The organism is Candidatus Kaelpia imicola (assembly GCA_030765505.1).
Classification (GTDB): Bacteria; Omnitrophota; Gorgyraeia; order Kaelpiales; family Kaelpiaceae; genus Kaelpia; species Kaelpia imicola.
On the sequence record JAVCCL010000043.1, the window covers coordinates 57,672 to 155,316 of the forward strand.

90 protein-coding genes, 4 tRNA genes, 1 pseudogene and 1 riboswitch (1 of these 96 running past the window's edge) are annotated in these 97,645 nt (G+C 37.7%); of the genes and pseudogenes, 85 read left to right on the top strand and 10 right to left on the bottom strand.

Annotation, left to right across the window (positions count from 1 at the left end; translation table 11 throughout):
- The 29 genes from P9L98_06840 to accD form a co-directional block, all read left to right on the top strand.
- Positions 1-1,104, top strand: partial view of a tetratricopeptide repeat protein gene (locus P9L98_06840; protein ID MDP8217007.1) — the final stretch only. The gene continues 4,044 nt to the left of window position 1, outside the view; the window shows 1,104 of its 5,148 coding nt (coding positions 4,045-5,148); its start codon lies off the left edge, out of view; the stop codon is at positions 1,102-1,104.
- Entirely contained in the window at positions 1,101-1,424 is a 324-nt protein-coding gene (locus tag P9L98_06845) for a hypothetical protein (GenBank protein MDP8217008.1), read from the top strand. Before P9L98_06840 ends, P9L98_06845 begins: the two co-directional genes overlap by 4 nt.
- Positions 1,425-1,451: 27 nt before the next feature.
- Complete coding sequence (locus P9L98_06850; protein ID MDP8217009.1) at positions 1,452-2,453, top strand: NAD(P)H-dependent glycerol-3-phosphate dehydrogenase; 1,002 nt, start codon at positions 1,452-1,454, stop codon at positions 2,451-2,453.
- A gap of 33 nt (positions 2,454-2,486) precedes the next feature.
- A tRNA-Pro gene (locus P9L98_06855) sits at positions 2,487-2,561 on the top strand.
- Positions 2,562-2,650: 89 nt separating this feature from the next.
- Complete coding sequence (locus tag P9L98_06860) at positions 2,651-2,794, top strand: DUF5679 domain-containing protein (protein MDP8217010.1); 144 nt, start codon at positions 2,651-2,653, stop codon at positions 2,792-2,794.
- Between the two features lie 19 nt (positions 2,795-2,813).
- Positions 2,814-3,161 (top strand): ribosome silencing factor, encoded by a 348-nt coding sequence (gene rsfS, locus P9L98_06865; protein ID MDP8217011.1) that lies wholly within the window; start codon positions 2,814-2,816, stop codon positions 3,159-3,161.
- Between the two features lie 19 nt (positions 3,162-3,180).
- Positions 3,181-4,833 carry an arginine--tRNA ligase gene (gene argS, locus P9L98_06870; GenBank protein MDP8217012.1) on the top strand — a complete coding sequence of 551 codons (1,653 nt, stop codon included), beginning with the start codon at positions 3,181-3,183 and terminating at the stop codon, positions 4,831-4,833.
- Position 4,834: 1 nt separating this feature from the next.
- Positions 4,835-6,742, top strand: a complete 1,908-nt coding sequence (gene mfd, locus P9L98_06875) for a transcription-repair coupling factor (GenBank protein MDP8217013.1) — start codon at positions 4,835-4,837, stop codon at positions 6,740-6,742.
- 14 nt (positions 6,743-6,756) lie between these two features.
- Positions 6,757-7,683: a peptidyl-prolyl cis-trans isomerase gene (locus tag P9L98_06880; protein MDP8217014.1), complete on the top strand. Its 927-nt coding sequence runs from the start codon at positions 6,757-6,759 to the stop codon at positions 7,681-7,683.
- Positions 7,658-8,662 (top strand): 4-hydroxythreonine-4-phosphate dehydrogenase PdxA, encoded by a 1,005-nt coding sequence (gene pdxA / locus P9L98_06885; protein ID MDP8217015.1) that lies wholly within the window; start codon positions 7,658-7,660, stop codon positions 8,660-8,662. The genes P9L98_06880 and pdxA overlap by 26 nt, the downstream gene beginning before the upstream one ends.
- On the top strand, positions 8,652-9,470 hold the full coding sequence (gene rsmA / locus P9L98_06890; protein ID MDP8217016.1) for a 16S rRNA (adenine(1518)-N(6)/adenine(1519)-N(6))-dimethyltransferase RsmA: 819 nt from the start codon (positions 8,652-8,654) through the stop codon (positions 9,468-9,470). The genes pdxA and rsmA overlap by 11 nt, the downstream gene beginning before the upstream one ends.
- Positions 9,470-10,243 carry a prolipoprotein diacylglyceryl transferase gene (gene lgt, locus P9L98_06895; protein MDP8217017.1) on the top strand — a complete coding sequence of 258 codons (774 nt, stop codon included), beginning with the start codon at positions 9,470-9,472 and terminating at the stop codon, positions 10,241-10,243. The genes rsmA and lgt overlap by 1 nt, the downstream gene beginning before the upstream one ends.
- Before the next feature lie 88 nt (positions 10,244-10,331).
- Complete coding sequence (locus tag P9L98_06900) at positions 10,332-10,784, top strand: N-acetyltransferase (protein MDP8217018.1); 453 nt, start codon at positions 10,332-10,334, stop codon at positions 10,782-10,784.
- Between the two features lie 2 nt (positions 10,785-10,786).
- Positions 10,787-12,067, top strand: a complete 1,281-nt coding sequence (gene leuC, locus P9L98_06905) for a 3-isopropylmalate dehydratase large subunit (protein ID MDP8217019.1) — start codon at positions 10,787-10,789, stop codon at positions 12,065-12,067.
- Complete coding sequence (locus P9L98_06910; GenBank protein ID MDP8217020.1) at positions 12,064-12,945, top strand: hypothetical protein; 882 nt, start codon at positions 12,064-12,066, stop codon at positions 12,943-12,945. Before leuC ends, P9L98_06910 begins: the two co-directional genes overlap by 4 nt.
- A 249-nt stretch (positions 12,946-13,194) precedes the next feature.
- Positions 13,195-13,404: riboswitch (cobalamin riboswitch) on the top strand.
- A gap of 131 nt (positions 13,405-13,535) precedes the next feature.
- On the top strand, positions 13,536-15,536 hold the full coding sequence (locus P9L98_06915) for a TonB-dependent receptor (GenBank protein ID MDP8217021.1): 2,001 nt from the start codon (positions 13,536-13,538) through the stop codon (positions 15,534-15,536).
- Positions 15,537-15,571: 35 nt separating this feature from the next.
- Positions 15,572-16,393 (top strand): helical backbone metal receptor, encoded by an 822-nt coding sequence (locus P9L98_06920; protein MDP8217022.1) that lies wholly within the window; start codon positions 15,572-15,574, stop codon positions 16,391-16,393.
- Entirely contained in the window at positions 16,383-17,369 is a 987-nt protein-coding gene (locus P9L98_06925; GenBank protein ID MDP8217023.1) for an iron ABC transporter permease, read from the top strand. Before P9L98_06920 ends, P9L98_06925 begins: the two co-directional genes overlap by 11 nt.
- On the top strand, positions 17,362-18,147 hold the full coding sequence (locus tag P9L98_06930; GenBank protein ID MDP8217024.1) for an ABC transporter ATP-binding protein: 786 nt from the start codon (positions 17,362-17,364) through the stop codon (positions 18,145-18,147). The genes P9L98_06925 and P9L98_06930 overlap by 8 nt, the downstream gene beginning before the upstream one ends.
- 35 nt (positions 18,148-18,182) lie before the next feature.
- The gene (locus P9L98_06935) at positions 18,183-19,298 is read left to right on the top strand and encodes a GDP-mannose 4,6-dehydratase (GenBank protein MDP8217025.1); all 1,116 of its coding nucleotides are present in this window, start codon (positions 18,183-18,185) and stop codon (positions 19,296-19,298) included.
- Positions 19,299-19,309: 11 nt separating this feature from the next.
- Positions 19,310-19,453 (top strand): NAD-dependent epimerase/dehydratase family protein, encoded by a 144-nt coding sequence (locus P9L98_06940; protein MDP8217026.1) that lies wholly within the window; start codon positions 19,310-19,312, stop codon positions 19,451-19,453.
- Entirely contained in the window at positions 19,416-19,649 is a 234-nt protein-coding gene (locus P9L98_06945; GenBank protein ID MDP8217027.1) for a hypothetical protein, read from the top strand. The genes P9L98_06940 and P9L98_06945 overlap by 38 nt, the downstream gene beginning before the upstream one ends.
- Positions 19,636-20,295, top strand: a complete 660-nt coding sequence (locus tag P9L98_06950) for an HAD family hydrolase (protein ID MDP8217028.1) — start codon at positions 19,636-19,638, stop codon at positions 20,293-20,295. Before P9L98_06945 ends, P9L98_06950 begins: the two co-directional genes overlap by 14 nt.
- An 85-nt stretch (positions 20,296-20,380) precedes the next feature.
- The gene (hrcA, locus tag P9L98_06955) at positions 20,381-21,427 is read left to right on the top strand and encodes a heat-inducible transcriptional repressor HrcA (GenBank protein MDP8217029.1); all 1,047 of its coding nucleotides are present in this window, start codon (positions 20,381-20,383) and stop codon (positions 21,425-21,427) included.
- Between the two features lie 14 nt (positions 21,428-21,441).
- Positions 21,442-21,993 (top strand): nucleotide exchange factor GrpE, encoded by a 552-nt coding sequence (locus tag P9L98_06960; protein ID MDP8217030.1) that lies wholly within the window; start codon positions 21,442-21,444, stop codon positions 21,991-21,993.
- The gene (dnaK, locus tag P9L98_06965) at positions 21,986-23,911 is read left to right on the top strand and encodes a molecular chaperone DnaK (protein ID MDP8217031.1); all 1,926 of its coding nucleotides are present in this window, start codon (positions 21,986-21,988) and stop codon (positions 23,909-23,911) included. Before P9L98_06960 ends, dnaK begins: the two co-directional genes overlap by 8 nt.
- A 91-nt stretch (positions 23,912-24,002) precedes the next feature.
- Positions 24,003-25,142 (top strand): molecular chaperone DnaJ, encoded by a 1,140-nt coding sequence (dnaJ, locus tag P9L98_06970; GenBank protein MDP8217032.1) that lies wholly within the window; start codon positions 24,003-24,005, stop codon positions 25,140-25,142.
- 124 nt (positions 25,143-25,266) lie between these two features.
- Positions 25,267-26,490 (top strand): DUF1015 domain-containing protein, encoded by a 1,224-nt coding sequence (locus P9L98_06975; protein ID MDP8217033.1) that lies wholly within the window; start codon positions 25,267-25,269, stop codon positions 26,488-26,490.
- Positions 26,491-26,569: 79 nt separating this feature from the next.
- Complete coding sequence (accD, locus tag P9L98_06980) at positions 26,570-27,418, top strand: acetyl-CoA carboxylase, carboxyltransferase subunit beta (GenBank protein ID MDP8217034.1); 849 nt, start codon at positions 26,570-26,572, stop codon at positions 27,416-27,418.
- Here the strand turns inward: accD and thpR are convergent.
- Positions 27,405-27,980: an RNA 2',3'-cyclic phosphodiesterase gene (thpR, locus tag P9L98_06985; GenBank protein MDP8217035.1), complete on the bottom strand. Its 576-nt coding sequence runs from the start codon at positions 27,978-27,980 to the stop codon at positions 27,405-27,407. The two genes, accD and thpR, sit on opposite strands and share 14 nt — an antisense overlap.
- On the bottom strand, positions 27,968-28,450 hold the full coding sequence (locus P9L98_06990) for a CinA family protein (GenBank protein MDP8217036.1): 483 nt from the start codon (positions 28,448-28,450) through the stop codon (positions 27,968-27,970). The genes thpR and P9L98_06990 overlap by 13 nt, the downstream gene beginning before the upstream one ends.
- A gap of 69 nt (positions 28,451-28,519) precedes the next feature.
- On the opposite strand from P9L98_06990, the gene P9L98_06995 reads away from it, so the two are divergent.
- From P9L98_06995 to P9L98_07100, 22 genes and pseudogenes are all read left to right on the top strand, one after another.
- The gene (locus tag P9L98_06995) at positions 28,520-29,002 is read left to right on the top strand and encodes a 3-isopropylmalate dehydratase small subunit (protein MDP8217037.1); all 483 of its coding nucleotides are present in this window, start codon (positions 28,520-28,522) and stop codon (positions 29,000-29,002) included.
- A complete protein-coding gene (locus P9L98_07000) occupies positions 28,984-30,072 on the top strand; it encodes a 3-isopropylmalate dehydrogenase (GenBank protein MDP8217038.1) in 1,089 nt (362 codons plus the stop codon). The genes P9L98_06995 and P9L98_07000 overlap by 19 nt, the downstream gene beginning before the upstream one ends.
- A 13-nt stretch (positions 30,073-30,085) precedes the next feature.
- On the top strand, positions 30,086-31,102 hold the full coding sequence (locus P9L98_07005) for an aspartate-semialdehyde dehydrogenase (GenBank protein MDP8217039.1): 1,017 nt from the start codon (positions 30,086-30,088) through the stop codon (positions 31,100-31,102).
- Between the two features lie 28 nt (positions 31,103-31,130).
- On the top strand, positions 31,131-32,642 hold the full coding sequence (locus tag P9L98_07010) for a sodium-dependent transporter (GenBank protein ID MDP8217040.1): 1,512 nt from the start codon (positions 31,131-31,133) through the stop codon (positions 32,640-32,642).
- 24 nt (positions 32,643-32,666) lie between these two features.
- Positions 32,667-33,377, top strand: a complete 711-nt coding sequence (gene truA / locus P9L98_07015) for a tRNA pseudouridine(38-40) synthase TruA (GenBank protein MDP8217041.1) — start codon at positions 32,667-32,669, stop codon at positions 33,375-33,377.
- The gene (locus P9L98_07020; GenBank protein MDP8217042.1) at positions 33,374-34,159 is read left to right on the top strand and encodes a class I SAM-dependent methyltransferase; all 786 of its coding nucleotides are present in this window, start codon (positions 33,374-33,376) and stop codon (positions 34,157-34,159) included. Before truA ends, P9L98_07020 begins: the two co-directional genes overlap by 4 nt.
- Positions 34,156-35,094, top strand: coding sequence for a glycosyltransferase family 2 protein (locus P9L98_07025; protein MDP8217043.1), 939 nt, complete (start codon positions 34,156-34,158; stop codon positions 35,092-35,094). The genes P9L98_07020 and P9L98_07025 overlap by 4 nt, the downstream gene beginning before the upstream one ends.
- A gap of 6 nt (positions 35,095-35,100) precedes the next feature.
- Positions 35,101-36,966, top strand: coding sequence for an asparagine synthase (glutamine-hydrolyzing) (asnB, locus tag P9L98_07030; GenBank protein ID MDP8217044.1), 1,866 nt, complete (start codon positions 35,101-35,103; stop codon positions 36,964-36,966).
- Positions 36,953-38,677, top strand: a complete 1,725-nt coding sequence (locus tag P9L98_07035) for a hypothetical protein (protein ID MDP8217045.1) — start codon at positions 36,953-36,955, stop codon at positions 38,675-38,677. Before asnB ends, P9L98_07035 begins: the two co-directional genes overlap by 14 nt.
- Positions 38,646-41,579: a radical SAM protein gene (locus P9L98_07040; GenBank protein ID MDP8217046.1), complete on the top strand. Its 2,934-nt coding sequence runs from the start codon at positions 38,646-38,648 to the stop codon at positions 41,577-41,579. The genes P9L98_07035 and P9L98_07040 overlap by 32 nt, the downstream gene beginning before the upstream one ends.
- 125 nt (positions 41,580-41,704) lie before the next feature.
- Positions 41,705-43,654: a PAS domain S-box protein gene (locus P9L98_07045; GenBank protein ID MDP8217047.1), complete on the top strand. Its 1,950-nt coding sequence runs from the start codon at positions 41,705-41,707 to the stop codon at positions 43,652-43,654.
- A gap of 117 nt (positions 43,655-43,771) precedes the next feature.
- Positions 43,772-43,845: transfer RNA gene (locus P9L98_07050), tRNA-Arg, on the top strand.
- Between the two features lie 15 nt (positions 43,846-43,860).
- Positions 43,861-44,316, top strand: coding sequence for a tRNA adenosine(34) deaminase TadA (gene tadA / locus P9L98_07055; protein ID MDP8217048.1), 456 nt, complete (start codon positions 43,861-43,863; stop codon positions 44,314-44,316).
- A 6-nt stretch (positions 44,317-44,322) separates the two neighbouring features.
- A tRNA-Ser gene (locus P9L98_07060) sits at positions 44,323-44,414 on the top strand.
- 46 nt (positions 44,415-44,460) lie between these two features.
- The gene (gene dnaX, locus P9L98_07065; protein ID MDP8217049.1) at positions 44,461-46,128 is read left to right on the top strand and encodes a DNA polymerase III subunit gamma/tau; all 1,668 of its coding nucleotides are present in this window, start codon (positions 44,461-44,463) and stop codon (positions 46,126-46,128) included.
- Positions 46,115-46,717, top strand: coding sequence for a recombination mediator RecR (gene recR, locus P9L98_07070; GenBank protein ID MDP8217050.1), 603 nt, complete (start codon positions 46,115-46,117; stop codon positions 46,715-46,717). Before dnaX ends, recR begins: the two co-directional genes overlap by 14 nt.
- Positions 46,718-46,904: 187 nt before the next feature.
- Positions 46,905-47,207 carry a hypothetical protein gene (locus P9L98_07075; protein MDP8217051.1) on the top strand — a complete coding sequence of 101 codons (303 nt, stop codon included), beginning with the start codon at positions 46,905-46,907 and terminating at the stop codon, positions 47,205-47,207.
- A gap of 3 nt (positions 47,208-47,210) precedes the next feature.
- A complete protein-coding gene (locus tag P9L98_07080; protein ID MDP8217052.1) occupies positions 47,211-47,537 on the top strand; it encodes a hypothetical protein in 327 nt (108 codons plus the stop codon).
- Positions 47,538-47,626: 89 nt separating this feature from the next.
- On the top strand, positions 47,627-48,814 hold the full coding sequence (locus P9L98_07085) for an aspartate aminotransferase family protein (protein MDP8217053.1): 1,188 nt from the start codon (positions 47,627-47,629) through the stop codon (positions 48,812-48,814).
- Positions 48,811-49,725: pseudogene (gene argF / locus P9L98_07090) on the top strand (ornithine carbamoyltransferase). Before P9L98_07085 ends, argF begins: the two are co-directional and overlap by 4 nt.
- A 10-nt stretch (positions 49,726-49,735) precedes the next feature.
- Positions 49,736-51,319 (top strand): glycosyltransferase family 39 protein, encoded by a 1,584-nt coding sequence (locus tag P9L98_07095; protein MDP8217054.1) that lies wholly within the window; start codon positions 49,736-49,738, stop codon positions 51,317-51,319.
- Positions 51,320-53,254 (top strand): hypothetical protein, encoded by a 1,935-nt coding sequence (locus P9L98_07100; GenBank protein MDP8217055.1) that lies wholly within the window; start codon positions 51,320-51,322, stop codon positions 53,252-53,254.
- A 17-nt stretch (positions 53,255-53,271) separates the two neighbouring features.
- Here P9L98_07100 and P9L98_07105 read toward each other — a convergent pair whose 3' ends face one another.
- From P9L98_07105 to P9L98_07130, 6 genes are all read right to left on the bottom strand, one after another.
- Positions 53,272-53,970, bottom strand: a complete 699-nt coding sequence (locus P9L98_07105; GenBank protein ID MDP8217056.1) for a class I SAM-dependent methyltransferase — start codon at positions 53,968-53,970, stop codon at positions 53,272-53,274.
- A complete protein-coding gene (locus P9L98_07110) occupies positions 53,954-54,679 on the bottom strand; it encodes a glycosyltransferase family 2 protein (GenBank protein ID MDP8217057.1) in 726 nt (241 codons plus the stop codon). Before P9L98_07110 ends, P9L98_07105 begins: the two co-directional genes overlap by 17 nt.
- Positions 54,667-56,316, bottom strand: coding sequence for a glycosyltransferase family 39 protein (locus P9L98_07115; GenBank protein MDP8217058.1), 1,650 nt, complete (start codon positions 56,314-56,316; stop codon positions 54,667-54,669). Before P9L98_07115 ends, P9L98_07110 begins: the two co-directional genes overlap by 13 nt.
- Positions 56,303-57,751, bottom strand: coding sequence for a radical SAM protein (locus P9L98_07120; GenBank protein MDP8217059.1), 1,449 nt, complete (start codon positions 57,749-57,751; stop codon positions 56,303-56,305). The genes P9L98_07115 and P9L98_07120 overlap by 14 nt, the downstream gene beginning before the upstream one ends.
- 1 nt (position 57,752) lies before the next feature.
- Positions 57,753-59,135, bottom strand: coding sequence for a radical SAM protein (locus tag P9L98_07125; GenBank protein ID MDP8217060.1), 1,383 nt, complete (start codon positions 59,133-59,135; stop codon positions 57,753-57,755).
- Between the two features lie 115 nt (positions 59,136-59,250).
- Positions 59,251-60,570, bottom strand: a complete 1,320-nt coding sequence (locus P9L98_07130; GenBank protein MDP8217061.1) for a glycosyltransferase family 39 protein — start codon at positions 60,568-60,570, stop codon at positions 59,251-59,253.
- 312 nt (positions 60,571-60,882) lie between these two features.
- On the opposite strand from P9L98_07130, the gene P9L98_07135 reads away from it, so the two are divergent.
- The 16 genes from P9L98_07135 (at position 60,883) to P9L98_07210 (ending at position 77,933) form a co-directional block, all read left to right on the top strand.
- Positions 60,883-62,055, top strand: coding sequence for an argininosuccinate synthase (locus tag P9L98_07135; protein MDP8217062.1), 1,173 nt, complete (start codon positions 60,883-60,885; stop codon positions 62,053-62,055).
- A gap of 4 nt (positions 62,056-62,059) precedes the next feature.
- The gene (argH, locus tag P9L98_07140) at positions 62,060-63,445 is read left to right on the top strand and encodes an argininosuccinate lyase (protein MDP8217063.1); all 1,386 of its coding nucleotides are present in this window, start codon (positions 62,060-62,062) and stop codon (positions 63,443-63,445) included.
- A gap of 3 nt (positions 63,446-63,448) precedes the next feature.
- Entirely contained in the window at positions 63,449-64,696 is a 1,248-nt protein-coding gene (gene lysA, locus P9L98_07145) for a diaminopimelate decarboxylase (GenBank protein MDP8217064.1), read from the top strand.
- Positions 64,693-65,505: a diaminopimelate epimerase gene (gene dapF / locus P9L98_07150; protein ID MDP8217065.1), complete on the top strand. Its 813-nt coding sequence runs from the start codon at positions 64,693-64,695 to the stop codon at positions 65,503-65,505. Before lysA ends, dapF begins: the two co-directional genes overlap by 4 nt.
- Before the next feature lie 12 nt (positions 65,506-65,517).
- Positions 65,518-66,393, top strand: a complete 876-nt coding sequence (gene dapA, locus P9L98_07155) for a 4-hydroxy-tetrahydrodipicolinate synthase (protein ID MDP8217066.1) — start codon at positions 65,518-65,520, stop codon at positions 66,391-66,393.
- Positions 66,393-67,199 carry a 4-hydroxy-tetrahydrodipicolinate reductase gene (dapB, locus tag P9L98_07160; GenBank protein ID MDP8217067.1) on the top strand — a complete coding sequence of 269 codons (807 nt, stop codon included), beginning with the start codon at positions 66,393-66,395 and terminating at the stop codon, positions 67,197-67,199. The genes dapA and dapB overlap by 1 nt, the downstream gene beginning before the upstream one ends.
- Positions 67,199-68,881: a PP2C family protein-serine/threonine phosphatase gene (locus P9L98_07165; protein MDP8217068.1), complete on the top strand. Its 1,683-nt coding sequence runs from the start codon at positions 67,199-67,201 to the stop codon at positions 68,879-68,881. Before dapB ends, P9L98_07165 begins: the two co-directional genes overlap by 1 nt.
- Complete coding sequence (locus P9L98_07170) at positions 68,848-69,672, top strand: hypothetical protein (protein MDP8217069.1); 825 nt, start codon at positions 68,848-68,850, stop codon at positions 69,670-69,672. Before P9L98_07165 ends, P9L98_07170 begins: the two co-directional genes overlap by 34 nt.
- A 3-nt stretch (positions 69,673-69,675) precedes the next feature.
- Complete coding sequence (locus tag P9L98_07175) at positions 69,676-70,842, top strand: LL-diaminopimelate aminotransferase (GenBank protein ID MDP8217070.1); 1,167 nt, start codon at positions 69,676-69,678, stop codon at positions 70,840-70,842.
- The gene (gene folK / locus P9L98_07180) at positions 70,839-71,384 is read left to right on the top strand and encodes a 2-amino-4-hydroxy-6-hydroxymethyldihydropteridine diphosphokinase (protein ID MDP8217071.1); all 546 of its coding nucleotides are present in this window, start codon (positions 70,839-70,841) and stop codon (positions 71,382-71,384) included. Before P9L98_07175 ends, folK begins: the two co-directional genes overlap by 4 nt.
- Positions 71,347-72,186, top strand: coding sequence for a pantoate--beta-alanine ligase (gene panC / locus P9L98_07185; protein ID MDP8217072.1), 840 nt, complete (start codon positions 71,347-71,349; stop codon positions 72,184-72,186). Before folK ends, panC begins: the two co-directional genes overlap by 38 nt.
- A 2-nt stretch (positions 72,187-72,188) precedes the next feature.
- A complete protein-coding gene (locus tag P9L98_07190) occupies positions 72,189-72,980 on the top strand; it encodes a DUF108 domain-containing protein (protein ID MDP8217073.1) in 792 nt (263 codons plus the stop codon).
- Between the two features lie 14 nt (positions 72,981-72,994).
- On the top strand, positions 72,995-74,587 hold the full coding sequence (locus P9L98_07195; protein ID MDP8217074.1) for a phospholipid carrier-dependent glycosyltransferase: 1,593 nt from the start codon (positions 72,995-72,997) through the stop codon (positions 74,585-74,587).
- Between the two features lie 79 nt (positions 74,588-74,666).
- The gene (gene gap / locus P9L98_07200) at positions 74,667-75,677 is read left to right on the top strand and encodes a type I glyceraldehyde-3-phosphate dehydrogenase (protein MDP8217075.1); all 1,011 of its coding nucleotides are present in this window, start codon (positions 74,667-74,669) and stop codon (positions 75,675-75,677) included.
- A 74-nt stretch (positions 75,678-75,751) separates the two neighbouring features.
- Positions 75,752-76,840, top strand: coding sequence for a glycosyltransferase family 9 protein (locus P9L98_07205; GenBank protein ID MDP8217076.1), 1,089 nt, complete (start codon positions 75,752-75,754; stop codon positions 76,838-76,840).
- Positions 76,821-77,933, top strand: a complete 1,113-nt coding sequence (locus P9L98_07210; GenBank protein MDP8217077.1) for a DegT/DnrJ/EryC1/StrS family aminotransferase — start codon at positions 76,821-76,823, stop codon at positions 77,931-77,933. The genes P9L98_07205 and P9L98_07210 overlap by 20 nt, the downstream gene beginning before the upstream one ends.
- Here the strand turns inward: P9L98_07210 and mgtE are convergent.
- The gene (gene mgtE, locus P9L98_07215; GenBank protein MDP8217078.1) at positions 77,927-79,282 is read right to left on the bottom strand and encodes a magnesium transporter; all 1,356 of its coding nucleotides are present in this window, start codon (positions 79,280-79,282) and stop codon (positions 77,927-77,929) included. The genes P9L98_07210 and mgtE overlap by 7 nt on opposite strands.
- Positions 79,283-79,422: 140 nt before the next feature.
- On the opposite strand from mgtE, the gene P9L98_07220 reads away from it, so the two are divergent.
- From P9L98_07220 to P9L98_07255, 8 genes are all read left to right on the top strand, one after another.
- A complete protein-coding gene (locus P9L98_07220; protein MDP8217079.1) occupies positions 79,423-82,362 on the top strand; it encodes an ATP-dependent DNA helicase in 2,940 nt (979 codons plus the stop codon).
- A gap of 2 nt (positions 82,363-82,364) precedes the next feature.
- The gene (locus tag P9L98_07225; GenBank protein MDP8217080.1) at positions 82,365-82,844 is read left to right on the top strand and encodes an NYN domain-containing protein; all 480 of its coding nucleotides are present in this window, start codon (positions 82,365-82,367) and stop codon (positions 82,842-82,844) included.
- Entirely contained in the window at positions 82,814-83,359 is a 546-nt protein-coding gene (gene lepB, locus P9L98_07230) for a signal peptidase I (protein MDP8217081.1), read from the top strand. Before P9L98_07225 ends, lepB begins: the two co-directional genes overlap by 31 nt.
- Positions 83,360-83,408: 49 nt before the next feature.
- Positions 83,409-83,711 carry a YMGG-like glycine zipper-containing protein gene (locus P9L98_07235; protein ID MDP8217082.1) on the top strand — a complete coding sequence of 101 codons (303 nt, stop codon included), beginning with the start codon at positions 83,409-83,411 and terminating at the stop codon, positions 83,709-83,711.
- Between the two features lie 13 nt (positions 83,712-83,724).
- Complete coding sequence (locus P9L98_07240) at positions 83,725-84,258, top strand: CDP-alcohol phosphatidyltransferase family protein (protein MDP8217083.1); 534 nt, start codon at positions 83,725-83,727, stop codon at positions 84,256-84,258.
- A 2-nt stretch (positions 84,259-84,260) separates the two neighbouring features.
- Positions 84,261-85,580: a ribosome biogenesis GTPase Der gene (der, locus tag P9L98_07245; GenBank protein MDP8217084.1), complete on the top strand. Its 1,320-nt coding sequence runs from the start codon at positions 84,261-84,263 to the stop codon at positions 85,578-85,580.
- A 2-nt stretch (positions 85,581-85,582) separates the two neighbouring features.
- Positions 85,583-86,164, top strand: coding sequence for a glycerol-3-phosphate 1-O-acyltransferase PlsY (gene plsY / locus P9L98_07250; GenBank protein MDP8217085.1), 582 nt, complete (start codon positions 85,583-85,585; stop codon positions 86,162-86,164).
- A 280-nt stretch (positions 86,165-86,444) separates the two neighbouring features.
- A complete protein-coding gene (locus tag P9L98_07255) occupies positions 86,445-86,801 on the top strand; it encodes a hypothetical protein (protein MDP8217086.1) in 357 nt (118 codons plus the stop codon).
- 100 nt (positions 86,802-86,901) lie between these two features.
- Here the strand turns inward: P9L98_07255 and P9L98_07260 are convergent, their stop codons facing one another.
- Positions 86,902-88,176: a sigma factor-like helix-turn-helix DNA-binding protein gene (locus P9L98_07260; protein ID MDP8217087.1), complete on the bottom strand. Its 1,275-nt coding sequence runs from the start codon at positions 88,174-88,176 to the stop codon at positions 86,902-86,904.
- A 160-nt stretch (positions 88,177-88,336) separates the two neighbouring features.
- Here P9L98_07260 and P9L98_07265 point away from each other — a divergent pair, with 160 nt between their 5' ends.
- From P9L98_07265 to tuf, 10 genes are all read left to right on the top strand, one after another.
- Positions 88,337-89,008, top strand: coding sequence for a glycosyltransferase family 2 protein (locus tag P9L98_07265; GenBank protein ID MDP8217088.1), 672 nt, complete (start codon positions 88,337-88,339; stop codon positions 89,006-89,008).
- Positions 89,005-89,643, top strand: coding sequence for a protein-L-isoaspartate(D-aspartate) O-methyltransferase (locus P9L98_07270; protein MDP8217089.1), 639 nt, complete (start codon positions 89,005-89,007; stop codon positions 89,641-89,643). The genes P9L98_07265 and P9L98_07270 overlap by 4 nt, the downstream gene beginning before the upstream one ends.
- A gap of 9 nt (positions 89,644-89,652) precedes the next feature.
- Positions 89,653-90,108 carry a small multi-drug export protein gene (locus P9L98_07275; GenBank protein MDP8217090.1) on the top strand — a complete coding sequence of 152 codons (456 nt, stop codon included), beginning with the start codon at positions 89,653-89,655 and terminating at the stop codon, positions 90,106-90,108.
- A gap of 3 nt (positions 90,109-90,111) precedes the next feature.
- Positions 90,112-92,166, top strand: a complete 2,055-nt coding sequence (gene uvrB / locus P9L98_07280; protein ID MDP8217091.1) for an excinuclease ABC subunit UvrB — start codon at positions 90,112-90,114, stop codon at positions 92,164-92,166.
- A complete protein-coding gene (locus tag P9L98_07285) occupies positions 92,123-92,887 on the top strand; it encodes a biotin--[acetyl-CoA-carboxylase] ligase (GenBank protein ID MDP8217092.1) in 765 nt (254 codons plus the stop codon). Before uvrB ends, P9L98_07285 begins: the two co-directional genes overlap by 44 nt.
- A gap of 1 nt (position 92,888) precedes the next feature.
- Positions 92,889-93,629: a type III pantothenate kinase gene (locus P9L98_07290; protein MDP8217093.1), complete on the top strand. Its 741-nt coding sequence runs from the start codon at positions 92,889-92,891 to the stop codon at positions 93,627-93,629.
- Between the two features lie 164 nt (positions 93,630-93,793).
- A complete protein-coding gene (groES, locus tag P9L98_07295; protein ID MDP8217094.1) occupies positions 93,794-94,081 on the top strand; it encodes a co-chaperone GroES in 288 nt (95 codons plus the stop codon).
- Positions 94,082-94,096: 15 nt separating this feature from the next.
- The gene (gene groL, locus P9L98_07300) at positions 94,097-95,734 is read left to right on the top strand and encodes a chaperonin GroEL (protein MDP8217095.1); all 1,638 of its coding nucleotides are present in this window, start codon (positions 94,097-94,099) and stop codon (positions 95,732-95,734) included.
- 594 nt (positions 95,735-96,328) lie between these two features.
- Positions 96,329-96,401 (top strand) — tRNA-Thr (locus tag P9L98_07305).
- Between the two features lie 48 nt (positions 96,402-96,449).
- Positions 96,450-97,645: elongation factor Tu (tuf, locus tag P9L98_07310; protein MDP8217096.1), on the top strand; the 1,196-nt coding region annotated here is incomplete at its 3' end.

Genomic DNA, 97,645 nt, shown 5'->3' on the forward strand with positions numbered 1-97,645 from the left:
CTTTATAGTAAAGGAAGGTTTAAAGAAGCGGAGATCATGTTGGATGAGTTATTAAAATTAGATTCTAAAAATAGAGAGATTCAGAAGTATCTTACTTTGACAATCGAGGCTATAAGGCAAAAACAGGATTTAAAAAATTTCTGGGAGGAAGCCAATAGTCTCTATGCCGAGGGAGAGTATGAGTTAGCCTGGAGGAAGTATAGCGATATTCTTGTAATTGACTCTAACGATGAAGTTGCTCGTCAGATGGTCAAAAAGTGCCGGAGTAAGATCCAGCAGTATAATATAAAAGAGATTTCGGCTTTACTCTCTGCAGGAGAGAAATATTTAGTTAAAGGCGAGAATCAGAAGGCATTGAATTACTTTATGAGAGTTTTAGAGTTGGACCCTGCCAATAAAGGGGCGGAAGAGAATATCTCCAAAATAAAAGATAGTCTTAGGGCTGAAGAGATAGAGCCTTATAAGGGCAAAAGAGAAAAAGAGATAGGTGCATTATATCTAAGCGGTGTTAAAAATTATGATAAGGCTGATTATGATAAGGCTATATATCTTTTTGAGAAGGTTTTAATAGCTGATCCTACTCATGAGAATGCATATCGATATTTAGAGATGGCCCATAAGAGAAAGAGTATGGCTGAGAGTGAAGTTGCAGTAGAGGTTGATTTCAAAACAGCTGTTGAGGATGTTATCTCTATAGAAGATATATTAGAAGAGAAGAGTTTGACAGAAAAAGAGATAAGAGAGTTATATAGAGGAGCAGTAAGATTATACAAGAAGAAGGAGTATCAGAAGGCCTTGGATAAATTTAGATCTTTATCTCAATTAGACTCCAAATATCAAAAGGCATCCAAGAAAAAGATCAAGGCATGTTTGGAAAAGATAAGAAAACCACTTCCCTTGGATAAAGTTGAAGAGAAGTACCAGCTTGGCTTGGATTACTTTAAAAAAGATCTCTACAAGAAGAGTATTCAGCTTTTCTTAGAGGTGTTGGACTTAAAGCCTAAATATAAAGATGCCAGAAAGTATCTTAAGTTATCAAGGGATAGGCTTCAGATGATGGACTCACTTGGTGATTTCGAGCAGGCTGCTATTGAGGATAAATGAATTTTAAAGAGAGTAAGGTCCGCATAATATTAGATAAAAATTTTAAAGATGACCCCATTATTATTATTCGGGGCAGTGTTATAGACGAAAATGATAACGGAATTCTGGTAACAGGCAGAATCTTCATGAAGGTGGTCGAAGATGGAAGAATGGTTGAGAAACCTATTGATAATGAGACAAAACTGCTATTTACTCCCTTTAAAAGTATAAGGTTTCTGGAGTTTGTTATAGCCGGTTCTAAATATGATGCTCTGCATAAAAAGGTTTTAAAAGAGGCTCCTCTTGACTCTTCCCAGATCAACAGGGAAGGGGCATTTTAATAATATCAAATATCAAAAAATATAGAGATGATGAGTAATATCTGTGTATTGGGAGATGGCGGCTGGGGAACGACGGTGGCAATCTTATTACAGCAGAAAGGTCATCAGGTTACTCTTTGGAGTTATGATCCTGATTATGCTTTGATTCTGGATAAAGAGAGAGAGAATAAGAGATTTTTCCCGGGTATTAAAATCCCCCCAGGGATAAGCATTACTTCAAATCTTAGTCTGGCAGTATCAGATAAAGAGATTATTATTCTAGCTGTTCCATCTATATATATAAGAGCTGTTTTGAGCAGGCTATCTGGATTTAAGAAAGATATTATCTTTGTCAGCCTTGCAAAAGGTATAGAGCAGGAGAGTTTTAAGCGTGTTTCTGAAATAATCTGTGAGGAGTTGGATAAAGTCAAAATGGCAGTTCTCTCCGGTCCGGCCATAGCATATGAAGTTGCTAAAAAGAGTCCCTCCAGCGTTGTTGTTGCTTCAGAAGATGACCGGGTTGCTAAAATAGTGCAGGAGTTATTCTTTACCCCCGTTTTCAGGGTCTATACAAGCAGTGACGTTATAGGTCTTGAGCTAGGAGGTGCTTTAAAGAATGTTATTGCCATAGCAGCGGGGATATGCGATGGACTTGGATTTGGAACCAACACAAAGGCAGCCTTATTATCCCGTGGATTGGCAGAGATGGTTAGGTTCGGCAGGAGCCAAGGTGCTCTATCAGAGACTCTCTTTGGTTTGAGCGGATTGGGTGATATGGTAACAACCTCTTTTAGCTTAAAGAGTAGGAATAGGACTTTGGGAGAGGAGATAGGCAGGGGTGCTAAGTTAGATGATGTATTAAGGAACAAAAATACTGTAGCAGAGGGAATATATACAGTTAAAGCGCTGCATGGTTTTACAAAAAGCAGCAAGATAGAGATGCCTATTGCAGAGCAGATTTATCGAGTGCTTTATAATAATAAAGATCCTTATAAAGCAGTCTCTGATTTAATGGCCAGAGAAGCAAAGCCAGAGTCCTATAGTTGTTGATTTTTAACTCTAATATGCAGTATGTTTATTTAGCGGGGCGTAGCGCAGCATGGCTAGCGCGCCTGAATGGGGTTCAGGAGGTCGGGAGTTCGAGTCTCCCCGCCCCGATTTACCTTTGCAACTTAAGGTTGTAAGATAATAATAAGATATGGTAACATATATAAAATAGTTCAACCTTTTAACAAGAGGAGGCATGTATGGAAGCATATTGTGTAAAGTGTAAATCAAAAAAAGAGATGCAGGAAGGAGAAGAGGTTACTCTTAAGAACGGCCGTAGAGCTATGAAGGGGAAGTGTCCTGATTGCGGTACGTCTTTATTTCGCATTCTAGGTTCTAAATAGTGATAGGAAAGTAGCAAGGGTGGATTTATACCGGAAAGCAAAGTTCATTGCCGGTCTTATTCAGGATAAGGACGGAGATGATGTTGTGTTGATACATATGGGTCAAGCAGTGAGCTTTACTGTTTTTTTTGTTATCTGCAGTGCTAATTCACACCGGCAAGTTAAAACAATAGTTGATTATATAATCTCAAATACCAAAAAGAATAAGATTAAAATCTGGCATACTGAAGGTTATGAGAGTGCAGATTGGGTATTGCTTGATTATGGAGATATAGTGGTACATATATTTATGGAAGAGCAGAGATTATTTTATGAGTTAGAGAGGTTATGGCGCGACCTCCCCTTGGAGCATATTGGGGCAGCTTGACGGTTAATTTTTTATTGTTATGTTAAATATAGAGGATAGACTAAAAGGATATCTAGTTGAGATTGCAGCTGGCTGGGGTATTGGCGATTTGAGTATTGAGGTGGGTACTCCTCGCTCTAGGGAGTATGGAGATCTCTCAACCAATATAGCCTTAAAACTATCTAAATCTTTAAAAAAGAAGCCTAAAGATATAGCAGCCAGTATCCTATTAAAGCTTAAAGAAGATTTTAAGGATGTTTTTGATAATATCGAGATTGCGGAGCCGGGATTTATAAACTTCTATTTCTCGGTAGAGTATCTCTATGAATTTTTGGGGGATATATTAAAAGATGAGGGAGTCTTTTTAAATAATATAGGGAAAGAGAAGAAGGTTCTTATTGAGTTTGTATCTGCGAACCCAACAGGCCCGCTCTCTATTGCTCACGGGAGGCAGGCTGCTGTAGGTGCTTCATTAGCCAGGATACTTGACTCTTCGGGGTATAAAGTGGATAAAGAGTATTATGTCAACGATGAGGGCAATCAGATAAATCTGCTGGGTGAATCTTTGCGGGTGAGGTGTTTAGAGCTTCTTGGAAAAGAATCCGAGCTGCCTGACGAAGGTTATCAGGGTGAATATTTAATTGATATGGCGAAAAAGATAGTGAAGGATGAGGAGATAAGCATAGAAGATATAGAGAGCAGAGAGCTTAATTATTTCTCTGAGTATGCATTGAAGTGGATTCTTTCCGGGATTAAAAGTTCTCTTTCTGATTTTGGAGTCGATTTTGAGAACTGGGTTTCCCAGAGAGATGCTGCTTCTAAAAATTCCGTGGAGGATGTTATAGCCAGGCTAAAGTCTAAAAACTGTACTTATGAGCAGGATGATGCATTATGGTTTAAATCCAGTGATTTTGGCGATAGTCAGGACAGGGTTGTTGTTAAAAATGATGGAGATTATACTTATTTTATTGCTGATATTGCCTACCATCTGGATAAATATAAGAGAGAGTACGATCTTGTAATAGATATCTGGGGTCCTGATCATCATGGTTATATCAAAAGAGTCGAAGCTGCCTTGAATGCTTTAGGGTATGAGGCAAAGAAACTGAAAGTTTTAATTGTTCAGCTGGCTACACTATATAGAGACGGTAAGCCTATTAAGCTCTCGACAAGACGCAATGAGACTATAACCTTGGATGAGGTTATATCTGAGATTGGCTCCGATGCAACTCTCTTTTTTCTCTTGAACAGAAAGCTGGATAGTCATCTTGATTTTGACCTAGAGTTTGCTAAGAAGAAGAGCATGGATAACCCTGTATACTATATCCAGTATGCACATGCTAGGATCTCAAACATCATAAGTTTTGCAGAGCAGAACAGCATAGATTTAAGAGAGTCTCTCACCTCTGATTTAGCAGCTAATTTAAGAGAGCCGGAGGAAAAAGATATCCTGCGCAGCTTGGTGCAATTTTCTAGAATAATAAAGATATCTGCTCTTACAATGGAGCCCTCTCTTATTGCGGCATATCTACACGAGCTTGCTCAGCAGTTCCACAGTTTTTATAATAAGTATAGGGTTGTTACAGATTCTGCTGCATTGACAAAAGCACGGCTCTATCTCTGTTCTGCAATCCAGATTGTGCTGAAGAGAGGTTTGGGATTACTCGGGATATCTGCTCCCGATAGCATGTAGCATGTTTAAAACTCTTAAAATATATCTTGGCGAAAGAGTAGATTATAGGAGTTTAATCAAAAGTTTCAGCGAATTAGGTTACAAGAGAGTGAGTAGTTTAGGTGCCAGAGATGAGTTCTCTTTTAAGGGAGCCGGCATAAGTATATACCCTTCCAGTTATGAATTACCATTGCGAATCGAGATAGATGACGATGTTGTATCTTCAATAAGAGTATTTAATCCCCATAGCGGCGATATTTTGGAAGAGCATGGGATGCTGATACTTTTACCTGTAAGACTCTCTAAGTTAAAAGATAGAGAGAGTCTCTATCTTGAAAGTATACCAATCGAGAATTTTCTCGATATTAAAAGAGGAGACTATGTCGTCCATATTACTCATGGTCTAGGCAGGTTTCTCGGTATTAAGACCTTAAAAGGAGAAGATTTCTTTTTAATCAAGTATTTCAGAGAAGATAGACTCTATATTCCCGTAAAAGATGCAGATCTCATTCAGAAGTATCTGGGGTTTGGAGGTAGAGCTCCTAAGTTAAGTAAGCTGGGAAGTAAAGATTGGCAGAGTCTGAAGAGTAAGGCTAAGCGCGGCATAGAGAGTTTTGCAAAGGATCTGCTCAAAATTCAAGCAGAGAGAGTAACTTTAAAAGGATACTCTTTTTCCAGAGATACAGATTGGCAGAATGATTTAAAGAACAGTTTTCCCTACAGAGAGACTCTCGGCCAGCTGAAAGCTATAGAAGAAATGAAGAGAGATATGGAATCTATCTCTGCGATGGATAGGTTGATATGCGGCGATGTTGGTTATGGTAAGACCGAAGTTGCTTTACGTGCGGCATTTAAAGCTGTCATGGATAATAAACAGGTCTCAATGCTCGTACCTACGACAATACTTGCTCAGCAGCATTACCAAAGGTTTACGGAGAGGCTCACGCAGTTTCCGGTTAGGGTTGATATGTTATCAAGATTTAGAACTGAGAAAGAACAAAAAGAGATTTTGGCTGACTTAAAAGAAGGCAAAATAGATATAATTATCGGGACTCATGGGTTAATATCATCCAATATTGAGTTTAAGGACCTGGGTTTACTTATAATAGATGAGGAGCAGAGGTTTGGTGTGATTCAGAAAGAGAAATTTAAACAGTATCGTCAGGTGGTAGACGTTCTGACTCTGACTGCAACGCCGATTCCGCGTACATTATATCTCTCTCTTGTTGGTATTAAAGATATGTCGGTTATAAATACTCCTCCGGAGGAGAGGTTGCCGGTCAAGGCGTATATCTCTGAATATGATGACAATCTAATTAAGCATGTTATCAGAAGAGAGCTTAAAAGAGGAGGCCAGGTATTCTTTGTAAATAATAGGATAAGAGGTATAGAGAGAACGGCGGCAAAACTAAAAAAATTATTACCTAAGGTAGAGATTGCTGCTGCACATGGAAGGATGGGGAAGAGAGAGCTTGCTGATATTATGGTGAGATTTTTGAATTCTGAAATAGATGTTTTAGTCTCTACGACCATAATCCAATCCGGAATCGATATCCCTAACGTTAACACTCTGATTGTAAATAGAGCGGATATGTTCGGTTTAGCAGGACTCTATCAGCTTAAAGGAAGAGTGGGGAGATATAATAGGGCTGCCTATGCATATTTTTTAATACCTAAAGATAAGCCTGTTTCAGGAGATGCTTCAAGAAGGCTTAAGACTATAATAGAAGAGGCGGATTTAGGTGCAGGGTTTAAAATTGCTATTCGGGATTTAGAGATAAGAGGGGCGGGTAACATATTAGGGCGAGAACAGCATGGATTCATACAGTCTGTGGGTTTTGATCTTTATTGCAGGCTTCTTAAGCAGGCAATATATAAATTGACAGGAGATGAAATAAAAGAGAGAATGTTTAGCAAAATCAACAATTGAATACGGGGGTCTTTATGAGAAAGTTTTTAACGGTATCAGCGCTGCTCTTGTTGATAGCTAATATCTCCGGGGCTGTTTTAGTAAATAGAGTAGTAGCCGTAGTTAATGGAGAGGTTATAACCGAGGCTGACCTGGTTCGTTTTGCCAAAAAGATGGCCATAGCTCGGAATATAGATTTAGCCCAGATGGATAGAGCTACAGAGGATAAGGTTATCAGGGAGTCGCTCAATGAGTTGATAGAGGATATGCTGGTTCTCTCTTATGCTAAGAGATTGGGCTTAGGAATAGATGAAAAGGCGGTTGAGAAAAGAATTGCCGTAATCAAGGATAGTTTTAATACTGAGATGGAATTTTTGAGCAGGCTGGAGAGAGATGGTTTAAGCTATGAAAGTCTTTGGCAGAGAATACATAACGATATTCTAAAAACCAAGACTGTTGATTATTTTGTCAAAAGAAAGATAGAGGTTCATCCTCAAGAGATAGAAAAATACTATCTTGCTAATAAGGATGAATTTATAGCACCTGAGGCATTTAAAGTTGAGAAGATATATGTTAAGAAGGGCGAAAGTAGCAGGGATAGGATAGACCAGATAAAATTGTTAATCGAAAAAAAAGTGCCATTTAAAGACTTGGCTCAGAATCATAGTGATTCCTTAGCTGATAATGTAAGAGAAGGGGAGTGGATTCAGAAGGGCAGGATTGGCGAGGAGATAGCCAATGCTATCTTTGGTCTTAATGTTGGAGAGGTAAGTGATATTATAGAGACTGAAGGTGCTTATTACATATTTAAAGTCGTTGCTAAGTCTGAATCTCACCTGGAAGAGTTAGATAAGGTTAAGGACAAGGTCTATAATCGTCTATATCAGAGAAAATTTTCTGAGAAATTTAATAAATTTATCACAGAGCTTAAAGAGGATGCCCAAGTCGATATTAAAATATAAGAAGCTCTTGCTCTATACTCTGGGAGATCCGGCTGGAATAGGTTCTGAGATAATCATTAAATCTTTAAGCCAAAGAGAGGTTCTTAACTCTGCCATACATCTTATAATTGCAGACCATAAATCTATTCTTAAGGTTACTTCAATCTTAAAATCGAAAGTCAGCTTAAACATAATGACTGGTTTTGATAGTGTTCTCTTAGAAGCCGGTGCTTTGAATATTCTGAACCTCTCTAATGCGCCGGATGTAGAACTATCTCAGCCTGATGCAGCCTCTGCTAGGGCAAGCCTGGAATACCTTGATAGAGCTGTAGATATAATTAAAGAGCATGGATCAGAGATAGCTTCCTTAATAACCCTTCCGGTCTCCAAGGAGGCGATATCTTCATTGGGAGTAGGTTTTAAAGGGCATACAGAATATTTAAAGGAGAGGTTTAACGTAGATTCTGTATTGATGATATTTTTGACTCCTGTTTTCTATCTCTATCTGGCTACTCGCCATATTCCCCTAAGAGATGTTTCGGCCCATATTGATTATCTTGAGCTAAAAGATGCTATTAAAAAGATGGATAGTCTCTTTTCGAAAGTGGATAAGCATAAACCTCGGATAGCTGTTTTAGGTCTCAATCCTCATGGAGGCGAGAACGGTATGATAGGAGATGAAGAGGTATTAATTATTAAACCTCTGATAGAAGAGCTGAAGGCAGAGGGTCTAAATATCAATGGTCCTTACCCCGGAGACGGTTTTTTCAGAAATAGAGAGAGGTTTGACTATGATATTGTTGTCAGTCTTTATCATGATCAGGCGTTGCCTGTAATCAAAGCTCTCTTTGACAATACGGTCAACTTTACTCTCGGCCTTCCTTTTTTAAGATTCTCCCCGGATCATGGCCCGGCCTATGACATTGCAGGAGAGGGAATTGCAAATCCGGCCTCGCTGCTTAAAGCTATTGAATACTCATTAACTCTTAATGTATCTTAAAGATATTCTTAGACAATATAAGATTAGACCCAATAAGAGGTTGGGTCAGAATTTTCTGATATCGGAATATTATTTAAATAAAATAATTGGTTCTATAGCTATTAAAAATGGAGGTTCGATTTTAGAGATCGGCTCTGGAGCTGGAAACCTTACCCGGGCTTTAGCTAAAGATGCAGCTTCTATAATAGCGGTTGAGAAAGATGTCAGGCTTTTTGGTGTTTTAACCGATATCTTTAAAGAGAACCCTATTGTATCTTTAATCAACGCTGATTTTCTGGCTGTAGATTTGAAGAGTTATTTTAAAAAATATGGCTTTCTGAGAATAGTCGGCAATCTTCCTTACTATATATCTACCCAGATAATAGAGAAGATAATAGAGAATAGGAAGATTATTAAAGATGGATATCTTATGCTTCAAAGAGAGTATGTTGAAAGAGTCCTTGCAGTGCCCGGGAGCAAGAAGTACGGGCGTCTCTCTATATTTGCTCAGACATTTTTAAATCTTAAAAAGCTGTTTAAGGTGCCGAAGAGCTGCTTCTATCCCCAGCCTAAAGTCGATTCTTATTTTATCTCTTTTAATATTAAAGATAATTGTATTATAGAAGATACAACTGTTCTGTCATTAGTGACCTCTGAGTTTTTTCAAAAGAGAAGAAAGAAAATAGCGACTATAATTAAAAATTCTAAAATTCTTACTGGACTTAATACTGCTTCTATAATGTATAATTTAGGAATAGATTTAAACCGAAGGCCTGAACAGCTATTGGTCTGTGAGTATATAGATATTGTTAAGAATATGGAGAAATAATGCATCCTATTATAATACAGTTTGGAAGTTTAGCAATTAGAAGTTATGGAGTTATGCTGGTTATAGCTTTTTTGACAGCGTTCTATTTAGCAAAGCATGATTCAAAAAGAATCAGCTTGAGCAAAAAGAGTATGGATTCAATTGCAAACTACCTGCTGCTTGGAGGCTTGCTCGGCGGGAGGGTCTATTACGGTCTCTTCTACGATCCCTACTATTATTTTATAAAGCCATGGGCTCTGCTCTTTATATGGCAGGGCGGCCTTGCTGTGCATGGTGCCATAATAGGCGGTATCTTATCGCTCTATATTTTTTCAAGGAGAAATAATATTGAGTTTTTAAAGTTAGCGGATTTTCTTGCACCTCTTCTGTTGCTTGGCCAAGCTATCGGCAGGATAGGCTGTTTTTTAAACGGTTGTTGCTACGGCATACCTACAGAAAAACCATGGGGCGTAATCTTTGCCAAGGATAGTATTGCCTATTATCAGTATGGTTTTCAGGCTCTCCATCCGACCCAAATTTACGAATGTATATTATCTCTCATAGGTTTTGTTTTTCTGTGGGTTATAAGAAGAGATTCGCCTTTTCGTGGTTTTATCTTCTCGCTATACCTTGTATATTACGGTCTGATAAGGTTCTATATATCTCTATTTAGAGCTGACTCGCTCTATCTCTGGGGCAGCAGTATAAAGGTTGCCTATATCCTAAGTCTGGGTTTGATATTATCCGGGGCAGCAGTATTAACCAGAGGTGTTTTAAAAGCTAAGAAAAATTAGCAGCTCTGTATTCTCTGCTTTTTTAAAATAGTTTTTTAGGTTATAATTTAGCCGAAAATATTTAAGAAGTATGGAGTTGATTTAAATTATGGAGATAGAGAAAGCAAGGGTAGAAAACGGAGTTGATATATATAACCTCATCAATGAAGCGGCCAAAGAGTATGATGTTCTGCCGCGTGCCCTGGGTTATATATATGAAAATATACGGGATTTTTGGGTCATCAGCGGTAAGAATGAAATTATAGGTTGTATAGCCTTACACTTTACCTGGGAGGATTTGGCTGAGATTAAGTCCTTGGTTTTAGACAGTAGCTTTAAAGGGGATAATATGGGTGCCTCTTTAATTGTAGAGGCTCTTAGAGAGGCTCAAAGATACAAAGTTAAAAAGGTATTTGTGCTTACTTTTATTCCTGAATATTTTAAAAAATTTGGATTTGAAAAGGTTGATAAATCAAAGTTACCTCATAAAATTTGGGCTGAGTGTATCAACTGTCCTAAATTTCCGAACTGCAATGAAGAGGCAATGATAAAGGAGTTGTAAAGATGGGTATGACTTTAGCAGAGAAGATATTGGCCAAACATAGCGGTAAGAGAAAGGTTAATCCCGGTGAGTACATTCTTGCCGGAGTCGATCTCTCTTTTGCAAACGATATTACTGCCCCGCTTGCAATAAAAGAGTTTAAAAAGACAAAAAAGAGATTATTCTCCAGGAAGAAAGTTGCCTTGATACCGGACCATTTTACTCCTAATAAGGATATTAGATCGGCTCAGCAGGCTAAGATTTTAAGAGATTTTGCCAGAGAAGAAAAAATAGAAAATTATTTTGAGATAGGAGATGTTGGTATTGAACATGCTTTACTTCCCGAACGTGGTTTTATAAAACCCGGAGATTTGGTAATAGGGGCTGATTCCCATACCTGTACTCATGGAGCTCTGGGTGCTTTTGCAACAGGAGTAGGGAGTACTGATACAGCCTTCTCCTGGGTGAGTGGAAAATGCTGGTTAAAAGTACCTCAGACAATAAAATTTATCTATAAAGGAAGATTAAATAAATGGGTGACAGGTAAAGATATTATACTCTTTACAATAGGTGATATCGGAGTAGATGGAGCTTTATATAAGGCGATGGAATTTACAGGCCCTGCAATAAGAAGGTTGAGTATGGATGGACGTTTTACAATGTCAAATATGGCAATTGAAGCAGGGGGTAAGGTTGGGATAATAGAGCCTGACGAGGTAACCCTGGAGTATTTAAAAGGCAGAATAGATAATGCGGTATATAAGAGATTGAAAAATAATATAGATTATCTTAAGAGCGATAAAGATGCTCTTTACAGCGAAATAAGAGAGTATGATATCTGCAGCTTAGAGCCTGTTGTATCCTGCCCTCATCTGCCTAGCAACGTAAAGGAAGTCTCTGAGCTAAAAAATGTCAGAATAGACCAGGCTGTTATAGGTTCTTGCACCAATGGAAGGATGGAAGATTTAAGGTTGGCGGCTAAAGTTCTTAAAGGCAGAAAGGTTAATTCTAAAGTTAGGCTATTGATATTTCCTGCAACACAGAAAATATATCTTGATGCTTTAGCCGAAGGTCTGTTGAATATATTTGTGAAATCTGGAGCTGTGATATCGCCTCCAACTTGCGGGCCTTGTCTTGGCGGGCATATGGGAGTCTTAGCAGAAGGTGAAGTTGCAATTGCAACAACAAACAGAAATTTTGTTGGTAGAATGGGACATATTAAGTCAAGTGTATATCTATCTAATCCTGCGGTAGCAGCAGCTTCGGCTATTACCGGCAAGATAACCAAGCCTAGCAGCTTGTGAGAATATTTTTAACATCTGCTCTTTTATTTTTTACTATAGGCTGCAGGTCTCTTTTTCAAAATGACTATCTATTTAAGATTCAGCAAGAAGAGTTTTTTTTACAAGGTTCTGTTTTAGTTAAAGGATGGGGCATTGCAGATAGTTGTTTTAAAAATATATCCTTTGAGATTCCGGGCAAGCCTTACAAAGCTTTTCTTTATTATGCAGGTAGAAACAGTGGCCATCTAGAGGATAAATCTTTATATATTGAAGGTAAGATAGTATCCGGCAGATTAATATATGCTGAGAATGTAAACAAGGATCCTGCATATAATAGATATGTGCATACTCTGCGTTACGATGTTACATCTTTTGTGAAAAGAGGAGAGAATAATTTAGAGATTTGGGGTTTTGAATCATTTATAAATGAAGGTCTTGGTATAGTTATACTTTATGAAGACAGCAACGAGAGCTTTAAAAGAGTTGTTCTTAAATCAGGTCTTGGTTTTTTCTGGTCCGGACTTGAAGGTGAAGAGAGAGATGACTCCCCAATAGTTGAGTTTAAAGTTAAGTCTGGAGAGACACCTAAAGAGGTGCGTGCATTTATGTTTTTTGCAGGAGGTTCAGATTCTCCCAGAGACGAGAGGGTCTGGTTCAGGAGGTCTTCAGTTAAGCTGAATTCTAGTATTATTGCTAACTCAGAACTGTTATTTGAAAATCAGATAGCTTCATATAGTGGAAGAGAGTGGGATAGCTTGGATTTTAAGCTGCCTCTTAAAGAAGAAGATAAATTTGTATATTTTCAAATTGAATCTCTGGATTTTACTGCCTCTGAACATAACGGAGACAGTTTGAATTTTATTCTTTTAGGGTTAGAGATTCCGCTTGCAAAGGAATAAAATCTAAGATAGCATTTAACTAGTAGGGGCAGCTGGTAGTATTTTATTTTGTAGTGTAAATAGAAGTGTTTGTTGATATAATGAATTTAGCTCATTAAAATTATGTTTCAAAGAGTTAATAATTGGAGACCCGGTATCCCTGCCACAACCCCACGCCCGTGGCCAAGCCCCCTCCTCCACCCCCTAAATGCCGGGTCTCCTTTATAGTTTTTTTGTGGACATAAATATAGGTGTGATATAAAGTTAAAAAAGCTCTTTTAAAATATAGTTCAACGGTGTAAGGGAAGTTGGTGTGCCTCATATTTTGGCAAATCCAACACAGCCCCGCTGCTGTAGCTCAGCCCTGCATAGCAGGGAACTTTTTTAGCAAGTTTGAAGCCACTGCCTGTATAATGTAGGTGGGAAGGCGGCTAAAAGAGCTGAGGAGTCAGAAAACCTGACTGTTGAAGATAAGTTATAGTTCTCTCGCGGTGAGGAGAACGGCTATCGTACCATTGGGTTTATAAATCGAGGGTGAGCCCTGTTATCTTTTTAGGTAGCAGGGCTTTTTTTATTTTAAACCAGTTTTTCAAATTAAAAGGAGTAGAGAGATGAGGAGAGTATTAATAGTTTTGGGTTTAGTCTGTCTGTTTTCTATAGTAGTTTTAGAGAATGGAATTTCGGAAGTTGTTAGTTTAAATCCGATAGTTGTCTCATATTATGATCAGCTAAAAGGTGTCTCAGGTTATGATATACCTTCAAATATCCAGGTCTATTCTAAGGATGAGATTGAAGAATCTGGTGCGGTATCGTTACTTGATTTTTTAAAGAAAATTCCAACAGTTAATGTTTCTGATTATTATGGTACAGGTATAAAGGCAAGCGTGGATTTGATGGGGTATGGCGATAATGCCTCTTCAAATATACTGGTGCTTGTTAATGGAAGACGTGTTAATGATATAGATTTAAGTGGTGTTGATTGGACTCAGATACCTTTAGAGAACATAGAGAGTGTTGAGATTATGAAAGGCGGAGGCGTTGTTCTCTATGGAGATAATGCAACAGGTGGTGTGATTAGCATAGTCACAAAAAAACCCAAGAGTAAAGATTTGAAGGTTAATTTAAGTACTAAGTTTGGAAGTTATTCTTTGGATAATGAAGTTATTGAGATAGAGAAGGCTGGTGAGGGATGCTCTTTTTACATTAATTCCAGTCATTACGGAACCAATGGTTACAGAGAGAACAGCTTTTATTCTTCAGATAGTATTTATGCTAATTTTGATTTTAACCCTTTTAATGATTTAGAGCTTTCTCTTGAATCCGGTTACCAGAATTATAACTACGGTTTGCCGGGTTCACTTCTTACAACTGATTTGGAGGGAAGCTATTCACGTCGTGATACCAAAAATCCTGACGATACTGTACGAATGGAAGATTGCTATGTGAATTCTAAAATTAATTACAAAATACAAGAAGATATCAAAGCTTCAATAAGTGCTTATCTGAGAGATAAAAACGGAAGAGATGATATGGTAAGTTATAGCTCTGTAACAGATAAGCATATTCAACAGGAAGGGGCTAAGGCTCAATTCTTTATAGATAAGGATATATACGGGTTAGAAAACAGCCTTATACTAGGAGTAGAGTTTTTCCAGGCTGATTATTCAGCAAACTCTATTGGCTTATGGACAGGGGTTACATGTACTGATATTGACAGAAGATCGTTTACGGTCTTTATACAGAATCAGTTTAATTTAACAGATAAGCTCTCTGCTCTTTTAGGTGCCAGACATCAGAAAGATAGATTTACTTTTGATTATATTCCATCATCAGGGAGCATTTTTGATGACAGTTTAAATCTCAACGAAGAAGGGTATGAAGCAGGGCTTAATTATAAATGGAGTAATGAAACAAATGTTTTTCTACATTTTGCACGAGCTTTTAGAGTCCCTAAGACGGATGAGTATTTTTCAACTTGGCCATCTGCTTCCATTACAACTTCTCTTATACCGCAGCGCTCTAAAACGTATACTTTAGGTGCTAATTCTAAAATGAATGAAAAAATTACATTAAATACAGATTTATTTTTAAGTAATGTTGATAACGAGCTTTATTGTAACGATTTATCTACTGAGGATAATTTAAACGACAACTATCCTAAAATCGAAAGACTGGGTTTTAATATTTTAACTACTATCTGTTTGACTCCAGATTTAAGCATGGATTTTGGATACCGCTACATAGATGCAGAATTTAAAAAAGGAGATCATAAAGGTAGGAAAGTTCCATTTGTTCCGGAGAATCTTTTTAGTTATGTTTTAAGATATGACTTTAAGGAACTATTCTCTGTTTATTTTGATCTTAATTATAGAGATAAGGTTTATAGAATAAACGATTTAAACAATGCAGTTTCAAAACTGGATTCTTACTGGGTTGCTAATTTGAAATTAGATTATAAATGTAAAAACAATCTCTTAGTTTATTTCGGTATCAACAATTTATTTAATGAAAGATACTCAGAATATGGAAGCTATGGTAATTCATCGGGGAATATGGCCTTATATCCATCTCCTGGAAGAAACTATTATGCTGGGGCGAAATACTCATTTTAATATATAGAGCTTATCTTCTATGTTAAAATAATGCAATGTTGGTTCGCATATTAATAATTCTAATAATAGGTTTTTTTCTATCCAATGCCCATGCATTAAGAATTATCTCTTTAAGCCCCTATCTTACCGAGTCTATTCTATTACTTGACGGCGGGGACTCTCTGGTTGGTATTACAACGATATCTAAGAAGCTATTTGGTATTGATAAAGAAGTAGTAGGGGATACTTTAAATATCAATATAGAGAAAGTTGTCTCGCTTAAGCCCGATATCATTTTAGCAACTCCCATGAATAAGATTGAGAGGGTAGAAAGAATCAAGGGGTTAGGTTTTAGAGTTGAGTATTTTGAGATCGAAAAGAGTTTTGAAGATTGTTGTAATAATTTCATGAAACTTGCAGAGATGATTAACAAAGTTGAAAAAGCAAAGATTATGATAGCTGAATCAAAAGAGAGGTTGGGGCTGATAGCCCGGAAGTTAAAATCAGGGAGTATAAAGAATATTTTTATAGAGGTTGGCTGCAGACCTCTTATTACTGCAGGTAGAAATTGCTATCTAAATGATTTAGCTCAATATTCAGGAGCTTATAACGTAGCTAGTGATATAGGGAGTAGTTTTTTTAGGATAACCAGAGAGAGGGTGCTAGAACTAGACCCTGAATATATCCTGATTCTTTCTGAGGATTATTTGGCGAGTTCTAAAGCATGGGGAGAGTACGATTTTTTGATTGCAGTTAAAAATAAGAATTTAATTAAAGTAAATAAGAACGTCTTTTCAAGGCCTAATCCTGTAAACTTTGTTCAAGCTGTTTATATGTTGAGCTCTAAAATAAATCCAGAAATATTAAATGAAGATTAAGATTTTAATAATTGTAATCCTACTTTTAACTATAGTTGTATTTTCTTTAAAATCAGGTGAAGTCGAAGTCTCTTGGCAGAAGATATTTAAAATTATAACTGTTGATTATGGTTCAGGAGTCGAGAGTTCTATTGTGAGAGATATCCGTTTACCCAGAATTCTAATTGCTCTTATAGTTGGAGCTGGTCTTGCGGTAAGCGGAGCGGTGTTTCAATCTATTTTAAGAAACCCTTTGGCCGAGCCTTATACCCTTGGTATCTCAGGCGGTGCTTGTTTTGGTGTTGCTCTGGCAAGCCTACTGCTTGGTTTTAGATTTTCTTTTTTGATTCCTTGTGCCGGCTGGTTGGGAGCGTTAGCTGCTGTCTTTATTGTCTATCTTCTTTCGCTAAGGCGTAATTTTACGACTATAAGCCTTATCTTATCGGGTATTGTAATCAATTTTTTATTCTCATCTTTAGTGCTTGTCCTATTTGCATTTATTGAGCCTAACAGGGTTCAATCCATGATACTCTGGTTGATGGGGGATCTTTCGTCTTCTAATTTCAATTTAGTAAAAATAGGATGCTCTATTATCCTGCCGGCAATATTGATTATTATTCTTCTCTCTCGCAGGCTCGATATTTTAAGTTTAGGCGATGAGAAAGCGTACTCTTTAGGTCTCAATGTCAAAAGAGAGAAGCAATACTTTTATATTTTAGCCTCTCTTATTACCGGTACGGCTATAGTCTTATCAGGAGTAGTTGGTTTTGTAGGACTTCTTATTCCACATCTGATGAGAAGGTTCTTTGGGACTTTAAACAGGGGGGTATTGATATCTTCTGCTTTGTCTGGAGCGGCTTTTCTGCTTTTGGCTGATACATTTGCCCGGGTTGTAATATCACCTCTGGAACTGCCTGTAGGTGTTATAACCGGACTTGTCGGGGGAGTATTCTTTCTTATGGTTCTCATTTTAGGTAAGGAGTTTAAGATTGGATAGTATCTTAGAGTTAAAAAATGTCTCTTCTGGTTATAAAGATAAGATAGTTATAAAGGATATCAATTTTAAAGTTAAGAGAGGCGAGTTCATAGGTTTAATTGGGCCTAATGGTGCAGGCAAGACTACTCTTTTCAAGACTCTTATGGGTATATTAAGGCCTGATAGAGGAGAGATTCTGTATGGAGAGATGGCTATAATAGATATACCTCTTAAGGAGAGAGCGAGAAGAATAGCGTTTCTGCCTCAGATATTTGAAACCAGGTTCTCATATACAGTGGAGGAGTTTATAGCGATGGGGAGGTTTCCTCATCAGGATGGGCTTAGTACCTATTCTAAGGAAGATTTAGAGAGGGTTAAAGATGTCATTGGGAGATTCTCGTTGACCGATATAAGAGACCGCAGGATAGATGAGTTATCAGGCGGCGAACTTCAAAGGGTATTATTTGCTCAGAGTATTGCCCAGGATCCGGAGTTGCTGCTTTTGGATGAACCCACGACTCATCTTGATATTGGACATCAGCTTGAGATTATGAACAGTCTAAGCGATCTTAATCAAGAGGGGCTTACTGTAATTGCAATATTGCATGATTTAAATATCTCTGCAGAGTTTTGCGATAGGCTTATTCTTATGGATAAAGGTAGAGTGGCGAGAGACGGAGAACCCTCTTTTGTTATGGACTATAATATAATAGAAGAGGTCTACAATGCTCGAGTTGTGATAAGAGAGAATCCTTATTCCGGGAAACCATTTTTGATATTGTATCGAAATAGAGCATAGGGTAAGATGTTTTTTTATTATAAAGGAGGCAGTTGATGAAAGCAGTTGTTAGCGGTGGATGTGGTTTTATAGGTTCTCATTTGGTGGATACTCTTCTTAATGAAGAGTACGAGGTCCTTGTCTATGATAATTTAGAAGAGCAAGTTCATCAAGGCAAGAAGCCTCCCTATCTAAATAAGGGTGCTGAATATATATATGGAGATATTAGAGACTATGATTCTTTTAAGAATGTTCTCATGGATTGTGACTATCTTTTCCATTTTGCTTCTATGGTAGGGGTGGGGCAGTCTCAATATCAGATTAGAAAGTATATGGAAGTCAACGATCTTGGGATAGCAAATCTTTGGGATATTTTAGTAAATAGTAAAAATAGAGTTAAGAAGGTTATAGTTAGCGCTTCGATGTCGAGTTACGGAGAGGGGCTCTATAACTGCGACAGCTGCGGCAAGGTGAAGCCCTCTTTAAGAGAAGAATCTCAGCTTAAAGATAAAGATTGGCGGCTGCACTGTCCTAACTGTTCATCTATTTTAACCCCTATAACTACGACAGAAGATACTCCTCTTGTTCCTAATTCTATCTATGCCTTAGGCAAGAAAGTTCAGGAAGAGATCTCTCTTATGATGGGTAAGACTTATGGCATACCAGTTACCTCTCTCAGGTTCTTTAATGTCTATGGTTCCAGACAATCGTTATCCAATCCTTATACAGGTGTCTGTGCTATCTTTATGTCCCGAATTAAAAATAATAAATCTCCTTTTGTTTTTGAGGATGGTAAACAGAGCAGAGATTTTATATCGGTTAAGGATGTAGTAAGAGCGGTTATCGGAGCGATTAAGAAGAGCGAGTCAGATTATAAGATTTGCAACCTTGGCAATGGAAAACCTTATACTATAGAATCTGTTGCGCTTGAGCTTGCTAAATTGTTTGACAAAGATATAACACCTCATATATCCGGTGGTTACAGAAAGGGTGATGTAAGGCATTGTTATGCAAGTATTGAGAATGCTAAGGAGTATCTTGGTTGGGAGCCTGAGATTGATCTTGCGGCTGGACTAGGAGAGTTGATTGAGTGGGCTAAAAATGAACCTGCTTTCGATAGATTCGATAAAGCATTTGATGAGCTTATAGAGAAAAATTTAATCAAAGAGTGATTTACAAGAAAATGCAGAGGGTCTTGGTGACCGGTGGTGCCGGTTTTATCGGGTCTAGTTTCGTCCGTCTTTTAATTTTTAAAGGATATTGTGTACCTGTTCTAGGTAATTTGAGTTATGCTGAGCGTAAGAAGAATCTGGAAGAGAAATGTTGAGCTAGTTAAAATGATCTTAAAAAAGACGAATAAAACTGTTAATTTTATTAAATATATTAAAGATAGAGTTGATTATAATTTTAGGTATGCTATGGACAGTTCTAGGCTCTTAAGCCTTAGCTGGAGAAGCAATTTTAGTTTAAGTAGAGGTTTAGATAATACAATAGATTGGTATCGTAAAAATGAAAAGTGGTGACAGAGAGCTGTTTAATATCAAACTTATAATGTTCGATCTCGATGGTACTCTCTTGGATGCTTATATTGCAATCGAGAAAGCCCTGAATGTAGTAAGAGCAGGCTATGATTTAGGGTTTGTATCTTATGCTGAGATTAAAAGGGCCGTAGGTAGAGGAGATAAGAGTCTTATAGAGGATTATTTTCCAGATGATATTGCTATAGAGGCTTTAAATTCTTATCGCCAGGTGCATAGAGATACGCTCCTTAAAGATGCAAAACTTTTGCCTTATGCAGAGGATATATTGAGTTATCTTAAAGAGAGAGATTATCTCCTGGCTCTTGGAACCAATAGACCAGCTCTATTTGCCAGGCTTATAATAGGGCATTTTGGTATTGATAGGTTCTTTGATTATGTAATCTGCGGGGATGAGATAGGCGTTTTTAAACCGGAACCGGAGATGATTTTAGAGACTATGATGAAGTTTAATTTAAATCCTGAAGAAGTTATATATATAGGTGATATGGCTATTGATATTGAGACCGCAAATAACGCTGGAGTAAGATCGATTGCCCTTACAACAGGTTCTAGCAGCAGAGAAGAGTTAATTACCGGTAATCCTTTTGCGATTGTAAGCGGTTTAGATCGACTCAAAGACTTTTTTTAAATCTTTAATATTATTCCTTGACAGAGCCTGTTTTGTATTGTAATATTTAGCACTCAATCTCAAAGAGTGCTAAAGAGGTAAAAATATGGTAAGAATCAATAAAGAAGAGAGAATGGATAAGATACTTACAGGTATAGTCAAAACCTACATAGAGACTGCCATGCCTGTTGCATCCAAAGCCCTTGTCTATAAATACAGGCTTAAGGTCTCATCTGCTACTGTCAGGAATATCATGGTTGAATTGGAAGAGTTGGGATATCTCAAAAATCTCCATACCTCTTCAGGCAGAGTTCCTACAGATAAAGGATATAGATATTATGTAAATATGGTAATGGATGAGGAGCAGCTCAACCCCTCTGAGAAGAAGAAGATCTTAATGCATATTATTAATACTCAATGGGATGAGGTTGAGAGATTATTTACACATGCCCTTCAAGTGGTTACAAAGTATACAAACCAGGTCTCTGTTTTGTTATACCATCGTATTCGCAATGTCTATGTGGAAAAGATAGATTTGGTATATATTAACGAGTTTAAAGTTCTGTTTATAATAATAGCTGATAACGGAGATGTATTGCACCTCTTCATAGAAAATGAAAATATCCCCTCCATAGATGAACTCAGGGGCTTTCTTAAGTTTGTGAATAGAGAGCTGCAGGGTCAATCTCTTTTTGAGATAAAGAGTTATATAAAGAGAAAATTGATCTCCTTAGACGATTCTTTTTATCGTTTATTTTCTTCGTTATTCAATCTTTTGATTAAATCACTGGAGAATATGGATGAGAAAACATTTATGTACTTTGGAGCTAATAGGATAATCCAATATCCGGAATTTAGAAATATAGAGGTTTTAGAGAAAGTTATGAAGTTATTTGAAGAAGAGTCGGAATTGACTAAAATTATGGAAGGTGATATTGAAGGTTCGGATATTAATATTCATATAGGTGGAGAGAGTACTTCTATGGATATAGAGAGTTGCTGTATCTTGACTTCAAAGTATAAAGTTAAAAATAGAGTTTTAGGAACAATAGGTATACTTGGTCCTACCAGGATTCCTTATGCCAGGTCTATTTCAGTTGTGAAATATGTATCTGATGTTTTAACACAGGCGCTGGAGAGTGCTATATTTTAAAGGGGCAAGTAGCTATGAAGAAGAGAAAAGACAGAGAGCCTGAAGCTAAAGAACCTGGACTAGAGAAGGTCTCAGAAGACGCAGCTTTAGCTAAAGTAAAAGGAGAGCTAAGTGAGACTAAAGATAATTGGTTAAGAGCGGTTGCAGAACTGGATAATGCCAGAAAGAAGTGGGCAAAAGAGAGACAGGATCTATTCTCCTATGCTCAAGTGGATTTAATCAGAGGCATTATACCTGTCTTAGACCATTTTGAGCATGCTATGCAGTTATTACCAGATGTAAGAGATGAGTTTGAACAGGGTGTTGAAATGATATATAAAGAGATTAGTGGTGCTCTCGAGAGATACGGTTTGGTAAGAATTGATAATCTTGAAGACAAAGATTTTGATCCTTTTGAACAGGAAGCCGTATCTCATGAAGAGAGCGAGGAAGTAATTGAGAATGGAATAATAGAAGTATTAAGACCGGGCTATAAATTCAAAAATATTTTGATAAGACCGGCTATGGTAAAAGTATCTAAGGGTAAAGTTGAACAGGAGAAAACAGGAGGTAAAGAAAATGGCTAAAGCTATAGGAATTGATTTAGGTACAACAAATTCAGTAATTGCGGTTTATGATGCGGGAGAACCGCAGGTTATTACCAACAAAGAGGGTACGCGTACTACCCCCTCGGTTGTTGCGTTTACCAAGACTGGTGAGATTCTTGCCGGGGGGCCGGCAAAGAGACAGGCGGTAACGAATGCTGAAAACACAGTCTTCTCTATTAAAAGGTTTATGGGCAGAAGATACAACGAAGTGAATGAAGAGATGAAGATGGTTCCTTATAAAGTTATAGAGGAGTCTAATAATGATGCCAGGATAAAGATCAACGATAAGGTTTACTCTCCGCCTGAGATATCGGCTATAACTTTAAGAAAGTTAAAACAGGATGCGGAAGAGTATTTAGGGGAGAAGATTACCCAGGCTGTAATAACAGTACCTGCTCATTTTAACGATTCTCAGCGTCAGGCTACAAAAGATGCCGGTTCTATTGCCGGCCTTGAGGTCTTAAGAATTATAAACGAGCCTACAGCTGCGGCTCTGGCGTACGGATTAGACAAGAAGCAGGGTGGTAAGATTGTTATATATGATTTTGGCGGCGGTACTTTTGATATCTCTATTTTGGAGATTGGAGATGGAGTCTTTGAGGTCAAGTCTACCTCAGGCGATACGCATCTGGGAGGAGATAATATTGACCAGAAGATTATTGACTGGATTGCAGATGAGTTTAAAAGAGAGCAGGGGATAGACTTAAGAGAGGATAGGATGGCTCTTCAAAGACTTAAGGAGGCTGCAGAGAAGGCTAAATGCGAGTTATCTTTTAGTCTTCAGACAGAGATTAACCTTCCCTTTGTTACAGCTGACAGTTCTGGGCCTAAGCATCTTACTATGAATTTAACGAGAGCAAAATTAGAAGCTCTTTGTGAAGACCTTTTAAATAGAACTATAGGTCCCTGCAAGCAGGCGCTCTCTGATGCAAAGCTGAGTCCGGAAGATATAGATGAGGTTATACTTGTAGGCGGTCAGACAAGGATGCCTAAAGTGCAGGAGATGGTTAAAGAGATATTCTCTAAAGAACCTCATAAGGGTATAAACCCTGATGAGGTTGTTGCTTTAGGGGCTGCTATTCAGGCAGGCGTTCTGGTGGGAGATGTAAAGGACATATTACTCTTGGATGTTACGCCTCTCTCTTTAGGGATTGAGACTTTAGGCGGAGTCATGACTACTCTTATTCCCAGAAACACTACTATACCAACAAAGAAGAGTGAGACTTTTACAACAGCGGCAGATAGTCAGACAAATGTTGAGGTACATGTACTCCAAGGCGAGAGGTCTACGGCGCGTGACAATAGAAGTTTAGGTAAGTTTATTTTGGAAGGTATTCCGGCAGCTCCGCGCGGTGTTCCGCAGATTGAGGTTTCATTTGATATTGATGCTAACGGTATTCTCCATGTTACAGCAAAGGATAAAGGGACAGGCAAAGAGCGGAAGATAAGGATTGAGTCCTCTTCGGGGTTAGAGAAGAATGAGGTTGAAGATTTGGTTAAAGATGCGGAAGCTCATGCTGAGGAAGATAAGAAAAAGAAAGAGTTGATAGAGATAAAAAATGAACTTGATGGTTTGATCTATTCAACAGAGAAATCGCTCAAGGAGTATGGAGATAAGATATCTGAAGAGGAGAGAAAGGTACTTCAGGAATCTTTAAACACGGCTAAACAGAAGGTTAGCTCTGAAAATGCAGCTGAGATTAAGGAAGCAAAGGAGAGCCTGTTAAAATCATCTCATAAATTGGCTGAGGAGATTTATAAGAAGACAACTCAGGATGCAGCCCAGAGTCAGGCTTCTTCTGAAGACGTCTCAGAACCTAAGCCTGAAACTGGAGAGGATAAGCCTAAAGGCGATGGTGATGATGTTATAGATGCGGAGTATAAAGAAGAGCAATAATGTAGTATGGTTAAGCAGGAATTATAACCGGAATAGATATAATTTCTGCTTTTAACCGCTCTGCTTATCTTCGAATAGATCTGTTATTAATATGAAAAGAGATTATTACGAGATATTGGGTCTTACCAAGGGTGCTTCAAAGGATGAGATTAAAAAGACTTATAGGAAGCTCGCTATGGAACACCATCCTGATAGGGTATCTGCTGATAAAAAAGGAGAGGCTGAGAGGAGATTCAAGGAGATCTCAGAGGCATATGCCGTTCTCTCCGACGATGAGAAGAAAGCTCAGTACGATGCTTATGGTCATGCCGGAATAAACTCTCATTATACACAGGAGGATCTCTTTAGAAATGCAGATTTCTCCAGCATATTCTCAGACCTTGATTTTGGGGGTTCTATATTCGAGAATCTTTTTGGAGGTTTTGGTTTCTCTCAACAGAGCAATTATCCCGGAGGGGCTAAGAGGGGAAGAGATCTGGAGTTCAAGATGTCTTTAACTTTTCAGGAGGCTGTTAAAGGTGCGGAGAGAGAGCTTGGTTTCCCGTCCTATGCAAAATGTTCTAAATGTTCAGGAAGCGGTTCTGCTTCAGGTAATTTAGAAGATTGTCGTTACTGCGGCGGGGCTGGACGGGTATCTCAACAGAGAGGTTTTTTTGCAGTTACCACTATATGCCCTTCTTGTAAGGGTGAGGGCAGGATCATAAAAGACCCTTGTCCTGATTGCCGCGGCATAGGAAAGATAAATGAGACAAAAAAACTGGAAGTAAAGATACCCCCTGGAGTTGATAATGGCAGTATTTTGCGCCTCTCAGGAAAGGGAGAGATTGGAGATAAGGGAGGCCCTCCTGGGGACCTCTATTTACATATCTCAGTTAAACCCCATGAAATATTTAAAAGAGAGGGCAGGGATATTGGAATAGAACTTCCTATTACTCCTTCAGAGGCTGCTTTGGGTGCAGAGATTAAGGTACCTACTATTGATGGTGTGGTTAAGATGAAGATTCCAGCCGGAACTCAGAGTGAGAGGATCTTTAGGCTTAGAGGTAAAGGGGTGGCAGATCCTAAAATCGGAGCTAGAGGAGATGAGCTTGTTAAAGTACTAATAGATACCCCGACAGGATTAAACAGAAGTCAGAGAAAGCTTCTCGATAGTTTTAACAAAGAGATTCCCGGCGACCATTATCCTCAAAAGAAAAGGTTTCATAAATTGGTAAGAAAACATTTTGGTTAAGTAGAGAAGTTTTTCGTTTATTTTTTATTCTATTTATGTTATATCAGATAGAATAATCTTAGTCTTTTCTTTTGCAGTGTTTATATTAACGTCTATTATTAAGAGATAGATATCTATTTAAGAGATGGCAAAGATAAAACCTTTTAAGGGTCTTATATATAATAGCGATAAGGTAGAGCCTGCTAATGTTGTTACTCCTCCTTATGATGTGATAACTCCTCAGGGGCGAGATGATTATTACGAATCATCACCTTACAATGTTATTCGCCTGATATTGAATAAATCATCTCAGACTTACAAGGAAGCCAAGTCAGTATTGAATAGATGGATAGAGGAGGAGGTTTTAATCTTTGACAGTAATGATTCAATCTATCTCTATCGCCAGAAATATAATTATTGCGGGAATAGTTACTCCCGTTATGGATTTATCTCTTTACTCAAGTTAGAGTCTCCAGGATCTGACATTCTTCCCCACGAGAAAACTTATGAAGGTCCAAAAAAAGATAGGTTTAGTCTCCTGGAAGAGGTTGAGACGAATCTCTCACCTATATTTGCTACTTTTTCAGATAAAGATAGAGAGTTGCTGAAAATATTTAAAAATATAGAGAGAGAAGATCCGCTATTTAATTTCGATTTTGAAGATGTGGATCACACTCTTTGGGGGGTATTCGAAAAAGAGCCTCTTGATAAGATAATCTCTCTGATGAGTTCAAAATCGATATTAATAGCAGATGGCCATCACAGATATGAGGTTGCTTTAAATTATAGGAATATGAAACGATTGAAATCTCAATCTTCAGGCGAAGAGAGCTATGATTACCTTATGAGCTATTTTGCCCCGATAGAGCAGGATGGCCTCATTATTTTACCTACTCACAGGCTGGTAAAATTGGGTCTTTCAGAAGATGATTTTAAAGCTAAGTTGTCGGATTACTTTGAGATCGAAGATTTTATGGATTTAGAAAGCATACTTAAATCTTTAGCAGAATTACAGAGTCTTGGGTTCGGAGTCTCTACTCAATCCGGGTTTTCTCTGTTAAAAATAAGACCTGGTACTGAAGAGAGGTTTCAGAAAGAGAATAACCAGCTCTTTAAATTTGATGTAACTGTACTCCATAATTTTATTTTGGGTGAGGTCTTTGATTATAAAGGAAATATAATATACAAGAAAGATGAAGAAGAAGCCGTAAGAGAGCTTAAGGAGAATAAAGCTGATACTATATTCTTTCTTAAATCTATTCCTGTAGAGCATATTATAGATGTAGCCGAGAAGAAGCTTCTGATGCCTCAGAAGTCAACCTACTTTTACCCTAAGATATTAACGGGTTTGCTCTTCCACAAGTTTTAAATTGATAAATATAGCCTACTGCTGTATAATCCAAAATTGCCTATAGATACTTTAAAAAACAAATTTTGGGGTTAAATCTATGTCATTCTGGAGTAAGCCTAAATATACCTTGGTAAGAATAACCAGAAAGAAAGATATTCCGGCAGGGTTGTGGAGTAAGTGTCCTTCTTGCGGGGGGATTCTGTTTAAAAAAAAGATAGAAGAAAATTTAAAAGTTTGTACTCATTGCGATTACCATTTTACGCTCAAAGCCGATGAGAGAATAAGCCTTATAGCAGACAAGAGAAGTTTTAAAGAGATAGATAGGGCTATCTTTTCAACCGATATTTTAAATTTTCAGGGTCCCAAATCTTACGGGGAGAAATTAAAAAAAGAGAGAGAGAAGACTGGATTATACGATGCTGCTGTTACAGGCAGGGCTAAAATTGATGGAATAGATATCATGTTAGGAGTTACCGATTCTCGTTTTATGATGGGCTCCATGGGTTGTGTCTTAGGAGAGAAGATTACTCGTCTTACTGAGGAGGCTCTGGATTCTAAAATTCCGGTTGTCATTATATCAGGTTCCGGCGGAGGAGCCAGAATGCAGGAAGGTATGTTCTCCCTGATGCAGATGGCTAAGACTTCAGCAGCTCTATCGAGATTAAAAGAGTCGAATATTCCCTACATCTCTGTTTTGACTAACCCTACCATGGCTGGTGTTCTTGCCAGCTTTGCTACCCTGGGAGATATTTTGATTGCCGAGCCTAAAGCTTTGATAGGCTTTACAGGTCCAAGGGTCATTGAGCAGACTATCAGACAGAAGCTGCCTGCCGGTTTTCAGACTTCAGAGTTTCTTCTTGAACATGGTTTAATAGATTCAATAGTTCACAGAAAAGATCTGAAATATACCTTGAGCACTATTCTGGATTATTTTATTCGTTCTTAGATAGTACCCATCTTGCTATCGTTTCATACCGAGGCCCATCTGACGTAAGATTGCTTTTGATAAGAGAGATTCTGTCTACGTCTATCTGCTGAAACCTTTGTTCGGGAAAATTCAACAGTGTCGTTTCTAAGGTACTTATATCCTTGGATGGTCTTATTCGTCCGATAGTCATATGAGGGTGATACTCTCTGTTATCCGTTGTAATTTTGCAGTTCTTAAGCAGTAATTTTATTTTTTTGTTCAGTTCTATCAGTCTCTCTACTCCGTCTTTTATGCCTATCCAGAGTATTCTGGGATTTTTTGCATTTGGAAAGCAGCCTATATCCTTAGGCAATATCTTAAAAATTCTGATATCCGAGATAGGATTTTGAAGTACTTTTTTCATCTCGTTAACTTTGGTTATCTCGATATTACCTATAAAGATTAGTGTTATGTGGATATTATTCGGTGCTACAAATCTAATCTCTGCTCCGGATTTTTTAAAGCTGTTCTGAATCTTAGATATTCTATTTCGAGTTTCGTCGTCTATCTCAATGGCTATGAAAGTTCTTAAAGTCGGCATAGCTGTTGGTATAACATTTTCAGGGCTTGAGTTACAGCTTCTTTTTTAATTTTAGCCCTATTACCCTTCAATCTCAATTTTTTAACAATAGATTTACTCGATAGTGATATCGCTATATATATCTCTCCCTTAAGCTTATTCTCTATGGTTTGAGGCCCCAGTATTCCAGTTGTAGATATGCCTATCTCGCTATCCGTTAAGGACCTTATATTGTTTGCCATCTCTTTAGCGCATTCCTTGCTTATAGTTCCATAGTTATTGATTGTATCTTTATCTATCTTTAGGTATTTCAACTTCGACTCTCTGTTGTAAGCAATGAACCCTGTTTTAAAATAAGAAGAACTGCCGGCTATGTCGGTGAGACTGCTTGCTAGGAGGCCGCCTGTACATGATTCGGCAGATGATATGGTGAGGTTATGTTTTTTAAGCAGAGAAGATATTTTATAACTTATTCTGGCTGTATTGCTCATACTCTTTTCATTGTAGCGTTTCTTTTAGCTGTTGAAAATAAGTTTTTTTTCATTTAGAATAGGCAAATCATGAAGATAGAAGGCAGAGTTTGGAGATTTGGTAACGATATCGATACGGATTTAATAATTCCTGCGAGATATCTTGTTACAACGGACGCAGAAGAGCTGGGGTTACACTGCCTTGAGGGTCTTAAGAGAGGTTTTCCCTCTGAGGTCAAAAGCGGAGATATTATAGTGGGGGGCAAGAACTTTGGTTCCGGGTCATCCCGCGAACACGCACCTCTGGCTATTAAAGGTTCAGGTGTGGCTGCTGTGATTGCCTCTTCTTTTGCCAGAATATTTTACAGGAACTCGATAAATATAGGGTTGCCTATAATAGAGATTGACTCTGTGAGCAGGTTTAAAGATAGAGATTTGATAGAGATAGATTTTTTAGGCGGCAGTATAGATAATTTAACTACAGGAGAGGAGCTCTCTTTTCAGAGCTATCCTCAGTTTTTACAGAGAATCATTCAAGCAGGAGGTTTGATGAGATGGGCAAAGAAGCTTTAAAATTATACAATATTGCTGTTATAGCCGGCGATGGAACGGGGCCCGAGGTTATAAGAGAGGGGCTGAAGGTTCTGGAGGCGGCAGGTTCAAAGTATGATATCAAATTCAACTTTAATGAGTATGATTTTGGGGGAGATAGGTACTTAAAGACTAAAGAGATACTCCCGGACTCTGCAATTGAAGAGCTAAAAAGCTATGATGCAATCTATCTAGGTGCGATTGGTCATCCTGATGTTGCTCCTGGGATTCTTGAGAAAGGAATTCTACTCAAGGTTAGATTTGCGTTGGATCAATATATTAATTTAAGGCCTGTAAAACTATATCCCGGTGTCTGGACTCCGATTAAAGGTAAAGGTCCGGAGGAGATAGACTTTGTTGTTGTGCGGGAGAATACCGAAGGGCTCTATACCGGCTGCGGCGGTTTCCTGAGGAAAGGTACGGATAAAGAGGTAGCAATTCAAGAATCCGTAAATACTAGATTTGGTGTTGAGAGATGTCTTAGGTATGCGTTTGAATATACTATGAAGAGGAATAAGGGTAAAAAGCTTACCCTTTGCGGAAAGACTAATGTCTTAACTTATGCTTTTGATCTCTGGGAGAGGGCTTTTAATGAAGTGGCTAAAGAGTATTCCGAAATTGCTGCTGACTATGCTCATGTAGATGCAATCTGTATGTGGATGGTCAAGAATCCGGAGTGGTTTGATGTTATTGTGACCGACAATATGTTTGGAGATATTATTACGGATTTAGGAGCCATGATTCAGGGTGGTATGGGTATTGCGGCTGGAGGCAACATCAACCCGGAAGGGGTCTCTATGTTTGAGCCTATTGGCGGTTCTGCCCCTAAATATACTGGTCAAAACGTTATTAATCCTCTTGCTGCTATCTCTGCAGGGGCTATGATGCTGGATGTTATCGGAGAGGAAGATGCAGCTTTAAAGATTGAAGAAGCGGTTATGGATATTACAGCCAACAAATTAAAAAGCCTCTCGGCTGGTAAGATGGGTTATTCTACTGCTGAAGTAGGCGATATGGTAGTCGAGTGTTTCTTAAACGGTAAAATAAATTAATAGAGATTCTATTATGAAAGAATATAATGTGGCTGTGTGCGGAGCAACCGGCGTAGTCGGCAGTGAGATGCTTAAAGTGCTTAAAGAGAGGAGTTTTCCGATTAAGAAATTACTTCCTCTGGCCTCTGAGCGTTCTATAGGTAAAGAGATTGAGTTTAAAGGTGAAAAAGTAAGAGTTGAGCTTCTCAAACCCGATGCTTTTTCGGGTATAGATTATGCTCTGTTTTCAGCTGGTTCATCTGTAAGCTCTGAGATTGCGCCTGAAGCTGCTAAGAGGGGAGTGGTTGTTATAGATAATTCCTCGGCTTTTAGAATGGATGATAATGTTCCTCTTGTTGTACCTGAAGTAAATCCGGAAGATGCTTTTAAGCATAAAGGGATAATTGCCAATCCTAATTGTTCTACTATACAGATGGTTGTGGTCTTAAAGCCGATAGATGATAATTTTAAGATCAAAAGAGTTGTTGTCTCTACCTATCAGTCTGTATCCGGATGGGGCAAGGGTGCAGTAGATCAGCTCTGGGAAGAGATAGCTAAGATTGCAGGGAGCGGTAAGCCCAAAGCAGATTTAGAAAATAGGGTCTTGCCTTCTCAGATTGCATTCAATCTCTTTCCTCATATAGATGCTTTTTCAGAGAATGGATATACCAAAGAAGAGTTGAAGATGGTCAATGAGACAAATAAGATTATGCATGGGAATCTCTCTGTTACTGCAACATGTGTAAGAGTTCCTGTCTTAATATCCCATAGTGAGGCGATAAATATTGAGCTGGAGAAAAACGCAGATCCTGATGCGATAAGAGAAATCTTAAGAAGTGCTCCAGGAGTAAAGGTTGTCGATGATATATCCAGCGATAGTTACCCGATGCCTCTCTATGCGGCGGGTTCAGATGATATCTTTGTAGGCAGAATAAGGAGAGACCCTACAGTTGAGAATGGAATCTGGCTTTGGGTCGTATCCGATAACCTCAAGAAAGGAGCTGCTTTAAATGCGGTTCAGATTACTGAGCTTCTTGCGCAAAAGAATTAACAGTCATTGCATAATCTGATCTTTTGGTATGAAAAATGAATATATGCAGCTCCATCGCCCTCAGTGGAAGACGAGAGTAGGTTTTTTGCTTGCAGCCTTGGGTTCAGCAGTAGGTCTTGGTAATATCTGGAGGTTCTCCTATCTCTGCTACAAGAACGGCGGCGGAGCGTTTTTAGTCCCTTACTTTATAGCTCTTTTAGTTGTAGGTATACCGTTAATGATTCTTGAGCTTGGGGTCGGGCATAAGATGAGAGGCTCGGCTCCGATGAGTTTGGCAAAGATAAGCCGTAGATGGGAATGGCTGGGATGGTGGTCGGTAATATTTGTAATGTTTGGAATAGTTCTCTACTATTCTGTAATAATATCCTGGTGCTTCAACTATCTTCTATATGCTTTAGATCTCAGATGGGGTTCAGACCCTAACGGCTTCTTTTTCAAGCAGTTTCTCGGTGTTACCAAGGGTCCGTTTCAGATAGGCAATATCAGATTCGGGATATTGATAGCCCTTGCTTTTGTATGGTTTATAAATTGGATAATTGTTTTTTTAGGTATCGAGAAAGGAATAGAGAGGGCAAACAAGATATTTATGCCCCTGCTCTTCTTCTTAACAGCTATTCTTGTCTTTTGGAGCATAAAGCTGCCCGGTGCTTTAGAAGGCCTAAAAATATATCTTAAGCCTGATTTCTCTCTTCTTAGAGAATCCAGAGTATGGATAGAAGCTTTCTCTCAGATATTCTTTACCTTAAGTCTCGGTTTTGGAATAATGATAACATACGGGTCTTATCTGCCTAAGAAATCTGATATAGTATTAAACTCTTACTGTATAGCGGGTTTAAATTCTATCTTTTCTTTTTTTGCCGGGCTTGCCGTTTTTGCCACTATAGGTTATATGGCCAATCAGACCGGAGTAGGATTTAACGAGGTTATAAAAGAGTCTATAGGGCTGGCATTTGTAGTATACCCTCAGGCTATAAGCCTGCTGCCGTTTCTACCTCAGCTTTTTGGTTTTCTGTTTTTCTTAACACTCTGTATTGCCGGTATATCGTCATCTATATCGATTATTGAGGCTTTTAGCTCTGCACTAATAGATAAGTTTCATTTCAACAGAAAGACTATTACGAGCATAGTCTGTATTCTGGGCTTTTTCGGTTCTATGATATTTACTACCGGAGGCGGGCTGTTCTGGATAGATATAGTCGACCATTTTCTCTCTCATTACGGGTTGATAATGATTGGAATACTCCAGACTGTCTTAGTGGCCTGGGTATATAAGGCTGGAAAATTAAGAGAGCATATCGATAATGTATCCGATCTTAAAATAGGAGTATGGTGGGACGGGGCAGTAAAATATATTATCCCGGGTGTACTTTTAATTCTCTTCTTCAATGATTTAAGTTATGAAATTTTAAACCCCTACGGAGGTTACTCTTCTATTGCATTGCTTCTCATAGGCAGGGATTGGCTTCTCTATACTCTATTTGCTGCTCTGATTTTTGCTATGTGTCCCTGGAGAAAAAATATTCATTCTAATAAGGAGTGAGAGATTATAAATATTAAATTAGTCCTGGAGTATGACGGCGGTTGTTTCTCTGGTTGGCAGAGACAGAGAGAGAAGACTACCGTACAGGGTGAGATTGAATCGGGGCTATCTAAGATTCTGTCTCAGCCTGTGAATTTAATATCTTCGGGCAGGACAGATGCTGGAGTTCATGCAAAATATCAGGTGGCCAACTTTAAGACAGAGAAAAGAGTGCAGCCTGAAGATATTAAGAGAGCTTTAAACTCACTCTTACCTTCAGATATTAGGATTAAATTTGCACAGAGAGTGGGTTTGGATTTTCATGCTCGTTATTCTGTTAAAAACAAAATTTACAGGTATAATATATTTACAGGAGAGTATATCTCTCCGTTTAAAGTTAGATACTTCTGGCATCTGCCTTTAGGTTTGGATTTTTATAAGATGAGTGAAGAGATAGGATATATTTTAGGTAAACATGATTTTATAAATTTTCAGGCTAAAGGAAGCAGTGTTAAAGATACTAAGAGAACAGTATCTAAGGCTTTTCTGAAAAAAGACGGCAGCTATTGCAGTATCTTTATAGAGGCAGATGGTTTTCTTTATAAGATGGTAAGGTTCATTGTTGGAACTCTTGTTGAGGTTGGTAGAGGTAGATTTGAGCCTGGGAGAGTTAAAGTTCTTCTTGGCGGTAAGAGATTAAAGAGAGGTCCTGTAGCTCCAGCAGAAGGGCTTTTTCTCTGGAAGGTGAAATATTGAAGAAGATAGGCGTAAGACAGCTGCAGGATTTTTTAAAGATTTTAGGAGTAGATTATTATAAAGATGGTCTCTATTACTATAAGCTTTTAGAATACCCCTTGATTTTAAAAGAGATAGACTTTGAAGAATCTGGAAAGATTCTTGATATAGGTTGCGGTAAAAGCTTTTTGCCGCTCTACTTTCTTTACAGGGGGTTTGAAACTTGGGTGGTGGATAATGGCGAATTCTATGCTGACTTCGATAAATTCTATAGGCAGATTCTAGATTCAAGACGTTTTATGGATGATGAGAATATGAGTATTATCTGGGGTAATTTTCAGGAAATAGATTTTCCTACAGGTTATTTTGATTTTATTACGGCTATTTCAACATTGGAGCATTTTAAGTTTAGTGGTGATATGCAGGCAGCAATGAAGATAAATGCCTTACTTAAAAAGGGTGGAAGATTTATTGTAACTCTACCTTTCTCTCAGGCCGGTACAAGAGAGAAGTTTTTTGACAATAATGGCCATACATATTTTCAGCGTGACTATGAATTGGATTGCGTCTTTAAAAGAATAGTTGAGCCTTCTAAATTAAAATTAAAATATTTTTATATTATTGGTGAGAGGTTTCCTTCTCTGGGAAAGTTTTTTTTCTTTAAAATGCCTTTTGCAAAACGTAAAAATACCTGGGCACGTCTCTTCTCTAAGCTATTTTGGAAGGTTTATTACAAAGGGAAGGATAGGAAGCTGCCCCAGTTTAAATATCCCGGAGTGATAATCATGGTACTAGAGAAATGAAGTTATCCAAGATTTCTGTTGTAATGCCGGTCTACGATGAAGAGGATAGCCTTCCCCGTATCTTTAATGAGCTGAAAGATGTCTTAACCGGAATACCCTATGATTATGAGATAGTGATTGTAGATGACGGCAGTAAGGACGGGAGCTGGGATTTAATATCGAGTGTTTCCAGTTCGGATGAAAAGATAAAGGCTATCAGGCTTCTTAAGAACTATGGGCAGACGGCGGCAATTCAGGTTGGTTTTGAGAATGTTAGCGGTAATCTCATTGTAGTTATGGATAGCGATGGACAGAATGACCCTGCCGATATCCCTCTCTTAATTTCAAAACTTAATGAAGGTTATGATGTTGTAAGCGGATTGAGATTTAAAAGAAAAGACTCTCTGGTAAGGAGGTTCTTCTCTTATTCCGGTAATCTCTTGATTAGAAAAACGACAGGACTTAAGATTCATGACGTAGGCTGCAGCTTGAAGGTATATAAGAAAGAGTGGGTTGATAATTTAAAACTTCTTGGCGAAATGCATAGAATATTCGTTGTCTATCTGGCTGAGATGGGAGCTAAAGTTGCTGAAGTTAAGGTCAACCATCGTGAGAGGATAGGGGGGCGCTCAAAGTATGGAATAGCAAGGGTTATGAAATTGATGATGGACCTGATACTCTATAAATTCTTTACAAGCTTTGCTTCAAGACCGATATATGTATTTGGCGGAACAGGTTTTATAAGTATATCTATGTCTCTATCTGTGTTTATCTTTGTTGTCTACAGGAAGATTGTCTTTCGGGGTCTCTGGTTAAGTCCGCTATTCTTTATAGCGGTGTCGTTATTTACCGTGGGAATTCTTTTTATCATGCTGGGTATACTGGCTGAAATTGTTATGCGGATCTATTATCAGACTAAGTATGGGTTTCCTTATAAAATCAAAGAGAAGATATAGCTAAAAATGTGCGGTATTCTCGGTTCATTAACCGATAGCGTTATAGATAACAGAGAGAGATTTAAGGAGGCTCTTGGTCTTTTATACCATCGCGGCCCTGATGAGATTGGGTATTTTCTGAGTCAGAATATTAGCCTGGGTTGCCGCAGGCTTAAGATCATAGGGTTAGATAATGGTAATCAGCCTATAGTTAATGAAGATGGTACATTAAGGATAATATTTAATGGGGAAATATATAATTACAGAGAGTTAAGATCAGATCTTAAATCCAAAGGTCATCTTTTCAAAACCGATACCGATACAGAGGTTATCCTCCATCTTTATGAAGAGGAAGGAGTTGGATGTTTAGAGCGTTTTGAAGGTATGTTTGCTTTTGCTATTTGGGATAGCCGGGATAGGAGCCTTTTTATTGCCAGAGATAGGTTCGGTATTAAGCCGCTTTTCTATTCCCATAACAGAGATGGATTTATTTTCTCGTCTTCTATCAAACCTATCTTGAAGCTTCTAAATAGTAAGCCTGGTATATCTGATAAGGCCTTAAATCTCTACTTTTGGCTGGACTATGTGCCTTCACCCTACACCATATATAAGGGTATATCCTCTCTGCTGCCGGCCCATTACCTTGTTTTTTCAAAAGATAGGGGTTTAGATATAAAAAAGTATTATAGCCTGGGGAAGTGCGATCTTAGAAATAGAAGCAGAGAGGATATTATTTTAGATCTGAGAGAGCGTATCTCGAACTCAGTTAAGAAACATCTTGTTTGCGATGTTGAGCCGGGTCTTTTTTTAAGCGGAGGACTTGATTCAAGTATATTGGCTTATCATATGAATGAGCACCTGGGTTCTTTTAAGACATTCAATATCGGTTTTAGGGAGAGTAGCTTTGATGAATCAAGGTATGCAAAGTTGATTGCAGATCGGTTTAGGCTGGAATACAACTTTAAATGTTTTTCCAGCGATTATCTTTTAGGATATTTAGAGAATATTGTTTCCAGGCTGGATCAGCCTTTTGCCGATCATTCACTATTACCTACTTATCTTCTCTCCGATTTCAGTTCTAGAAAATTAAAGCTGGTTCTTTCTGGTGATGGAGGAGATGAGTTGTTTTGCGGGTATCAGACATATATTGCTCATAGATTATTTCGTTTTTATAAGATTATGCCTTTAAAATTAAGAGAGAGTTTTTTAAGATTGGCTCTCTCTCTTGTCCCGGTTTCTGATAGATATTTTAGTTTAAACTTTTGTCTGGACAGATTTTCGAGGTCTCAAAGTATAAATGATATTAAGAGGCATATCTCCTGGATGGAAAGTTTTGGTCAGGAAAGAAGAGAACTTTTAAATGATAGATATGAAGATGTTGAGGATGAGTATATAGATTTTATTCAGGATAAGTTTATATCAGACTCTAAGGGGTTAGAGAAGATTCAAAAGTTCGATATTTATAGCTATCTTAGTAATGACATTTTATATAAGACTGATTTTTCAAGCATGCAGAATTCATTAGAAGTCAGGGTTCCTTATTTAGAGAAGAGTGTGGTTGAGCTGGCTTTATCATTGCCTGAGAATCTGAAATTAAGGAATCTCAGAGATACTAAACATATATTGCGATCTGCCTACAGAGGTAGTTTGCCCGCTGCGATTCTCGAGAGGAAAAAAGCAGGCTTCAGTTTGCCTGTAGCAGGAATGTTGAGGGGTCAGTTAAAGAGTATGCTTAATGATCTTATCGAAGATAACAGTAGTCTAAGATATTTAAATAGAGGTTATCTGAAAGATATCTTCTTGGAACATTTGCAATATAGGAAGAATAACCGTAAAATACTTTGGAATATTTTGATTTTCTCTATATGGTCCATAAAACATGAAGCAGAATAAATGGTTTCTAATATTATTTTTTATTATCCTGATCTATTCTCTTGTAGCCGTTTATATTATTGCTTCTAATTCAAATTTTCCTACAATAGATGCTCCTAACCATGCCATATTCTGTGTTCAATTTTATGGTGATACAATAGATTTATTTCATAATTCTGAGCTCTCTATTGCCGGTAAGATATTTGAATTCAGAAATATTTTTTCTAAAGGCATAATCTATTGGCCTAAGCTGCTTAATTTAAGCTCGCTGCCTTTTATGTTTATCTTTGGGTTATCAGCTTGTAGTATAAAAATGGCCAACGTATTGTATTTAATAATTTTTGCGGTTTTTGGCTATCTGCTGGCTTTAAAACTTGGAGCTAATAATAGAGAGGCTCTTTTTGTTACGATTATTCTTCCGCTCTATCCTGTTATTTTAAGGGCTATACAGAGTTACGGTTTAGATCTGCCGCTTATGAGTATAGTTGTCCTGTTTTTCTTCTTGCTTTTAAAGACAGATGGTTTTAAGAAGACCCTTTATTCAATATTGGCAGGTTCTGTGTTTGGAATTGGCTTACTGATCAAAGGTCAGGTTGTGATATTTGTTTTATTTCCTCTCTCTCTCTATCTGTTTATTTCATTATCAAAAGAGATTAAAGGTGACGGAAACTACATTCCTCTTTTTAGGTTACTTGCCAATCTCTCTCTATTCTTGATCTTTGCTTTTCAAATTGGTGGTTTATGGTGGCAAGGGAAGTATAATGATCTATTATCGGCTTTAAGAGAGCATACCATACCTGATTATAAACATTTTGAGAGTTATCCTTATGAAGCTTCAGGGTCTTTAAGTTACTACCTCTTTTATTTTAAATATCTTTATTTAGATGGTTTTGGACCTCTGCTTAGCTGTTTTTCGGTATTGTCGTTTTTTAGATATATTTTTAATAAATCTCTACCTAATAAAAAAATAGCATTATCCTGGTTGTTTTTTCCGCTCCTAATACTGTCTTTTTTGTTTAAAGTCCATCAGCTTAGATATATTATCCCCCTTGTTCCGGTTATTGTCATTATTACTACGATAGGCTCAAGGTTTAAAAGACTGCTTTGGACTATCTTTTTTAGGTCTCTACTTTTAATTATATTAGTTTTTCGGGTCTATCTGTTAGTGTTCTCTGGGAAAGATAAGCCTCTCTGCAGTAAACTGTTTGCCATTAGGTATAGCGATGGTATTTTAAAAGATTTTGAAATGAATAATTCTGATATAGCCGATATTTTTTATGAAAATTTAGAAGATCATTTAGCCCCCGGTCGGTATAACTGCTTGATTATCCGTTCAGCCGGCATTGAAGACGGGCCTGTTGGTATACAGCTCTGGCTTGAGATGAAAGCATATAACAAGGGTTATAGAATTTTGACCCATGATTTATATGATCAATGGTATTCAATCTATGAATGGTGGAAGGGAGAACCGGGTAAGTATATAATATTGTTTATTGAAGACGGAAGTCAAGATTTAGGTGGGGATAGATTGTTTGATAAGGATTGGATATTAAAAAGAGATGAAGAGCTGTTTCCCAGGATAGAAGAGTTTAAAAATCATCCTGTAACGGCTGAGCTTTTAGATGAATTTTTCCCGCTTTTAAAAGAGCGGGCTCAAAAAATGTTTGATTTTGATATAGCCATATATCACTGCGAAGCCTATGAATACGAAAATGTTCCAACCTCTTATTGACGGCGCTAAATCGGATCTGTTGCTTTTAATGATTCACACCTGGTATCCCTGGATGCCCCCTCTAGGCATATCTTATATATCAAATTATATGGAGTCTAAGGGTTATAAAGCGCTGCTCTTTGATTTTAATGCCAAACTATACAATAATACTTCCGGTGAGAAGAAGAGGTTCTGGGATATAAGCACTATAAGCAGCTTACCGCTGCAGGATATAGTAGCTCTTTTGATAAATAGTTTTTCCAAAGAGATTGATGAATTAATCGATATAGTTCTTAAACGTCCAGAACCTATTATAGGATTCTCTACTAATTATTTAAGTATCCACGTTGTGAATCATATTGCTAAAATTATCAAAAGTAGAAATAGTGATAAGTTACTGATTGCAGGGGGTCCAGGTTGTTTCTGGGATCATGATCGCAGTGTTGTCGAACCTGGAGCGATAGATATTTTTGTTTTAGGAGAGGGAGAGAGGCCGCTCTATAATATAGTGGAGAGTTTTTATAAAGGGTCTAGTCTGGAAAATATTCCAGGCACTATATTTATAAAAGATAAAAAAGAGATAGATAATAGGCCGGCTGATCCGATATTTGATTTAAACAGCATCCCCTACCCGGATTTTAAAAATCTAGATTTAGATGACTATGGATTTGGTGAAAAACAGACCAGAACTCTGCCTCTATTGGCCAGTCGCGGCTGTATCTCCAAGTGCACTTTCTGCATAGATCACTTTATGTGTACCCCTTTTAGGATGAGAGAGCCAAGAAATATAGTCGATGAGATAAAGTTTCATATAAAAGAAAATGGTGTAAAAAACTTCTCTTTTAACGACCTGCTCTGTAACGGAGATTTAAAGAGACTCAGAGAATTTGCTGAGCTTATCAAAGAAGAGTCTCTCAATATACAGTGGGGCAGTTATGCTGTTGCCAGAGGGGATATGGATTTAGAGCTATTGAAGAGTCTTAAAGATGCAGGCTGTGTATCTCTCTGTTATGGGATAGAGAGCGGGTCAGATAAAATCTTAAAGGTGATGAGCAAGATTTATACTGCCTCTGATGCTGAGCGGGTCTTAAGGTTGACAAAAGAGGCAGGCATAAAGGCTACTTTTAACATAATTATAGGCTATCCCGGGGAGGGGAGAAGGGAGTTCAAGCAGACTCTCCGTTTCGTAAAGAGAAACAGAGCTTACACAGAGAGTATTATCAATGTCTCTACTCTCTTTATCAATCCTACGGCAGCACTTGGTGTGGAGCCTGAAAAGTTTAATATTTATTTTCCAAGACACCCCCGGAGTTTTAAGTTTATTTCATTAAAAAAGGCTTTGATTCCTAAATATTATAGTCTTTTTGGTATAAGTTCAGCTGTCAAAGATACGAAAGGAGTGGATATTTCGGAATTTGTCGATAAAAACGGAAACACAAAACCAGTAAGACTAAAAAGGTTAGTAAAGACACTCTATTTCTTGCAAAGACTGGGATTGTTTAGAAACGAGCCGATTATAAATGTTTATGCCACTAGGAACAGAAAAGTAAAGAAGGCTATTGAATATATAGGGAGCAGGCAGAGCCTTACCTCTGGAGATCTTAGCGTTAAATGCAACAGGGAAGGTTTTGTAAGGATATTTTTAAAACATAAGTGTATCACTGCAGGCCCGGGACTGAATATTGCTTTTTGGATTAAAGATAATTGGTATGATACATCTAGATATATCTGGGAGATTAAAAAGATAGGTTTAAATAGGATTGAGATTTTGATCAATATGGATGATATTGCTATAGAACACAAGTGGCTCTTAGAGCTTAAACCTGAAGGATTATATTGGCATATCAATGTCTGTTTTAGGGCCAAAAACTATACTGTTAACGAGACTAAGATAGGACTTCAGCTCTCAGAGTTTTATAAACATTGGTATTCTAAGTCTTATCAGGGAGAGTTTCCTGTTTTAGATGATAAATGGAAGAGCTTAGATCTGGAAGATGTCCAGAGTATTTGGGCTATGACAGAAGGAGGCTCTCCTTTAGGGGTTGAGATGAGTAAGATTAAAAGCTCTATACCTTTGAGTTTGAGGATGGAGAGTTCTTATGCAAAGTACGGTTTTAGATTCTTAGCCTTCAGGAATAAAATTATTAGGCCTTACAACAATAATAAGTTGAATATTAAACTGTTTTTTGGTTTTCGGGAAATACCCAAATCTTATTTAAAGATAAAAGAAGAGAAGAGAGCGTTAGAGAAAAAAGAGTTTCAGATTGTTGGAGCCGGGGATGAACTTAACGAAAGAAGAGAGCCTCTCTATGTAAAGAGATTTCGTTTTTTAGATTTAAGTATAAATAAAGGTATAAAGTTGTATTATAAGCAACGTGAGATAACGTCTGGGTGCGGAGCTATTATAACATGCCACCATAATGGCAGGATATTTGACAGTAGAGATGCTATCTGGAGCCTTATAGGTGGTAAAAATTATGATATCTTCGATCTCTATTGGGAGAATATATGTTTTCAAATAGAATGGGGGATAAGAGTTAAGAGAAACAATATTTTATGGAGCTTTAGAGTTAATTCCTTAGAGAAGATAGAGTTAAAAGAATTGAAGTTTGGTCTTTTTTTAAATAAAAAATATGATTCTTGGTCTTTGGGTCCGTTCAGGGGGGGGTTGCCGGATAGCGTTAAAGATAGGTGGGATTATCTTCCTCTTACAAAAAGTAATGACAATAAAATATTATTAAGCTCTAGTCAAAATAATCTTCCCGCTCTTTCATTCTCTAAATCCAAACTGGGATTTTTTCAAATAGAGGTACCCGATTTAAATATTGCAGAAGGTAAGATTATCTATGCTGCTTTAAATAATTTATGTCTTAAGAGCGGAAAACCGTTAAATTTTCACTACAAGATTGGTCTGGAAGAATAAGAAACAAGATGCTTTTAATTTTATTTTAATTTATTTTACAGAACAATGTTGAATGAAATAATAAGATTTTGGTCTCTATTAGAGCGCTTCTTTAGGAGAAGTGTTTTTATTAAGGAGAGATAGGTTTGAAGAGAGATGTTCAAAAAGAATTAAGTAGTTTAAGGCGGGAGTTAGACTGCCTTAAGAAGAAAGAGAAATCTTATAAAAAAAACGGGTTAGAGTTACGGGAGAGCGAAGAGAGGTTTAGGAAGCTATTTGACGCTACCATGGAGGCTATAGTCTTACATGAGAAGGGTAGGATTTTAGCGGTAAACAAATTCTTTCTCAAAATGTTCGGTTATAGAAAAAAGTCTGAAATAATAGGAAAGAGCGTTCTGGATTTAGCCACTCCTAAATATAGAAACATTGTTAAAAGACACGTGCTGTCAGGTTATCAGAAAGTATATATTGCCGAGGGTAAAAAGTGTGATGGGACCATTGTAAAAGCTGTGCTTTCAAGTAGGCCTGTTAAGCTGAGAGGCAGGAATGTTAGGGTGACTGTTCTGCGTGATATTACTTCTCAGGATAAAGAACAGAAGGAATTAAAGCTCTTTAAAACAGTTGCTGATGTTTCGAAGTACGGTTCAGCTATTATGGATATGAATAAGAGGTTGGTGTATATCAACGGTGCTTTTGCTAAAATGCACGGCTACAGCAAAAAAGAGCTTATAGGTAGAAAGATACTCCTTCTGCATTCTAATCGGAATTTAAAAAAAATAGATAAATCTATTGAAGATGTTATTAAAAAAGGAGGTTTTATTGATTGCGAGCAGGTTCACTTAAGAAAAGACGGTACAGAGTTTGTTGCTTCTATGAGCGCAGCTTTAATAGAAGGTGATAGCACAGATTCTTCCTATATGACTGCTGTAATTATAGATATAAGCGATAGAAAAAAAGCCGAGGTTTTACTTAAAGCAGAGCGTGCTCAACTTCTCTCTATCTTTGATAGCATAGATGAGGTGATCTATGTTACAGATCCTCATAATTATGAGATTCTGTATATGAATAAGTTTTTTAAAAAGATTTTAGGCAAGAATTCTATAGGAGGTTTTTGTTATCGTGAATTTCAGAATTTTGATAGACCCTGCTACTTCTGCACAAATGAAATAATCTTAAAAAGGGCTGGTAGACCTTATAAGTGGGAATATCATAACCCGATTCTGGATAAAGATTATTATATTGTAGATAGAATTATTAAATGGCCTGATGGTCGGGATGTAAGGTTTGAAATAGCGATAGATATTACAGAGCGTAAAAAAGCTGAAGCTCTTATTATGAGGTATAACAGAGAACTTGAAGGAGAGGTAAAGAGAAGAACAGATGAATTACTGAAAGCAGAGAGGAAGCTTGAAGAGTCTAAACGTCTCTCTGATATCGGTATGTTGGCTGCAACAGTAGCGCATGAACTCAATAACCCTTTGGGAGTTATAAAGACAGCTGTATTTAATATCAGGAAAGAGAGAGCTGAGATTGACGATGATTTGGAGGGCCATCTCTTTAACATAGAGAAGAAGATATCCCAGAGCAGCAGGATTATTAAAAATTTGCTTGGTTATGCTAAAATAAAGAAGCCTATTTATGAAAAGGTAGATATTATAACTATCGTTGATGAATGTATCGACAGTTGTAGCAAAAAATATAGCGATTATGAAGTAGTTATCGATAAAAGGTATAAGATAGATAGAGATAAAGTTATAAAGGCAGATATTATACAGATAATCGAGCTGTTTACAAATATCCTTGAGAATGCCTTCCAATCTTTTAAAGGTAAAAAAGGGAAGATAATAATAATTGTAAATCGTAGTAAAGATAAGAGTAGTATCGATTTTAAGATTAGGGATAGTGGTTCGGGTGTGCCTGAGGATGACTTAGATAATGTCTTTGAACCATTTTTTACAAAAAAACCAAGAGGTCTAGGCCTAGGACTTACTGTTTCGAAGCAGATAGTCCATCTTCATAGAGGCAGCATATATTTTAAGAGTAAATTGGGAGAAGGAACAGAGGTGAATATAAGTTTGCCTTGTACAATAGGATAGGCGGTTATTCTGCAGTTTCTCTATTTGAAAGTTCAGTTTTCGTATTTACTCCGCTGCAGTTTTCTGTTAACCTTTATCTGTATTTTGCAAGTTTTTCTAGCGATAATTAAACTTTATGCGCCTGTGGCTCAATTGGATAGAGCGGCTGGCTACGGACCAGTAGATTGGGGGTTCGAGTCCCTCCAGGCGTGTATGTTTTTTACACAATGAACGACAATTTTTACATGCAGGAGGCTTTAAAAGAGGCTTTTAAAGCACTGGATAAAGACGAGGTGCCTGTTGGGGCGGTTATAGTATATCAGAATAAGATAGTAGCCCGAGCATACAATCAGGTAAGAATGTTAAAGGATCCTACTGCTCATGCGGAGATTCTTGCTATAACACAGGCAGCAGATTATTTAAAGTACGAGAGATTGAATGGATGTAATATCTATGTTACAATCGAGCCGTGTATAATGTGTGCTGGTGCGTTAATATTGGCGCGGGTAGATAAATTGATATACGGAGCTTCAGATAATAGACAGGGAGCTTTTGGTTCTCTGCTGGATGTTACAAAATACAAAGATACGCATCATAAGATAAAAGTAAAGAATGGTGTTTTAAAAGAAGATTGTGCTTTTTTAGTTCAGGATTTTTTTAAAGAGAAAAGAGTTACAGCTTAAATAGATGGAGAGGTGGCTGAGCGGCCGAAAGCAGCCGCCTGCTAAGCGGTTGGCCCTGTAAAAGGGGCCCCCGGGTTCAAATCCCGGCCTCTCCGCCAATATTAATAGCAAGTGGGCAAAAAGTCTTATAGAGAGGGAGATATTTTGAGTTATTTAGCTTTAGCAAGGAAGTGGCGTCCTCAGAATTTCGATGATATAGTTGCTCAAGACCATATTGTTGAAATATTAAAGAATGCGATTAGACTTAATAGAGTTTCTCATGCCTATCTTTTTGCAGGTCCTCGAGGGATAGGTAAGACTACAACAGCCCGAGTTTTAGCAAAAGCATTAAACTGTAAAGAGTCCTTCTCTCCAGCTCCTTGCCTTAAGTGCGGTAACTGTCTTCAGATAAAAGAGGGCAGCAGCCTTGATGTTTTAGAGATTGATGGGGCTTCTAATAGGGGGATAGACCAGATTCGCGATCTGCGTGAAAATGTTAAGTTAAAACCGGCTCAATCCAGATTTAAGATATATATAATAGATGAGGTTCATATGTTGACAGAGGCTGCTTTCAATGCGCTTCTTAAGACATTAGAAGAGCCGCCGGAGCATGTTAAGTTTATCTTTGCTACGACTCAACCTAACAAGGTTCCAGTTACTATCCTTTCGCGCTGCCAGAGGTTTGATTTTAAGCCGTTCTCTATAACTGCAATAAAAGAGAAGCTTATTGATATATTAACTCAAGAGAAGATAGATTTTGAGCCTGAAGCTGTTCTTATGATAGCAGAATCTGCCGGGGGTAGTTTGCGGGATGGGGAGTCTCTATTAGATCAGCTTATATGTGTTGCAAAAGGCGGGAAGCTTAAGGTAGATATGGTCAAAGATTTTTTAGGAGTAATCGAAACGACTGTGTTGTATGATTTGACGCAGAGTTTAATAAAATCTGATGTCAATAAGAGCTTTACGATATTAGACAGGCTGCTCTCTGATGGTAGAGATATTCCCATTATCATTGAAAGCCTGCTCTCTTATTTCAGAGCTGTGCTCCATTATAAGATTCTATGCTCCACTGATTTTACAGTTGGAACTATAGCTGTAGATTTGGATAAAGTTAAGGAGCAGTCCGGGCAGTTAAGCAGAGAGGAATTGATTTTTATATTAGAGCTGCTTAGTGAACTTCAAAATAGAGCAAAGATTGTTTTATCTCCAAGAGTTTTGGTCGAAGTAGGTCTTTTAAAGATATGCAGCAGATCTAAATATCAGATAGTTTTTAATCAGTTTTTAGATAATGATTCAAAAGAGAGGCGGAGTGTCAAAGAGCGGGTATTACCTCTGGTTAAACCTAAGCTTCAGATAAATACTCTGATTAAAAAAAAAGTAACGAAAACATCTCTTTCTCAGAATGATAACAATTTTAAAAAAAATGATTCTGAATTAAAAAGTAACAATAAAGCATTAAGTTTTCAGGAGATTGAGGAGGTTTGGCGAGATGTAGTCGGAGATTTAAGAGATACCAAGCTTTACCTTGCTTCTTATCTTGAAGGTTCTAAGGTTAAGTCTTTTGAGTCTGACAGTATTGTTGTTGAGGTCAAAATTGATTTTGATTTTCAGCGTGAGTTAATAGATGAAAATGATAATAGAAGAATTATTGAAGATTCAATCTCTTTAAAATCGGGCAGGAAGATCAGATTAAAATATCTCTATAGTAAGGTAATTACCGTTGATAATAAAAAAAGAATTCAAGAGATATTAAAAAATCCAAACATAAAAAAGATTTCCAAGCTCTTTAATGCTAAAGTTCTTAAAGTGATACCCAGGAATGATGAAGTTTGAACTACTCAATAGCTTGATTGAAAAATTTGTCAAATTTCCCGGTGTAGGTAGAAAAACTGCGGAACGTTATGTTTTTCATATATTAGATATGAAGGCCGATGAAGTAGAGGAGTTGGTGGATTCTATGAAGTATCTTAAGGAGAGGGTCTGTAACTGCAAGCAGTGTAATAACCTTACTGAGGATGAGTTTTGTGATATCTGTAAGAGTGGAAATAGAGATAGCTCTCTTCTCTGCGTTGTTGAGGAGCCAAAAGATTTGATAGCTATCGAAAAGGCAGGATGTTTTAAGGGCAAATACTTTGTTCTCTTGGGTGTACTCTCACCTCTGGATGGTGTAGGAATTGAAGATATAAAACTGAATGAGCTTTTCTGTTATGTTAAATCCAACTCTACTATAAAAGAGATTATTATATCAACAGATGCTGATGCTGAAGGTGAATCTACAGCCTATTACATTATGAAGCTGCTTAAGCCTTTGGGCAGGAAGGTTTCACGTATAGGTATGGGTTTACCTGTCGGAGCAGATTTGGAATTCATAGATAGAAATACACTTCAGGAAGCTTTTAAAGGGCGAAAAGAGATTCTCTGATTTCTTCACTTTTTTTATTCTTTTAACAAAAGTTGCACTTTTCCCTCAATTTTTCCCGATTTTTTAATATTATTAAATAGATACTTGTTGTTTCTTCTTTTATTTCAATTAGTTAGAGATACTTGTTTTATCTTTTTTTTTGGCATGGAATTTGTTTAATACAAGGTGTGAACTAAGGAGGTATAAGATGAAAGTAAAATTTTACAAGATTCAGAAAGAGAGACTGGGAGAAGACGATGTAGTTGTAATATATACCAAGGGAAGTTTCAGCGGTACGCTGGAGGTAAAAGATAGAGATATGTCTTTTAAGGGTAAAAAAGATGGAGATCTTATGGATATTCTCTTTCGTCCTTACCGTATAAATATTCCTGATAGAGCTGGTAAAGGGCTTAAGGAGAAGGTTCTTATACCTGGCTCCCCGCAGCATCTTGAGGCTATACGCAGAAGCTGCTGGTCCCATGGTTATATATCAGAGATGGAGGAGAGTTAGAAAATGCATAGTATAATATTTGCAAAACAGGCTCAGCCTAAGGCCGACAATAGAGAGGTCAGGGTTACGGAGAAAGTGTTTGAGGATGGGGTTTTGGTCTATTCTCGCAGGAGTAGTTCCTACAAGGTGCTTTTAAGCCACGAAGATAGAGAGCCTGTATATGAATATAGTTTTAAACCTCAAATGTATATCTATAAGAATATTCAGAACAAGAGAAAGTTTTTCAAATGGAAGATTGTTGGAGTGTTAAAAGTTCCTCATAGAGGTAATCAATATTCTCTTATATCCTATCAGCATTCTTTCTGGATGTTAGTTAAAGATAAGTATTAATATCCGCTTATTCCTATCTTATTTCAGTTATGGTTTGCCATTTCAGCATATCTTGCGTATAATAAATTTCTTAAGAAAGAGAGGTTTTTATGAAGAATAAAGATGTTGCCCGGTTATATTCTAAATATATTATGGATACATATACCCATCTTCCAATCTCTCTTGTAAAGGGAAGAGAGTCCAGGGTATGGGATTTAGAGCAGAATGAGTATTTGGATTTATTTCCAGGTTGGGGTGTCTCTATTTTGGGACATTCTCCTTCTAAGGTTGTCTCTCATATTAGAAATCAAGCCGGTAAGATAATACATATATCTAACAATTACTACAACCACCTCCAGGCTAAGCTTGCTCAAAAAATAGTTAAAATAGCGCAGATCGACGCCAAAGTTTTTTTCTGCAATTCAGGAGCAGAGGCTAATGAAGGAGCCTTTAAACTGGCAAGGTTATACGGAGCAGGCAATAGATATAAAATAATTACGATGAACGACTCTTTTCATGGCAGAACTCTAGCCTCTCTCTCTGCAACAGGGCAGGAAAAATACAAAAAAGATTTCGAGCCTCTACCCGAAGGTTTTACCCATGTTCCTTTTAACGATTTTGAGGCTTTTCAGAGCAGTGTTGACAATGAAACTGTGGCGATTATGTTAGAGCTGGTTCAGGGTGAGGGCGGTATAAATGTTGCCGATTACGACTATATCCAGAGAGTGAAAAAGTTTTGTAATGAGCGGGATATATTATTTATTGCTGATGAGGTTCAGACTGGAATGGGTAGGACCGGAAAATGGTTTGCATATCAGAATTTTGACATTGAGCCCGATATAGTTACTTTAGCAAAAGGTATTGGCGGAGGAGTTCCTATGGGTGCTGTTTTTGCCAAAGATAAGGTTGCTGATTGTATTAAGCCTGGAATGCATGCTTCTACTTTTGGCGGAAGCCCTATTGCATGTAAAGCGGCTTTAGCCGTTGTAGATACTATAATGAGCAAGAAATTGCTCAATAATGTAACCGATATGAGTAAATATTTTAAAGGCAGGCTGCTGGATTTAAAAGAAAAGTATGATTTAATAGATAGTGTTAGAGGTTTAGGTCTCATGATAGGTGTGGAGGTTAAAGATAAAGGCAAGGAGATTTTTGAGGGCTGCCTTGCTAATAGGCTTTTAATTAATTTAACCCAGGGCAATATCTTAAGATTTTTGCCGGCGCTGAATATTAACAAAAAGGATATAGATAAAGCTATTATAATATTAGATGGAGTATTAAAAGAGGTGCAGAGATGAATCATTTTTTAAGCATTAATGATTTAAGCAGGAAAGATATAACAGGGTTTATCAATGCTGCAAAAAATCTTAAAAAGAAGAGAAGGCAGGAGAAGATACTTAAAGGCAAGAGTTTCGTTCTTTTATTTGATAAACCTTCTTTAAGAACAAAGGTTAGCTTTGAAGTCGCCATAGCTGAACTTGGAGGTAGCTATTCATATTTAGGAGATGGTTCGGCTGGGTTCGGTAAGCGTGAATCTCTCAAAGATACGGCAGAGGTGCTTTCAAGGTATATCCATTGTTCTATTGTAAGAACTTTTAAACAGAAAGACCTTTTAAGGTTTGCACGGTTTTCTTCAGCTTCTGTCGTTAATGCTCTTACTGATACAGAGCATCCCTGCCAGATTTTAAGCGACCTTCTAACCATAACTGAAAAAGTTGGGAGCCTGGATAATTTTAAAATTGCTTTCATCGGTGATGGTAATAATGTCTGTAATTCACTTATACAGGCAGCAGCAGTTTTGAAGTTCAAACTGTCAATTGCAACACCTTCTGGTTATGAGCCTAAGAGAGAGAGCTATAGGGTTAAACTGGAAGATTTAAATAAGCAGAGCTTAAGAGTAGAGATAGTCAATTCACCTCAAGATGCGGTAAGAGATGCAGATTTTGTATACACAGATGTTTGGACCTCTATGGGTTGGGAAGAAGAGCAGTCAGATAGAAAAAAGATCTTTGAGTCCTATTAAATTAATAAGGATTTACTTAAAAACGCAGGGAAGAGATGCTACGTGATGCATTGCCTGCCTGCGCATAGAGGAGAGGAGATAACAGATGATCTTATCGACTCTGAGAACTCTATAGTATTTGACCAAGCTGAAAACAGACTCCATATGCATAAAGCTATTTTAATTAAGCTTTTATCTAAAAGGTAGATTTTCTTTAATGTCCAGGAAAACAGTTTTTTTGATACTTCTTCTTATAGTCGTATTTCATCTCTTAAACAATTTTATTATTCTCACAATAGATGATACTCCTCCAGTAGGACACTATGGGCTCTATTTTTCACATAGCCTGTATCTCTTTGAACAGTTTAAAAATCTTTCGCCTGGATTTATAACTGAGCTGTTTAACGTTAATAGTATATATCCCCCTCTGCTCTATTTAACGCCCATACCTCTCTATTATATTTTTAGCATAGATTATGATGTTGCTTCTTTTTCAGTCGGACTGCTCTATCTTTCTGTATTTATATTCTCTCTATATTTTCTAGCAACCTACCTCTTTAAACCTTCTGTAGGGATTGTAGCTGCTCTTATCGGTTCTCTCTTTGCGGCAGTCTTTGGCTATGCCAGGCTATTTCTAATGGCATTTCCAATGGTTGCCATTTTGACATTGAATATCTATCTTATGTTTAAGACCGAAGTGTTTAAGAAGAGGCTATATGTAGTACTCTTTGCTTCTGTTTTAGCTTTAGGGATGCTGATGAAGAAATTTTACTTTATCTATATCTCTTTTTTTACATTAATCTATCTGATTGAAAACAGAAAATTGATATCTAAAGAGCGGTTCAAGGTTTTTTTAAATATTTTTATTGCAGCTGGTATTGTTATATCTATTTCCGGGTATTGGTATCTTCGCAACATTGAACCCATTTTGTTCCAGCTTAAAAGTGACCAGCCTACAATATTTTATAATGAAGGCTATAGTTTTAATTTTTTAATTTATTTAAAGTATTTGATTAGATATCAATTAGGTTGGTTCTTATTCTCTCTTTTTTTAATATCTTTTATCTATCTTGTTATCAAAAAGAGGTCCGCGCTTTTTCTATCAGCTTGGGTTATATGGCCCTACCTTATCTCTTCTCTTTTTATTGTTGAGAAGAGTTCCCGCTATACAATGGCCATGCTGCCTGCGATTGCTATCATAATTGCTAATGGAATAATGGGATTTTCAGATAACCTGAAGCTTAAAAGAAGGCCTGCTTTAAGGTGCTCTCTTATGTTTTTAATTTTAGCTGTTCCGGTGTTTAATTTTTTTAAGACCTCTTATGGCGGGGGAGTAGAAGTGTTCAATTATAGGGATGAGACAGATAGGTTCTTTTATACCGGATTATTAAGGTCTAAGAAGATTGGTTGGGATATTGAAGATTTAGAAAAAACCTTAATTCAAGATGGTAAAAATAAAATCATGATAGATGGGTTCGGCTACTGGTATCTTTTAAATGACTACTTGAATAACTTTATTGAAAATAACAATCTCTCTATCAGCTTTATTCATTTGGAGTTTGACGAAAGAGATAAAGATTATAGAAAGCTTATAGAGGAAGGGGATTTTATTATTTTAAGATCCGATGACGGGTCTTCTATTCCCAATATCAGCCTACCTTTTGAAAATGAAAACTTAGAGAAGATCCGTTCTCTTCTGGTTATATTTAATGAATATAAAGAGAAGTTTGAATTAATCAATAGGGTTACCATAGAAGGTAGGTTTACGGAGAGAACGCTGTTGATTTATAAGAGAATATAGATGAAAACAAAAGAGAGAGTTCTGCTCTATTTTCTATTATTAATCTTAGTTTTAACAAAGCTGCAGTATTTATTTAAAGCGGGATTGTTATTTGATACCTGGGAGATGTGCAATCTATTTATTGCAAATACAATAGTAAAACATCGGATATTTTTGCCCTCATTTTTTCATCTCTCTGTACCTTATGCAGGCGGCGGAGACTATCTGTATAGTCTTCTCTCTGCTCCTTTTGTCTATCTGTTTGGCAGCAACATTTTTTCAATTCGGATATTAACTATCTTTCTTAACATGGTTGAACTTAGCCTTCTTTTTTACATTGTAAATAGGTATTGGAGCTGGAGGGAGGCTCTTGGAGCTTCTTTATTATTCATATTTTGTTCTAAGTATATTTTTATCTATTCTATTGTCGGTATGGGACGGCATTTTCATTTAGGTCTATTCTTTTTATTATCGCTGTTTTTCTACCTTAGATTTAAAGAGAAAAAGGGGTATCTCTCTGCTGTTCTATTTGGTCTCAGCATGGGTATTGGTAATTATTTCTATCCGGCTTTTGCAGTATTTATCTCTATTTTTATACTTTTTTTTCTGCTGAGCATTGACTGGAAGAGAGTATCAGATTATCTTAAGATCTTCATTGTGCTTTCCTCTACGATACTATCAGGTCTCTTTTACAAAGTTGTTTTTTTAGATTTTAACATTGCCTACACTTTTAAAAGTACTTTTATGCTCTCTACCCATTCCCCTAAGGCAATATTCCCGATAGATAATATTTTTATTATTGTAAAAAGGTTTATCTTATTCCTGTTTTTTCTGGTTCCGGATTTTTTATCTTTTAATCTTTTTCACACTGGAGAATATTTTAACCTCTTTAGAGATATTGAGAGTCTATCTTTAGTAAAAGCTTTTCAAGAAATATTTAACCTCTATCAATCTAAGAGTAACTCTTTGGATATCTTTTATGCCGATCTATACCGGGTAATCTTTATTCTATTTTTTGCAATTATTATTTCTTATATTCTTAAAAGAGCAAAAAACTTTAAGCAGTTTGTGATTGGAGAGAGAGGAAGAGATAAGAAAGCATTGAAAAACTCTATTACAGCATTGCTCTCTGTAACAATATTGGTCTATTTTTTCTTATATATCTTAAATGGCCGCTCTATCACTACTTATAAATATTATCTACCGTTATTTATACCGATTATTCTTGCTCTAACTATAGTTACTGCATGGAAAAAAAGTTTTTTCTTGCCGTTATTAATTATTTTGCTGATTCCCGGTTTTAACTTTCAGCTTCAAGCGTTAAAAACCTCTGATTCCAAAGGCAACCCTCTTATGCCGCTCTATTATGGCGACAAATCGACTTTAGAGTTTCTGGGCGATAGCAATAACTCAGAACAAAAGAAACTTATAGAGCTAAATATAAATACAGCCCATACTCTGGGCTATATATTGGCTGATAGGAGTAAAGATTGCTCTGCATTGCGTCTGCTGGCTGGAGATATTTCTTTTTCAGATAAGGCTAGGCGTTTTTTCTGGGAAGGATGGTTTTCCAAGATGTTCTTAAATGAGAGCATAGATATTGATTATGTTAAAAATTATCTCGCAGATTTAAAGAGAGAAGAGAGGTTTTTCGCTTTTTCCGGGATAGGCGAAGCTCTCATCCAGAATTCTATATATTGTCCGGATATATCTGAATATTTTAAAAGTGCAGAGAGAGATATTTTAAAGATAACAACTATAGAGGAGAGAGTCTATTTTTATCAGGGTTTAGGCAGGGGCTTAGCTCGCTTATACGGTAGCGATGTCTATTCTGCAAAAGGGCCTTATATAGCTGATAAGAGGTTGTTCTATTCTTACCTTCAGATGGTAGATAGGGATAATATAACTGATTTTATAAATGGGTTTTTACTTAAAGAGTTATGGCAGCCTTTATAGATTGGTGCTTAATTGTCCTATGATTTTCGAGCTCTAAAGATTGAGCTTACTCCAAAAGGTATATTGAATCTCTTAGAAAAGGCTAAGTCCCATCTTATAAAAAAGAAGGAGAGATTGTTTAAAAAATCAGGTAGATTTATACAGTCATCCGTCTCTTTTTTTATATTTAATATTTTTTGAAATTTTCTGAATAGATATACAGCTAAAAATATTGTCCAGCCAAAAAGATCAACTTCTGTATTACTAAAGCCGGATTTGGATAGTTTATCCAAGAGTTCTCTCTTTCTGTAGCGGCGGTAATGCTTGTTAAGCTTATCTTGCTGTCCCCAGAGGGTAGGCGACATGGGTAGAGAGCCGAATAGAAGTCCGGATTTCTCTAAAACTCTGGATATCTCTTCTAAGGCTCTCTTGTCATCTTTTATATGCTCTAATACTTCAAAGGAGACTACAATTTTAAAGCTCTCTTTTTTAAACGGTAGATTGGTCAAATTCGCGATTACTCGATTCTCTATAGTGTTGTTATCCATTGTTTTTAAATCCAGGGCTATTATTTTTTTATAGTTTAAGGCTATATTTGAAAAATAACCGTTGCCGCAGCCTGCATCAAGTATCAATGTCTCTTCGGGCATCTTTAGTTTTTTGAGGGTTTTTAGTGCGGTCTCATACTTTATCTTTATCCACCAGTAGTTGTGGGTAAGCTTAAAATAGTTCAGCATCTTTTTTTATCCTGCGAGTAGATTTCCATATTCGGAATACCTCTCTAAGTGTTCTTGGAATATCCTGGATGCCTATCTTTGAATAATCTCCGAGTCTTGGAAAATGTTCTACGGATATCTCAGCGATAGAAAGATTGAATATTTTTGCTTTTGCCAATATCTCTGTATTTACAGAGAATCTTTTAGATTCAATAGTTATTTTATTAAAGATGTCTTTATGAAATAGTTTAAAAGCGCAGTCTATGTCCTTCACATTAAGGTTGAATATGTATCGCATGAGCAGGTTATAGCCTTTTGAGAGCACTATTCTCAAAAGAGAGTCTTTTCTTATTTTACGATAGCCGATTACTATATCATGGTTTCTAATGCTCGGTAGTAATAGTTCAAGGTTTTTTATGTCAAACTGCCTGTCGGAATCAGTAAAGAATATTGTATCATTACTGCAGTTTTTAAATCCTGTCGCTAACGATGCACCGTAACCTGTATTAGAGTTATGCTTGATAAGTTTTATTCTATCGTTATGAAGGCTCAATCTATGGGCTATAGAGAAAGAGCTATCTTTACTCCCGTCATCTACTAGTATAATTTCATAGGATTGGAACTTTTGAACTAAATAATCGTTAATATCTGTTATGGCTCTCTCTATATGATACTGTTCATTATAAAATGGCAGTACTACGCTTATTGAATGCCTGATTATTTTTTCCATAGCAATAGGTGTGTTATTAAATTCTTTGAATCAGTGCTTGTTAGTCTTAGTTTAAGTACTTCCTCTCTCTCTATGTTATCGGAGAGTGAATAGAGCCTGCTCTCTTCTTCAGGCATGATTCTAAAGACCGATATTGACTCTTTGAAGCTTTTTGCATCCATTATTATCTGTTCTATATCTTTAGCTGTAAATATCAACCTATATTTGAGAGAGTGCTTATCGGCGTATATTTTAAGGTAGGCGCTTATTTCACTACATAGTTGATGGGATTTGCTCTCTCTAATAAACATATCTATTATCAATTTATCAGTTGAGTATATTTTGATCTGCTCTATTATACTCTGAAAGATAATCTTATTATTATAATCCGGCGGTCTTACCTCATAATTGTATAACAGGGGATAGATATTACCTTTAGCGTCATAATAATCTCTATCTTTGAAGAGTTTTGTTTTAAGAAGGGGTTTCTGCTTGATCTCTAGGAAAGAGGATGAAATATTCTGCGTTATCCCGAATAAAAACAATACCGAGATTGTTGTATTGCGTAATCCTTTTTTAAGTCCGGATATGAATATGGCCGATATTATGGCGCATATTGGGATATAGCCGATACTGTAACGCGCCCATTTTACATCTCCGGTTTGAAGGAAGAGATAGGGGATTAAAATAGCTAACCATAGATGTGTAAAATTTTGGTCTATTTTTTTTCGAAAGATTAGATTTATAGTGCCCGAGATAAACACTAAGAAGAATGGTAATGATAGTTGATAATTTATAAGTGTAAAAAGATAGAAAAACCAGGAGTTTAAGCTGCCAGACGGTATCGTCTCTCCACCTATTAGACCCTTTCTGCTGTAGCTCATAAGCAGGTATCTAATTATCTCTTTATAGTTTTTTACATAGTAGCCTATAGCAGGGGCTAAGGCGATAAAGATTATTAGCGCTATATTTAAACATTTAGTCTTATTGGTAGATGTTGAGTTTTTATTCCAGTTAATTATTAGCTTAAAGAGTTCATAGATAATGCCTGGGACAACAAATATCAAGAAGTGATATTTAGTTAATAGCCCCAAACAGAGAGATAGCCCCAGGAGTATTGAATATTTGGTGTTTGAGAAGTTCTGGCTTTTTATAATCAGATAGATTATCAGGGGAACTAAAGCCAGGATAAGTGTCTCTAACATCGGATAGCGGGATATTCCGTAAGTTGCAGGATAGAGTGTCAGGATAATAAAGCTTATGCAGCCTGCAGACCTATTTTTAAGAACTGATGATATTTTATAGCTAAATAGAGCTGATATTAATACTATTACAGAGTTAACTGTTACTACTGTCATATGATTTATTCTTCCCAGAATTAATCCTGTCAGGGAATGAATCAGAAAATAGAGTGAGGGATAAGAGCTATGGCCGTAGCTCAAGTAAAGAGAGTCTTTTAAGAATCCAATGTCGTGTTGTAAATTTATAAAAAGGTCTATTATGCTATTAAAATTATCTGAGCCCATACACATATAGCTAAAGTTGAAATTATAATGTTCCCAGAGTAGATTTATTGCTATAAAAAGTAATGCAGAGATAGACAGCAGGGTCATCAGCAGATGCTTGCTGTTTTTTTTATCTATCTTATTTATCGACATTATCGTATCCGTATATATGGTAGTAAATCAGTAGATAGGCTATATTGAGACCGTTTTTAATCAGACCCTTGTAGATATAGATAGAGAGGTGAAGAAAATATTTAAGGCCCTGTTTTCTAATCATAGATAGTAATCTTTTGCCGAAGGTTATAAAATAGGCCAGTTTCTGATAATGTTCAATCTCTTTAGGCGTAAGCTCTTTAGTGTATATAGCTGCTCCAAAGGTTATATTATTAGCCTTCTTCCATCTTCTCTTATCTATCTTACCCCCTAAAGAGTATATCTGTTCGATGCTTTCTCTTGTGAAAGGCTTATAGATAAAAAATGCAGAGCGTTCCGCCTTTATCTTATCAGCAAATCTTATAGTATCCTTTATTGTCTTTTTTGTCTCTCCCGGGCCGCCTAATATATAAAAAGCGGTTAATGCTATATTATATTCTTTGCAGAGTTTGGCTATCTCTGTAATTTTTTTATTGCTAACAGGTTTTTTGTAAATATTACTTCGTATATACTCATTACCGGTTTCAATTCCGACTCTCAACAATGCACACCCGGACTTGGCGAGGATTTTGAGCCTATCCTCATCCAGGTTGTCTATTCGGGCAAAAGAACTGAACTTTATCTCCTTAGCCAGCCCTAATTTACGGTAATTATAACAGAACTCTTCAAGCCAGGTCCGGTCTATTGTAAATACAGGGTCAAATAATTGCAGCAGCCTTAGATTGCGGTTTTTGTATTTGTTCCAGTGGTATAACATCTCTTGGGCATAATCTTTTGGATTGCGCATTCTGAAATAATTTCCTCCCACTGCATCTGATATTCCATGAGCATCGCAATAGCTGCATCTGTAAGGACAGCCCCTGGAACCGATAATGTATAGCATGCCCAGAAAATAGAAGTATCTATCCAGGTCTTCCCAGAGATCCCAGTCGGGATAGGGGAGGGCGTCCAGATTCTCATTGAAGCTGCCGCCGCCGTTCCTTATGATCTGGTCTTCTCTCTTGAACCAGATACCTTCAGTATTATATGGTTCTTCGTTATCCCTGACTCTATTCAGATAGTTTAAAAGCGGTATCTCTCCATCTCCGATATAGACAGCATCGCATTCAGGAATGTTGATTGTCTCTTCAGGGTATATCGATGCGTGATGCCCTCCCACCATTATGGGTAGATTGTAATGTTCTTTAATCTCTTCCATCACGGTCTTTACATACTGCATATACATCGTATTGCTTGAGAAGCCGATTAAGTCTGGCTTATGTTTTTCTATTTTTGTTTTTAAATATTCTCTCCAGTGTCTTTTGTGAAAAGTTAGATCTATTATTGAAGCTGAATGTTCTGATTTTTTGTTTACGTAACTAGCAAGATAAGTGATAGCTATATCCATAGCGCTATAGTCATTACCGAGAGTAGGATTTATAAAACTTATATGCATTTTAAAAGAACCTCGCTATCTTATTTAAGAGTTTTTTTATTCCTCGGAGACTCCTGAAGTGTCTCATTAAGTAAGCCCAGTGACGCGGGTGAAGATAGAATAGAGTGACACCTGTTTTTTGGAGTAAGGATACAACAAGAGCATTATTATTCCCGTTTTGAAATGATACCTTAGAATAGTAATCGAAATTACTGGAGGAGCCGAGTATTTTGAATATAGATAGTTTCTTCATTTTTTGATAAAGCAGCGTTCCGATAAAAGGAGTTGTTATCGAAAAGCTCGCTTCGGCAAGATTCAATTTTAAAGATAGGTTTATAGTCTTTAAGATCTCTTTTTTTGATTCATCCGGTGCGCCTATCATAAAGAAACCCGAGGGGTAGATCCTGCTCTTCCTGGTACTCTCTATGGTTTTGCCTACTCTCTTTAGCTCTATCCCTTTATTGTAGACCTGGTCTAATATTCTTTGAGACCCTGATTCAATCCCGTAATGTATTACTCTTAAGCCTGATTGATACATCTTATTGAGCAGCTCTTCATCAACAGTATCTATCCTGCTGTTGCAGCCCCAGAGTATATTCATCTTATTGTTTTGGATTATATCGCAGAATCTATTTATCCAATCTCTGTTTACGGGTAGGGTATCATCATGAAAAAAGAAATTTTCTATTCTAAAACTCTCTCTATAGTAATTTAGCTCTTTTATCAGATACTGAGGGCTTTTATAGCGTATACCGTCTCCGAATATCAATCGTAAGGTAGGTTGGCAGTAGCTGCAGTTGAATAAGCATCCTCTTGAGGCTATGACATTTAACCCTCTTTTAGCCGGATCCAAAGGGTCGAGGTAGTGCCATAGGTCGAAGTATTGGTCAAGATTTTCAAGTAGATCCAGCGCTGGTATCTCTAAAGAGTCAAGCTCTATTTGTTTGCGTTCTTCCCGGCTTTTAAATATTGTTCTATCTCTCTTGAAATATATACTTGGAACACTATCTAAATCTCTTTGAGGCAGCCTCTCTATCAGCCGGTTCATGGTATCCTCTGCTTCACCTATGACTGCGATATCGACAATATCTATTATGCTCTCCGGTGCTACTGTTACCTGGGGTCCGCCTGCAATGAGAATAGTGGTTTTAGGAAGCTCTCTTATCAGTTCCCGGACAGCTTTATACATAACAGAGTCTATATATATGCCTATGGCTTGGGGTCTTATTCTGGATATCTCATTCTTTATTTTTTTAAAGGAGTTGTGAAAGGTACTATCCAGTATGTTTATCTTTAGCTCTGGATGCTGTCTTTTTAGATAAGAGGCTATTGAGCATATTCCTAAAGGAGGGTCTCCGGATCTATATTTTAGACGCGGGAAGATAAAAGTTAATGAATCTATCATTGATAGCCTTGTTGATTTTAAGTTATAAAGTTATCTAATGTGTATTGACTATTATAGCATCTCATTCTGTTTTGGACTATAAAGCATAAAGTTTAGATGTTTTAGCATTCTATTATCAAATATTATCATTTTTATTCCAAGGTGTCTTTTTAAATAAAAAGATTGAGATTTTTAATATCGGGTCGAATCTACAGTCAAATATTATTTGCTTGCTATAGAGCAACTCGTATCCAATGATGCCGGTTTTATCTAATGCCGATTCTTTACTGCTAAATATAATGAAATCATTATCTGCTTCCAAAGCTTCTTGGTGGTCTTCAAAAAACATCACATTTCTAAATCCGCGTTCTGTTAAGAATATACGCAACCACTGCGAGTAGCCATCTTCTTCAATTAGGGCTATCTTTACAAAGTTACGATTAGAGTTATTGAGATGCAAAAGCAGACCATTGAATTTTAACAATCTTATAGGGTTGCCATACCTTGTATGCTTTGGGATAAAATATTTAGAGATGTTATCAGGTTTCATCAGTTTTGAGTTTACGAAGAAGCTGAATTTGAAAAAATATAGCAAACCGAAATATAATGTTATTATCCAGATTAATATTTTTAATTTTCTCCATTTTAATTCAGTTACCCCGTATGCTGATATAATAGCTAGTGCTGGCATTATAGGAATTATATAACGGTCTCTCTTGGTTGTAGCTATGCTCAGTATAATCATCGAAAGGATAATCCAGCTAAACAATATATGTCTCTCTTTCTGTTTTTTCTTCAGGAGATAGTATAGGCCTAAAGCGATTAATGAGATTGAATAATAAGAGAGAGATAGGTTGCCTAAAGTAGAGATATAAAAGAATATCGGTTGATTATCTTTAAGAGTTGATAGTTTTATCAAGTCTTTTATCCGGTATTCTAAAGGGTAATAATATATCAGTGCTATTAGGAGAGTAAATGCAAAACAGATTATGAGATTGTTTAAATTGTTTTTCTTCTGTCCTCTTATAGTGATATAGGCAAGGTAGATTAAAGGTCCTGATATAAAAACTAAAACACTCTGTTTTGTAAGCAACCCCAACCCTAATATTATTCCGCAGATTATAGAGTTGTATCTTTTGGAGAAAAAATCACTCTCTATAAGCGCAAGTATCGAGCAGGTTACCATTGTTGTAGTTGGTAATATTAAATTGTAGCTGCGGGAATAGAGGTAGATTGGGGGATAGAGGGATAATATTGCAGCAGCCATCAATCCTGTCTCTCTGTCTTTTAGGTGCTTTCCGATAGTATAGGTTGCTATGATAAGGAAGATAAGGAATAGAGAGTTTGTCATGGCGTAAGTTGTATATCTTAAGCCTGCAATCTGTATAAATGCGAATGAGATAAGATAAAATAGATGCGGTTTTTCGGCTTTAGGGTTAGCAAAGGTTCTAAATATAGCAGTTGGACTATACTCTTTATCATATTTAAGATAGCTATAGATACCGGTAATTCCTCCGATATGCCCTATCTCTTCTGCCAGTTCAGGGTAGGTATTAGCATTAATTCATATGATGTTTGCACTTAGATGGAATAGTACGATTGTTAAGAGAAGTAATATATATTTCTGTTTTTTGATTCCGGAAATACGACTGAGCATTTTAACATTATATATGGTAGTATAATTACAGCATAGGAAAAATATTGTTTTTGGAATAGAAAAAAGGTTGCTTTTCGGGTATCATATTGTTTTAAATAATCGGAGGATATTATGGCTAAAAAAATAGTTTTGGCGTATTCAGGAGGTCTTGATACATCTGTTGCTATTCCATGGTTAATAGATAAGGGGTATGAGGTAACTGCTTTTAGCGCCGATGTTGGCCAGGGAAAAAAGAGTTTCGATTCTGTCCTTAGAAGAGCCAAAAAAGCAGGAGCCAAGAGAATTATTTTCAGGGATTTAAAGAAAGAGTTTATCGAGAACTATGCTTTTAGCGCCCTTAAGGCCGAAGCTCTATACGAGAACAGGTACTATCTGGCTACTGCTCTATCCAGGCCTCTTATTGCCAAGCACCTTGTAGATATTGCAAAGAGAGAGAAGGCTCAGGCCATAGCTCACGGTTGTACCGGCAAGGGCAATGATCAGGTTAGGTTTGAAGTTGCTGTAAAAATTTTGGCTCCAAAGATGGAGATAGTTGCTCCTTTAAGAATCTGGGAACTTAAAAGCAGGGAAGAGGAGATTGAATATGCGAAGCTGAAGAGAGTTCCAATAGAGGTTAAGGAGTCCACTTATAGCATTGACAGGAACCTCTGGGGTTTAAGTATTGAGTGCGGAGTGCTTGAAGAGATAGATAAGGAGACGCCGGAGGATATATTTATGCTTACAAGTTCTCTGGATAAGACTCCTAAGAAAGCAGAATATATAGAGGTTGAGTTTAAAAAAGGAGTGCCCGTAGGTTTAAACTCCAAGAAGTTATCTGCAGTTGAGATAGTTAGTAAGCTTAATAAGATAGCCGGCAGGCATGGTATAGGCAGGGCGGATATGGTGGAGAATAGGTTGATTGGAATAAAAAGCAGGGAGGTATATGAATCCCCTGCTGCTGCCGTACTATATTTTGCTCACAGAGAGCTGGAATCTCTGGTTTTAGATAGAGAGTTATCCCACTTTAAAAACTCTATCTCCAGTAAATATGCAGAGTTAATTTATTACGGTCTCTGGTTTACACCTTTAAGAGAAGCATTGGACAGTTTTATTGATTTTACGCAGGGCTCTGTCAATGGAAAGATAAAGTTGAAATTGCATAAAGGCAATATTAAAGTTGCAGGAAGAGAGTCCAAGAATTCAAAATATAACTATAACATGGCTACATATACCGATAAAGATAAGTTTGAACATAAGGCGTCTGAGGGTTTTATAAAGATATGGTCTCAAGCCTATATGAGGTAATGATATGAAAGAGAAATTATGGGGCGGAAGATTTAAAGATGGTCTGGATCCTGTTATTCTGGAGTTCACCAAGAGTATCAATTATGACTGGTTTCTATTTGAATATGAGGCTTATTCCAATATTGCCTGGGTAGGTGAGCTGCAGAGCCTTAAGCTGATAACTCAGAGAGAGAAGAGCTCTATCAAAAAGGCTATAAAAGAGCTCTTAAAAGAGTATTCCGATGGAAAGATAGAGATAGATTTTAAAGAAGAGGATATACACTCTCTCTTCTATTCTCTGCTAAGGAAAAAAGTCTCTTCTCTTGTAGATAAGATTCATGCCGGTAAGAGCAGGAATGAACAGGTTGTTACTGTTATGAGAATGTTTTTACTCGATGCTATATCTGAAGAGGTTGAACTTATCACTAAACTGCAAAAGGGTTTTCTGAGGAAAGCAAAGAAGTATAACGACTCAGCTATTCCAGGATTTACTCATCTTCAATATGCTCAGCCTGTACTGTTTGGGCATTGGCTGCTGTCTTTCGTTGAGCAGCTAGAGAGAGATAAAAAAAGGTTAATCAATTGTCTTGACGGTGTAAGCCTGCTGCCTTTGGGCAGCGGTGCTCTTGCCGGCAGCAATTTTAAATTAAACAGAGATAAACTAAGAAGAGAGCTTGGATTTAAAAGCTTGGGAAAAAACAGCATCGATATGGTTTCAGACAGAGACTTCATTTTGGAATATCTTAATGCTAATCTTACTCTTCTCCTACATTTGAGCAGACTTGCAGAAGACCTGATAATATACAATAGCCCGGGATATGGGATAATATATTTCTCGGATAAGGTTACTACCGGTTCAAGCCTGATGCCGCAGAAGAAAAACCCTGATCCTGTAGAGCTTATCAGGTCTTATTCTTCCGGAGCCCTGGCGGCCTATGTATCTATGGCGGATATCTTAAAGGGGCTCCCAACATCCTATAACCGCGATTTACAACTGGATAAGAAGGCGCTTTTCTCATCATATCTTTCGGCTACAGCTGTTTTAGATGCTACTGAGATAGTTATCTTAAATACATATTTGGATAGAGACAGGGCTTTAGAGCTGCTAAAAGATGAGAGGTTTTATTTGACAGATATTTCGGATGAACTTATTAAAGATGGCTTATCTCATAAAGAGGCTCATTGGCGGGTAGGTAGGCTTTTGAGGAAGGCGGAAGAGAGCAAGAGTAATATAGCGGATTTTAAGAGAGAGGAGTTGATTAAAATATTAGGTCGGGATATAAAGATAGACAATTTTTTTAGTGTCAGTAAATCTCTAAAAAGAAAAAAGGTTGACTGCTCTACAAACTTTAAGTATTTTTTAAAGAGGTTAAAGGAGTGGGAGATATTATTAGAGTCTCCTGAGCTATAACTAATGCATAGATTTAAATACCGGGGCAACCATCTTTATGCAGAGAATGTTAAACTCTCTTCTCTCCTGGAGAGGTTTGGGACACCGCTCTATATCTATAGCGCCAATACTTTTCTGGACCATTTCTTAAAACTTAAAAGCGCTTTTAAAGAGTTATCTCCGCTTATATGTTTTAGTGTTAAGTCAAATTCCAATCTGGCTGTTCTGAGATTGCTATCTAAGGCTGGAGCGGGTATGGATGTTGTTTCAGGCGGAGAACTTTTCAGGGCATTTAAATCCGGTTGCCCTGCATCTAAAGTTGTATATGCAGGGGTTGGCAAAAGAGAGGATGAGATAATCTATGCAATCAAAAAAGGTATAAAGTTTTTCAATATTGAGTCTCTCCCTGAACTTGAAAGAATTAATAAGGCTGCCGGGAGCCTGGGTAAGAGGCAGGGTGTCTGTCTGAGATTGAATCCCGACGTAGATTCTAAGACACATAAGTTTATTACAACAGGGAAGAAGGAGACAAAGTTTGGACTCTCCTATGGTGTTATAAAAAGTATTCTGCAAAACAGAGACAGCTATAAGAATCTATTAATCTCAGGTCTGCATCTACATATCGGATCTCAAATTATTTATAATGAGCCATTTTTAAAAGCTGTAAAGGTTGCTTTAAGATTAAAATCTGAGAGAGATTGTGATTTCCAATATTTAAATATCGGTGGTGGATTAGGAATCATCTATAAAGATGAGAAAGCTTTGACTGCTCAAAAATATGCATCTGAGATAAAAGGTTTGATAAAGAAAACCGAACTCAAACTTATTCTGGAGCCGGGAAGGTTTATTGCCGGTAATTCTGGAATATTTGTTACCACAGTCCAATACGTCAAGGATGGTATAGATAAAAAGTTTGCCATAGTTGATGGAGGTATGAATTTGCTGATAAGGCCGGCTCTATACTCTGCCTACCATGAGGTAGGATTGATTGAAAAGAGGGCTGGGAGAAAAGAGCTATACGATGTTGTAGGTCCGATTTGCGAAAGCTCAGACTTCCTGGCTTTATCCAGAAAGCTTCCTCAGCTTAAGAGCGGAAATAGAATAGTTCTATTTAGCGCAGGAGCCTACGGGTTTACGATGGCATCGAATTATAATAGTTATCCTAGATGTGGTGAGGTTATGGTTAAAGGCAATAGTGCTCATCTTATCAGAGAGCCTGAAGATTATAAGGATTTAATAAGAGGAGAGAATATACCGGGGTTTTTAAAATGAGGATTATCTCTTTTCATAAAGCTGTTGCTAGTGGAAATGATTTTGTCATAATCAAAAACAGAACTTTTTCTAAATCCGAATTAAGAGATACAGCAATTAAGTTATGTAGTAGAAAATACGGTGTTGGTGCAGACGGGCTTCTGGTTGCAGAGAGTTCAAAGAGAGCCGACCTTAAAATGAGAATATTTAATTCTGATGGAACTGAAGCTGAGATGTGCGGCAACGGAATGAGGTCTTTTATTCTCTGGGCTTATAATAAGAAGCTGATAGCTATAAATTCTTTTATTGAGACCAAGGCAGGTATTATAATAGGTAAGGTCAAAAAAGATGATTTTATCAAGATTAAGATTGGAGCTTCTTTTGAATACAGGCCGAATTTAAAAGTAAAGGTAGATGGGAAGACAATAGAGGGCGATTATCTGGATACTGGAGTTCCCCATTTTGTTGTTGAGGTAAGCACCCTTTGCGGCTATGATGTCTTTAATATCGGTTCAAAGATAAGGCACCACTCTATTTTTAAGCCTCGGGGAACCAATGTGGACTTTATGCATTGGGAGAGAGGGTATCTTGCTGTTAGAACTTATGAGAGAGGGGTAGAGACTGAGACTTTGGCTTGTGGTACAGGCTGTGTAGCCTCTGCTTTGATAGCTGGATTGAAAAGAGGTTATGACTCTAAGAATATAGTCGTTCTTCCTTTAAGCGGCGAAAGATTGAGAGTTTCGTATTCTTATCAGAAGGGAAGATTTAGCGATGTCTATCTTGAAGGTGAGGCAGAGCTTCTCTTTGAATCAAAATTTAAAATTAAATAGGAGGTAAGGTATATGTTTAGAGGTTCTATGGTGGCACTTGTTACACCTTTTAAAGACGGTAAGGTGGATAAAAGCGGCTTAAAAAAGCTTGTGAGATACCATATTAAGAACAACACTTCAGCTCTTGTTCCATGTGGAACGACAGGAGAGTCTGCAACGCTCTCTGAGAGAGAACATGAGACTGTCGTGGAGACTGTTATAGAGGAGACTGCCGGGCGTATCCCTGTCATTGCGGGTACAGGTTCTAACTCTACAGAAGAGGCTATTAGGTATACTAAATTTGCTCAGAAGAGAGGAGCTAGCGGAGCTTTGCTTATATGTCCTTATTACAATAAGCCTACTCAAGAGGGACTCTATCAGCATTTTAAAGCTATTGCAGAAGAGGTAAGGATACCGTTAATACTCTATAATATCCCATCACGTACAGGTGTTAACATGAGCCCTGAGACTATAGCACGTCTTGGAAGACGATATAAGAATATAGTCGGGGTAAAAGAAGCAACAGGCAGCTTGGATCAGATGACGGCTATTAAGAGTCTATGTCCTAAAGAGTTTCTTCTGATATCAGGAGATGATGCTCTAACGCTTCCGATATTGTCTATTGGGGGAGTCGGAGTCATATCTGTTTTGGCCAATATTATACCCAGGGAGGTCGAAGATATGGTCAGGAGATTTGAGAGCGGAGATTTAAGAGTTGCGAGAAAACTACATATAAATTTATATCCATTGATTAAGACGATGTTTTTAGAGACAAATCCCGCCCCTGTTAAAACAGCTATGGGTATGATAGGTATTATATCGGATGAACTCAGGCTTCCTATGGTAAGAGTATCGACTCTAAATAGAGTGAAGATAAGGTCAATAATCAAAAAATACGGATTGATATAATGAATACAAAAGTAATAGTCTCAGGTTGTCTGGGGAGAATGGGCAGAGAGATATCCATGCTTGCTCTTCTGGACTCTAAGATAGAGCTTATTGCAGGGATTGAGCAGCCTACCTCTCTCGGTCTTGGAGCGGATATAGGGTCTATTCTCTTAGGTGAAAATAAAGGTATTCTAATAGCTGAGGATCTAAGAGGATATATAGAGAATGCAGATCTGGTTATAGAGTTTAGCGCTCCTGATGCTACTTTGAGGCATTTGAGAATAGTCTCTGAGTTTGGCAAAGGCATGGTAATCGGAACTACCGGTTTTAATGCAGAACAGCTTAAAGAGCTGGAGAGCTTTTCAAAGAGAGCCGCAGTTCTGATTTCACCCAATATGAGCATAGGTGTTAATGTACTATTTAAGATTATACCGCAGCTGACTGAATTGTTGGGCGAGGATTATAACATAGAGATTGTTGAGGTTCATCATAATAAGAAGAAGGATGCGCCGTCCGGGACTGCAAAGAGAATTGCCGAACTGATAAAAGGTGTTAGAAAAGATCTGGTACTTACTTGCGGCAGGGAAAAGTCCAACACTCAGCGGAAGAAAAATGAGCTGGCTATACACGCTCTTCGCTTGGGCGAAATAGTGGGAGAACATAAGATTATATTTGCGGGTAATAATGAAGTTGTAGAGTTAAGCCATTCTGCTGTCTCACGCGACATATTTGCTATAGGGGCAATTTTGGGGGCTAAGTATATCAAAGATAAAAAAGCGGGGCTCTATACTATGCAGGATGTGATTTCTGCTAAGCTGGGCGGGTAATGAAAAAAGTAAAAATATACCTTATAACATCTGTTGTTCTAATAGGTGTTATTCTATCTCTTTCAGGGTTTTTCTGGAGGTTTGAGAAGTCCGTTCTTTCAAGATATCTGAAAGATGAAGATATTTCTGCCAGTCAGATTGTGGTAGTCACTTTAACTGAGGAGAATTTTAGAGAGAGAGAGCTTTGGCCCTGGGGTAGTAATTGGTTGGATTATCTCATTACTTATATTCTGGATTTTAAGCCCAACAAGTTGGTTTTAAATCCTGATTTTGTCGAAAGTGCCAAAGATATAAAAGGGTTTAATAAATTTTTACAGAATGATAAGGTGATTATCCCATTTGCAGAGAATATCAAAGATTTAAAAACGGAATTCAAGACCCACATGGTATACGGCAAGGAGAATGGGCTCCTCTATTCATTTACCAATTACAAAGATATGCCTAGTGTAGATTTTGCTCTTAAAGGGGATGGTGAGAGAGCAGCGTTGAGTAAAAGAGGAAAGTTTTATTTTCTTCTCCAAGAGAATGTCAGAGTTGTCCCCGCATCTAATATTGCCCTTTTCGGCATGCTGAAAAAAGAGGGTTACCGCGATAACAATATAGCCGATCTTAGTAATAGCATAGTGTTTTTAAGTAAAGACGGGGGTTCTCTGCCAGAGTTATATTCATTTTTATATGCTTTATTGAACCACAGGACCTTCTCTGTTCTACCTGTGGAGTTTACAATATATATTGGGATTTTCATCTTTTCTATTGTCTGTATTATGTTGAAGTCACTTAAGTTTAAGCATCTCTTTATTATTTTTTCATTGATATTTTTTGGCTGGTTTGCATTCCAGAGACTCTATTTCACTATTAGCAGGAATTATATTGAGTTAATACCAGTCTCTATATTTGCGCTGCTAGCTCTTGCAGTTGTTGTTTTTGAAAAAGAGTATAATAGCAGAGTTTGCAAGAAAGAGAGAAAAGATACTCAACTGGCACGACTTCTCAAAGAGAGAGAGGTTTTACCTAATGCGGTCTTAAGTTCTAATGGTGCCTTAGTTAGCGTAAATCGCTATAAGATGGATTTTGTCGGAGGGGATTTTTATCAATTTCTGGAATTTTCTAAAGGTGAATTAGGAGTTGTTATAGGCTGGGTTCCAGGCAGCGGGATAGAGAGGGTGGAGTATATTATGGAGGTAGTACATAGTTGGAGAGATTTTGCTTCTGTCTATAAAGAGCCAAGTAAGGTTATACAGGTTCTGAATAACAGTATGTTCAGATATGCAGAGCAGGCCAAGTATGCAACTTTAGCATACGTTCTATACGATGCAAAGAAGAGCAACTTAAGATATGTCAACGCTGGGCACGACCCTTTGATATTTGTCAATGGAGACGGGGTTGTAAATATCCTTGCTGCAGAAGAACCTACCCCTCTGGGTATAGCCAGAGATGTTCCTTTTAAAGAGGAGGAGGTCTCTGTAAAAGGTAATGCTATGCTTATTGGATATAGCGGCGGTATTGCAAAGATACTCTCCAGAAGCGGCGGTATAACCGATAAGTTTTTAGGGCATCTTAAGGATTGCTTGAAAGATAAGAGAGAGAGAGTTACAGATGATATATTCAAAGAGTTTCTCAATTACTGTTCTAAGAAACCGGAGGAAGAATGGTCTTTACTCACTTTAAAAATAACGGCATAAGTAATTCTAAAAAAAATAACGCTATTGGAGAAGATGGATCAAAAAATATTTCCGGAATAACAGAGCTTCTCTTTGAAGGGCTTAGCAGTTTAGAGAGAGGAATGTTTGGCTTAGATAGAGATATCTCTACTCCCGCCGGTAAGATAGATATTATGGCGGTGGATATGATTGGAAGATTTGCCATTGTTGAAGTCGGAGAGGGAGAGGTTAATGATTTGATATTCAAATCTATCGACCACTTTGATTGGGCGCTTACGAATATAAAGAGTCTTCAGGAGAGATATAAATCTTACAATATAGACCCTACTCTCGCTCCCAGAATTATCATACTTGCGCCTTCTTATTCAGAGAAATTTGTCAAGAGAGCTCATTATCTTAATCCTACTTTTATTGATATCTATGAGTATCAGATTAATGAGAGTCTGGGTATAAAGAAGATCTATTTCAGGCCTTTCTCTTTTATAAATCACAAAAAATGGATTGTCTATTTAAGAACAAAATCGGTAGACGATCATCTTAAGTATGTAGAGAATGAATATTTAAAGAGTATACTAAAGAATTTTTTCATTGAACTGCAGTCTATAAGAAGCGATGCTACTTTAGATACCTCTTTAGGCTATATAAGGCTTAGAGATAAGAATGATAATACCCTTTTAGGGATATATATATTGAAGAATTCTTTTTGGATTAATTGGAGCAGGTATAGATGGGATGGTTATTTTATCTCCAGTAGAGAAAAATTTCAGACGGTAAAGCGTGACGTTTTAGAAGCTATAAGAAGGAAGGCTTAAGGTATGGTTAAATATGAGGTTGCCCGGCGGCTTAAAGAATTACCCCCTTATCTTTTTGTTGAAATAGATAGGATTAAAAAGAGATTAAAGAGCGAAGGCAGAGATCTTATAGACCTGGGTATTGGAGATCCTGATCTTCCTACACCTCCCCGGATAAGAGAAGTTTTAAAAGAGAGGCTCAAAGATCAGGTTAATCATCAGTATCCTTTGGATTTAGGATTGAGTATCTTTAGAGCAGAGATATCCAAGTGGTTCTCAAAGAGATTTGATGTTCAGATAGATTCTGAAAATGAGATTCTGCCTTTGATAGGTTCTAAAGAAGGGATTGCCCATTTTCCGCTCTCTGTTATTAATCCCGGTGATTCAGTATTGATACCGGAACCGCTCTATCCTCCTTACCGTAGCGGAGCGATATTTGCAGGTGCCCGGATATACTATCTCCCGCTTAAAGAAGAGAATAATTTTATACCGGATTTTGAAGGTTTGAACAGGGATGTTTTAAAAAAAGTCAAACTGCTCTATCTGAATTATCCCAATAATCCCACTGCGGCAATTATCAAAAAAGAGGATCTTAAAAGAATTGTTGATCTGGCCCGGGAATTTGAGTTTATAGTGCTCTATGATGCTGCTTACTCTGAATTGACCTACGGTTCTTCCGGAGCTTGCAGCATCCTGGAAGTTAAAGGTGCATCTGAGGTTGCTATAGAGTTTCACTCTTTCTCTAAGACCTACAACATGACCGGGTGGCGTATTGGCTGGGCTTGCGGAAATGAGAATCTTATTGAGTATTTAAGAAAGGTGAAATCGAATATAGATTCCGGAGTATTTAACCCCATACAGTATGCGGCTATAGAGGCACTCAGGATATATGATACTCATATTACAGAGCTTAGAGAGATATATAGAGAGAGGAGAGATATCTTTATCCAGACTCTATCCAAATCCGGCTGGGATATCAAAGCTCCGGAAGCTACTTTTTATGTTTGGGCGAAGATTCCCTCTGAGACGAATTCTGCGGATTTTGCCAAGTTGCTGCTTGAGGAATGTTTTATTATCGCTACTCCCGGTTCCGGGTTCGGTCCCTCAGGAGAAGGCTATTTAAGGTTCTCGTTAGTTAATGATAAGAGCCGTATTGAAGAGGCTGCTGAGAGGATTGCCAAAGTATTGTGAGTAGAGCTTTTATCTCTTTGGGCTCAAACCTGGGTGACAGAAAGAAGATTCTGGAGTTATCTTTGGTTGAGCTGGGTAAGCTCTTTGAGCTAAAGGTTGTATCTTCGTTGTTTGAATCAGAACCATGGGGATATAAAGAGCAGAATGATTTTCTAAATGCTGTTGTTGAAATAGAAGTAGCTGTCTCACCTCACGAGCTCCTGAGGCTGCTTAAAAACATAGAGAGAGATTTTGGCAGGGAGAGCGGCGGGTTAAGAATGGGCCCAAGAGCTCTGGACCTGGATATCCTGCTTTACGGTTCAAATGTTATTGATGGCCATGATCTAAAGATACCTCATCCGGGATTAAAGAAGAGATTTTTTCAACTTCTTCCTCTCCTTGAGTTAGCTCCAAGCGTTAAAGATCCTCTAAACGGTAAGAATTTTAAAGCAGAACTTGAAAACATTGGAAAAGATACTAGTATAAAGAAGATAGCTGTTTTTAATAAAGATAATCTCTGTTGGGATGAAGATATTCAAAACTCCAAAATCATTACAGAGTAATAATTTAGGATTAAAGCGGGAAGGTAAGAGTTTAGGTTTTATTCCCTCTATGGGCTATCTCCATCAAGGCCACATCAGCTTAATAAGAGCAGCAAGAAAAGAGAATGATACGGTTGTCTTAAGCATCTTTGTAAATCCTATTCAATTCTCTTCCGGAGAAGATTGTAAAAGATATCCAAGGGATTTTAAGAGAGATTGCAGTATTGCCAGGAATGAGGGTGTGGATATTCTTTTCTATCCTTCCAGTGATGAGCTTTATCCTCGAGGGTATTTAAGTTATGTTAAAGTTGACGGGTTATCGTCTCTTCTCTGCGGAAAGAGCAGGCCCAATCATTTTAAAGGTGTTACTACGGTATGTGCGAAACTCTTCAATATAGTGCAGCCTGACCTGGTCTATTTTGGTCAGAAAGATGTTCAGCAGGCTATCATTATCAGGCGCATGATAAAAGATTTGAATATGCCTTTTAAGATAAGAGTCTTACCGCTGTTAAGGGAGGAGAGCGGGCTGGCTATGAGTTCTAGGAATAAATATTTGAGTAAGACTGCAAGAGATAATGCAGCCAGTATATATAAAGCCTTAAAAGAGGCAAAGACCCTTTTTGAGAATGGACAGAGAGATGCAGTCAAAATAAAAACTATATTTAAGAAGAAGATTAAAGAGATATCGAATGTCAGAATAGATTATGTAGATATTGTAGATAATGAGTCGTTAAAATCTCTGAGTGAAGTCAAAAAAAAATCTATTCTAGTTATTGCGATATGGATTGACAAAATTAGATTAATAGATAATATAGTTTTCTAATTATGAAAGTCGGTATTATAGGTCTGGGTACAATAGGAAGTTCTGTTATAGAGCGTGTTCTCTCTAAATATAGCTCTTCTTTAGAGGAAGTCTATATTTATGATGTAGAGAAGAGCAGCATCCGATCAGTTCTAAATAGTTATAGTTGGGCTAAAAGTCTGGATAGCCTTAAAGAGGTGGTAGCGGAGTCCGATTTTTTAATAGAGACAGCTTCAGCTTCCTGTGTTAAAGATCTTATGCCTCTGGTTGTTAAATATAGAAGGGATATTCTGGTTATGAGTACGGGTGGACTTCTTAAAGTTAAAGATTTACTATCTCAGGCAGAAGATATGGGCGTTGAGGTTATAATACCTCAAGGGGCCATTGCGGGTTTAGATGCAATTGAGGCGATTAGAGATTGGGGAATAGATAGTATAAGACTCTCCAGCTATAAGCCTCTTAGGGCTCTTAATAATGCGCCCTATGTTGTTAATAATAATATAAAGTTGGAAAATTTATATAGAGGTCTTGTTTTTAAAGGTGGTGTTAGTGAGGCAACAGAAGGATTTCCGAAAAGCATAAATGTCTCTGCTGCACTTCTTCTCCTGTCCGGTTTAGATGATATAGAGGTCAATATATATCTCTCTGGAGATAATAGCACTATAACCCATATAATCGAAGTTGAATCTAAGATATCCAGACTAAAGATTGAATGCAGGAATTACCCCTCCAGCAGTAATCCCAAGACTTCGGCTCTAGCAATTTGCTCAGCCGTTATAGAAGCAAAGAGATATATAGATAGGCATTTAAAATGATCTATGTTCAATAGATGATTAAATCCACTTCGTTTCGCAGCGGGGTTTTTATCGTACTCTTCTTAGCTCTTCTTTTAGCTTTTGCCAACTATCTATACCTTTTAAAGTCCGACGATATTTTTACAGGTGATCAAGTAGCTCATATTACAAATAGTGTCAGGTGTTACAGGTCTGGGTTTGATATTTTTAATAAGAGACAGGGCTTTGCTCTCTATCTTATATCTTCTCTTCTTTATCATCTCTTTCCTTTAAACTATTATACAGCAATTCTCTCCAATATTTTTTTCTCTCTTCTGTTATTCGGATCTGTGTATGCAATGGTTCTAAAGATTAAACAAAAAAAATCCGCTGCTATGTTTGCAGCATTTTTAATTGCAGTCTATCCGATAAGCTTTGGGCTTTCACGTTTTTATCTTCTGGAATATTCGTTAATGTCCTGGGTTGCATTGTTCTACATGCTTCTTCTCTATTGTAATAATTTTAAGAATAGGTTCTATACTGTATTAGCGGCGCTTGTCCTCGGCTTAGGCCCGATTACAAAAGAGTCTTTCTTTATATATGTAATCCCGGTTATCATCTATAAATTCTGTCTTGTTATTAAAGATAGAAGCGTAAACATAGAGAGGATTAGACTTAACCTGCTCTTTTTTCTTTCGTTTTCTTTTCTGGCCAGTTTCTGGTTTTTCTCCAGCCCCAAGGGTATTATCAACGAAGGTCTATGTAGATTATTGAGAGAGGGAGGCAATAATCCTGATATTAGTTGGTTCTCTTTAAGAAACATTACTTTCTATCTATATCCATTGGTTGATTTCAATCTCTCTCCTTTTTATGCTTTTTTGTTCGTTTCGGCTCTAGTGGTATTTTTCAAGAACAGATTTAAATTTAAACGGGAATTGGTCATCTGGTTTATTATGCCTTTTATTATATTCTCTCTCTTTCCCTGGAAGCTGGCCAGATATATTGCGGCGGTTACTCCTGCAGCAGCGGTAATTACATCTTTAGGAATAAGCACTTTTGGGAAATACCTGCGCCGGTCTCTATATCTATTCTCTGTTATCTTTGGTTTGGTGCAGTTTCTTACCTTAAGTTACGGTCTCTATCCTTTTAAAGCAAATTGTTTTATAAGAACAGAGTTTTTAAGTAAACTCTTTTCACTGACTCCGAATAGATATTGCGAAGATTTTGAAATAGCTACTCCTAATAAATCCTATAGCGGGTCTTTAGAGATTCTTGATGCTTTCGATGAGTTCAGGATAAATATGGCAGGAGGGGCGGAACCTGAGGAGATTAAGGTCTGCAGGGTGCTCAATGTAAAGTCTAAATCCGGTTATTCAGTAGAGCATTCGATATCTTCTATGCTGCCTTACTTCAATGAAGTTAAAGGCCACTATTCAATAGATTATTGTTATCTGGATGAGAGTAGAGTTTTGAACTATTTTGAAGGCAGCAGGGTAGAAGATTTAGATAAATTCGATATCTTTTTATTTTATCAGCCCGAATTATCTCTCTATATTGAAGGTAATCTAAGACTCTACAAAGAGTTGAGTTATAAAACCGGAAATATAGATAGAAGTATCAGCATCTTCTATGATGCTGATAAATATTAGTGCTTGCAAAGAGGTCTCTTTGTTGTTAAAATTCTTTCTCAAATCGGCTATAAAATAATAATCTTTAAGGAGGTATGCGATGGCGGTTAAAGTAGCTATTAATGGGTTTGGAAGAATAGGAAGACTTGTCTTCAGGGCCGGACTTAAATCCAGTGAGTTTAGTGTTGTAGCAGTTAACGATCTGCCGGTACCCGTTGAAACACTTGCTCATCTTTTAAAATATGATTCAACCTTCGGCGAGCTGGATTGCAGTGTATCTGCAGGAGATGGAGCTTTAGTAGTTGACGGTAAAGAGGTTAAGATATTGAGCTTTAAAGATCCGGAGGAGCTGCCCTGGGCAGATATGGGGGTAGATATAGTTATTGAATCAACAGGTATCTTTAGAGATAGAGAGGGAGCTTCAAAGCATATTAAGGCAGGGGCTAAAAAGGTGATAATATCAGCGCCGGCAAAGGGTGAGGATATAACAATTGTTTTAGGTGTTAATGAAAGCAAGTATAACTCTATAGAGCATAACATAATATCTAATGCATCCTGTACTACTAACTGCGTTGCTCCTATTGCCAAGGTATTGCATGAGGCTTTTGGTATTAAACATGGTCTAATGACAACAATTCACTCCTATACCAATGATCAGAAGATACTCGATTTTCCGCATAAAGATTTGCGCCGTGCCCGTGCAGCAGCAGTATCTATGATTCCCACTACAACTGGAGCTGCTAAGGCAACGGCTCTTGTAATTCCGGAGTTAAAAGGGAAGCTTGACGGTATGGCCATAAGAGTTCCTACTCCCAATGTATCGGTTGTTGATCTTGTGGTTGAGGTTGAGAAAGAGGTTGATAAAGATTCTGTCAATGAGACCTTGAAGAAGGCCTCCGAAGGCAGCCTTAAAGGTATTTTAAGGTATATGGATATCCCTCTTGTATCTAAAGATTTTAACGGCGATAACCATTCATCTATACTGGATGTTGAGATGACAATGGTAATAGATAAAACCCTTGTTAAGATCTTAAGCTGGTATGACAATGAATGGGGCTACTCTTCAAGGGTTGTCGATCTCATTGAATATCTAATTTCGCAGGGCCTGTAATTTAAAGTAGATAATTTGAAAAATAGATAAATAGAAGGTATCGGGTCTTAAAACCCCATACCTTGCGCTGTTTTATGCATATTCTGATAACGAATCCTTTTGGAATCGGTGATGTTCTATTCAGCCTTCCTATGGTCTATGCTCTTAAAAGAGAGTATCCTAACAGCAGAATAGATTATATTTGCAACAGAAGAGTAGCTGATATTCTAAGAGCGCAAGAAGATATAGAGAGAGTATATGTATATGAAAAAGATGAATGGCGTGATAGGTTTTCACAGTCAAAGTTAAAAGCAGTTAGAGATTTCAGAGGTTTTCTTAAAGTGATAAAGAGAGAGAGATATGATATCGCTTTTGATCTCTCTCTATCTCGAGAGTTTGGTTTTATGCTCTGGTTTTTAGGAATAAGGTTAAGAGTGGGCTATAATTATAAGAATAGGGGCATATTTCTAAACAGAAGTCTTCCACTTAAAGGTTTTTCGGGTAAACATTTGGTTCAATACCATCTCCGGCTTCTCTCTCTCTTAGGCTTAGATTCTAAATATCCGGAGAAAAAACTCTCTATTCCAACTGGCTATATAGAGCGGGCTAAGAGTAGGATTAACAGTATTAAGAAAAGAGACAATCTTTTGATAGCGGTGATTCCAGGTGGAGGGACCAGCTGGGGTAAAGATGCTTACAAGAAGCGTTGGGCCGATGAAAAATATAGCCGGCTTAGTTGTCTGATAGCAGGAGAGTTTAAAGCGGTTCTCTTAGTTATGGGTGATAAAGATGATAGTCTGAAATTTACTATTCCCAAAAATTGCAAAAATATTTATAACTATATGGGTCAGACCGAGATAGTTGAGTTCGCAGCTCTTATCTCTCAATCCGATCTGGTCATAACAAATGATGGCGGCCCGCTGCATATTGCGGCGGCTTTAGGAATACCAACCATATCTATCTTTGGCCCGGTGCCGGAGGAGATTTACGGCCCCTATCCTCTAAGCGTAAAACATAGGGTGATAACGGCTGATTTAAGCTGCAGGCCCTGCTATTATAAATTTAAAGTTCCTGAGTGCAATGATTATAAGTGCTTAAGCAATATAAGCGTAGATTACCTCTTTGATGAATTCAAAAAACATGTTAAATTATTAGGATTACAATATGAAGATAAAATTTCTTGATTTTGAAAGAGAGTACGACTTCTTAGGAAAAGAGGTAGAAGATATTATCTCCTCTGTCGTAAGAAAAGGCGGCTTTATTTTGGGTAGTGAACTTAAGGTGTTTGAAGAGGAGTTTGCTTCATACTGCGGGGTTAAATATGCTGTAGGTGTGAACTCCGGTACTGATGCGCTATATCTGGCTTTACTATCTCTGGGCATCAAAGAGGGTGATGAGGTGATTGTCCCTGCTTTTACTTATATAGCTACAGCCATGGCGGTCTCTTATACCGGAGCAGAGCCTATATTTTGCGATATCGATGAGGCTGACTTTAATATAGATATTGAGGATATAAAGAGAAAGCTTACTCCACGCACAAAAGCTATTATACCGGTCCATCTCTACGGTCAACCTGCTAATATGGCGGCAATATTAGATTTTGCCTCTAGAAACAATATTAAGGTGGTTGAAGATGCTGCTCAGGCTCATGGCGGAGCAATATCCGTCGGCAAAGATTTAAAGAAGGTTGGGTCTTTTTCGGATTTAGGCTGCTTCAGTTTTTATCCCACCAAAAATCTTGGCTGTTGCGGAGATGGCGGCATAGTAGTTACAGAGAGTAAGGCTCTGTATGAGAAGCTCTTAAAATTACGTGATTATGGGAGAGAGTCTAAGTATATTCATGCTATGCTTGGTTATAACTCTAGGCTAGATACTCTCCAAGCGGCTGTATTGAGCATTAAACTGAAATATTTGGATCAGTGGAATGATAGAAGAAGAGAGCTTAGTTATTATTACAATGAAGCTCTTAAGGATATCCCCGGGATAGTTATCCCTTCTGAAGGGGGCGGCCTAAAGCATGTCTACCATGTATATGTTGTTAGAGTCAAAGAGCGGGAGAGACTTATAGAACATCTCTCTTTAGGCGGTATTCCGTCTATCATACATTATCCGATACCCTGCCATCTACAGAAAGTCTACAGAGGGTCTATTAATTCCGAAGGTCTTGCTCCGGTATCAGAGAGGTTGTCTGATGAAGTGCTTTCACTTCCTCTTAATCCTTTTTTGGAAGAGAGAGAGATAGATTATATAGTTTCTGAGATAAAGAGTTTCTACTGAACAAGGCCTAAAAGCATCTTTGCCACTTGAAAGTATATCAATATTGATGTTATGTCCAGTATGGTAGTTAGAAACGGTCCTGCGGATATTGCGGGGTCTACTCCTGTTTTATGTAGAATTAAAGGCAGGATACTCCCCATGAAAGTTGCGATTGTTATAACAAGAGCCAGAGAGTAGCCTACTGTAAGTCCGAGGAAGGGGTTGCCCTGCATGAGGTAGGCTCTTAAGAATCCCAGAGCTCCCAGTATTGTTCCCAGCGTGAGCCCCATAAATATCTCCCGTTTCATGATTTTAAAGGTATCTTTAAAGCTCATCTCTCCGGTTGCCAGTCCTCTTATAATAAGCGTGGCTGATTGAGACCCGGCGTTACCGGCAGAGCCTGAGAGCATAGGTATAAAGAATGCCAGGGCTATGACTGACTCTAAGGCAAATGAGTAGTGTTTCATAAGCTGAGTAGATACGGTATATGTTATCAGCAATAAGAGCAGCCATCCTATTCTCTTTTTTGCAACGATATGGAATGGGGTTTTAAGGTAGGCTTCAGATATTGTTTCGATTGCTGCCATCTTATGAAAATCTTCTGTATCCTCTTGTTCAATAACGTCTACTATGTCATCGACTGTTATAATGCCGTGAATGTTGTCCAGGCTATCGACGACTGGTAATGCCAGCAGATCGTATTTTTTAAATAGTAATGCTGCTTCTTCCTGGTCATCGTTAAGCTGGATTTTTATAAAATTGGTATTCATTATTTCGCTTACCGTTTTCTCTGCTGGTGCCAGGAGAAGGTCTTTCAGGGAGAAGACCCCTAAAAGTCTATCTTTTTTATCAGTTACATATATGTAATATATGGTCTCTCTCTTCAATGCTGTGTTTCTTAGGATTTCGGTTGCCTCTCCAATGTTTATTTCGGGGTTAACCTTGGCAAACTCTGTTGTCATCAATGCTCCAGCGGTATTCTCCTTGTATTGGATTAGCTCTTCGACATCTCTTCTCTCTTTCTCCGACATGATTGAGAATAGTTGTTTTTTGAGCTCAGGTGTGATTCTAAGGAAGAGGTCTGCTCTTTCATCAGATGGCATCTCATCAAGAACATTCTTAAGTCTGCCTGTAGTTAAATCCTGCAGAATGAGAATCTGACTATTGTTATCCAGATAGCTAAATATCTCAGAGAGTCTATCTGAAGGTATTAATTTAACTATCTCTACTCTCTCTTCATGCTCTAATGATTGTAGTAACTCTGCGATGTCCGGGGAGAATAGCTCTGTTATTATACTTTTTATGGCAGGGTAGTCTTTACCATTCAGAAGCTCTTGTATCCCAGAGGTTATCAGGTGTTCTCTTTTCATTTTTTAGATAGAACTTTAATAAGCTTTGAAAAATATGGTATGAAAATTGGATAATTTAATCAAGCAAAATCTGTTATAGTGGAGTATGTTAGTTAACAGTAGTCTATTTAGTGCAATATGTTAATAAAATTGGTGTAATTATGAGTATAGAATCAATTGAGACAAAGATTATTGAGGGTCTCAATGCTCAGCAGAAGAAGGCTGTTCAGCATGGAGATGGTCCGCTTCTAATCATAGCAGGTGCCGGAACAGGCAAGACTCTGGTATTGACAAGAAGGATAGTAGATCTTATCTCTTCTAAAAAAGCATATCCTAAAGATATTCTGGCATTGACTTTTACAGAGAAGGCTGCCGAGGAGATGGAAGAGAGAGTAGATATTTTAATGCCCTACGGTTATACCGATATGATGATATCTACATTCCATGCTTTTGGAGATAGGGTCTTAAAAGAGAATGCTCTTGAGCTTGGGTTATCTCCTGATTTATATGTTCTATCCCGCGCTGAGCAGATTATATTTTTCAGAGAGCATCTTTTTGAATTTCCTCTGAATTATTTTAGACCTCTGGGCGATCCCACCAAGTATGTTGAATCTATTTTGGCTCTGATATCACGTGCTAAAGACGAAGATCTATCTTCCGAAGAATATCTTAACTACGTTGACGGTTTAAAGAGAGAGTTAAAGAATAATCCCGATGATAAGGTCTTAAGTGAAAGGATCAAAAAAGATGAAGAGGTAGCGTTATCCTACCAGAAATATCAGAAGATTTTGCACAGAGAGTCTAAGATTGATTTCGGTGATCAGGTCTATCTATCTTTAAAGCTTTTTAGGGAGCACCCGGCTATTCTTAAAGAGTATCAGGACAGATTTAAATATATTCTTGTAGATGAGTTTCAGGATACAAACCATTCTCAGTTTGAACTGCTTAAGCTTCTGGTGGGCGATAGAGGTAATATTACTGTTTGCGGTGACGATGACCAGTCAATATACAAGTTTAGAGGGGCGGCCTTAAGCAATATTATGGAGTTTATGGATATATATCCTGATGCAGAGAAAATAATATTAAAAGAGAGTTACCGTTCTAATCAAAAGATACTTGATTTTGCCTATCGTTCCATATCTTATAATAATCCCGATAGACTTGAGGTTAAGGAGAATTTGGATAAGAGATTAAAAGCTAACTTTAAAGAAGGCAGCGGGGTTAAATATTACAATTTCGATACTCTATCTGATGAATCCGATTGGGTCTCTTTCAGGATAGAGAGAATGGTAAAAGAGGAAGGGTACTCCTATAAAGATTTTGCAATTTTAGTACGTTCCAATAAAGATGCAGACCCGTTTATAAGATCATTGAATATAAGGTCTATTCCGCTGAGGTTTTCCGGTAGCGAGGGTCTCTATTTTCAGGAAGAGGTAAGATTTTTCATCTCTTGGCTCAAATTTTTAACCAACCCCGACGATAGCCTTAGTCTATATTATATCCTATCTTCTAAGCTTTATGGCTTTAAGATAGAGGTTCTATCTTTAATGATGAGTAGAGCAAAACTTCTTAATCGTTCTCTCTATTATTTAATTGCTCATTTTAAAAAAGATGATATAGCAGATGTTTTTATAGACGATGAGAGTTCCGGGAAGATAGACTCTTTCTTAGAGAGTCTGGATGATCTCTTTCGTCTCTCTTTGAATATGAATACAGGCCAGCTTCTGTTTGGAATTTTAAACCAGAGCGGCTACCTTAAGACCTTAACTTCAAAAGGGCTAGAGGCAGAGTCTGAGATAAAAAATATTGCCAGGTTTTTTGAGATAGTCAGAAGTACCTCCCGCATTTTAACCAACGACGATATCTACAATTTCACGCCCTATCTTAATTCTCTAATGGAGGCTGGAGATGATCCTTCACTGTCCGAACCTGACTACGATATTGACTCTGTAAACGTTTTAACAATACATAAGGCTAAAGGATTGGAGTTTAAGATAGTCTTTTTGGTCAGTCTTGTCTCGGATAAATTTCCGGTAAGGAGGAGGAGAGAGGCGATAGCTTTGGCTGATGATCTACTCAGAATGAAGGAGCATTGGCTTCCTGAGGGCGATCCTCATATCCAGGAGGAGCGGAGACTTTTTTATGTGGGAACGACAAGGGCCAGAGAGATGCTTTTTCTGAGCTCGGCCCGTGATTATGGCGCAAAGAGAGCCAAGAAAGCATCTCTATTTGTAATGGAGGCACTGGACTTACCTAAGCAGCCGGGGGTAGCTCTTAAATCTTCAGCCTGGGAAGTTATTCAGCGCTCCAGGGCCCGGGAGTTTGAAAGAACGGAAGAGCCTAAACCGCTTAGGAGCGATGAGCTATTGAACTTAAGTCACCTGCAGGTCGATGACTATTTTACCTGTCCGCTTAAGTATAAGTATATTCATATTCTCAGAATTCCCGTCATTCAGCACCATAGTGTTATCTATGGCAAAGCGATACACGATGCTATTCAGATATACCTCAGAGAGAAGATAAAAGAGAGAAGCATAGCTTTGAATTTAATACTGGATGTTTTTAAGAGCTCCTGGATATCTGAAGGTTTCTTGACCAGAGAACATGAAGAGATGAGGTTCTATGAGGGCGAGGAGCTGTTAAAGAAATTTTATGAGAATGAAGAGTCATCCAAGATAAGACCTACTTATGTCGAAAAAGAGTTTGTCTTCTTAATTGATTACAATCGGATCTCAGGGCGCTGGGATAGGGTGGATATAGTCGATAATAGGGTAAGTATAATAGATTATAAGACTTCAAATGTAGATGATTACAGCAGAGCTCAAAGGAAAGCAAAAGAGAGTTTACAGCTTGGAATATACGCATTGGCTTACAAGAGAATATTTGGCTCTATTCCTGACTCTCTGCAGCTCCACTTTATAGATTCCGGAATTGTAGGTAGTGTTAGTTTTAAGGAGCAGGATTTAAAGAACGTGGAGGAGAGGATATCTTTTGCCTCCAAAGGGATCAGGGAGAGAGATTTCAATCCCAAGCCAAGTTATTTTGCCTGTGCTTATTGCGTCTTTAAAAATATATGCCCTTTTACACTTAAAGGAGTTTGATTATGCTATATCTTTTAGATGGTTATAATGTTTTAAGAAGAATGCAGGATCTCTACCCTGGTATTGCAGGAGAGAATAAAGAGTCTCTGATTAGTTTCCTCTCTCATTATAAACCTCAGGGCAGGAATAACGCCATTGTTTTTTTTGATGGTTATGGAGATATGTCCAATAGTTATGGTAAAATTAAAGTTCTCTTCAGCAGAGATATTTCAGCTGATGAACATATTCTTGAATTTTTAAAGAAAAGTCAGAAGCAGAAATGTTATTATCTTGTAACTGATGATAGAGAGCTGGGTTTTAAAGCCGGGAATTTTGATGCCAGAGTTATAGCGGTAACTGATTTTGTGGGCGCCGTATTTAAGAGAAAGAGAAGAGAAGAAAAAGAGAGCAGCGATAAGATTAGTCCGTTTTCACCTCAGGCTTATGAGATAAATAAAGAATTGGAGGATCTATGGTTGAAAAGAAGAAGAAATACTGGGTGAGAGAGTGGACAGAATCTATTGTTATAGCTTTGGTCGTCGCTCTTTTTATACGGACTTTTATAGTCGAGGCGTTTAAAATTCCTTCCGGTTCAATGAAACCTACACTGGAAGTAGGAGATAGGATATTCGTCAACAAGATGGTATATAGGTTTAACGATATTGAAGCAGGGGATATTGTGGTATTCAGGTATCCTAAAGAACCCAAAAGGTATTTTGTCAAAAGGCTTGTTGCTAAAGGTAATGATAAGGTCCAGATAAAAGACGGCAGTATCATAGTAAATGGCGAGGTTCTCAAAGAGCCCGATATTTTTAAAAACAATTATTACTATAATGCTGAGGAGTATGGACCTCAGGGGCGGATTATTACTATACCTGAGAATCAATATTACGTTTTGGGTGATAATTCAGCCTTCTCTAAAGATTCTCGTTACTGGGGGTTTGTGCCCAGAAAAAATATTGTCGGTAAAGTATTTCTGCGTTTCTGGCCTCTCTGGCGGGTTGGACTTGTTAGGTGATTGACTTTTCAGTAAAGATGGATATAATTGTTTCTATTAAGGAGGTGTAATGATGTTAAGAATTTTCTTTGCATTAGTTTTATCGGTAGCCTTAATCTCAGGTTGTACTACAACCCAAAAAGGTGCGGCTACTGGTTCTGCATTGGGAGCTGGTATAGGTGCTATTATAGGACATCAATCTGGTGATACAGCTGAGGGTGCTGTTGTCGGTGCTGCAGCCGGCGGTCTTGCAGGAGCTTTAGTGGGTGAACAGATGGATACTCTCTATTGTCCTGTATGCGGCAGAAGATTTACCAGCGGTAATCAGTATTGCCCTTACGATGGCAGTGAGTTAAAACCTCTTCAAAAATAGCAGCTCTCTTATTGTGAATATTGCTAATTTCATTAGCGCATTAAGGTTAGTTGTACTCCCTTTTTTTATAATAGCAGGCTGTTCTTATTCTGCTGGCGAGGAAGTATTAAGATATGTAATTTTAGGGCTGTTGCTATTCTCTTTTATTACAGATGCTTTAGACGGTTTTATTGCCAGAGCAAAGGGAATAACAACTAAGATCGGTGCTTTTCTTGATCCCCTATGCGATAAACTTCTAATAAATGCGTCGTTTCTTATACTTGTATTTAAGCCGGAGTTTAAAGGGGCTCTGGGTCTTCCCGTCTGGGTCGTTATAGTAGTATTCTCAAGAGATTTTTTTATAGCACTGGGAAGCTTTATACTCCACATGGAGGGTAAGCTTCATATCGTACCATCTTACCTGGGTAAGATTGCTGTGTTTTTGCAGATGACATCAATAATATCAGGTTTTTTGCTCCTCCCGTATACACCGTATATCTGGCACCTTACAGGTATAATCACAGCTTTAGCTGGAATAGGCTATTTTATTAGAGAGATTCGCGCTTAAAAATGTCATCCTATCCTGTAGTTGCAATTATTGGCAGACCCAATGTAGGCAAGTCTACTCTCTTCAATCGTCTCTTAGGTACAAGGCGTGCAATTATAGAGAAGAGCAAAGGGGTTACAAGAGACAGGGCATATGGCGACATAGAGTGGGATGGTGCCTACTTCACTCTTATAGATACCGGAGGTATTGTAACTTCAGAGGATCTTAAAAAGGATATCTCTGTTAAGGTTAGAGAGCAGAGCTTAAAAGCTATTCGAGAGTCTGATATTGTAGTTTTTGTTGTTGATGCAGCAGAGGGACTCCATCCATTGGATGGGGAGATAGCAGATATCTTGCGTATAGAAGAGAGAGAGGTTGTAGTGGTGGTAAATAAAGTGGATAATCAGAAGATGGAGCCGGCTCTCTCTGAGTTTTACGGTCTTGGCATAGATAATATAGTTGCTATCTCAGCCATGCATGGAAGAGCGGTAGATTTACTGTTAGACATTCTAAAAGAACGCCTTCCTCTGGTACCTCAAAGAGAAGAGCTGAGCGGAGCTATCAAGCTTGCTATCATAGGCAGACCCAATGTAGGCAAGTCCTCTTTCTTAAATGCGGTTTTGGATGATGAGCGTGTTCTGGTTGACGATAAGCCTGGAACTACAAGAGATGCGATAGATACGTTTTTAAAATTTAAAGATTCTGAATTTATTCTTATTGATACTGCCGGAATAAGACATAGAGGCAAGATAAAAGCAGGTATTGATTATTTTAGTTCTGTTAGGACTAGAAAAGCAATAAGTGAGGCTGATATCGTTCTCTTTATGATAGACGGTTATGACGGGATAAGGAAGGACGATCTCCATTATATTTATAACATCTGGGAAGCTAAGAAGGGAATGGTCTTAGGTATAAATAAAAGAGATCTGATTGAAAAATCCTTGGGCGAATATGAAAAGTTAATAAAAGAGAGGTTGCCTATTGTAGAGTATATGCCTATTGTCTATTTCTCAGCTAAAGAGAGAGAGGGATTAGAAGAGGTGCTTCTAATTGCTAAGGCGGTCTATGAGAATATGGGCTTGAGGATAAAAACATCGCAGCTAAACAGTTTTATTGAAGAGATAAAAGATTCTCATCCCGGTATGGCCAGAGGTAAGAAGATTTTCAAGGTCTATTACGGTGCTCAGGTTGATACCTACCCTCCCAAGATGGTCTTTACCGTCAATCATCCCGAATTAATAAAGAAGAACTATCTAAATTTTCTTGAGCGAAGATTACGCCGTAAATTTGGATTCTTTGGCTCGCCTATTAATATGGTATTTAACGGGAAAAAGGAGAGATAGTTGTGGAAAAGATAGTCTTTATCTTCTTTGCTTACATAGTAGGGGGGATTCCGTTTGCTTATATTACATCCAAGGTTTTTTCCAGAGTTGATATCAGAAAGAGAGGCAGTGGTAATGTTGGTGCGACAAACGTGCTTAGAGTTGTCGGTCCAAGCGCCGGAATATTAGTTCTTTTGCTGGATATTCTTAAAGGTTTTTTGATTATAAAACTGGCACCTCAAAGCGTTGTCTACCTATCAGGCTTGGCTGTTATTGTTGGCCACTGCTGGACCCCTTTTCTTCGCTTTAAAGGCGGTAAAGGTGTTGCAACTACTATGGGAGTTCTTTTAGGCATAAATCCTATGTTCTGTCTATATACTGTCTTAAGCTGGCTTGTTATATTTAGTATTTTTAAGATTGTTTCGCTCTCTTCGATCTCAGCAGCTTTGATTTTACCTATTATTCTTCTTGTCAGAGCTGAGCAGCCGCTTTTATTGGTCTTTGTAGCTATATATTCAGCCCTCATAATATTTCGCCATCAGGATAATCTTATTAGATTGATAAGAAGGGAAGAGAAGAAGATAAAGTTCAAAAGCAAAGGTTAAAGTTCGGTTGCAGAGTTTAGGACGATTAGATATAACTAGGTTTTATGTCTAAAGTGGTATGACTCTCTTTTCTTGTAAATTTTTCCAGAACATCAACAGGTAAAAGAACTTAGATACGAAGCATACAGCAGATTAGATAAAGCCGGAGAGTAGTTCCTTCCTTAGCTGCAAAACATTAATGGTAGCAAGATAGGTTATTTATTGTGTACTTTATAAAAATATTTACAAAACTTGATTTTACTATGTTTAGATGGTATAAATACAGTAAGGAGATAGAATTGTGAAAGAACTTTGCTATAAAAGGGAACTTTCAGAAGATCGGAGAAAGAAATATATCTCATTTCAGAGCTGCCTGGAAAATTGCGGTAAGAGAGTTGAAATATATAAGAATTACAGCTACGATATAAAAGAAGAGAGAGTTATCAGGTCTCAGTCGGAGTTCAACGATATTGTTAAGAAGATTTATAATGGAGATGCTTTAAATCATCTCTACATTAAGAAGATTGTGGATTCTGAGTCAGGTAGGGTTACTTTAAGTTATATCGGTAAAGGTGAGCTCTTTGCTCTTTACAAAAATAAGGTCTACAGGGTTTTATATAAGCACGAGCATGTTGTCGAGACTTATCCTGTTCAATAAAATTTTTCCCATTTTTTTTCTGTAATCGCAATATAATTTAGCCGGAGATATCAGGCTTCGTTTCTTTTCAATAAATATTTATGCAGATATTGAACTATTGTTAGATAGGGTAGTCTTCTCTATACAACCCTAATATTTTAAGTGCTTCAATAGATATCTCTTCAGCTCTTTGAACAATAGAATCTAATCTGTTGACAAGATCCGATCTTCTTAATTCATCCCATGCTTCCATTTCAATTCTTCTAACATCCTCTTTTTTAATATCAAATTGTACTGCTACCTCTTTTAGGGGTAGCCTATATAAATCCCTCAACACCAGAATCTTTGCTTGCTCTTCAGGTAAGCTGCGTATTGCATTCAATATATAGTGTGTCATAGCTATTTCACACATAACAAACTGCTCATAGAGCGGCTGAACTGCTTCATCATCTCTATGATTTACAAATGATTCGAAAAGCGAGGGATCATACGACATATGCTCTAAGAAAAGAGCCCCGCGATACATTCCCACTGCACGAGAAATAAACAAGTTTATCCTTTCTGATGCTGATGAAACAGCTTTATTTTCCGGAGGTTCTAAACCTATATCTTTGAAAAAAGGTAATAAAAGTCCTTCTAGCTCTGCATCTCTAGTAACTATAGAATAAGCTACGCTTTCTACTTGTATCGCATAATGCTGAAAATTATTATATGTTTGCTGCGAAATAAAATCATCAATTGATGGAAAAGTAATTATTAAATCATTTCCTGAGGATAAATCTAATCCATGACTGCTTCCTTCCTGTATATGAATAGAAGAAAAACTTTCAAAAAAATCTAGCATTCCATAGTAACTCATATTAATCAATAGCTGCTCCTTTATTTTAAATTCCTGTTCTTTAAACAGGGAGTCAACGCTAATATGTAAACTTTGTACTGCTCTTGATAAAGCTTCAAATTTTCTTTTTATAATTGGGCATACCTCTGTAAGCTCTTGTTTAGTATACGCCCTCTCCATCTCTGGTATTCCTGTCAACAATTCTAGGTTTCTCCTTATATTAAAAGGTGGATTTAATTGATACATAGTTGGAGTTCTTCCCTCCTGAGGAGTTAGCTTGCTCTCCTGTACTACTTCTAATACCCCCACCCCAACTAGCAAATTCGTATAATAATGCACAGATTGATATGGTTCTCCGGTTAAATGTATAATATCTTGTCTAGAAAAAACAGAAGGTAAGTCACCCTTTTTAATAGCATCAAAAATAAACGTGTGGCCGTATTCGATGGATCTCTCCTTAGAATCGTTTGTTTTTATTCTTCTGGCGTACGCATCATCAGAAGATAGATAGATAAGCGAAAAAACTATCAATAGAATACCACCTGTTTTTAGATTCATTTTAAATATTTTTATTCCCCTTCTATTGAAAATATACCATAGTTTTATATAAAGTCAAATTGGTTAAAAAAGAACTACTGTTAACAAAAACATGCGTGTTGTTGCACTTTTATTTTTTAATATTTAATTTTTGATTTAACTGCCTTATACTGTAGCTACTATGAAGCCGTTAGTAATTATTCCTGCACATAACGAAGAGAGATTATTGGGCGGGGTTTTAGAGGATATATTAAGACCCAACCTTTTCGACGTTCTTGTTATCGACGACGGTTCTATAGATGATACTTATCAGCTGGCGGGCTCTTATCCGGTTGCAGTGTTAAAAAATGAGATCAATATGGGTAAGGGTGCTGCGTTAAAGAGGGGTTTTGACTATGCAAAGAGCAGGGGCTACAGAGATATTATCGCAGCCGATGCTGATGGACAGCATAGAGTAGAAGACCTAATTGTTATATATAACGTATCTTTAAACTCAAGTGCTGATATAATCATAGGAAATAGAATGTGGCATCCGCAGAATATGCCCTGGATAAGAAAGGCGACAAATACCCTGATCTCTAAAGCGCTCTCTTGCATTGCTAAGGTATATATTCCGGATACACAGTGTGGTTTGAAATTATTAAGAGAGCATACGCTTTCAGATTTAAGCATATCCAGCAATAAGTTTGAAGTTGAATCAGAGATACTGCTTAAGGCTATAAATAGGGGATATAGAATAGAGTCTGTCAATATCTCATCAGTTTACATTGAAGGCAGGAGGAGCCATATCAGGCCTTTTCGAGATACGATACGTTTCTTGAGGTATTTTTTCAAAGTTCTCTGCAGTAGATGAATAGTTTTAAATCTCAGCTATTAAAAATGGTAGAATCTCAGATCCAAACCCGCGGCATAAAAGATAATAGATTGCTCGCGGTTATGAAAGAGGTAGAGAGAGCCTCTTTTGTTCCGAAGAGTGTTAAGGGCAGCGCCTATACAGATAGCCCTCTGTCTATCGGAGATGGTCAGACAATATCTCAGCCTTTTATAGTTGCGCTTATGACAGAAGCACTATCTTTAACAGGAGAAGATAGGGTTTTGGAGATTGGGACAGGGAGTGGATATCAGACTGCAATACTTTCATTGTTATCGAAAGAGGTCTACACCGTCGAGAGAATATCTTCACTTATTGAAAAAGCAGAGTTCCGTTTGAAAAATTCTGGTTACCATAATATATCTTATAAACTGGACGATGGCAGTCTGGGCTGGGAAGAGTATGCTCCTTACGATAAGATAATGGTAGCTGCAGCTTCTCCGGGGATACCGGAACCATTAATCCGGCAATTAAATCCCGGGGGAAAAATTGTTATTCCTTTAGGCGATAAAGATTATCAGAAGTTAACTTTGGGGATAAAAGAAGATCAGGGTATCAAAGAAAAGGTGCTTTGCGGTTGTTTCTTTGTGCCGTTAATAGGCGAACATGGTTTTTAAGGATAGATTATGAAAAATATTGTTTGGGTAATTTTGGTTGCAGCCGCACCCGTTCTAGAATTGCGGGGTGCGATACCTCTGGCTATAAAGATGGGACTTGATCCTTATGAGGTTTTTCTCTTCTCCGTGATCGGAAATATCCTGCCTGTTCCTATCCTGCTTTTTGTTTTCTCTCCAATCACCAAAAAATTGAGAACCCTGTCCTTTTTTTCAAAATTCTTCAATTGGCTGGAAGAGAGAACTAAACGTAAAACAACTCTAATTGAAAAGTATGAATTTATAGGTCTAATTCTTTTTGTTGCAATTCCATTTCCGACGACAGGTGCCTGGACCGGTTCTTTTGCCGCTAGCATCTTCAAGATGAGATTTACAAGGGCCTTTCTTGCGATCACACTAGGGGTTATTATTGCGGCTATTATTGTGAGTTTAATATCCTGGAGTGGGTTTTCGTTATTTAAATCATAGCCGATGAGATTTGAATTAGTAAGCAATTATAGGCCCATGGGAGATCAGCCTGAAGCAATAGAATCTTTGACTAAAGGCTTTAGGTCTTCATCTCGGCAGACTCTTCTTGGGGTTACCGGAAGCGGTAAGACTTTTACGGTTGCCAATCTGATAAAGAATCTGGGTTTATCTACTCTTGTTATCTCGCATAACAAGACTCTTGCAGCCCAGCTTTATAGAGAGTTTAAAGATTTCTTTCCTCACAATGCTGTTGAGTATTTTGTAAGCTACTATGATTACTACCAGCCCGAAGCGTATATTCCTGCTACGGATACTTATATAGAGAAGGATGCAGCTATAAATGATGAATTGGATAAATTGAGGTTGAGGTCTACATCAGCTCTTATGAGCAGAGATGATGTGATAATAGTTGCATCCGTATCCTGCATTTACAACCTTGGCTCTCCGCAGGAGTACAGAGAGCTTTTATTTGAGCTTAAGAGAGGAGATTCCATATCCAGAGACGATATTCTTAGAGGGCTTGTTGATATTCAATATGGAAGAGATGATATTGAACTAAAGAGAAAATTTTTTAGGGTAAAGGGTGAACTTATAGATATCTTTCCTGCATATGCTGAGTCTCCATGCCGTATTCAACTCTACGATGATAGGGTGGTCAGGATTTCAGAGATTGATCTTATAACAGGTGAGATAGTATCTGAACTAAATAGATTCTTGCTTTATCCGGCAAAACATTTTGTTGCAGCGGAAAAGAGTATCAATTCAGCACTCTTATCCATAGAGGATGAGTTGAAAATAAGGACAGATGAACTTAAGAATGAGAATAAGATCCTTGAATATCAGCGGCTTCTTTCAAGAACCAGGTATGATATTGAGATGCTGAAAGAGGTTGGCTACTGTCACGGGATTGAGAATTATTCCAGGCATCTGTCGAATAGGTCTTCTGGGTCCCGCCCATGGTGTCTGCTTGATTATTTTCCCAAAGATTTTCTTTTAATCATAGATGAGTCTCACGTTAGTCTTCCTCAGATAAGAGGAATGTATAATGGAGATAGGGCTAGAAAGCAGACTTTAGTTGACCACGGTTTCCGGCTTCCGTCCTGTCTGGATAACAGGCCTTTAAAATTCGACGAGTTTGAATCTTTGCTAAGCAGGGTTCTCTATGTTTCAGCTACGCCGTCAAAATATGAAGTAGAGAAAAGTAATCTCCAGGTCGTAGAGCAGATCATAAGACCTACAGGAATCTTGGATCCTGAGATAGAGGTTAAGCCTGCTGACTCCCAGATTGAGGATTTAATATTTCAGATAAAAAATAGAGTAAAAAAGAATGAACGGTCGCTGGTAACTACTCTCACAAAGAAGATGGCAGAGGATCTATCTTCTTACCTTTCTGAGCTGGGGGTAGAGGTTGCATATCTCCATTCCGAGATAGATACGATTAAAAGAGTCGAGGTCTTAAAAGACCTGCGTTTAAGAAAGATTGATGTTATAGTAGGGGTCAACCTGCTTAGAGAAGGGCTTGACCTTCCGGAAGTATCTTTAGTCGCCATTCTCGATGCCGACAAGGAGGGTTTCTTGCGTTCTGGGATATCTCTAACACAGGTTGCAGGCAGAGCTGCCAGAAATATAAATGGGAGAGTCATTATGTATGCCGATAAGATAACAGAGTCGATGAGATTTACGATATCAGAGACAGAGAGAAAGAGAACTATACAGCTTGAATATAATAGGAAACATAATATAAAGCCTAAGACCATTCAGAGAGCTATAGCTGATTATCTGGATTTTTATAATGATTCCAGACAGATGGTTAGAGAGGCTGCAGGGGAGAGAGGCGGATTGGAGCTCCAGTTTTTAATAGCCGAGCTTTACAATGATATGGAGGAGGCAGCGAGAAACCTCTATTTTGAAAAAGCGGCCAAAATAAGAGATTTAATATCGAATTTGAAAGATAAGAATAGTATATCTGAGGATGAGATTTTGAAAATATTAAAAGATGTCCCGGGTAAAAAAAATGTCAAAAAGATTAAATCAGATAAAAATAAAAAAAAGGATTAAGCCGGGCACTATTGCTTCTGAGGTAGTTGTTCTAGATAACATTGGCTCTACTCAGGATTATATCTTTGAGAATTTGGACAGTCTTAAGGATGGTGCGGTAATAGTTGCAGAGAACCAATCAAATGGATACGGCCGGATGGGTAGGGTTTGGCATTCGTCTTATGAGAGAGGTCTCTATATGAGTATATTGTTTAAAGGGGTTTTCTCTCCTTCAAGATATTCTGGTCTTACTATGCTGGGTTCGCTCTCTCTCTGCCGCTATCTAAGGCTGGAGTATGGTTTTGATTTTAAAATGAGATGGCCAAACGATGTTATGTTTAAGGGTGATAAGCTGGCAGGTATTCTGGCAAATATGAGAGATGGTGTTATTGGGCTGGGCTTCGGGGTTAATATCAATCAAGATCTAAGTGAGCTCCCTGATATGGCGACCTCTGTCTTCTTACTTAAAGGAGAAGAGATTGATAGGAATGTTTTTATTTCTAATTTTCTTAATCGGTTTCAGGAAGATCTAAAAGATTGGGAAGCGGAACCTTTTAGACACTTAAGAAAGCTCTGGCTCGATTTTGCTTTACTCAAAGGAAAAGAGATTACTGCCTCGACAAGCAGTGGTATAATCAGGGGAACTGTCGAGGATATAACAGAGGATTGTGGATTGATAATAAGAGGGGATATGGGCTATAAGATTGTACTCTCTGCTTCAGAGTTGATAAAGATAAGATGATATGAAAAATACTCTGTTAATAGATTTAGGTAATACGAATATCGGGGTAGCTGTTAAATCTAAAGGCAGCCTTGATAAGCCAGAAAGATTTAGCTTTGAAAATTTAGAATCTTTCAGGGCCTATTTGATGAACAAGGATTTTAAGAGAGTAGTCATGGTATCTGTTGTCCCAGAAAAAGAGAAGGTCATTGAAGTTCTTTTGAGAGAGTTCTCTGCTCAGATAGAGATAGATAAAGTGGGTGAGAATGTAGATATCCCTATCATAAGTAATTATGACAAAAATTCTAAGCTGGGTAAAGATAGATTACTCAATGCCTACTTTATTAAAGAAGAGATTGGCTTCCCTGCTATATCTGTGGATATTGGCAGTGCTATTACGGTAGATCTTGTTTCGGCCAAAGGGGAATTTCAAGGCGGTATTATTTTTCCGGGTTTTAAGACTATAGCCAGAGTACTTAAAGATAAAACCGAGATCTTACCGGAAGTCAATTTCGATTTTATTCCCCAGGGTTATTACGGCAGCAATACAGAAGATTGTATCAAGATTGGGGTTCTCACTGCTGTTAGCAGTCTAATGAATAGAGTGATAGAGAATTACAAAAAAATAGAGAGAAATAATAGCTTAGTAGTTATAACCGGTGGAGATGCTCGATTGATGCTTGATAACTCAAAGATAGATTTTATCCATCTTCCAGAGCTAACAATTAGCGCTTTAAGCCTTATATCTTCCTTAAAAGACTAATAAATGTAAAATATAGCCTTCTATACCTCTATCATCTTCTTTAGTCCTATAATGATTTAAAAACAATTCATATTCTTGTTTGCATATAATTCTTTTTAGTTGTATTGTTTTATTTCAAGATTTAGCACTCGATTATTGTAAATGCCAAAACAAGGAGGTAAAAGATGAATGTCAAGCCATTAGGTGACAGAATTTTGGTAAAACCTATGCAGGCGGAAGAGAAAACCAAAGGCGGTATTCTACTTCCAGACACAGCAAAAGAGAAACCTCAACAGGGCGAGGTTGTTGCTGTGGGCCAGGGAAAGACTCTGGAGACGGGAGAGGTAAAGAGCCCTGAGGTTAAAGTTAAAGATAAGGTTTTGTACGGTAAGTATTCCGGAACTGAAGTAACAGTTGAAGGTGAAGAGTATCTTATCATAAGAGAAGACGATATACTTGCAATAGTAGCATAATTAGGAGGTAATAAAATGTCAGCAAAACAACTTTTGTTTGACCAGGAAGCAAGAAGAAAGATTTTAGAAGGGGTTGAGAAATTAGCTTCGGCAGTTAAGGTTACATTAGGCCCTAAGGGGAGAAATGTTATTCTGGATAAAAAATTCGGTTCTCCTACAATAACAAAAGACGGAGTTACAGTTGCAAAAGATGTTGAACTTGAGGATCCTTTTGAAAATATGGGAGCACAGCTCGTAAAAGAGGTAGCAGAAAAGACCTCCGATGTTGCAGGTGATGGAACTACTACTGCAACAATACTTGCAGAGGCTATCTATAGAGAGGGTCTTAAGAATGTTACAGCAGGTGCAAATCCTATGGCACTTAAGCGTGGGATTGAAAAATCTGTTGAGAAGATCGTTGAGGAATTAAAGAAGCTTTCTAAGCAGGTTAAGGATAAGAAAGAGATTACTCAGATTGCAACGATTGCAGCCAATAATGATATTTCAATTGGTGAGTTGATAGCTGAAGCTATGGAAAAAGTTGGTAAAGACGGTGTTATTACAGTTGAAGAGTCTAAGACTCTCTCAACCAACCTTGAAGTTGTAGAAGGTATGCAATTTGACCAGGGTTACCTCTCTCCGTACTTTGTAACGGATACAGAGAGAATGGATGTGATCTTAGAGGATCCCTACATCCTTATATATGAAAAGAAGGTCACTGCTGTTAAAGATCTCTTGCCTTTACTTGAGAAGATTGCAAGAACGGGTAAAGCACTTGTGATAATCGCTGAAGATCTTGAAGGTGAAGCCCTTGCAACTCTTGTTGTAAACAAGATTCGCGGAACACTGTCCGGATGTGCTGTTAAGGCTCCAGGCTATGGTGAAAGAAGAAAAGCGATGCTTCAGGATATTGCAACTTTAACCGGCGGCCGTGCTATCACAGAGGATCTTGGTATTAAACTTGAGAGTGTTGAGATAGAAGATTTAGGTAGAGCTAAAAGAGTGAATATAGATAAAGATAATACAACTATTATAGGTGGAGAGGGTGCCGTTAAGGATATAGAGGCAAGAATTGCGCAGATAAAGAAGCAGATTGAAGATTCTGATTCTGATTATGATAGCGAGAAGCTGCAGGAGCGTTTGGCAAAGTTAGCCGGTGGCGTTGCTGTAATCAACGTTGGCGCTGCAACAGAGACTGAGATGAAAGAGAAGAAGGCTCGTGTTGAAGACGCGTTACATGCAACACGTGCAGCGGTTGAAGAAGGAATTGTTCCTGGAGGTGGAGTTGCGTTTTTGAGAACAATACCTCAACTTGAATCGTTGAAGCTTGACGGTGATCAGCAGGTAGGAGTTGATATTATACGCCGGGCATTAGAAGAGCCTATAAGACAGCTTACAATGAATGCAGGGGAAGAGGGTGCGATAATACTTGAGAAAGTTAAGAATGAAAAGCTTGAAGTGGGTTACGATGTCAATCTGTCAGAGTATGTCAATATGTTTGAGGCAGGTATAATAGACCCGACAAAAGTTACAAGGAGTGCTTTAGAGAATGCATCTAGTATAGCATCGCTACTTCTTACAACAGAGGTTCTTATATCCGATAAGCCTGAAGAGGATAAGGGTTCTGCTATGCCGGCTGGCATGCCTCCTGGAGGAATGGGTGGAATGTATTAAGCTTGAATAGATAGGCAATTTTATTAAAGCCCCGGATAAGTCCGGGGCTTTTTTGTTGCAGCTTTTCTTAATATACCTGTTGTCAACACAGGTTTACATAATAGGTCTTTTAAGCGCCCTTTTTAGTCTCTTCTCTCAATTCTTTTTATAAAAAATCCTCTGTTTTGAGCTTAGTTTGCGGGTATTTAAGACCTAATTCTTTTTTTGGCATAAAATTTGCTTATTAAACTACAAAGGCCGGGAGAACAAAAACCAAAAGGTTTTCCTAAAGGCAGAAGCCGAGGCCTAATGAAAGAATCCCTTCCTTCCGAGCTTGCTCGGAAGGAGGACCAAAAAAGCTCTCTGAAAAGAAAAAGAAAAACGAAAGAGGAGACCCAAGTCCTTCTCAGGCCCCCGCCTGTGGCCAAGCCCCTCCTCCTAAATCAAAAACTCGGGTCTCCCTTTTTTTATTTTTTTAAATTTTCCCTTTTTTCCTTGACACTGATTCCTTTCTAAGTTATATTTAACCGAAGTCTGGTTAGATTGGTAATAAAGATAAATGGGTAAAGACCTGAAAGATAGGGGGTTTTTATCCTATCTTTTGTTTATTAAGAGGCCCTTGTAGCTCAGACGGTAGAGCACGTCCTTGGTAAGGACGGGGTCAGCGGTTCAAGTCCGCTCGAGGGCTCGGAAGTTAAAGCATAGTATGATTGAATGCTTAATCAGGAGGTGAAAGATGGCTAAAGAGAAGTTTGAACGGACAAAGCCGCATGTAAATATTGGAACAATAGGACACGTTGATCACGGTAAGACAACGTTAACATCAGCTATAACATCTATTCTTGCTCAGTTAGGTTTGGCGGAACAGAAGAAGTATGAAGATATAGATAATGCACCTGAGGAGAAGGAGCGTGGATTAACAATCAATATAGCACATGTCGAATATCAGACAGAGGCGCGTCATTACGCGCATATAGACTGTCCCGGACATGCTGACTATATCAAAAACATGATCACAGGAGCTGCTCAGATGGATGGAGCCATACTTGTGGTTTCGGCGGCAGACGGGCCTATGCCTCAGACAAGAGAGCATATACTTCTGGCGCGTCAGGTAAATGTACCTGCAATAGTTGTATTTTTAAATAAGACAGACCAGGTAGACGATGAAGAGTTAATAGATTTAGTTGAGCTTGAAGTAAGAGAGCTGCTTTCAAAATATGAGTTCCCCGGTGATGAGATACCTGTTATAAGAGGCAGCGCTCTTCAGGCCGGTGAGTGTGCTTGCGGTAAAGAAGATTGCGGGAAGTGTAAACCGATCTTTGAACTGATGAAAGCAGTAGATGATTATATCCCTACGCCGAAGAGAGACGTGGATAAACCGTTTTTGATGGCGGTTGAGGATGTCTTTACAATAACAGGGCGCGGGACAGTCTCAACAGGAAGAGTAGAGCGCGGAAAGATCTTATCAGGTTCCGAGGTAGAGCTTGTAGGCTTACGCGATACACGTAAGACTGTCGTAACATCAGTTGAGATGTTTAGAAAGATTCTTGATGAAGCAATGGCAGGAGATAATGTAGGGCTGCTCTTAAGAGGAGTAGAGAAAGATGATATAGAGAGAGGTATGGTTATAGCCCAGCCTGGAAGTATCACACCTCATAAGAGATTCAAATCTCAGGTATATATCTTAGCCAAAGAGGAGGGCGGCCGTCATACCCCGTTCTTTAACGGTTATCGTCCGCAGTTCTATTTCCGGACAACAGATGTAACAGGCGTTGCAGCACTTCCTAAAGGAGTTGAGATGGTAATGCCCGGTGATAATGTTGAATTTGTAATAGAGTTAATCAAGCCCGTAGCACTTGAGAAGGAACTGCGTTTTGCTATCCGTGAAGGCGGTAGAACGGTAGGTGCCGGGGTTGTTTCTGAAATTATAGA

What these genes read in the sequence shown, in the direction of transcription:
- thpR (MDP8217035.1), bottom strand. Translation starts at nt 27,980, where the DNA reads ATGCCGACTTTAAGAACTTTCATAGCCATTGAGATAGACGACGAAACT.
- P9L98_06915 (MDP8217021.1), top strand. Translation starts at nt 13,536, where the DNA reads ATGAGGAGAGTATTAATAGTTTTGGGTTTAGTCTGTCTGTTTTCTATA.
- P9L98_07000 (MDP8217038.1), top strand. Translation starts at nt 28,984, where the DNA reads ATGGGCAAAGAAGCTTTAAAATTATACAATATTGCTGTTATAGCCGGC.
- P9L98_06950 (MDP8217028.1), top strand. Translation starts at nt 19,636, where the DNA reads ATGAAAAGTGGTGACAGAGAGCTGTTTAATATCAAACTTATAATGTTC.
- P9L98_07120 (MDP8217059.1), bottom strand. Translation starts at nt 57,751, where the DNA reads ATGCATATAAGTTTTATAAATCCTACTCTCGGTAATGACTATAGCGCT.
- dnaK (MDP8217031.1), top strand. Translation starts at nt 21,986, where the DNA reads ATGGCTAAAGCTATAGGAATTGATTTAGGTACAACAAATTCAGTAATT.
- P9L98_07190 (MDP8217073.1), top strand. Translation starts at nt 72,189, where the DNA reads ATGAAAGTCGGTATTATAGGTCTGGGTACAATAGGAAGTTCTGTTATA.
- der (MDP8217084.1), top strand. Translation starts at nt 84,261, where the DNA reads ATGTCATCCTATCCTGTAGTTGCAATTATTGGCAGACCCAATGTAGGC.
- lgt (MDP8217017.1), top strand. Translation starts at nt 9,470, where the DNA reads ATGCATCCTATTATAATACAGTTTGGAAGTTTAGCAATTAGAAGTTAT.
- P9L98_07175 (MDP8217070.1), top strand. Translation starts at nt 69,676, where the DNA reads ATGGTTAAATATGAGGTTGCCCGGCGGCTTAAAGAATTACCCCCTTAT.
- dapA (MDP8217066.1), top strand. Translation starts at nt 65,518, where the DNA reads ATGTTTAGAGGTTCTATGGTGGCACTTGTTACACCTTTTAAAGACGGT.
- P9L98_06940 (MDP8217026.1), top strand. Translation starts at nt 19,310, where the DNA reads ATGCAGAGGGTCTTGGTGACCGGTGGTGCCGGTTTTATCGGGTCTAGT.
- P9L98_07290 (MDP8217093.1), top strand. Translation starts at nt 92,889, where the DNA reads ATGAAAAATACTCTGTTAATAGATTTAGGTAATACGAATATCGGGGTA.
- pdxA (MDP8217015.1), top strand. Translation starts at nt 7,658, where the DNA reads ATGCCCAAGTCGATATTAAAATATAAGAAGCTCTTGCTCTATACTCTG.
- P9L98_07265 (MDP8217088.1), top strand. Translation starts at nt 88,337, where the DNA reads ATGAAGCCGTTAGTAATTATTCCTGCACATAACGAAGAGAGATTATTG.
- P9L98_07080 (MDP8217052.1), top strand. Translation starts at nt 47,211, where the DNA reads ATGCATAGTATAATATTTGCAAAACAGGCTCAGCCTAAGGCCGACAAT.
- P9L98_07085 (MDP8217053.1), top strand. Translation starts at nt 47,627, where the DNA reads ATGAAGAATAAAGATGTTGCCCGGTTATATTCTAAATATATTATGGAT.
- dapF (MDP8217065.1), top strand. Translation starts at nt 64,693, where the DNA reads ATGAGGATTATCTCTTTTCATAAAGCTGTTGCTAGTGGAAATGATTTT.
- gap (MDP8217075.1), top strand. Translation starts at nt 74,667, where the DNA reads ATGGCGGTTAAAGTAGCTATTAATGGGTTTGGAAGAATAGGAAGACTT.
- P9L98_06990 (MDP8217036.1), bottom strand. Translation starts at nt 28,450, where the DNA reads ATGAGCAATACAGCCAGAATAAGTTATAAAATATCTTCTCTGCTTAAA.
- P9L98_07235 (MDP8217082.1), top strand. Translation starts at nt 83,409, where the DNA reads ATGATGTTAAGAATTTTCTTTGCATTAGTTTTATCGGTAGCCTTAATC.
- dapB (MDP8217067.1), top strand. Translation starts at nt 66,393, where the DNA reads ATGAATACAAAAGTAATAGTCTCAGGTTGTCTGGGGAGAATGGGCAGA.
- uvrB (MDP8217091.1), top strand. Translation starts at nt 90,112, where the DNA reads ATGAGATTTGAATTAGTAAGCAATTATAGGCCCATGGGAGATCAGCCT.
- P9L98_07275 (MDP8217090.1), top strand. Translation starts at nt 89,653, where the DNA reads ATGAAAAATATTGTTTGGGTAATTTTGGTTGCAGCCGCACCCGTTCTA.
- rsmA (MDP8217016.1), top strand. Translation starts at nt 8,652, where the DNA reads ATGTATCTTAAAGATATTCTTAGACAATATAAGATTAGACCCAATAAG.
- P9L98_07095 (MDP8217054.1), top strand. Translation starts at nt 49,736, where the DNA reads ATGTCCAGGAAAACAGTTTTTTTGATACTTCTTCTTATAGTCGTATTT.
- panC (MDP8217072.1), top strand. Translation starts at nt 71,347, where the DNA reads ATGAAGATATTCAAAACTCCAAAATCATTACAGAGTAATAATTTAGGA.
- P9L98_07100 (MDP8217055.1), top strand. Translation starts at nt 51,320, where the DNA reads ATGAAAACAAAAGAGAGAGTTCTGCTCTATTTTCTATTATTAATCTTA.
- P9L98_06860 (MDP8217010.1), top strand. Translation starts at nt 2,651, where the DNA reads ATGGAAGCATATTGTGTAAAGTGTAAATCAAAAAAAGAGATGCAGGAA.
- P9L98_06845 (MDP8217008.1), top strand. Translation starts at nt 1,101, where the DNA reads ATGAATTTTAAAGAGAGTAAGGTCCGCATAATATTAGATAAAAATTTT.
- P9L98_06850 (MDP8217009.1), top strand. Translation starts at nt 1,452, where the DNA reads ATGATGAGTAATATCTGTGTATTGGGAGATGGCGGCTGGGGAACGACG.
- P9L98_07285 (MDP8217092.1), top strand. Translation starts at nt 92,123, where the DNA reads ATGTCAAAAAGATTAAATCAGATAAAAATAAAAAAAAGGATTAAGCCG.
- P9L98_07225 (MDP8217080.1), top strand. Translation starts at nt 82,365, where the DNA reads ATGCTATATCTTTTAGATGGTTATAATGTTTTAAGAAGAATGCAGGAT.
- mfd (MDP8217013.1), top strand. Translation starts at nt 4,835, where the DNA reads ATGTTTAAAACTCTTAAAATATATCTTGGCGAAAGAGTAGATTATAGG.
- P9L98_06945 (MDP8217027.1), top strand. Translation starts at nt 19,416, where the DNA reads ATGCTGAGCGTAAGAAGAATCTGGAAGAGAAATGTTGAGCTAGTTAAA.
- recR (MDP8217050.1), top strand. Translation starts at nt 46,115, where the DNA reads ATGATGAAGTTTGAACTACTCAATAGCTTGATTGAAAAATTTGTCAAA.
- asnB (MDP8217044.1), top strand. Translation starts at nt 35,101, where the DNA reads ATGTGCGGTATTCTCGGTTCATTAACCGATAGCGTTATAGATAACAGA.
- groES (MDP8217094.1), top strand. Translation starts at nt 93,794, where the DNA reads ATGAATGTCAAGCCATTAGGTGACAGAATTTTGGTAAAACCTATGCAG.
- P9L98_07170 (MDP8217069.1), top strand. Translation starts at nt 68,848, where the DNA reads ATGGTCTTTACTCACTTTAAAAATAACGGCATAAGTAATTCTAAAAAA.
- P9L98_06920 (MDP8217022.1), top strand. Translation starts at nt 15,572, where the DNA reads ATGTTGGTTCGCATATTAATAATTCTAATAATAGGTTTTTTTCTATCC.
- P9L98_06880 (MDP8217014.1), top strand. Translation starts at nt 6,757, where the DNA reads ATGAGAAAGTTTTTAACGGTATCAGCGCTGCTCTTGTTGATAGCTAAT.
- P9L98_07270 (MDP8217089.1), top strand. Translation starts at nt 89,005, where the DNA reads ATGAATAGTTTTAAATCTCAGCTATTAAAAATGGTAGAATCTCAGATC.
- P9L98_07220 (MDP8217079.1), top strand. Translation starts at nt 79,423, where the DNA reads ATGAGTATAGAATCAATTGAGACAAAGATTATTGAGGGTCTCAATGCT.
- P9L98_06925 (MDP8217023.1), top strand. Translation starts at nt 16,383, where the DNA reads ATGAAGATTAAGATTTTAATAATTGTAATCCTACTTTTAACTATAGTT.
- P9L98_06935 (MDP8217025.1), top strand. Translation starts at nt 18,183, where the DNA reads ATGAAAGCAGTTGTTAGCGGTGGATGTGGTTTTATAGGTTCTCATTTG.
- P9L98_07210 (MDP8217077.1), top strand. Translation starts at nt 76,821, where the DNA reads ATGAAGATAAAATTTCTTGATTTTGAAAGAGAGTACGACTTCTTAGGA.
- lepB (MDP8217081.1), top strand. Translation starts at nt 82,814, where the DNA reads ATGGTTGAAAAGAAGAAGAAATACTGGGTGAGAGAGTGGACAGAATCT.
- P9L98_07115 (MDP8217058.1), bottom strand. Translation starts at nt 56,316, where the DNA reads ATGTCGATAAATAAGATAGATAAAAAAAACAGCAAGCATCTGCTGATG.
- P9L98_06995 (MDP8217037.1), top strand. Translation starts at nt 28,520, where the DNA reads ATGAAGATAGAAGGCAGAGTTTGGAGATTTGGTAACGATATCGATACG.
- P9L98_06960 (MDP8217030.1), top strand. Translation starts at nt 21,442, where the DNA reads ATGAAGAAGAGAAAAGACAGAGAGCCTGAAGCTAAAGAACCTGGACTA.
- argS (MDP8217012.1), top strand. Translation starts at nt 3,181, where the DNA reads ATGTTAAATATAGAGGATAGACTAAAAGGATATCTAGTTGAGATTGCA.
- P9L98_06900 (MDP8217018.1), top strand. Translation starts at nt 10,332, where the DNA reads ATGGAGATAGAGAAAGCAAGGGTAGAAAACGGAGTTGATATATATAAC.
- P9L98_07105 (MDP8217056.1), bottom strand. Translation starts at nt 53,970, where the DNA reads ATGCTGAACTATTTTAAGCTTACCCACAACTACTGGTGGATAAAGATA.
- accD (MDP8217034.1), top strand. Translation starts at nt 26,570, where the DNA reads ATGTCATTCTGGAGTAAGCCTAAATATACCTTGGTAAGAATAACCAGA.
- P9L98_07005 (MDP8217039.1), top strand. Translation starts at nt 30,086, where the DNA reads ATGAAAGAATATAATGTGGCTGTGTGCGGAGCAACCGGCGTAGTCGGC.
- P9L98_07165 (MDP8217068.1), top strand. Translation starts at nt 67,199, where the DNA reads ATGAAAAAAGTAAAAATATACCTTATAACATCTGTTGTTCTAATAGGT.
- mgtE (MDP8217078.1), bottom strand. Translation starts at nt 79,282, where the DNA reads ATGAAAAGAGAACACCTGATAACCTCTGGGATACAAGAGCTTCTGAAT.
- P9L98_07110 (MDP8217057.1), bottom strand. Translation starts at nt 54,679, where the DNA reads ATGGAAAAAATAATCAGGCATTCAATAAGCGTAGTACTGCCATTTTAT.
- dnaJ (MDP8217032.1), top strand. Translation starts at nt 24,003, where the DNA reads ATGAAAAGAGATTATTACGAGATATTGGGTCTTACCAAGGGTGCTTCA.
- groL (MDP8217095.1), top strand. Translation starts at nt 94,097, where the DNA reads ATGTCAGCAAAACAACTTTTGTTTGACCAGGAAGCAAGAAGAAAGATT.
- P9L98_07260 (MDP8217087.1), bottom strand. Translation starts at nt 88,176, where the DNA reads ATGAATCTAAAAACAGGTGGTATTCTATTGATAGTTTTTTCGCTTATC.
- argH (MDP8217063.1), top strand. Translation starts at nt 62,060, where the DNA reads ATGAAAGAGAAATTATGGGGCGGAAGATTTAAAGATGGTCTGGATCCT.
- P9L98_07205 (MDP8217076.1), top strand. Translation starts at nt 75,752, where the DNA reads ATGCATATTCTGATAACGAATCCTTTTGGAATCGGTGATGTTCTATTC.
- P9L98_07195 (MDP8217074.1), top strand. Translation starts at nt 72,995, where the DNA reads ATGATTAAATCCACTTCGTTTCGCAGCGGGGTTTTTATCGTACTCTTC.
- leuC (MDP8217019.1), top strand. Translation starts at nt 10,787, where the DNA reads ATGGGTATGACTTTAGCAGAGAAGATATTGGCCAAACATAGCGGTAAG.
- P9L98_07040 (MDP8217046.1), top strand. Translation starts at nt 38,646, where the DNA reads ATGAATACGAAAATGTTCCAACCTCTTATTGACGGCGCTAAATCGGAT.
- lysA (MDP8217064.1), top strand. Translation starts at nt 63,449, where the DNA reads ATGCATAGATTTAAATACCGGGGCAACCATCTTTATGCAGAGAATGTT.
- tadA (MDP8217048.1), top strand. Translation starts at nt 43,861, where the DNA reads ATGAACGACAATTTTTACATGCAGGAGGCTTTAAAAGAGGCTTTTAAA.
- P9L98_06975 (MDP8217033.1), top strand. Translation starts at nt 25,267, where the DNA reads ATGGCAAAGATAAAACCTTTTAAGGGTCTTATATATAATAGCGATAAG.
- P9L98_07035 (MDP8217045.1), top strand. Translation starts at nt 36,953, where the DNA reads ATGAAGCAGAATAAATGGTTTCTAATATTATTTTTTATTATCCTGATC.
- P9L98_07075 (MDP8217051.1), top strand. Translation starts at nt 46,905, where the DNA reads ATGAAAGTAAAATTTTACAAGATTCAGAAAGAGAGACTGGGAGAAGAC.
- P9L98_07125 (MDP8217060.1), bottom strand. Translation starts at nt 59,135, where the DNA reads ATGATAGATTCATTAACTTTTATCTTCCCGCGTCTAAAATATAGATCC.
- P9L98_07025 (MDP8217043.1), top strand. Translation starts at nt 34,156, where the DNA reads ATGAAGTTATCCAAGATTTCTGTTGTAATGCCGGTCTACGATGAAGAG.
- P9L98_07010 (MDP8217040.1), top strand. Translation starts at nt 31,131, where the DNA reads ATGAAAAATGAATATATGCAGCTCCATCGCCCTCAGTGGAAGACGAGA.
- hrcA (MDP8217029.1), top strand. Translation starts at nt 20,381, where the DNA reads ATGGTAAGAATCAATAAAGAAGAGAGAATGGATAAGATACTTACAGGT.
- P9L98_07135 (MDP8217062.1), top strand. Translation starts at nt 60,883, where the DNA reads ATGGCTAAAAAAATAGTTTTGGCGTATTCAGGAGGTCTTGATACATCT.